The organism is Bacillus sp. sid0103, from assembly GCF_019219025.1.
On record NZ_JAHUWN010000017.1, the window covers coordinates 56,895 to 141,279 of the forward strand.

Here is an 84,385-nt window from a genome sequence, read left to right on the forward strand (position 1 = left end):
AGAGCAGACATCGATGTGTCTACCTGCGGGGAGATATCGCCGCTGAAGGCACTTCATTATTTGATTCGATCGTTTGAAACGGATGTAATGACCATTGATTACCGTGTACGTGGGTTTACGAGGGATAAAACGGGGCACAAACTCTTTATTGATCATGAAATCAATTCGATTCAGAATTATATCCCAGAGGATGTTGGTGAATTGTTCGATATGATTGATGTCAATGTTTATCAGGAACATATTTTTCACACGAAATGCAAGTTACGCGAATTCGATTTAAATAATTATTTATTTGGGTATACAAAAGATACTTTAACCCCTGAAGAACATATTGAGATTACGGAGCGGTTAAAGATAGAGATGGATGAAATCTTTTATGGGAAAAATATTGTCCAATAAAAAGAGCACGGGTCTCCGCGCTCTTTTTCCATCCGAAAAATTAAGTGTTTAACAAATGATGAAGCATCCTATTTTTGTCATCAAAAAATTGTTTCATTATCCGATAATGATTTGTGTCTTCAAGGGTGCACTCCGTGATACTTTCTTCTGTAAATTCAAGGATCTTTGCATCTGGATATGCCATGATGATGGGCGAATGGGTAGCGATAATAAATTGAGAATGTTCGTTCACCAAATCATGAATTCTTGTCAGCATCGACATCTGCCGCAGTGGGGAAAGGGCTGCTTCCGGTTCATCTAAAAGGTATATCCCATTTCCGCTAAAACGATGAAGAAATGTAGCAAAGAAGGCCTCACCATGTGACTGCTCATGGAGGGAAACTCCACCGAAGGATTCAATCACTTTACGGCCTCCGCCGCCTTTATCCAGCTCCTCAATATTGGATGCAACATTATAAAAACTTTCTGCCCGAAGGAAAAAGCCATCCTTAGGCTTTTCAATTCCTTTAATTACTTTAAGGTAGTCCGCAAGAGGAGAATGTGAATCGTAGGTTGAAAAATTGAAATTAAAGGAACCGCCCTCAGGATTAAAACCTAGCGCAACCGCAATCGCTTCAAGCAAAGTAGACTTACCCATGCCATTTTCACCAATGAGAAAGGTAACTTTTGGGTGGAAGGATAGTTCGTCCAATGTTTTTATACTGGGCAGATTAAAAGGATATTTATGAAAAGAGGGAATTTCCTCTCTCTTCAAATTAACTCTTCGTAAATATTGAGAATTTAACATAATCATGACCTCAGATTTATAAGAATTTGGTTTCCTGCTTAATTTATACAGTAGCATAAATTTCCTGCTAATCCCATTATCAAAAAATAAGAAATGATTGACATGAAACCAAAAGGTGTTATATAGTCTTTGTATGAAACCAAATGGTTTCGCAATTTAAGAAATAATCGCAGCACTATTAGAGGAGGCAATTCATATGGGTAACGAGTCACAAGCAACATTAGAGGATATTAAGTATACAGTCGTTTATAATGCTCCGATTGCAAAAGTATGGGATGCAGTAGCGACAGCAGAGGGCTTGGGTGCATGGTTCATGCCGAATGATCTTCAGCCTATTGAGGGTCATGAATTTCATTTAAATGCAGCGCAATTTGGGATGTCACCATGTAAGGTAACACATGTTGATCCGCCAAACCGTCTTTCTTTTAATTGGGGTAAAGATTGGACACTAACATTTGAACTAAAAGAACTGGATGATAAAACAGAATTAACTTTAATCCATGGCGGTTGGGACGCGAACAAAGTTACTGAATTTGGCGCGCCACATACTCCAATTCGTGAAAACATGAATCAGGGCTGGGCAGGTCTTGTCAAAAAATTACAAGCATATGTTGAGGCATAAATGGCAGCTTTATCGGCAAAGCATGATGTCTTTCAAGCCATCGCTGATCCAACAAGACGAAAGTTGTTAAAACTGCTAAGCAAGGAAGAAATGCCTGTCACTGCAATAAGTGAACACTTTCCGATAAGCCGGACCGCCGTATCAAAGCATCTACGTGTCTTACGAGAGGCGGGACTGGTAAAGGAACGGAAAGCTGGCAGGGAAACTAGGTACAAGCTTGAGCCAGAACCCTTATTTGAATTAAAAGATTGGCTTCAATATTTTGAGCTATTTTGGGAAAATAAATTGTCAGCACTTAGGCTTTTTGTTGAATCTGATAATCAAGAAGTTAAACAGCATCATTCTGAAATTGATAAGTCAGACAACAAAATAGAATGAAAAAAGTGATACCCATTTATTTATTGGGTATCACTTTTTTAGTTTTTATAAAGAAAGCTCCCCAGATTGTTTAGCATGTTGAAGATGACTTGTCACCCATCCAATAACACCAGCAATTACTAGGTAGATGAGTAAGATGAGTAATTGCTGTTGAAGTTGAGCCCAGTTTCCTAAAGATATAACATCTTGGAAACTTTGTAACGAATGGGACATTGGTAAAATGCTTCCGATTTTGCTAAGGACAGGATTACTCAATTCACCAGGGAAGGTTCCGCCACATGTTGCTAATTGTAAGACCAGTAAAGTGACTGCCATAAATTTACCTGCTACACCAAACAAGGTCACTAACATAAGGATAAACGTCATGAAGGTAAAGGAGACAATGACACTGGATAAAATAAACAATGGAACACTAGCTACATGGATTTTGAATCCGAAAAGGACTACCAAATCGACAATTAACACTTGGATTAACGCGATCGAGTACTTTAGTCCAAGTTTATTTATATAGTGTTGCGTTCCATTGACCAATAAGTCTTGTCTGCGTCCTAGTGGAAGAATGTTAGCCGCCATAATTCCTCCTACATAAAATGCCAAAGAAAGAAAATATGGGCTAATTCCGGTGCCGTAATTCGGAACCTCGGATAAATCTGATTCTATTAATTTGACGGGTTCAGAAAACATTGAAGTTAATTGATCATTATTATGAATACTTGATGTTTGTAGCGCCGCATCATTTAATTTAGAGGCTAACTTGTCTGAACCCACTGTCAATTGACTCAAACCATCTACTAATTGATTTGTACCATTATCTAATTTATTACCACCGTTTGCTAAATCGTTAATTCCAGTGTTTAAAGAGGAAAAACCATTTTTCCATTGAGAGAAACCATTGGAAAATTGAATTGTGCCCTCAGACAATTTTTTTGCCCCGTTGGCAGCTTCATCCATTTTATTTCCGAACCTATTCATCCCATCTTGAATTTTTTCTTGACTTTGAACTAATTGATTTGCCCCCTGTGCAAGTTGGGCTTGCCCGCTGCTCAATGAATCAGCTGCCTTGGAAAGGCCAGTTGACATGGCGGCAATTTGTTGGAAGGTCGGGTCATCTTGCATCTCAGGATGATGTTTAATAAATTGTTCTACAGCTTTTGTTAAATGATCGGTTTTGTCTTTCATTCCTTCTTGACCTTGGGATAACTTTTCACTACTCAAGACAAAAGATTGCATGCCTTTAGATAATTGTTCCATCCCGGATTTTAAAGTTGTGTGACCTTGTGAAAGCAGTTCGATGCCATTCGAAAGAGAGTGAGAGCCATCTTTTAAACCGTCAAGCCCTTTCTTTAATTTTTCTTGTCCGGTGGAAAGTTGCTGACTTCCATCCTCTAGCTTTTTTGCCCCATCATTTAAGCGGTGAACACCATCTGAAAGCAGAATCATTCCATTCTTGGCATCCATCGTTCCTTGATTAATTTTTGAGGCTCCATCGCCGGCTTCACGTAATCCGTCTGCTAACACAATAAACTTTGAAAATACTCCATCAGCATAGGATTTGGTAATGCTGGCCGCTATTTTTGTTTTCATTTTTTCCGTTGCGGTAGTACTTATTTGTGAAGCAACGAAGTTTTTTCCTGGGTTTATTTTATAATGCAGGTTTGCCTGCACTGGATGTTCATCCATTAGTGTACTGATTTTTTGTGAAAAATCCTTTGGAATTGTCAGCACCATATAATATGTCCCATCCTTTAAACCTTGGTTTGCGGCGTTTTCAGAGAGAAAGGAGAACTTCAGATCCTTGTTTTCTTTTAAGTTTTTGACAAATTCCTGACCTGCTTCAATCGACTTGTTATTCATCATCCCACCTTGATCTAGATTAACGACAGCGACTGGAAGTTGATCTAAACGCCCATAAGGATTCCAATAACCTGCGAGAAAGAAACCAGAATATATTAATGGAACAATTAATAGAAACACTAAAGCTATCCTTCCATGCTTATGATGCCACATCATCTTTAAATCTCTAAATACTAAGTGAATTCCTTTCATAAATTACCCCTTAACCTTTAGTTTTTTTACATAACCACTATGATAAATACTTTTTGCTATATTGTATAATATATAATTAGTTATCAATTAGTAGCTTTCAAGCTATTGAAAAAGGAGGGGAATAATGGAGTTTTTACAATTACAGTATTTTCAGACCGTAGCCAGACTGGAGCATATGACCAAAGCTGCTGAAGAACTTCAAATTGCTCAGCCTTCTTTAAGTAAAACGATAGCCCGATTAGAGGAAGACCTGGGTGTTCCATTATTTGATCGGAAAAATCGGCAGCTCAGGCTAAACGACTATGGAAAACTATTTTTAGAACGAGTAAATAGAATGTTTTTAGAATTAAATGAAGGGAAAAGAGAAATCGCGGAAAGAGCCCATCAGGGGCAAACACAAATTACCTTAGCTGTAAGCATTCCAAGAGTCCTTCCTGAGTTATTGAGTTCTTTTTTAAAGGAATTTCCCAATGTTACATTTCAACAAGTATTGGAGTCAACTTCCTCCATGAAAAGTCAGCTTGAAAAGGCTGAGATTGATTTTTGTATTTCATCTGTGCCGATTGAGGGGGAGGAAATTGTTTGGGAACCTCTAATGACAGAAGAGATATACTTAATTGTTCCCCCGGAACACCAGCTAGCAGGGAAAGAGAAAATATTTCTCCATGAAGTTAAGGATGAACCATTTATCAGTATGAATACTGGTTTCGGGTTTAGAAACGTAACAGATGAATTTTGTCGTGAGGCAGGATTTGTTCCAAACATTGCTTTTGAAGGGGATGAGCCTGGGGTGATTGGGGAATTGGTAAGACAAGGATTAGGTATTGCTTTCATTCCGGAAATTTCGTTACTCCATAAGACGAATCCCTTTCCAAACAAACTGAGTATTATTGAACCAAAATGCCAAAGGACCATCGGGCTGGGCTGGTCAAAGAGACGTTATTTATCTGAGGCAGGACAACAATTTCGTCAGTATGTGATTGAATATTTTTCTAGGCTTTCTCTTTGAAAAAGCAAAAAAGGCCATCGTGTAGTTGATGGCCTTTTTGTATTTGTCTCTGATAAAGCTCATTGTTGATTTTGGCACCCTGTTGATTGGAGCGGAAGGTGCGAAGACTCCTGCGGGAGGCTCCCCGGACCGCCCACGGAAAGCAAAGCTTCTTTCGCTCCAATCAACAGGCAAGTTCAACAAAGCCTTGTTTTTATTAAACAGTAATTTCTTTAAAATCATTTTTTCTTACAACAAATGAGAGGATGATTAGCATGCCAAACGTGGCCAAGCTGACTGATGTACCAATAAGATTATTTGGATTAAACACAAATCCAATAAAGATAACACTTATAGATACAATCGCGAAGATGGTTGTGAATGGATACCATTTCACTTGAAAAGCCGGTTGACTTTTGTAGAGCGGTCTTAGTTTTAATTGTGCAGCGCAGATACTGATCCAGATTAACATAACGGTAAATCCCGGAATCGTCATAAGATAACCGATTACCTGACTAGGTGTTAAATAAGCTAAATAAACACCTCCTAGTATACAAACACTTGTAAGTAGGATTCCTGTTAATGGAATTCCCTTTGTCGAGAGTTTTGCTAGAACCTTCGGAGCAACACCACTTTGTGCCATCGAAAAAAGCGTTCTCGATGTCGCATAGATTCCTGAATTTGCAGCCGAAAGGACGGCAGTCAATAGAACAAAGTTCATAATATGTGCTGCCCCCGGTAAGCCAGTTGCACTGAACACCTGAACGAAGGGACTGTCTGCACCCGTAACTTTGTCCCAAGGCATAAGTCCACAAATAATAAGAATAGGTAAAATATAAAAAATGATAACACGCCATATCGCACCTTTAATTATTTTTGGCAGCACTCGCTCGGCATCTTTTGTTTCAGTTATAGCTATCCCGATTAATTCCGAGCCGCCATAAGAAAACATCACCACTAAAAAGGCACTGAACGTTCCACCCAATCCATGCGGGAAAAACCCACCGTGTTCTGTATAGTTGGCGAGTGGATCCTGAATCGAGCTGGGAATAAGTCCAAATAGGAGTGAAAAACCTAAAATGATAAACGCGACAAGGGCGATAATTTTAACTCCTGCAAACCAAAATTCAAGTTCCCCATAATATTTCACTTGGGTTAAATTAATTCCTACAATGACAACGGCGCAAAGGAAACTTAGCAGCCATAATGGTATCGTTGGAAACCAAAATTGCAAAAAACTTCCAGCTGCCAATAATTCAACGACGGTTACAATAATCCAATTGATCCAGTAAAGCCATCCTACGATATAAGAAACTTGGAATCCAAATGCTTTGTATACTAAATGCTGTACATTTAAGTTTGGAAAGGCAAGCGCCATTTCTCCTAAGGCAGTCATAATGATAAAAAGTAATAGACCACCAATTAAATAGGCTACGACTACACTAGGTCCTGCAATCGATAATGTATCGGAACTGCCTTTAAAAATCCCTGTACCAATCATACCAGCTAAGGCTATAAACTGGACATGCCTTGGCAATAGCCCCTTTTGTAAATTCTGTTGATTATTTTTCATGTCTTCTACCCACTTCTCTTTTTTGCTTAGACGCTTTTAAGCGCTAAAGTGATTGTTATACTAATATACCATACTATCGAAATCTGTCAATCACGTTCTCGTGTATGGTTAATTTTGGTAAAGGTTAAAATATTAGCTGTAAGAATTTTTTTTGGTTGAAGGAAACTTTGTTTGAAGTGGCGAATATAATAAAAGAAAGTAGGAGGATGATGCATATGTTCATAACCCCTCGATTACAGCGGAGGATTTTCATGTATTCATATGTTTTTAGGAAACTCGGTATTTTAAGTGAACAAGAATATAAACAAATCACAAATCAAGTACATGATCAGCCTTGAAAGTTAGTCAAATAAAAAGCACGCGAGCGTGAACTCGTGTGCTTTTTTATTAAATCATATGTGATTACTTTTTTTGTTATGAAGTCATTTTTACTCTCTTTTGCGTAGTCGTCCATTTTCCGCGGCTTGGGCTTATTACCAAGTCATTGTAGGCTAAGACATTTAAATCTCGTTGTATGGTGCGAGGAGTGATACCAAATTCCTCTACAAGTTCCTGCGTTGTGACAGTTCCATTATTGCGAATAAACATGTAGATACATTTGATGCGGTTTAACATCCGGTTAGTCGAAGGTTTCAAAGAACCACTCCCTATCCTTTTTTCAAACCTATGGCGTAATCCCTCTACCGACAGCCTGTATGAAGATTCCTCTTCAAGAATATGTAGTTTTCTTTTCCGCGCAGACAACTCCTTTTTATGGATGTTTACTGTGGATACGTAGATGACTTCCATCTACCCTTATTGTAACCACAAATTTTGAAAATTTCCACCAATATACTTTATTTTACAAAATAATTATCAAAATTTTACACAAATTGTTCGGATATTCGCCCCCCCTTACAGTACTCTTACTATAGCTTATGGGCGTTAATGTATGGATTATGACGAATTATTTGAATTTTTAGTTAAATCAGTATGTATCATTTTTCATGATAAAAAAATTGAAGCAAAATTGATAACAGAATTGAAATAATGATATTGTTACTATAGAAGTGATTTCATCAACTATAGGGGGGGGATTACAGAATTGACAAAGATTGATTGGGTGAGTGAAGTTGAAAAAAGAAAAGAGTCTTTGATTAAGGACACACAAGATCTATTACATATAAGAAGTCTTTTAGATGAAGAGAATCCATCTGCTGATGCACCGCTTGGAAAAGGGGTGAAAGAGGCGCTTGATTTCATGCTAAACCTTGGGGAAAAGGATGGTTTTATCCCGAAAAATGTAGGGAACTTGGCAGGACATCTGGAATTTGGCGAGGGAAAAGAATTGCTTGGCATCCTTTGTCATGTGGATGTGGTTCCAGAAGGTGATGGGTGGTCCAGTGACCCTTTTAGTGCGGAAATTCGCGAAGGGAAGATTTTTGCCCGTGGTGCATTAGATGATAAGGGACCGACAATGGCCGCCTATTATGCAATGAAAATCGTTAAAGAACTTGGTTTGCCACTTAAAAAGCGTGTCCGAATGATTATCGGTACGGATGAAGAAAGTAATTGGCGCTGCGTAGAACATTATTTTAAACATGAAGAAATGCCATCTTTAGGATTTGCCCCTGATGCAGATTTCCCGATTATTAATGCAGAAAAAGGAATTGCTGATTTTGATATGGTTCAAAAAAAATTCCTTCATGAAGAAAACGAGGCAATTGCCAAAGTTCTACGTTTTAGCTCAGGCAAACGGTACAACATGGTACCTGATTTTGCAGCCGCTACCCTTCATATTAAGGAAAACCCGGAAGAAATGGTCCAGCAATTTTCGAATTTTATGAAGGAATATCAACTGGAACATGATCACAAAATCGAAAATGGAGAATTAATTTTAGAAGTAAAGGGTGTCTCGGCTCATGGGATGGAACCGAAAAACGGTATAAATGCAGGGGTGTTTTTAGCAGAGTTTCTTTCTAAACAGGACCTGGATGCCAATGCTGCCCACTATTTCCGTTTCGTATCCCGCTATTTCTTTAATGATTCAAGAGGGGTAAACCTAGGCGTCGCCTATTCAGATGATATTTCCGGCGACTTAACGATCAACCCTGGTAAACTTTCTTACTCCGATGAATCGGGTGGAAGTATTGGCATGACTTGCAGGTACCCAGTTACAAATAAAATGGAATCCACACAAAAAAAACTGGATGATCTTTTGCGTAATGAGGGATTTATGATAGAGAATTTTTCTGACTCAAAACCACATCATGTCGATGAAAAAGAGTTCCTAATTCAAACACTGAAAAAAGTTTATGAAGAACAAACAGGAGACAAAGCGGAGTTAATCGCGATTGGAGGAGGCACATACGCCCGTTCCCTAAAAGCTGGGGTCGCATTTGGACCATTATTTCCAGGCAGACCAGATATCGCCCACCAAAAGGATGAATATATGTATATTGAAGATTTACTTAAAGCAACCTCAATTTACGCTCAAGCAATTTATGAACTGGCAATGAATGAATAATATAGATATAAGGGGAGATGGAGAATGAAATATGCAATCTTGGATGGGAAAATGATTGAACGTTCAGAGGCAAAGGTTGATGTGGAAGACCGTGGCTATCAATTTGGGGACGGGGTATACGAGGTCATCCGTGTCTATAACGGAAAAATGTTCACAGTAACGGAACATCTCAATCGTTTTGTGAAAAGTTTAGAGAGTATTGGCATCACACTCACATATACGATGGATCAGTTTACGAAATTGCTTGAAGAGCTTGTTGCGAAAAATAATCTTAAGTTAGGGACGATTTATATGCAAATTACGAGAGGAGTCGCACCTCGTAATCATGCTTTTCCAACGGAAGATGTAAGGCCGAGTTTAGTAGCCTATACGAAAGAAGCAATTAGACCATTAGAGAGTCTAAAAACGGGTGTAACAACAATCGTTACAGAAGATATTCGCTGGCTGCGCTGTGATATAAAAAGTTTGAATTTGCTAGGAAATTTATTAGCAAAACAAAAAGCGGCCGAAGTTGGCTCCTATGAAGCCATTCAACATCGCAGCCTGGATGTGACGGAAGGAAGTTCATCGAATATCTTTATTGTTAAAAATGGTAAGGTTATTACACATCAATCGGACAACTTGATATTAAAGGGAATTACAAAAGATGTTATCCTGCAGATCTGTGCAAGGAATAACATTGTAGTTGAGGAACGTACATTCACCCTCAATGAACTTTTTGATGCAGATGAAGTGTTCCTATCAAGCACTACATCAGAAGTGATGCCAATTATTGAGGTGGATGGGAAGAGAGTGGGGGATGGTTTTCCTGGTCCTATTACAAAAAGTCTGCAGGAATTGTTTGAGAAAGAAATTGAAAAACAATGTGGAGCACTTAATGATAAAATCCTAAATTAGAAAAAAAGACGTGAACACAGAAAAGTGTCCACGTCTTTTTATGCTTAAAAAGAAATATAAAAATTTGAACTTAGATAACTGTCTAGCTCCAGTGCCTAGGGGCTCAGGGGTCATAAGCCAATCTGTCCTGAAGGTAAAAAAGCAACCTTCACGCAAGCTAGTCCTATGACTGACGCCCCTGAGCAAGTCGCTTCCGCTTTTCTGTTTCCCTTTATCTCACAGTTGGAGCGCTTCAGTAGATACGCCTCCGAAACGGGCTATTGATGACCGTGAAGCGGTAAAAAGAGCCCCTACGGTAACCAATGGACGTTATTGATGACCGTGAAGCGGTAAAAAGAGCCCCTAGGGTAACCAATGGACGTTATTGATGACCGTGAAGCGGTAAAAAGAGCCCCTAGGGTAACCAATGGACGTTATTGATGACCGTGAAGCGGTAAAAAGAGTCCCTAGGGTAACCAATGGACGTTATTGATGACCGTGAAGCGGTAAAAAGAGCCCCTAGGGTAACCAATGGACGTTATTGATGACCGTGAAGCGGTAAAAAGAGCCTCTAGGGTAACCAATGGACGTTATTGATGACCGTGAAGCGGTAAAAAGAGCCCCTAGGGTAACCAATGGACGTTATTGATGACCCAGAAGCAGTAAAAAGAGCCCCTAGGGTAACCAATGGACGCTATGCTTCCGCTTTTAAAACTGGAACAAATCACTCGATAAATACCGTTCCCCCGTATCGCAAGCAATACACACAACGACATCATTAGGAGTTAATCGTTTCGCTACTTCTAATGCAGCAAAGCAAGCCCCTCCCGAGGACGGTCCGACTAGAATTCCTTCTTCAGCTGCTAATCGACGCGCTATATCATAGGCATCTTCATCATTGATTTGATGGATTTCATCATAGATATTCTGGTTCAGAATAGCTGGAATAAATCCTGGGCTAGTCCCAACAAGTTTGTGCTTACCCGGTTTCCCGCCTGATAGAACAGGTGAGCCTTTTGGTTCAACAACGTGAACTGTTATATTTTCATAATGAGCTTTTAACGTTTCTCCTGTACCCGTAATGGTCCCACCTGTACCAGCGGTGGCAACAAATGCTGTGAGCGGTTTCCCAATTTCCTTCATCGCCTCGATGATTTCTACAGCGGTAGTCAATCGGTGGGCATCGGAGTTCGCATGATTTTCAAATTGCATCGGGACGAAACTATTTGGAATGCCATTTGCTAATTCAAGTGCTTTTTTTATGGCACCTGGCATTTTTTCATCCCCAGGTGTAAGGACAACTTCCGAACCATAAGCTCTTAAGATACTGATTCGTTCTTGTGTCATTGTATCTGGCATCACGATAATTGATTTATAGCCGCGTGCTGCGGCATTCATGGCCAGGCCAATTCCTGTATTTCCACTTGTCGGCTCAATTATTGTTGAACCAGGTACTAATTTTCCTGCCTTTTCTGCTTCAATGATCATATTAAAAGCAGCTCGGTCTTTCACGCTTTTGCTTGGATTAAAGTACTCAAGCTTTAAATAGACCGATGCCCCATTTTTAGGTGCTAAGCGATTTAATTTAACGAATGGTGTATCTCCGATTAATTCTGCAATATTGTTGACTACTTTCAAGGGGACCGTCCTTTCCATTTTTACTGATTAATTAGTTTCTTATTTAATATTAAATAAATTTTACCTCTTTGTAAAAAAATTGGCTAATTGTCTGTCTGCTACTAGATACAATTAGGACAAAATAGACTAGAATTATCTAGAGAAGGGAACATAACAATGGAACATCAATCTCATTTTTTCTTTGCGGTCAGAATGCCTGATGAAACAAAATTAGTCATGAAAGAGCATATGGGAAAAATAAAGGAAAGGACTCCTTTTAGCCGTTGGGTTCATTATCAGGATCTCCATATTACCTTAGCGTTTTTGGGCAGTTCCCCGCCCGACAAACTTGCAGAAGCCGATAAAAACGTCAAAACGGTTCTTAGCAATGAGACGGCATTAACACTGAAAATAAACAAACTTGGATTCTTCGGCAGTGTTACTTCTCCCCGTGTTTTTTGGGCGGATACTGAGGAAAGCAATCATTTATATACCATCAGAAAAAAGGTATTTTCAGCTTGCGAGAAGGCTGGGTTTCAACTGGAAACAAGACCATTTCGTCCCCATATCACACTTGCTAGAAAGTGGATAGGGGAACAACCTTTCCGAAACGAAATGCTAGCTCTTTGGGAAGAAATTCAGCCAGCTCCCCTTTCATTTACATCCGGTGATGTAGTGCTATACCAAACACACCTAAACAAAACACCAAAGTATGAAGCGATAAAAATATATCCTTTAACAAGTACCAAAACATAAAATGAAATAAAGGTAAGGTTGGTTTTATGAAACAAATTTACTTTATTATTAATCCTAAGGCAGGCAACGGTCATTGCTTTAAGATATGGAAGAGAGTGGAACATCAACTAAGAGGGAACAATGTTTCGTACCTAGCATTCTTTACCGAATACCCCGGCCATGCAAAGGACCTCGCAAGCCAAATTGCATTAAAGAATCTAGAGCAAAAGATTATTATTGCTGTTGGTGGAGATGGAACAATGCATGAGGTGATGAATGGAGTAGTAGATGATCATCATATTACACTTGGATTTATCCCTGGGGGGTCTGGAAATGATTTTTCAAGAGGTTTTCAAATTCCTGTCGATCCTCTCGAAGCAATAGCAGTCATTCTTCGACTGGGGAAACAAAAGGGTTTGCCCATCGATGTTGGGAAAATTACATTGGCTGATTCCAATGAGCACTATTTTATAAACAACATGGGTGCAGGGTTTGATGCGATAATTTCTTATGAAGTTAATCAATCGCGGATGAAGGCATTATTAAATAAACTCGGGATGGGCAGGATGGTTTATGTTTATTTTATGTTAAAAAAATTATTTACTTATAAAACCTCAACAATTGATTTATCAATTGACGGGAAAAAGCATATATTTGAACAAACATGGTTTGTAACGGTTTCCAATCAACCGTATTATGGCGGTGGTATGAAAATTGCCCCCCGGGCTGAGCCGGATGATGGTCTTTTTGATATAACGGTGGTCCATCAATTAACAAGATGGAAACTGCTGCTTGTTTTTATTAGTGTATTTTGGGGGAAGCATATCCATTTTAAAGAAGTGAAAACATATACGGGCAGGAATGTTTCCATCCATTCACCTACCAAACTTTTTGTTCATGCTGATGGAGAGCATATCGGATTTATACCATTAAAAATAGACCTTCAAGCAAGGGCTCTGGAGGTATTAACGAGAAGAAAACATACGGAAGAAGTGGAGATGAAAGAGAGGGATTCGAATGATTGCTACTGACCGAAATTTCTTTGCCTATCTAGATGAGATGAAGATCATTACGATTCTTCTTCCTCTTTCTTATCATCACGGATTATCATCCTCCTTTTCGATTACGAATGATTTTCAAGAACATCCTTTGAAAATCATTGAGAAGAGACAAATCGATAATAAAATGAAATATATTTGTGAATTATCAAAGGATTATTCTTTTGAAAAACAATATATGATTATTGATGAACATGGCGGGAAAACAGACCTCCAAATTGGTGCCGTGATTCGAACGGACGCCTTTGATGAGAAATTCTATTATGTCGGTAATGACCTTGGAGTTACTTTTCAAGCAGATTTGACCTGGTTTAAGCTTTGGGCACCCACGGCCACTCAAGTTAAATTGAAGTTACGTCCATCTAATAGCAGTTTTTCAGAAATTGTAAAAATGAAGCGAGAAGATTGCGGCGTATGGTCCGTTGCTTTAAATCGGGATTTGGAGCTCTATCATTATAGTTTTCTTATCCTAGTGAATCAAGAATGGCGTGAGGCAGTGGATCCGTATGCAAAAGCCGTGACCGTCAATGGTGAACTTGGAGTCATTGTGAGACTTGAAAAAACACAAAGGCCACGCCCCAACTTACCTGCTATTGAAAATGCAGTTGATGCAATCATATATGAAACACATATTAGGGATTTTACGATTCATCCAAACAGTGGTGTAATGAATAAGGGACTGTATCTGGGTGCAGGCGAGCATCATACAAAAGGGTTGGATGGAGAACCTACAGGATTAGCTTATATAAAAGACCTGGGTGTTACACATATCGAATTCTTACCCTTCCATGATTTTGCAGGTATAGATGAATTACAAAGGAATCATGAATATAATTGGGGATATAATCCTCTCCATTTTAATGCTCCTGAAGGCAGCTATTCAACGAATCCTGCAGATCCATATTCAAGAATCCAAGAGCTTAAGCAGCTAATTGATCAAGTTCATAGTCTTGGCCTCCGAGTAATTATGGACGTGGTATATAATCATGTCTATGTTCGTGAGACTTCGTCATTTGAGAAGGTGGTTCCGGGGTATTATTTTCGTCATAACGAGATTGGACTCCCTTCGAATGGGACTGGTGTAGGAAATGATATTGCCTCGGAACGCAAGATGGTCAGAAAATTTATCGTCGATTCGATTCAATATTGGCTGGAGGAATATCATATTGATGGATTTCGCTTTGATTTAATGGGAATCTTGGATGTAGAAACCATGGAAGAAGTAAGGAAAGTTTGTAACAGACAATCAAAGCAAACGATTATTATCGGTGAAGGCTGGAGTCTTAACACACCGCTCCCTGTAGAGCAGAAAGCAACAATCGCAAATCAGGCAAAAATGCCGCAAATAGCTCAATTCAATGATAAATTTCGCGATTCTATAAAAGGTAATACCTTTAACTTGTTTGATAAAGGTTTTGCCTTAGGAAATGAACATTACAAGGAGGCAGCAAATGAAGTTATAACGGGTAGTATCGGCTTTACGAAACAGGGGTCGGGTGCTTTTAATGAACCCTTTCAGTCGGTGAATTATGTAGAATGTCATGATAATCATACGATGTGGGATAAACTTCTGGCATGTCTCCCCGATAATGATGATTCTTTACGAATGAAATATCATCGTCTTGCCACAGGGATTGTTTTGCTTTCCCAAGGAATCCCCTTTCTTCACAGTGGGCAAGAGTTTTTTCGGACAAAAAAAGGTGATGGAAATAGTTACCGTTCTTCTGATAAAATAAATCAACTTGACTGGGAAAGAAAGATTATATATAAAGATGACGTGAAATATATTAAAGGACTAATACAAGTTCGTAAGGAATTTTCTTGTTTCCGAATGAGAACTTCTGCTGAGATATGTGCACATACACGCCAATTACCATTAGCGTCACCACTATTGGGGTATTGGTTTATAAGGGATGATAATGAAATAATTTTTCTCATCAATCCCACCTTAAAAAAGCAAGCGATAACGGTACCAGAAGGGGATTGGGCTGTCTTAGTAGATCATGATCATGCGGGAATAACAGGCAAGTGGGTCTTACAGGGGAATGAAATATGTATCCAACCTGTTTCCATTAATGTTTTGCTGAAAAAATAGTTTCTGCAGATGTACTTGACGAAAAAAGGTAATCCGAGATAGAATTTAATAAGATGGCTATTGTGTGCAATGGTTTCAATAGCTTTTTTTTTATTTCTAAAAAATAAAAGCTGTTTATGAAACTGTGGTAATATAAGACCTTCCGGCAGCGCAGGTTATACCTCTTATATAAGGGGAATAAGCCCATTAGAACGGCATAAATTGAAGGTGAGCAATTTTGGATCATATACTAGGACAAGAGTGGGAAATTACCCCTGCTGGAGGCAAAACAGGTGAAGCCTTTTATGCAAAATATAAAGACCAAAGGCTTTTTTTGAAGCGGAATTCGTCTCCGTTCCTTGCTGTCCTATCAGCAGAAGGCATTGTCCCAAAACTTGTTTGGACAAAAAGGTTGGAAAGTGGAGACGTGATCACTGCACAGCAGTGGCTTCCTGGTAGAGAACTAAAGCCGTCGGAAATGAATCAAGAACTCGTGGCAAGACTGTTAAAGAAGATTCATTGCTCAGAGCCTATGCTGGGTATGTTAAGCCGGATCGAAAACTCTCCATTACATCCTGAACCCATATTGGAATCGGTGGTAAACGAGTTAGATGAGCAGGTACTTTCATTGCCTGAAACGCAAAAAGCCTTGAGCTTTTTAAAAAAGGAAGCATTAAACGTCTATTGTGATGAAAAAGTCGTTTGTCATGGTGATGTAAACCATAACAACTGGCTGCTTGCAGAAGACAACCAGTTGTACTTGATTGACTGGGACGGAGCAATGATTGCGGACCCCGCTATAGACCTAGGATTGCTCCTTTATTGGTACATTCCAAAAGAGAATTGGCAGGATTGGTTAAGCATGTACGGCGAAGAGCTGACCGATGACCTAAAGTTGCGAATGAAATGGTATGTAACCATTCAGACGCTTTCTTCAATTCAATGGTATAAAAATAAAAATCGCTTGGAAGAAATGAACAAATGGATAAAATTTCTAGATGAAATTCTCTAAATCAGGAAAATTGATCAATATCACTTACCCAACTTGATAAGTTTGCTTGGTTAGATAAAATATGTTGATCTAAATCATCTGTACCAACTCCATGTTGGCTGTATTGATATACTTCCTGCAAGATATTTTTAACATTTTGATCAACCTGTGTATTTACCATCAGGGATTTCACTAAGCGCTCTAATTGTTCGCATTCGGCAACGGACCCGCAGCAATCTGTTTGATGATTGTTTAATATATCTTTTAATAAAGTAACTTGGTCATCATGACTTAATGGCATGAATGTACACCCTCTCAAGTGTTATTTAAAAACAAGAATTCACACTGTTAGGTTGTGAATTCTTTTTTTGTTTATGCATTATCTTATTTCCATAAAGTTAAACTTGTAAGGAAAAATGGTGCATGATATGTAATGAACAATATTATTATTAGGAGTGTCAAAAATGAGAGTTAGACATAAACCTTGGGCAAAGGAAAAAATAGAGCAACATCCGCAATATATCGTCCCTAATCCTGAACAATATAAAGGAAAATGGCATGAAGTATTTGAAAAGGATCAACCAATTCATATTGAGGTGGGCACAGGAAAAGGACAATTTATAACCGAAATGGCAAAAGCAAATCCAACGATAAATTATATTGGCATTGAACTATACGATAGTGTCATTATTACTGCTTTGGAACGGTTAATCGATGCAAATTTACCAAACCTCAAACTTCTTAATGTAAACGCAGTGGATTTACCTAAATACTTTGCCAAAAATGATGTCAATCAGGTCTATTTGAACTTTTCCGATCCATGGCCAAAATTTCGTCATAGAAAAAGAAGATTAACTTATAAGGATTTCTTAAAGACTTATGAGGATATTATGGTTGATGGTGGAGAAATCCATTTTAAAACGGACAATCAAGGCTTATTTGAACATTCTTTAATAAGCTTTTCGGAGTATGGATTATTATTAAAGTATATCAGTCTAGATCTCCATAAAAGTGATTATGAAGGTAACATCATGACGGAGTATGAAGAGAAATTTTCTGAAAAGGGAAGTCGCATTTATCGTTGTGAAGTAAAATATCAAAACTAACTTAGTGGACAGTTCATTTAATGAGCTGTTCTTTTTTATTTTTCCTCCTAATCAGACAATGTTAAAATATAGAAAACACACAAAGGGGGAAGAATCGTTGGAAACAGTTAAAATTGGCGATGTCAAACTGACGTGGTTATCTGGAGGAGTAACAAATTTAGATGGCGGTGCCATGTTTGGGGTTGTTCCGAAAGGATTATGGTCGAAAAAATACCCTCACAATGATAAAAATCAAATCGAACTACCAACAGATCCGATCTTAATTCAAATGGATGGGAAAAATTTCTTAGTAGAAACTGGTATTGGTAAAGGAAAATTATCAGAAAAGCAATTAAGAAATTATGGTGTAACAAGAGAATCAGAGTTGGATGAATCATTAAGGAAGCTTGGTTTAAAAGCAAAAGACATCGACTATATCTTGATGACTCATTTGCATTTTGACCATGCCGGCGGCCTGACAAACCTGGAGAACGGACAATACATTTCTGCCTTTCCTAATGCTCGAATTATTACTTCACAAGTCGAATGGGACGAAATGCGTAATCCGAATATTCGGTCGAAAAATACATATTGGAAAGAAAACTGGGAAGCGATTGAGACCCAGGTAGTGCCTTTTGAAGAAAAATGGAACTTTGGGGCGTTAACGATGATCCATACTGGAGGTCATAGTGACGGACATTCGATCTTGATTGTCGAGGACGCTGGCGAAATGTTAATTCATATGGCTGACCTGATGGCAACTCACGCACATCAACCCGTTTTGTGGGTGATGGCCTATGATGATTATCCAATGACCTCGATTACCGCTAAAGAAAAATGGCTGCCATATGGATTAAATAATAACGCGTGGTTCAGTTTTTATCATGATGCTTTTTACCGGGCAGTGAAATGGGATGCTGACGGAAAGCAAATAGTTGAAAGTATTAAAAGGGAAAAATAAGCTTTAAAATAGCCGTAACCTTTTAGGTTCGGCTATTTTCATTATGAAACAAGATCGCTGGACAATGTCCGCACGTCCAAAAGAGTGCCTGTATGGGCATCGGCGATGAATTCAAATTGCTCTGTTGTACCATTATTATTTTTAGAAATACCGCCTTTATAGACACTGTAATTAATTTGCTGCTTTTCATACGGTTCTGCTTCCATATGTATCCATGAACCGTTGATGGGTCCATTCTTAGTAAATTGTTTTTTTACCTGTTCTAATACCTTTTCAGGTGAAACATTGGTTTTACTATTAATAATTTCTTTTGCAGCATATCCTCCAATCAAACCGACCGCTGCACCGAGAAGAAACGATTTCCAATTCATAACAGGACCTCCAAAAGATAAATTTGGAAAAGATAGGATTCTCTTCTCAGTATATCGTATTTACCGATAGGAACATACTATTACAAATATTAAAATTCAATTGATGGAAAGAGAAACCAAAGTTCTGTAAAATTGAAATATGTACATAAACAAACAGAGAAACCTAAAGGAGCCTCAAAAATGAACGATCAAACCTTAAAGCTTTTTCAAACATTAACAGAACTTCCCGGTGCTTCTGGTAATGAACATTTGGTAAGAAAATTTATGCGGGAGCAATTATCTCAATACTCAGATGAAATTATTCAAGATAATCTGGGCAGCATTTTCGGGGTAAAAAGAGGAGCAGACAACGGGCCGACGGTCATGGTAGCAGGTCATATGGATGAAGTAGGCTTCATGGTGACTGCCATAACCGATAATGGGATGCTTCGTTTCCAGCCGCTTGGGGGATGGTGGAGTCAAGTTATTCTTGCCCAGCGTGTTCAAGTGATGACAAATAATGGTCCTGTTATTGGTGTCGTTGGGTCGATACCACCACATCTATTAGACGATGCAAAGCGTAATAAACCTATGGAAATTAAAAATATGCTGATTGATATCGGTGCAGATGACCGTGAGGATGCAAAACGCTTAGGGATAAAGCCAGGTCAGGCCATCCTGCCAATTTGTCCATTTACACCAATGGCCAACCCGAAAAAAATATTAGCAAAAGCATGGGATAACCGCTATGGTTGTGGTTTAGCTATTGAGTTACTTCAGGAATTAAAAGATGAAACATTGCCAAATACTTTGTACTCAGGGGCCACAGTTCAAGAAGAAGTGGGGTTACGTGGTGCACAAACTGCTGCTAATATGATTAACCCTGACATCTTTTTTGCTCTAGATGCAAGCCCAGCTAACGATATGTCGGGCGATAAAAATGAGTTTGGCCAATTAGGGAAAGGGGCATTACTCCGCATCCTAGACCGCACAATGGTTACTCATCGCGGAATGAGAGAGTTTGTACTGGATACGGCAGAAACACATAACATTCCATATCAATATTTTGTTTCACAGGGTGGAACGGATGCAGGTAGAATTCATCAATCTAATGAAGGCATTCCAAGTGCCGTTATCGGTATTTGTTCACGCTATATTCATACCCATGCCTCTATCGTTCACGTTGATGATTATGCTGCTGCTAAAGAACTAATTGTTAAACTAGTTAGGGCTTGTGACAAAACAACGGTAGATACGATTAAAGCTAACAGTTGATATTTTCAGGGGGCATTTTTATGCTCCCTTTACCATTTCAAAAGGAGTACATTGCATCATGAAAATTATCATTGGATCGAAAAACCCAGCTAAAATTTCTGCAGTGAAAAATTGCTTTTCTGATCAGCATGAGTTTGTCGACTTAGATATCCCATCTGGTGTTAATGAACAGCCGTTTTCAGATGATGAAACCATTAAAGGTGCAATTAATCGGGCAGTGGGTGCATTAAAACAGGAAAATGGCGATATTGGGATTGGTCTTGAGGGCGGTGTTCAGGAAACGAGCTTTGGATTGCTTATCTGTAACTGGGGAGCACTTGCAACAAACGAGAGAGAACCGTTTATTGCAGGAGGAGCTAGAATCCTTCTCCCTGAGGAGGTTGCAGCCAGACTGAGAGCTGGAGAAGAGTTGGGGCCAGTAATGGATGATTACGCCAAAATGAAGAATGTAAGCAAGCATGAAGGGGCCGTTGGGATTTTTACCAATGGGTCCATCAATCGGGTTGATATGTTTACCCATCTTATGAAGCTCTTAGTGGGGCAATATACCTATTATTCCAGCCGCTAAAAAAATAGTGTAAGGGTATCCTAACTAAAAACGTTTGTGCAAAAGATTGGACTGTACCTATGTGGGACTGTTATGATTTGAAAAGAAGTATTAAAAACGCAAAGATTCAAACGGAGGCGTTGAACTTGAAGAATTTAGAGTCAGTAGAACAATTTGAACAACTGCGCAATCATGGAAAAACCATCTTTATGTTTTCAGCAGGCTGGTGTCCAGATTGTCGCGTTATTGAGCCGGTTTTACCTGAAATCGAATCCAAATTTAATGAGTATACCTTTATTCATGTAGACCGAGATCAGTTTATTGAGATATGTCAGCAATTGGATGTTTTTGGAATCCCAAGCTTTGTTGCATTTGAAAATGGAAACGAATTAGGGCGATTCGTAAGTAAAGACCGAAAAACACAAGAAGAAATAGAAAATTTTATTTCAGGTTTAAAATAAAAGGAAGTAACTCTCCATCACTTTGAGATGGGGGGTTTTTCATGTAAAATAGACTGGGCAGCTCCTAAGATGGAGGGATTCAAAATGAATATGAATAGTAGAAAAATGAAAGCAGAATTAGAAAGACGATTGGCTGGTGAAGATCGGGTAATCTCATATGATCGCGAAAAAGATCAACTGCGATTTGAAAGCAAACTCTCAGGCAAGGGGATAACTGTTGCTCTACCAGGAATTATTGCCAAATGGCATGTCGAAAAAGAAAAAGCTATCGATGAAGTCGTTTATTATATCGAAGAGGGGCTGCGTGCGATGGAGGACGCAGTTCAGTTAACCGATCATGAGAAAAAAATCTTCCCCGTTATTCGCTCCTCTTCTTTCCCAACGGAAGCAGAAGAGAGCGTGCCATTTTTAATAGACGAGCACACTGCGGAAACAAAAATTTATTATGCGTATGATCAAGGGAATACCTATCGGTTAATCGACTCACGTATCATGGCAAAAGAAGGCTGGGAAGCATCGCGGATTAGAGAAATTGCTTTATTTAATGTAAGATCACTTTCCACCCCGCTAAAAGAGGATCAGGTCGCCGGCAATAGCTTTTACTTTCTGAACACCAATGATGGATACGATGCAAGCAGGATCTTAAACAAAGTTTTCTTAAATGAAGTTGAGAAGCAGATTACGGGAACGATGGTGCTTGCAGTTCCACATCAGGATGTGTTAATTATTGCTGATATTCGAAACGATCGAGGTTATGATGTGATAGCACAAATGGCTATGAGCTTTTTTGCAAACGGTCATGTCCCCATAACAGCTTTATCTTTTTTATATGAAAATGGTGAATTAGAGCCTATTTTTATTTTAGGAAAAAATAAATAATCAATATAGAAAAAGGATCACGATTGTACAGTGATCTTTTTTCATTAATCCCTTTTCTGATTGCATGTATTTTGACTCATTTAAAAGAATAGTGTCGAAAAAATATGAAAAACTGATAAAATAGAGTGATAGACGAAAGTAGTTAGTAGAAAGAGTGATAGTTTTGAGCTGGTTCCAACACCTTTTTCAAAAATTAAGAAAAGATGATGAAGAGGATGAATTTGAAGGGTACATTTTACATAAGCAACAAGAAGGAATGCCCTTTCTAAATAAATATGAAAGTCTAAAGGACTTAGAGACGAAGATTTCTTATCAATACCCAAAAGGCAGTAATCATCCTTTTCATCCACCAAAACCTAAAGAAACCCAAAATAAAAAAGAAGAAACATTGCGCCAAAAAAGAATAACAAGGCACCCCGAACCTGAAACAAGAAAAATGAGGCCAATACCGGAAGTCCAAACGGTAAAACAGGATGTGCCAAAAATTAATAAAGAACCATTAGTTAAGAAAAGCGGTCCTTTCCAACCGACGGAGATTCCTTCACCTGTTTTTGGGTTTAATCGCCCGAAGAAGAATACGAATAAAATCGTGGAGCATGAATTAAGTCATTTTATAGAAGATGATAGTGAAAATCTGATTGACAATCTGATTGCAGCAGAAAAGATGACGACTGAATTAAAGATTACAGGACGAACTGAGATGGACATCGAAGTTTACAAGACAGAATCAGCATTTGAAAAAAGTAATTCTGAAGAAGTTACGGATGTCCTCGAAGAAATAAACGCTTCTGAACAACATGACATCGAAGTTGCGATGGTAATGCCAGCGTCGACAGAAAAGCTGTTAGATTTGGTAGAAGTAGAAGACGTGCATGAAAATGAAGTTCAGGATGTAGATGCAATCGAAGTAAGAATGGCAGAAGATTCACTTGATGAGGTAAAGGAATTAATTGCAGTTGCAGATGATTTAATCTATACAGAAGAGGTCTTGCCAGAACCAGAGGCTTTACCAGAACCGCCTGTACCAAAGCGTTCCCACTTACCATTTAATGTGATGATGTTGAAACAAGATAAACAAAAATGGGAAGAGCGTAAGAGGAGAAGAGCATTGGAATCCCAGGTTATGCCGCCAACAGAAAATGTGCAGCCAGAAAAGGCAAACCATGTGCTCGACCTCTTTAAAGGAATGGAAGAGAACAGCCAAGATCATACAGATGATGGTCAGTATGTACTTCCAGGATCTAGTTTGCTTAGTCCTCCTGTTACAGTGGTGAATGATACTAAATGGCTATTAGAACAAGAGGAGATTTTAAACGAAACATTACAAAACTTTAATGTCGGTGCAAGTGTCGTCAATGTGACACAAGGTCCATCAGTTACCCGGTTTGAGGTTCAGCCAGAGCCCGGTGTTAAGGTCAACAAAATTACCAACTTAAGTGATGATATTAAGTTAAGTCTTGCAGCAAGAGACATTCGGATTGAAGCTCCTATCCCAGGTAAACATACGATTGGGATTGAAGTTCCGAACCAAACGTCCCGTCCAGTATTCATAAACGAAATAATTCAAAGCAGTACCTTCAAAGAATCGACCTCTCCATTAACAGCAGTGCTCGGTCTTGATATTGCTGGAAAACCGATTGTGACCGATTTGAAGAAAATGCCGCATGGTTTGATTGCTGGGGCGACAGGGTCAGGAAAAAGTGTTTGCATTAACACCATTCTAGTTAGCTTACTATTTAAAGCCAGCCCCGAAGATTTAAAGCTTTTATTGATAGATCCAAAAATGGTCGAACTCGCACCGTATAATCGGATTCCGCATCTAGTTAGTCCAGTCATTACGGATGTGAAGGCGGCAACTGCTGCCTTAAAATGGGCTGTTGATGAAATGGAAAGACGATACGAATTATTTGCCCATACGGGTGTTCGTGACATTAACCGTTTCAATGAACAGGCAATGAAACATAAGCAGTATGCCGATAAACTTCCTTTTATTGTGATTATTATTGATGAGTTAGCAGATTTAATGATGATGTCACCAGCGGATGTGGAAGAAGCCATTTGTAGAATTGCCCAAAAAGCAAGAGCGTGTGGAATCCATTTAATTGTTGCCACCCAAAGGCCATCGGTTGATGTAATAACCGGCTTAATAAAGGCAAATATTCCTACTAGAATTGCTTTCTCTGTTTCATCTCAGGTAGATTCGCGCACCATCATTGATATCAGCGGGGCAGAAAAGCTACTGGGACGCGGTGATATGTTATTCTTAGAAAATGGATCCTCTAAACCTGTCCGTTTACAAGGAACGTTTGTCTCGGATGAAGAGATTGATCTTGTTGTTGCTCATGTGAGAGAACAGCGTGAACCAGATTACTTGTTTGAGCAAGAAGAATTATTAAAAAAAGCACAAGTAACTGAAAATGAAGATGAACTTTTTTATGATGCTTGCGAATTTATTATTGAACAAGGTGGTGCGTCTACTTCCAGTCTTCAAAGGCGCTTTAAAATTGGCTATAATCGAGCTGCAAGATTGATGGATATGCTTGAGAACAATGGCTATATTACAAGTGCAAATGGAAGCAAAGCACGTGAAGTATTAATTACTGAAGCTGATTTAGAGTCTATTCAAGAGGCTAGTGCAAATAATTAATCTATAGTATTCTTTCATAACATGGACAAATAATATATAGTGTACTGATTAAGCAGAATTTAAAGAATTTGTTTACAAATAGTTTTTCAGGCTAATTAATGATATAATTATTAAATATGTTTTTTAGAGGTTATTGAATTTTAGTGTACAATAGCACTCTGTTTTTCTTGTTAGCAAATACAGACAGATGTCATATACTGTTTTACAGATAGACGTTGTTGGAGGTTCATCTATGACTATTTACCATTTTGTCGGTATAAAGGGGTCTGGAATGAGTGCACTCGCACAAGTTCTACATGATATGAAATTTCAGGTGCAGGGCTCCGATGTCGAAAAGCGCTTTTTTACACAACTGGCCCTTGAGCAATCAGGGATTACCATTCTTCCTTTCCAAAAGGAGAATATCAAGCCAGGGATGACGATCATAGCAGGGAATGCCTTTCCTGATACACATGAGGAAATTCAAGAGGCAATGAAACTTGGGCTCCCTATTGTGCGTTACCATCGTTTTTTAGGTGACTTTATGCAAAACTTTGCTAGTGTGGCAGTTACTGGTGCGCACGGGAAGACGTCAACAACAGGCTTACTTGCCCATGTGATCGAAGGGGCTAAGCCAACATCATTTTTAATTGGTGATGGGACAGGTAAGGGTAGAGAAGGCTCAGAATACTTTGTATTTGAAGCTTGTGAATACAGAAGGCATTTTTTATCTTACTTTCCTGACTATGCGATTATGACGAATATTGATTTTGATCATCCTGATTATTTTGCAAATATTGATGATGTCTTTTCAGCATTTCAAGAAATGGCTATACAAGTGAAAAAAGGAATTTTTGCATATGGCGATGATGAACAGTTACAAAAAATCCAAGCAAAAGTTCCTGTCTTGTTTTATGGTTTTGGCGATGAAAATGACTATCAAGCAAAAAATCTTGTGAAAACAACTAGTGGAACGACTTTTGATGTATTCATTCGGAATACATTTTATGACACATTCTCCATTCCAACTTTTGGCGATCACAGTGTATTAAACGCACTTGCCGTTATTGGATTATGTCATTATGAGGAAATTAACGTAGAGGTAGTCAAGAACCAATTAACTACCTTTCAAGGTGTGAAGAGAAGATTTTCGGAAAAAAGAATTGGGTCACAAATATTAATCGATGATTATGCCCATCATCCAACTGAAATAAAAGCAACGATTGATGCAGCTAAGCAAAAATATCCGGATCGTAAAATTGTGACCGTATTCCAACCACATACCTTTTCACGGACTCAAGCGTTCCTTGAAGACTTTGCTAAAAGTTTACGAGCAGCTGATAAAGCCTATTTATGTGAGATTTTTGGCTCTGCTCGTGAAAATCATGGAAAACTAACAATCAAAGACCTTCAGGGACGAATTGACGGGTCTGAAGTAATTACGGAAGACAAAACCTCCGTATTAAATGAATTTGAAAATAGCGTTATTATTTTTATGGGAGCCGGAGATATTCAAAAGTTCCAGGAATCCTATGAAAAACAATTAGCGAAATAAAAATGAAAGGATGCCATCAGATAGTTGGCATCCTTTCTTATTTTGGTAATAGATAGTGGTGATTTTTGCAAAAATCACTCGCTTTCTGCTGGCTCACGTTCCCGCAGGAGTGTCGCGATTTTTGCAAAAATCAATTCTTTATAACTCCACTTTCACCTTTAACAGAGCCTTTATTTTAGACTCTCTGGGTTTAATACTTCTAATTCAGGAAGGACAAACAGGCCGTCTTTGCGGATTAATATATCATCAAAATAGATTTCCCCGCCGCCGTACTCTGGCCGCTGGATATTCACCATATCCCAGTGGATGTTGGAATGGTTGCCATTAAAGGCATCATCATAACACTGGCCTGGTGTAAAGTGGAAGCTGCCAGCAATTTTTTCATCAAATAAGATGTCTTGCATTGGATAAAGGATAAATGGATTAACCCCTATTGCAAATTCGCCAATATAACGGGCACCTTCATCTGTATCAAAAATTTTATTGATCCGACTAGAATCATTAGACTCCGCTTCAACAATTTTCCCATCCCGGAAGGTCAGCTTCACATTTTCAAATGTAAATCCTTGATATGGTGAAGGAGTGTTATAGGTAACAACTCCATTGACTGAATCGCGAACAGGAGCCGTATAAACTTCTCCATCAGGAATATTTAATCGTCCAGCACACTTAATAGCAGGGATATCCTTAATTGAAAAGCTAAGGTCCGTTCCTGGACCTGTGATTCGGACTTTGTCTGTTCGGTCCATTAACGCTTTCAGGCTGTCCATGGCTTTATCCATTTTTCCGTAATCGAGATTACAAACATCAAAATAAAAGTTTTCAAAGGCTTCTGTACTCATTTTAGCTAATTGAGCCATTGAAGATGTTGGGTACCGAAGGACAACCCATTTGGTCTTTGGCACACGAATGTCACGATGCACTTTTTTTCCAATGGTATTACCATGGATTTTCATTTTATCATCCGGCACATCTGATTGTTCGCTAATGTTATCACCCGAACGTAGACCTATGTATGCGTCCATCTTAGCCATCACATTTGCTTCGAATTCTGCCATCATATTATATTGCTCTTCTTGTGCTCCTAATAAGAGCGAACGGTCCACTTGATGGTCCTTTAACAGCACAAAAGGGTATCCCCCAGCTATATAGGCTTCCTTCACAAGGGCAGTCACAAGTTCACGCTGAAGCCCGAAGTTTTCAATTAAAACCTTTTCACCCTTTTGAAGTTGGACCGAATAATTAATTAAGTTTTTTGCTAGTTTTTCAATACGAGGATCTTTCATTTTTTATGCCTCCAACAAAAATTATCTAGGTACATTCTTATTGTAACCGAATCAAGCCATAAAGTTGAAAAATTAATCTTTCGTCCTGTAATAGATTAATTTTTTTATTAGAGACAGCAGGAAAAGAGGACAAATATATGGAAGTAGTATAAGATAATATCGAGGTTTATATCTAAACTTGATGGGTAATACATATTGATAGGATTAAGGCGGAGGTGCACAATGCAAATAATTTTATACTTAAGCGTAGCCTTGATAGCAATCGCATTTTTTGTGCTTGTCATATTTTTATCGACAACACTCAAATCATTTCAAGTTACACTTACAAGCGTTTCGAAAACATTGGCTGGACTGGAAAAACAGTTGGATGGTGTTACAGCCGAAACCACCATACTTTTACAAAAAACAAACGCATTAGCAGATGATCTTAAACAGAAATCTGAAAGTTTAACTAGTGTTGTTGAAGCAGTAAAAGATGTGGGCACAACAGTTACTAAATTCAATGGAACCCTACAAAACATTACAAAATCAGTAGATAAACAAGTAGAAGAAAGCAAAGAAAAGATTTCGCAAATTGTTCAATGGAGTAATGTCATTTTAGAATTAAAGGATAAGTGGCAGGCGAGAAAGCAAGCAAAAAACGAGGTTAACTTAGAAGGCAAGAAGATTAGATCTCATTAGAAAAAATAGAGGAGGAAATGAAGATGTCAAATAGGGATTTTGATTCAAGAGATACGAATCAAACTAGAAATGAGAAGTCATCCAATAACTTTCTGCTTGGAGCTTTTATTGGAGGAGTAGTTGGTGCTGCTGCTGCACTCTTTTTAGCCCCAAAGTCGGGAAAAGATCTTCGCCATAAGGTTAGTAACCAAGCTGGTTCCATCATCGACAAGACCTCAACTATGAGAGAAAATGTTATGAGCAAAAGCAATGAATTAGTCTCTAAAGGTTCCTCCTTATCCCAAGGAATTGTCCTCCAATCTACAGGTCTATTGAATAAGGTTAAAGGAAAAATAACAAACGAGGGCGTTGTGGAGGACAAAGGAGAATCAACCTATATTCCCATTCAACTCCCGAAAGAAAAGAGTAAATCGAAGAATACCATCGAAATTGGAAACCGAGATAGCTCTGAAATAAGAAGAAAGCTTGAAGAAGCTAAAAGAGCGTTAGAAGAGGAAGAAAATAGGGTTAAACTTTAGGCTGTGTTAAAGATTATTGTTGATTATAGCAATGTTGATTGGAGCGCAAATCAACATACAAGTATAACAATGCCAAACATTAAAAAGTCGTCGAAGAATAAAACAGTTTATTTGTTATAGAAACGGTGGAGTGATAAAATTACTTCACCGTTTATTTCATTTTTGGAGGTATGTACACATGTTAGCGAAAATTGATTCCATTGAAGAATTCGATGAAGTATTAAAAAAGGAGAGTAAGTTTTTTCTTTTAAAGCATAGCCTAACCTGTCCGATTAGCCATGCTGCCTATACGGAATTTGAGAAGTTTGCAACTGAAAATCAGTCTGTTTCCACTTATTTCTTAGCCGTTCAGGATTCTCGTCCATTGTCTAATGAAGTCGCAGAGAAATTCCAAATAAAACATGAATCACCGCAAACCATCCTGTTTTCAAACGGAGAGGCCTTATGGAATGCCTCACACTGGAAAATAACAAACCGTTCTTTGCAGGGAGCATTGGGTGAAAATCAATAAATCAACCTCAACCTTTTAAGTTTTTGGACAAAGTGTTTTCGTTCTCATATTTAACCGAATGCTTTAGCGCTTAAAAGCGTTTAATCATTAAAGAAATAGTTAGTGACAATTAAATGCATTTCAGATATAATAAGTTCTAATTATAAAATGTTGAAATATTAAAAATCTTTGGACTGTACATTAAAAGATCTGTATTGCAAGAGAAAGGATGGGGACGAAGGATGAGCAAAAAAAATGAATTAGAGCAATTGAGGGCACGGGTAGATGAGCTCAACTTGGAATTGTTAAGGTTAATTAATGAAAGAGCGCAGCTCGTTCAAGATATTGGGCGCGTTAAAGAAAACCAAGGGGTGTACCGTTACGACCCAGTTCGGGAAAGAAAAATGCTTGATATTATAAAAGAGCATAATGATGGACCTTTTGAAAATGCAACGATTGACCATATTTTTAAAGAGATTTTTAAAGCGGGTCTTGATCTGCAGCAGGATGATCATAGTAAAGCATTACTTGTCTCTAGAAAAAAACAGCCTGAAGATACTATTGTCACATTAAAAGGTGAAAACATTGGTGATGGCAAACCACACTTCGTATTTGGTCCATGTGCAGTTGAATCATATGAACAAGTGGCAACTGTAGCGAAATCAATGCAAGAAAAAGGATTAAAACTTCTTCGTGGCGGTGCCTATAAACCAAGAACATCCCCTTACGATTTCCAAGGTTTGGGCGTTGAAGGTTTAAAAATCCTCAAACGTGTCGCTACGGAATTTGATATGGCTGTGATCAGTGAAATCGTTAATCCTGCAGATATTGAAATGGCGCTAGATTATATCGATGTCATTCAAATTGGAGCACGTAATATGCAGAACTTTGAACTATTAAAAGCAGCAGGTTCTGTTAATAAACCGGTGTTATTAAAAAGAGGGATTGCAGCAACAATTGAAGAATTTATCAATGCTGCCGAGTACATTATGTCCCAAGGAAATGGCCAAATCATCCTTTGTGAGCGCGGCATCAGAACGTATGAACGCGCAACAAGAAACACACTTGATATTTCAGCTGTTCCAATCCTAAAGCAAGAAACCCATTTACCTGTCTTTGTTGACGTAACGCATTCCACAGGTAGAAGAGACTTATTATTACCGTGTGCGAAAGCTGCCATTGCCATTGGTGCAGATGGTGTGATGGCAGAGGTTCACCCAGATCCAGCTGTGGCACTTTCTGATCAAAAGCAGCAAATGGATCTTAATCAGTTTGATAAATTCTATAACGAACTGCTTGCTTCCAACTACGTTCGACTATAATTACAAGTAAATGGATATAAAAAACCTTCTGCTATCTAGTGTAGAAGGTTTTTTTGATATTATTTAGTAATTTTACGAAAAATGTTGACAAATGCAATTGCGGCTTTCATCTTCTTATCGTATCATTAAATACATATTAAAGATTGTTTACGTTCTCACAAACAAAAACAAAAACTAATGATTAAGTTTATACAACATGTTGTAAAATAATGAAAACAACGTTCGTTTTAGGAGAGTGTGTTAATTGAATATTACAATTTATGATGTCGCAAGAGAAGCAAACGTTTCAATGGCTACTGTTTCCCGTGTGGTAAACGGAAATCCAAATGTTAAGCCAGTGACCAGAAAAAAAGTGTTAGAAGTTATTGAAAGACTAGGCTACCGTCCGAATGCTGTGGCTCGAGGATTGGCTAGTAAAAAAACAACAACAGTTGGAGTAATAATTCCTGATATCTCAAATATCTTTTTTGCCGAATTAGCTCGTGGAATTGAAGATATTGCAACGATGTATAAGTACAACATCATTTTAAGCAACTCCGATCAAAACAAGGACAAAGAATTACATTTGCTTAATACTATGCTTGGCAAACAAGTGGACGGCTTAGTATTCATGGGTGGCAATATTACAGAAGAGCATGTCGAGGAATTTGAAAAATCTCCTGTACCGATCGTGCTTGCGGGTTCAATTGAAGAATCTAACAAGATACCGTCTGTAAATATTGATTATGAAGAAGCAGTTTATGATTCCATTAAGGAATTTATTGAAAAAGGTCATAAGAATATTGCTTTTGTCGTGGGTCCACTCCATGAACCTAAAAATACACTCAAGAAACTGAGAGGATATCAGAGGGCATTACAAGAATCCGGAATTGCCTATAATGAGGAACTTGTGGTTGAAGGCGATTATACCTACGACTCTGGGATTGAAGCAATTGAAAGACTCCTGGAAGTCTCTGATAGACCTACAGCGATTTTAGTTGGATCTGATGAAATGGCTCTTGGTGTTGTACATGGAGCAGAGGACAAAGGCTATAAGATCCCTGAGGATTTTGAAGTAATCACATCAGATAATACGAGGCTGTCACTAATGGTGCGCCCGCAGTTAACTACGATTGTCCAGCCTTTATATGATATTGGTGCGGTTGCGATGAGACTCTTAACCAAATTAATGAACAAAGAAAAGGTGTCAGAACAAATTGTGGTTCTTCCACACCGAATTGAACACCGTAAATCTACAAAATAATTGGAAGAATGGGTTGGCCGGAATTGGTCAACCCATTTTTTTATTATGCTGTTTTCGCCTTAATTGTTGTTTTTTCGTAAAAAGTTTATTCACCCGTATTCCCAGATGTATCGTGGCATCTTTTCGTAAGAACTTTTGCAAGAATCGCTTAGGAATAATAGTAATAACAATTATTTTGATTCAATAGCAACAAAGTTTACTAAAAGAGCCTTTTATAATGATTCACTTTTTTGTTGACTTCGAATCGGGTAGAGAGCTGTTTCAAGGGTTAATAAATTCTTTTCGGTAATCTCTGCTTTTCTTGGGATGGGGGTATATAAGTTTTTAGGATCGTCCCATTCTTTCGGTAAAACAACGGAGGAATCCTTTTGCCAGGAATCTACCCATTGACTCGGTAAACTTCCATAACAATTTGAGTTTTCCGTCATTTCAAGCCAAATAAGGGCCCATGCTCTCGGGACTACCCGCCAAATATCATAACCGCCGCCGCCAACAGCAATCCATTTCCCGTTACAATATTTATGGGCAATTTCGTGGGCAAGTTTCGGTATTTCTCGATAGGTTTTCATGGTTGATGAAAGGTGCGTCAATGGGTCCAAATAATGGGAATCAGCACCGTTTTGAGTTAGAATCACATCGGGTTTAAAAAACTCAGCTACTTCTCTAAGCGCATGTGTGTAGGCGTAAAGCCACGATTCATCTTCGGTAAAGGCGTCTACGGGTATATTAAATGAATAACCATAGCCTAACCCTTGACCGCGCTCATTTACATTCCCGGTACCAGGAAATAAATATCTGCCAGTCTCATGAATCGACAGAGTACATACGTTTGGATCGTCGTAGAAGGACCATTGAACCCCGTCTCCATGATGGGCATCCGTATCCACGTATAAAACACGAGCATTATATTTTTCTTGTAGATATTTAATGGCGACCGAACTGTCATTATACACGCAAAAACCTGATGCTTTTCCCCTGAATCCGTGATGTAATCCTCCGCCTAGATGGAGAGCGTGAAGGGCCTTCCCCGTCATAACTTGATCGACAGCTGTTAATGTTCCACCAACAAGTAAGGCGCTCGCTTCATGCATGTTAGGGAATATAGGGGTATCTTCTGTCCCAAGACCATAGTTTTCTGCTATTTCTGGCGGCAATTGAGCATTCCCTGCTTTTTTTACTGCTTCTATGTAACTGCGATCGTGAATTAACGCTAACTCATCATCAGTAGCCATTCTTGGCGGAATGACATCTTCAGGGTTAAGTGCAGCCATCTTGTCTAATAAGTCCACTGTTAACTTGAGCCGGAATTGATCAAAAGGATGATGATTGCTGAATTTATACTTCAGCAGTTCATTTGAAAAAACAAAGGAACATTTATCACTCATATTGAAATCCCCGGAAGATTTGGCCACAGCACTTGAAAGCCAGCCTGTTTAAGGTCTTGTATCAAAACTGTAGGATTCATAGTCTGTAATCTGATTACAAGTATTTTATACTGATTATCCAATTGATCAGGATAGACGAGGACACTCAAAATATTTGCTTTCCGATTTTTAATCACAGTGGTTATTTCACTAAGTTTACCGGCAAGATTGGGGACCTTGATCTCAATTTGTGACCCTGGTTGATGAGCACCGGTTAATTCCACCAATGTTCGCAGTATATCTGTTTCAGTCACAATTCCAACTAATTTGCGGTTATTTATGATGGGAAGACAACTGATTTTATGCTCATAAAATAGACCGGCAACTTCTTCGACAAAATCGAGTGGATGCCCGGTTATAACGTTTCGTTCCATAATAGCGTCAAGCGGCTTTTTCATATCTTCCGGATGCTCATTCGCGTGGAAAATCGATGGAGTTGCCTCATGGATATTTGATACTGTGACAAGACCCACTAAATGTTTTTCTGCGTTGATAATTGGGATATGGCGAATTTTTCTTGACTCCATTAATTGAATCGCATCAGCAATGGTATCTGTTGGTAGAAGTGTTGCAACATCGGCTTTCATGATTTGTTCGATTATCATTGGAAAATCCTCCTTACCTACGCAAGTATCCTTAAACACTAATAAGTTAATACATAAACCGGTTCATAAATCGCAGCCGGTCAAATTTTTGGATGGTTTCCCTATCAATTCTTTTTCCCATCCTGGCCATGAGACAGTTGGCAGGGTGCGAGCAAATTTCAGGGTCATCGGTGGCATACCATTCAAGGCCGCCTGCATTCATCATCTTTTCCATAATTTTACGGTACTCCCACACATTCAATTTGGTTCCTTTTAAATCCCAATGCCAATAATACTCAGTTGTGATGATGAGGTAATCTTCCATCGCGTCATCCATCATAGCAACTATTAGAAGGTTTTTACCTACTGAACAGCCTCGATATTGTGCAATGACTTCGATGGCCCCTAATTCGATTAAATTTTCTATTTTGCCTTCTGACCATCGTTCAAGCGGATCAGGATAGAGAAAGGTTACATAACCAACAATGATATTTTGATGTCTGGCAATAATAATTCTGCCTTCCGGAAGTTTTGCAATTCCAACTAAAGCCTGATGCTGCTGTGCAGGAGGGCGGAATGCAACTAGGTCATCGTGGAAGTCATAACCAGCTAGTTTATCTGCGGTAATTGGCCCTTCAACTATTAGGGAACCATGAGGTGTTTTTAATTGTTTAGCATTGTATGTTTTTTTGTGTTCCATACGGTCACCTACCTTGGGAAAATCTTTCTTATTCTCCATTCTATTATACATAAAATCTAGCAAGGAAAAGTTACTTCACAAAATTTTCAGTTATATAGGGTCATTTTCAAGATGTTTAATATAAAAAAAAAAAAAGTGTATATAATTTACTTTTTAAAAAATTGTGAATAGTTTATATTTGTACTATAATATCTAAAATAAGGTCCAAAGGGGGAGATTGAATGAAAGTGGAAGCGTTGCCAGTTGTGCAAGGGGATCATAATCTAGTAAATTATCAAGAAAAGTACAAGAACTTTGACTGGAGGGAAACGGAAAAGGAATTTGCCTGGAGTGAAACAGGTCTTGTCAATATGGCTTATGAGGCCATTGACCGTCACGCAAAAACGTTCCGAAAAAACAAAGTAGCCTTATATTATCGCGATGGTTTCCGAAATGAGAAGTACACCTTTAAGGAAATGAAAGAGCTATCTAACAAAGCGGGCAATGTGTTAAAAACTTTCGGAGATGTCGATAAAGGCGACCGAGTCTTTATTTTTATGCCGCGTTCACCTGAACTTTACTTTACCGTACTAGGTGCTATTAAGCTTGGTGCAATTGTTGGTCCTTTATTTGAGGCCTTCATGGAAGGGGCTGTCAGGGATCGCTTGCAAGACAGTGAGGCGAAAGTTTTAGTTACCACTCCTGAACTGTTGGAGCGTGTTCCTGTTCAAGACCTGCCTTCACTAAAGCATATTTTCCTGATTGGAAAGAATGTAGATGAACAGGGACGATATATTGACTTTTTAAAAAGATTTGAAGCCGCTAGCAAGGACCTTCAAATTGAATGGGTTGACAGAACCGATGGTCTTATCCTGCATTATACATCCGGATCAACTGGGAAACCGAAGGGCGTGTTGCATGTACATAATGCCATGATTCAGCACTATCAAACTGCAAAGTGGGTACTCGATCTAAAAGAGGACGATGTATACTGGTGTACAGCAGACCCAGGCTGGGTGACCGGTACCTCTTACGGTATCTTTGGGCCATGGTTAACAGGATCATCGAATGTGATTGTAGGAGGGCGTTTTAGTCCTGAATCTTGGTATCAAATGATTGAAGACTTCGGGGTAACTGTCTGGTACAGTGCACCAACGGCGTTCAGGATGTTAATGGGTGCAGGCGATGAATTGGTTAAGAAATTCGACTTAAGCAGCCTCCGTCATGTCTTAAGTGTGGGCGAACCTTTAAATCCTGAGGTGGTTAAATGGGGGGCAAAGGTATTCAACAAGCGAATCCATGATAACTGGTGGATGACGGAAACTGGCGCTCAACTGATTAGTAATTATCCTTGTATGGAGATTAAGCCAGGTTCGATGGGGAAACCAATTCCAGGTGTTCAGGCAGCGATTGTGGATAATCAAGGGAATGAACTTCCGCCATATCGGATGGGGAACCTAGCGATTAAAAAAGGCTGGCCTTCCATGATGCATACGATTTGGAATAATCCTGAGAAGTATGAATCTTACTTTATGCCAGGTGACTGGTATGTATCTGGGGATTCAGCGTACATGGATGAAGATGGCTATTTCTGGTTCCAAGGACGTGTGGATGATGTGATTATGACGTCAGGGGAGCGCGTGGGACCGTTTGAAGTAGAAAGCAAGCTTGTCGAGCATCCTGCGGTTGCTGAAGCCGGTGTAATCGGGAAACCAGACCCAGTACGGGGGGAAATCATTAAAGCCTTCATTGCGCTTAGAGACGGCTACTCTGCAACAGATGAACTAAAAGAAGAAATCCGTCAATTTGTTAAAAAAGGATTGGCCGCCCATGCAGCTCCACGTGAAATCGATTTCCGTGATAAACTGCCGAAAACAAGAAGTGGTAAGATTATGAGACGCGTGTTGAAGGCATGGGAACTAAATCTGCCAACTGGTGACCTTTCAACGATGGAAGATTAATAGGATATTTTTTCCTAAGGAAAGACGATGACACGAGCCAGGCTATACGCCTGGCTTTTTTGCGTTTATTTAGTAGGTTTTTTGATGGGATGTTGGGTTAAAAAAGAAATAGTGGCCGATAAAATCGTCAAAGCGGCAGATAAGATTAGAAAGGGGCCGATAAAGTAGAGAAAGCGGCAGATAAAAATCAAAAGTGGCCGATAAAGTATTCAAAGTGGCAGATTAAAGGCTTTATGTACTGCATTTTTCAATATAAATGAATAATGTCATACAATTTTTTAAAAAAATAGGCTCTGTTAAACTTGTATGTTGATTTCCGCTACAGGCGCTGGCGGTCCTGGGAGCCTCCTCGTCGCTGCGCTCCTGGAACGTAGATCAGAAGGTGCCAAAATCAACAATAAGCTTTAACATAGCCTAAAAATAAAAAACAAAAAAACCCTCACCGAAACATTAGATTTCGATAAGGGTTTTTGGTTATGGGGTAGTTGTAGGATCGGTCGGTACAGTTGGTTGAGATGGAACATTTGGGTCATTTGGTACAACTGGTATAGTTGGAACTGTTGGTAAGATGACCCCAGCATCGACAAGATTCGATGGGGCTGACTCCTTGCCGGCAATATCAACTGCCGTTACATAATAGGAACCCGTACCGACTTTTAAGGATCGTTTAGAACCATTAACCACACTGCCTACTTTTTTAGCGCCTTGATAGATGCGGTAACCGACAACATCATTATCCGCTGATGCTGACCAGGTTAAGGTGTTTCCTTTTGCTTTTAAGCTAACACTATCAGGATTCTTTCCGTTATCAAACATTTTAGCGGTAGAAACTAGAACTTTCCCCCATCGATCCTTCTGAGGTATCAGTTGACTGTAATTATGGAAGTTACTTCCAACCATTCGTTTAATAAAATCTGGATTCAAGATAAGGCCAAATTGGGAAAACTCTTTTGGCGTGGAATCTAAGGCCAAATATTTTCTGGCGCCTATCTTCACAAAGCTACCTTCAATTAAGCTATCATCCACTTTAGTTGGTACATTATTGACATTAAAGTAATCACTTTCAATTAAACCAGCATTTGAACAAGCCGCTGATGGAAGCATTCCAGAAACAGCACAATAAGAGCGTTTCACGATTCCCTTTGGCATTTTAAATGATTTCTTTGGGGCAATTAGATCCGGTTTAATTTTATAGGCGGCGTTCATTAACTTTGCCCATAAGTTATTGGTGCGTGCACTATAGGACATTCCTGATGTCTGGAGCGATTTTGGTGTATCATACCCTCTCCAAAGACCAAAGGTGACATTAGGGTTTGAAGCTACGAACCAGGAGTCAATATATTGATTTCCTGTCCCTGTTTTTCCAGCCCAGTCTGCACTAAAGTTTAATTGGCTTCTAACTCCAGCAGCAGTCCCCATTTTAACAACGTCTCGCATCATATCAATGGTTAAATAGGCTGTTTGCGGTTTAAAGACATTAACAGGAGTAACTTTATGCTGATAGATTACCTTGCCGCTTTTATCAACAATTTTATCAATCATATAGGCATCAATGAATTTTCCATCGTTAGCAAAGGTACTGAATGCGTTTGTATTTTCTTCGATCGTTACCCCATTTGTCATTGAGCCAATGGAAGTAGCTAGATTTGTATAATCGTCTTTTCTTAATGAGGTAAATCCCATTTTTTCAAGATACTTGGCAGGCCTTTGATCAACGATACTCTTGTAAAGTTTAACGGCAGGTACGTTATAGGATTTCGCCATGGCATATCTTGCTGAAACTAGTCCACTGTAGCGATAGTCATAGTTTTGCGGCCAAGGTGCATTACTGCCGGGATTTAGGCTTAACGCTACGTTTGGCAGCGGTGTGCCTGGAGCTGCTTTTCCTAACTCAATCGCTGGAGCGTAGACAAGGAGTGGTTTCATGGTAGAACCGTTTTGTCTAATCGCACTGGTGGCATGATTGAGTTGTTGATCATCATAATTCCTTCCAGCCACAAAACTGATAATCTTTCCTGTTTTGTTTTCGATTAGTTCTGCTCCTACCTCAGCAGGTTCCATAACTGTTTTGATTTCGCCAGTTTCAGGATCCTTTTTTTCCTGAGGTTTATCAGGTCCGTAATATTGATAATTATCCTTTACCTTTTGCATGGCATCATAGATTTTTTTGTCAATCGTCGAATGAATCTGGTATCCATTTTGACGCAAAGCATTTCTAGCTAAAATTTGATATTTGTAGGCTAGATTATCATCGTTCTTTAACTCTTTTTCTGAAATCCCATCATCTTTTGCTAAAACAGTAGTTAAAACTTCAATGGAACGCTTTTCAATTTCAATCGTTAGCCACGGGTATTTTTCCAGTGGGTTTGGAACGGGTTTGATAAAATCTTTTTTAATATCGTAGGCAGAGGCCTCCGCATATTGCTTTTGGGTAATATAACCTCCGTCAAACATTCTCTTTAATACTGTTTTCATCCGTGTTAGACCCGGTTCAAGATATTTTGTTTCTTTTATGGTCCCTTCTCTTGTGAAAGGAGTATATCCGAATGGGCTTTGAGGTAAACCAGCAATGAAGGCAGCTTGTGGCAGTGTTAAATCACTTGCCTTTTTACCAAAGATTCCTTTTGCTGCTGCTTGGACACCGGCAATATTTCGTCCAGATGAATTTCTTCCTAACGTAGACACGTTCAGATATGCTTCCAAAATTTCTTTTTTATCAAAAAATTTCTCTAAACGAAGGGCTAGTAATATTTCACTCGCTTTTCTTTGAAATGAAACCTCATTGGTTAAGATTTGATTTTTTATTAATTGCTGTGTTAGTGTACTACCGCCGGATTGAACCGCAGAGTTTGTCACTTCTTGGAAGACAGCCCGAAATACGGCTTTTGGCACGACACCTTTATGCTTGTAGAAGTATTCGTCTTCGGTTGCAACAACTGCGTTCACCAAATAATCGGATACATCGTCTAGTTTTACTTCTTCACGTTCTAAATCTGTACGGAGTTTTCCAAGATATATATTATCAGCAAAATATAACTCAGATGTTTCCGTGTAGTTATAGATATCCTTTTTCATGTTGTCATAGGAACGGACAGGTTCATCTTTAACAAGTGAGGCAAAATAACCAGCACCGACTCCTGTAGCAAATGATCCACCTAGAATTACCACTGTTAATACAAGGAGAAACAGGTTCCAAACGACTTGATATGTGATTCGTGCACTTTTAACCGTTTTTTTATGGGTAAATATGTTCAGTCCGGATTTTGCTTTTTCGATCCATACTTGTAATTTTTCAACCATCTATAGTATCACCTCATCTAAAATCATGTACATTATAGCATATTGAAGGTATAAAAACTGACAAAGTTCTACATTTATCTGAAATTTCCAGTTATGTTTGACAAGGAACTATAATTATGGTAAAAAAAGCTATACATTAATTTAATAAATAGCTATGAAGGGAACCAACTGTAGTTCTTCTATCCCTGTTTGTAGAGAGTCAGCGGTGGTGCAAGCTGATACATATAGAAGAATGAATTACGTCCTTGAGCTTTCTCTGTGAAAAATTGATTGACAGTAGCGGAGAACGGTCTAAGCCGTTAATTTTTTGAGTTGGAGGAATGTTCCTCAAGCTGGGTGGTACCGCGTAATTTTACGTCCCTGCATTTATGCAGGGGCGTTTTTATTTTTTACAAAATTGGAGGGAATATTTATGGATTTGTTACAAGATTTGGCATGTAGAGGAATTATTTACCAGCAGACTGATGAAGAAGGTTTGAAGGATTCATTAAGTAAGGAACAAATTTCATTATATTGCGGTGTCGACCCAACTGCAGATAGTATGCATATCGGCCATTTACTGCCGTTTTTAACATTAAGGCGATTTCAACAGCACGGACACCGTCCGATTGTACTTGTCGGTGGAGCAACAGGCTTAATTGGCGATCCAAGTGGAAAAAGTGAAGAACGAAAGCTGTTAACACTTGAAACTGTTCAAGATAATGTAGCAGGTATCAAGAAGCAACTCGAATCTATTTTCGAATTTGAAGGCGAAAATGGGGCGATCATGGTTAATAACTATGATTGGGCAGGGTCAATGGATGTCGTTACCTTCTTGCGTGACATTGGAAAACATATCGGTGTCAACTATATGCTTGCAAAGGATACCATTGCATCAAGGCTTGAGACAGGTATTTCATTCACTGAATTCACCTACACCATTTTACAAGCGATGGATTTCCTGCATTTATATGAGCATCACAATTGTAAATTGCAAATTGGTGGAAGTGACCAGTGGGGGAACATAACCTCAGGGTTGGAATTAATCCGCAAAGTACAGCCAGAAGGTTCGAAGGCATATGGGTTAACCATTCCGCTTGTTACAAAAGCAGACGGTACAAAGTTCGGAAAAACAGAAAGTGGAGCGGTTTGGTTAGATCCTGAAAAAACAACACCTTACGAATTCTACCAATTCTGGATTAATACCGCTGATGCTGATGTCGTTAAATACTTGAAGATTTTCACTTTCTTAGCGCACGAGGAGATCGAACAATTAGAAAAAGCTGTTCAGGAAGAACCGCATCTTCGTAAGGCCCAAAAGGTATTAGCAGAAGAAATGACTCGTTTGATTCACGGGGATGATTCCTTACAACAGGCTATCAAAATTTCTCAGGCGCTATTTAGCGGAGATGTAAGAAACCTTTCAGCTGCTGAAATCGAGCAGGGCTTTAAAGATGTACCAGCGTATACTTCACAAAATGAGGAGAATTTGGTCGATCTTTTAGTTGCGGCGAAAATTTCTCCATCTAAGCGTCAAGCACGTGAAGATATTGCTAATGGAGCAGTCACTGTTAATGGCGAAAAAATCACAGATACCGCTTATGTACTAGCGGAAACAGATCGGATCGAAGGACAATTTACGATTATTAGAAGAGGTAAGAAGAAGTACACATTAATCAAATACTAATAGAAGAAGGGCTTTGGATTTCAAAGCCCCTTTTTTGGCTGCAACAGAATCCTTGTAACAACGTGTTAAATGTATTCGTCTAATATACAAAGGAAATTGTTAGCTGGGGGTGAATCAAGTGAAATTTTTACTACACTTCATATATATCATTCTCATCGCTTTAGTGACATTTTTCGGATTAGGTCCTGTCTTATTTGCAGACGGTGTTTTACAAGAAAGACTTTGGACTGCCGCTATTGTTATCGTTATCTATATCATACTAGCGTATTTATATCGGAAATCAATCCAATGGGTCAATCGACGATAGAAAAAGCCCCGGTACCAACGTGCAAAGATAACTTTATGGATACGCTTCTTTTGCCAAATGTGAACAGACCTGATAATACACGTTCTACTCTATCTCTAGAATATTATTTATAAAAACCAAAAAGGCACAACTAGCTATTATTCACTAGTTGTGCCTTTTCCAATATGACCGCTTATGCAGCTTGTTCTTCGAGGTGTTCTTTGACTTTATGACCTTCCCATTTTGTGATAACAATAGCTGCTAGTGAGTTACCAACAATGTTTACACATGTACGGGCCATGTCCAGCAGCCTGTCTACGCCTAAAATAAACGCTAAGCCCTCGACTGGAACACCGACACTTCCTAAGGTTGAAAGCAGGACGACAATTGAAACACCAGGGACACCTGCAATCCCTTTTGAGGTAACCATTAAAATAAGAACTAATGTAATCTGATGTCCAATGCTCATATGAATGCCATACATTTGTGCGATGAACAGTGCTGCAATCGCCTGATACAAGGTTGAACCATCGAGATTAAAGGAATAGCCAGTCGGAATCACGAATGAAGTAATCCCTTTCGGACAACCGATTCGCTCCATTTTTTCCATAATTTTTGGAAGGACGGTTTCCGAACTTGCTGTGGAATACCCTAAAATTAATTCGTCTTTCAGGTAAGCTAATAGCTTAAAAATATTATAGCCGGCTATTTTCGCAACAATGCCAAGGACCACAATAACAAAGAATATCATTGCGCCATAAACGGTAATAACCAATTTTCCGAGCGGTATTAATGATTCCAACCCAAATTTCGAAACCGTAACCCCAATTAAGGCAAACACCCCAAATGGAGCAATCTTCATAATCTGATTGGTTACATAGAACATCGCATCAGCAGTACCCCTAAAAAAGGCGATAATCGGCTTGCCTTTTTCACCGATTGCCGCAACGCCAAGTCCAAACATTACGGAGAAGAAAATAATTGCCAACATGTCCCCATTTGCGATCGCCTGCACCACATTAGTCGGTACGATATTCACAAGTGTATCAATTTTGGAGTGTGACTCCGTTGCTTTTTCAGTCGTTACATAGGAGCTGATGTCCGATTTAACGAGTTGTGAACGGTCCACGCCTGTCCCCGGATGGAAAACATTGGCGATTAACAAACCAACAACGATTGCGATCGTTGTAATAATTTCAAAATAAAGTAGCGTTTTTCCGCCGAGCTTCCCTAACGATTTCATATCGTCCGTCCCGGCCACACCGACAACAAGGCATGAAATAACAATCGGCACGACAATCATTTTAATTAATCGTAAAAAGATGTTTCCAATCGGCTGTAAAAATTGCTCAACATGCGGATTTCCGAAAAAAATTGCACCCACAATAATCCCAAGAATTAAACCAATAAAAATTTGCCATGCTAAACTAATTTTTTTCACTCGCTTCTCTCCCATCGATAAGTTTTTTGATAATATTAAAGTAGAATATAGCCTGTAAACGTTTTCAACATTTACATCATACCTGTAGTACTACGATAAACTACAAAAAACTACAAAATGGATTAAAAATATTTTTACAATTTATAATATTTTTTTTACGATAGAAAGGGAGTGTTTGTATTCGCGATAAATTATTAGCGTATTTATTTATGATTATTGCTGTGCCCATTACCGGCGAATTAAAGTTTTACCCCTTAAGTGGTGCTGATTTAAGATTCAGCATGAGTACAACTGTATTCTTTTTCATTTTGTTATGGTCACGAAAAATCCATCCCGTTTTAGCCGGTTTTTTAACGGGATGTGTGGTTGTTTGTTTTCGGATTATTCTGGACAAGGTGCAGGTTGGCTCATTCAATTTCCCTATCCATTTTCCCGTGTTTTTTTATTACATGGTCTTCGGCATGTTTTTCCATATTTTCAAGGTAAAGAAATTGTATCATCGGCCGCTTCTCATTGGTCTGCTTGGCATGGTGCTCGAAATCATGGGGAATGTTACCGAAATGACCATTCGCCATTTTACAACCGATATGAAAATGACAACCTCGAACTTCTTGATTATTATAGGGGTAGCGATCATCCGCAGCTTCTTTGTCCTCGGTTTTTTCAATACCATCTTAGTGCGGGAAACCAGGTTGGCTGAAGAGCAGCAAAAAAAGCGGACCGAAGAGGTTTTACTATTAGTTTCAAATTTGTATGTAGAAATGTTTCAATTGGAAAAATCAGCGAAAGATGCGGAGAAGTTAACCAGCGCCTGCTATGCAATTTATCGTGATTTAAAAGCTCTAAACAATCAGAATCAAGCGCAAGCGATGCTGAAAATCGCCGGGGAATTACACGAGATTAAAAAAGATAATCAACGTATATATGCCGGTTTGTCCAAATTAATGGCCAAAGAAAAATTAGATGATTTTATGAACATTCAGGAAATCATTTCTGTTGCAACCATCTCGAATAAAAATTATAGTGAGTTGCTCGGGAAAACGATTGATTTCCAGGTAAGAATTTCTGGTGAACATCCGGAGTACCGCACTTTTATCCTCCTGTCCCTAATCAATAATCTTGTCGCCAATGCTGTGGAAGCCATCTATCAGGAGGGGCAGATTGTAGTAACGGTTGAAAAGGTTCAAGACCTAGTCAAAATAACGATAAAGGATAATGGAAACGGGATTTCTAAAAAAAACAAAGTGTATATTTTTGAACCAGGCTTTACGACGAAATTTGACCAAGCCGGAATCGCTTCTAATGGAATTGGTCTATCCTACACAAAGAATGTCATTGAAAATCTTGATGGAAAAATTAACCTGATTGAGTCTTCAAAGGAAAAAGGAACAACCTTTGAAGTTCAGCTTCCGGTTGTAAATTTAATGAGAAAGGGGTGATTTACGGTGAAATTTTTTATTGTCGATGATACCCCCACTATCAGAGGGATGTTATCCAATATTATTGAAGAAGAGGGATTGGGTACGGTGGTGGGGGAGGCAGCCGACGGGGCTGAAGTAGATGCCCATACCCTGGATGTACAGGAAGTTGATATTCTGATGATTGACCTGCTCATGCCCATCAGGGACGGGATCGAGACAGTCAGAGAAATTGCTCCTTCCTTTCGGGGGAAAATCATCATGATCTCCCAAGTCGAAACGAAGGATATGATTAGCGAAGCGTATTCCCTAGGTGTCGAGCATTATATCACAAAGCCGATTAACCGGCTTGAGGTAGTAAGTGTCATTAAGAAAGTATGTGACTATTTGTTACTGGAAAACTCACTTCATAACATTCAAAAGTCATTAAACTTTTTAACTACGCACAATACAAAAAACCGGCTGTTTGAGAACACTCTCCCAAGTAAACAACCTTTGTTTCCGTCCTCTGCCAAAAGCATCTTGCTTGAACTTGGGATTATTGGCAAAAACGGAGAAAAGGATTTGTTGGATCTTCTAGAAATTTTACATCAATGGGACATGGAGGGAAATCGGGAGCTCCCGCCTTTGAAGGATCTGTATGAGCGGGCGGCCAAAAAGCGGCTTGGTTCGTCCGTCTCTCCGGAGGAAATAAGAAAAGAAGCCAAGGCTGTGGAACAACGGATCCGCCGCATCCTCCAACAGGTGCTCGAGCATCTTGCTTCACTGGGATTAACCGATTATGCCAACCCAACATTTGAATATTACTCATCCAAATTGTTCGACTACACCCAAGTAAGAATGAAAATGCTCGAACTGGAAGGAAAAAACCACACCGCAACAACCCGAATCGACATCAAAAAATTCCTCTATGCTTTACAAATGGAGACAAAAGGCAGACTATCACATATGTAGATTGCTCTCGTTCAAACAAGTATCCTCTTGGGAAAAACAAAAAAGGGCCAGGACGGCCCTTTTAAATGTTTGTAGTAATAGATTTTTAAAAGAATTTTTTCTTAACCATGAATGTCATGAAGAAAATAATCACAAGCAATCCTTTGACTTAAGGTCGTTTCCTCTAATTATTATCCTGGAAAAAATATTGACAAATTTACTTCTCATCAGTATAGTATTGGATATTATAAAAAATATTCAGATATAATTTTCAAAACGCAAAGATCAGGAGTAGTAAAAGCTCATTATTCGGTAAAGAGAGCTGCGGGTTGGTGCAACGCAGTCCAATGATACTTTGAACTTGCCTGGGAGTGGTAAAGCGAAAGATTAGAGTTAATCTATTCTCTGGTTTTAACGATTGACCTTCGTTACAAGGTTTTTAAAGCAGGGTTCGAAAAGAGCCAATAAGAGTGGTACCGCGGTAAGCTTAAGGCATATCGTCTCTTTCTTCATTTGATTATGAAGAAAGAGACGATATGCCTTTTATGATTTTTGGGAGGTTAGGATATGGAAACGGACAAACGGAATTTACAGAGGACAATGACTTCAAGGCATATTACGATGATGGCATTAGGCGGTGCCATTGGGGCAGGTTTATTTAAAGGAAGCAGTTCAGCAATTGATATGGCAGGCCCATCCGTAATAATTGCTTACTTGATAGGGGGCATCATCCTATTATTCATCATGCAAGGTTTAGCTGAAATGGCGGTCCGTAATAGCGGTGCAAGAACATTCAGGGATCTTGTCCAATCTATTTTAGGAAAGTATCCTGCCTATTTCCTTGATTGGATCTATTGGAAAATGTGGGTATTGAACATCACGGCCGAATCAGTCGTTGCGGCTATTTTCATTCAATATTGGCTGCCTGAATATCCAATCTGGATACTGGCATTAGCTGTTTCGGTGTTAGTTACAGCAATCAACTTGCTATCAGTAAAGGTTTTTGCTGAAACGGAGTACTGGCTTGCTTTAATTAAAATTACTGTCATCATTGTGTTCATCATGGCTGGATTATTGTTGCTGCTCGTGACTTTTGGTGATCATAAAGCAGTCGGTTTCTCTAACTTGACTGACCATGGCGGTTTCTTTCCGAATGGATCAACAGGTTTAATCACGGCGATGCTGGTGGTAATTTATTCATATGGCGGTACAGAAATTATCGGGGTCACATTGGCAGAAACGAAAAATCCCGAAAAAGTGGTTCCAAAAGCCGTTCGCAGTACATTGGTCAGGATCATTTCTTTCTATATCATTCCATTTTTCATCATCGTTAGTTTAATTCCTTGGAACGAAGTAAACGGGGTGCCGGAAAGTCCGTTTGTGATGGTCTTTCAAATGATAGGGATTCCAGGTGCTGACCATATTATGAACGCCGTTGTTCTAATAGCGATTATTTCATCGATGAACTCTGGATTATATGGTTCATCCCGCGTTCTGTATACACAAGCCGTGGACGGTCGCATTCCGAAAATCTTTTCAAGTTTATCCAAGAAGAAAGTTCCTGTTTACGCAATATTAATGTGTACTTCCACTTTATTTGGCGGTGTACTGATTTCCTTATTTGCTGGAAGCAAGACCTTCGATTTCCTGATGGGATCGCTGGGATATACCGTATTATTCATCTGGTTGATCATTGCCTTCGCCCATTTGAAATCACGTAAACAACAGCCCGGAAAAACAAGTGCTTATTCAGTTAAATGGTTCCCGTATACGACTTGGGCTGCGATCATCGCTTTAATTACGATCCTGATCGGAATCATTTTCACGACATCCATCATTGTAACGATCATTACACTTTGCATCTACATCTTTATTACCTTAACGTATGTATGGAAAAGACGCCTTAACAAAATCTAGCAGAAGTGATAATTAATAATAATCTAAACCTAGTATCCCTCTTTCAAAAAAATATTAATCGACTAACGGGTGCGTATGTTAAGGATGGGATTGCTGCGGCGACCCCATTTTCTTATTCGACTAACGAAGCATGTTAGTTGAATAAGGTTGTGAATAGGTAAGGTTATTTTCTGAAAATTGGATAGTAGCAAATTTAAAATATTGCTATAGATTTCATCAAATGGTACACTTATAATACGAACTATTTGAATTTTCTCATTTAAAAACATATCAGACATACAGATTCGAGTCTTTAGACAGTCGCTTAAAGAGCTATCTTTAAGCCGTTCTAAAGGCTTTTTTGTTGTTCCCGCAAGTTTGAACGCTAGTAAAAATCATTAAATTATTGGAGGTGATTGAATGAAACTTGCCTTGCAAAGGCTGCGAAGGAATGTGTTGCGGTGCCGTCCTAACTCAAATGAACGAAAGAATATTCTGTTTAAAAAGGAGACAGTAATACTATGATTATTGAAACAGATATATCTCTAGAAGGAAATTCAATTTCGCTTATTCCTCTCGAGGTGAAGCATAAGGAACAATTATTTGAAGCTTTAAAAAGCCCTGAAGTATGGAAATATTCCTGGCGAAAAGTTACCACAGTGGAGGATATAGAGCAAATATTAATGATAGCTGTTAATAATAAAAAAGACAGGAAACATATACCTTTTATTGTTAAGGATAAACTGAAAGGTCAAGTATTAGGGACAACTCAAATTTGTGGTATTGATAAAGTAAATCGTAATGTGGAAATAGGTTGGACTTGGCTTTCACCAAAAGTTTGGAGAACAAAAGTAAACACAGAATGTAAATTCTTATTACTTAAGTATTGTTTTGAAGAATTAAAAGTAAATCGTGTCCAATTTTCAGTTAGTGGAGAAAACTTACGTTCTCAAAAAGCTGTTGAACGAATAGGAGCAACAAAAGAGGGAACTTTTCGTAAACATAGAGTAAAGGCAGACGGAACCATTCAAGACAATATATTTTACAGTATTATTGATGATGAATGGGAGTCAGTAAAAGAAAGATTGATTTATTTAGTAGAGAAAGCATACTGTTAGTCTCACCTCTTCTTTTTTTATCATTATTCTATTGAGAAGAGGCTTTATTATGTTTAACTATCAACTTGATTCAATATTGGTCCAATTAGGCCCGGACCTTTTTCATCACTTGATTCTGAATAATATTTCACTTATTTCTCAAAACAAAAACAATAAATAATTAAGTAGTCGTTGTTCCAGATTTTTATATTACACCTGATGGAACAAATTCTTTTGGAAGACCCTATCCTTTTATGATTTATCGAAATATGGAAGCATTCCGTAAAATTCCTACGACGACATCTCTATGAAAACTGGGATTCCCTTCGGGAAGCTTTGAGAACAGGTAACTATCAACCTTTCCCTGTTCGCCGTGTCGAAATTCCGAAACCAAGTGGAGGGATAAGGCTTTTAGGCATACCAACTGTGACAGACCGTTTCATCCAACAGGCAATTGCCCAAGTATTAACCCCAATCTTTGACCCAACCTTTTCTGAAAACGAATGGATAAGAAGAAGGCTCAGAATGTGCGAATGGAAGCAGTGGAAGAAACCTAAAACCAGAGTTAGAAAACTAATTGGTTTAGGTGTACCTGATTACAAAGCACATGAGTGGGGCCATTCCAGAAAGAAATACTGGAGAATCGCATGTAGTCCAATATTACACAAAACCCTCGATAACTCTTACTGGAGTCAACGAGGGTTGAGAAGTCTATATAATCGTTATGAAATTCTGCGTCAATCTTAATAGAACCGCCGTATACCGAACGGTACGTACGGTGGTGTGAGAGGTCGGGGGTTAGTCACCCCCTCCTACTCGATTGGTATTATTCTATCCAATATCCATTTCATTTTCTCTTCTTAAGATTCTTATCTCAATTCATCCCAATATAAAAAGACATACTCTGGTTCATGCTCTTTTTTCAACTCATCAATACTTGCTATTATATCTAAAGTTTTCTGTTTATTCGTTTGTAAAGTATTACTAGCGTTCTGTTTTAAGCTCTTTTCATCCATGATATACACTCTCCTTTTTAGCATAGTTTGTGCCCTGCCCCTCTTCTTATTCTTGTTTTGCAAGGAATGTAATCAGGTGAAATATCCAAAATAAAAGAAGAAAAATGGAATGTATTATGAAAATCAGCTTACCTAGTTCACTTTAATATGTATGTCTTATGGTGCTTTGTTCATTTCACACGTGCAAATAGAGGCGAAAGCTATATCAGCTATGCCGATTATGCAATCGCTGTTTTAGATGAAGTTGAAAATCCACAGCATAAAAACGAACGTTTTTCTGTCGTTGGCGAAGCAGAATGATTTTAAAGGATCAGAAAAGTAAAAACTATCTTAAAGTATTCGAATAGCTTTGTCTTACACTATTAATTGATTGAAGTATATAAATTATTCGGAGGTTGTCTAAAGATGAAACATTTAATTGTTTACGCACATTCAAACCCTCAAAGTTTGAACCATTCCATATTAGAAACGACAGTTAGTACATTAGAGAAAAACGGTCATGAGGTTGTTGTCCGTGATTTGTATGCACTCGATTTTCAACCTGTTCTGAAACCAGCAGATACGAATGCTATGAAAGCTGGGGAAACTCCTAAAGATATTAAAACAGAACAGGAATTTATCACTCAGGCAGATGTTATCACATTTATTTATCCTATTTGGTGGACAGGACTTCCTGCTATCCTTAAAGGATATGTTGACCGTGTATTCTCCTATGGCTTTGCTTATGCTTATGGTGAAGAAGGTATCGTTAAGATGCTAGCAGGCAAGAAAGGTTTCATCATCAATACACATGGGACTCCAAAGGAGTATTATGATGAGATTGGTATGACTGAAGGATTGAAAATTACGTCTGATGTTGGTATCTTTGGGTTTGTTGGCATTGAACCTGTAGGACATTTACTTTTTGGAAGTGTTGGTTCTCTCGATGAAGTAGCGTATAAAGGGATGTTAAAGGAAGTGGAAGAAAAGATTCATTCCTTATTCTCACAGCACGAGTTGACTAAATAAATCTTTAGGCTGCCTAATAGGCGGCCTGTTTTATTAACATTAATTTTAAAAGACTTTATTGAAAGATCCTAGTTATTGGTCCGATATAAATAAAATTACGATAAGGAACAGCATTAGAGAGAAGCAGTTGATATAGAAAAAATCTATACCATCTGCTTTTTTGTTTATAAAAATACCATTCAGGACCGATTTTCGTTAAAATAAACATTGCCGATGTTCACAATAGTTTTTCACAAATCATAAATGTACAAATGTACTTTTGTTTGATAATAAGTTATTAAGCATGATATAAGTGTATAAGAAATGGAACATTTGGCTTTATATTTTTTGACCTAGAGTTTGAAGTTGTATCCATAGTGAGAGGATTTGAGTTTGAAATGATAGATAATTTTTGGCGTGATTTACCACGACCATTTTTTGTACTTGCACCAATGGAAGATGTGACAGATGTTGTTTTTCGTCACGTAGTAAGTGAAGCCGGTCGACCGGATGTATTTTTCACAGAGTTTACAAACTCGGATAGCTATTGTCATCCGGAGGGCATGAAAAGTGTGCGTGGCCGTTTGACTTTTACAGAAGATGAACAGCCAATGGTGGCTCATATTTGGGGGGATAATCCCGAATATTTCCGACAAATGAGTATTGGTATGGCAGAGCTAGGATTTAAAGGTATCGATATTAATATGGGCTGCCCTGTACCGAATGTGGCATCGAGAGGGAAAGGTAGTGGCCTTATTCTGCGTCCAGAAGTTGCGGCAGACCTTATTCAAGCAGCAAAAGCGGGCGGACTGCCTGTCAGCGTGAAAACACGACTTGGCGATAAGGATGTAAATGAGTGGGAGGAGTGGCTTACGCATATTTTAAAACAGGATATTGCGAACCTTTCTATTCATTTACGGACAAGAAAGGAAATGAGCCAAGTAGATGCGCATTGGGAGCTCATTCCGGAAATCAAAAAATTACGTGACCGTATCGCACCAAATACGCTACTAACCATCAATGGAGACATTCCTGACCGTCAAACTGGGCTGCAGCTTGCTGAACAATATGGTATTGATGGCGTTATGATCGGACGAGGTATTTTTAAAAATCCTTTTGCCTTTGAAAAAGAGCCAAAAGAACATAGCAGTAAAGAATACCTTGATCTTTTAAGACTGCAGCTTGATCTTCAAGATCAATATGCGGAAGTACTGCCACGTTCCATCACAGGGCTTCATCGCTTTTTCAAAATTTATGTCAAAGGATTCCCTGGAGCTGCTGAATTAAGAAATCAATTGATGAACACGAAATCAACAGATGAAGTGCGTGCATTGCTTGATAACTTCGGAAAAGAATGTTGATGGGACGGGGACAGTGAAATGATGTAACTCTCAAAAAGTTAGAGAAAAAATGAATCACATCAACTCATATGTACTTATTTTATTCAGTTTCAAGTTCCTTCGCAGCCGGCAACTTTTGTTTTGTTAAAGTCTGTTTTCTGAAAGAAAAAGGTCTCAAGAATGTAATAAACCCACCAGCACCCTTATGTTGCCACATACACTCTACACATTGTTAGGCTGTGGCGAAAATTGAATTGGTATGAAAGTAACAGCCTTGTCCATTAGCGATAAGGCTGTTTTTCCGTAATTTGAGTGGTATCAGTAAATGTCTTTCTTTGCGTCTTTACTAATAATATTACGGAGTTATTCCCAAATATATAGATTATCCTCCTGGATGGTATCCAATAGGGTATGGACTTGATGGTTGCAGTCTAGTTATTAAACCAGATACTGAGAATAAAGGTTCAATTTATTGGTTAGATAATGGTGGTACATTAGATGATTCAAACGGCTATTTAAACTTTAATTTGATAAATGATTTGATTAATCACTTAGCTAAACTATGGATACTTGAGTTCAAGAAAGTTAAGCTGGCGGCACCCCCTTTTTCTTATTCGACTAACTGGCAGATTTGTTTAAGAAGACCTTATGGAAAATATTTACAATATCGGTGATATTTGTTACAATTGTGTAAAATTACACTAAAGGTGATGTGCTATGAAAAAAATAATTCCGCCAATATTATCCTATATAATTGTTTGTATAATTGCAGTCTTCTTTCCTGCATCAGAAGGCTATAATAATGTGGGGTGGAAATTGTTTGTTGGACAAATTTATGCAATTCCAGTTTTAATAGTAGTTGCTTTGGTCACGTTTTATCTAAACAAAAAACTTTCACATTATTAAAATTAAAAAGAGTTATCTAAATAGAAGTAACGAGTGCGTTTCTACAATAAGTGGAGACGCTTTTTCTTATTCAAGTAACGGGGCAATTTAGTTTAAGAAGGATTTCGATTGATTTGTATAGAATTTAAATTGAAAATACTTGAAATTTTTAGGAGATCAAATGAAAAAAGAGGTGTTGATATTTGAAAATAGGAAATGAATTAATCACTTGGAGTAATTTTCATTGGGTTGGGTTGTTAATTTGGATATTTGTATTTATTTCACTTCTATGTTTATGGCTTGGAATTAATAAGAGATCTGGATGGTTATTGTTATTAAGTGCTTTAACGGTTTTTCCGATGGCATTTTATTTGTTTGGAGCCGAAAACTGGATAAAATTTGTGATATTAGTTCCAATCGTTGAAGTCATTTTAGCTATTGTGTTTTGGGTCCGCCCAAACAAAAATAAAGGAATTGAATCGTAAACATAACTTTATATAATGGTAACGAGTGCCAGTGTTTATTGGTTTGGTTGCATCGGCAACTCTTTTTTTATTGAATTAACTGAGCAGTTTAGCATTCCTGTAGATCGTTAAATATCAGGTTTGAAAAAAATAGAGCCCCTCAGTAAGATACGAGTATAGAGTCCAATCTAAAATCATCAGAATCATTTGAGAAGCTTAGAGTGTTAATGTCTAATCGTGATGTGATTGTAAAACGTCTCGTAATGTCTATTAATCAAATAAATCGATGGGTAGATGTTGTCTTTCCAGAGCTGAGACAAGTGTTTAAAAATGTTTCGTGCAAAGGAGCCATCGCAACCCTTCGTTTATTTCCAACTCCAGATGAAATATCTTCAATGGAGTCACTAGATGTCCAGAGGGGATGGAAGTCATTAATGAAAAGACAACCAGGACCTAAAAAAGCTCAATTACTGATCAATCTAGCAAAATCTTCTATTGGAACTGGGCAGGTACTTGATGCTTATAAATTCCATCTAGAACAATTATTAGAAGAATATGACCTCGCTGTAATACAACTCGAAAGAGTTGAACAACAAGTTAAAGAAGTTCTCAACAAAATACCATTTGCAAAAAAACTACTTATGATTAAAGGAATAAGTGAAATTTCATTAGCTGGGATATTAGGCGAGTCAGGAGGTCTAAGTGGATTCTCCCACGGAAACTCTCTATTACGTCATGGGGGATTACATCTAACAGAGGCAAGTTCAGGCAAATGGAAAGGTCAGATTGTCATTTCAAAGCGTGGAAGGTCAAGACTACGACGCTTCCTCTACTTAGCAACTATGAGCCTTGTGATGAATAACCCTGAGTTTAAAGCAGTCCATTCCCATAATGTGAAGGTAAAGAAGATAAAGAAACTGAAGTCAATCATGAAACTGATAGGTAAACTAGCAAGGATTTTTATAGGAATAGCACGACGAAACGAGTCTTACTGTCCAAATAAAGTCCAAGTATTAATCCCTTTAGCAGCATAGAAATAAAACTTTAGTTTTATAAAATATATCATATAAAATAGTTAACTTTAATTTTGAATGTTGTCTTATTCGTAGGATTTCAAATATGTAAGAGTACCAGGTTTATTCAACAAAAGGGCACTGTGACCCATCAGTTTAGCATAACTGGCCTCCACCCCTTGGAAAGGCATGACGAAGGAATGAGAGGGCAATTGACCCGTTGAGACATGGGAGGGAAAGTCTCCAAGGGCAGAGTGGAGATGTGCATAATATGGTAAAATATGGAGTATTAGCCGACTCCTTTATTTAACTATGCCTGGAAGGCATTAACTATCCCTCGAAAAAAATAAATAATTCTTCAACTACCTGGGTGCGATAGCTAAACAAGAGCAATCGCTTTTTCACTAACGAAGCAGTTTAGTGGAAGAAGCATTAAGATATTTTTGTTATAATATGGATAAAAGTTGGTAGTGCAGGCTACTGGTTAATTTTAAAAGACTTTATTAAAGGAGGTCCACAATGGAGGTAATTTTAGCAAGTGTGTTTTCAGCTATCATATTATTTATTACTGTCTTTTTTATGATGAAGGTATTCAATATCGCCTTTAAGAGGAATGAAATATCACTTCGGAAATGCATTATTTTTTCTACTTCTTCAATTGTAATTGGTTTATTAGTGGCAAGCGTTTTACCCTTTGGTTATCAAAAAATAATTGATTACGTTAACTAACTTCTTCTTTAAGAAAGTCGTTCCTAATCGAGGTATTTCATAGATTATAAATCAACAATAAAAATTAACACTTAAGCTAACGGGCGCGGTTCTTCAATAGCGAGGGATCGCTTTTTCCTTCTTCAAGTAACGGGGCAGATTACTTGAAGAAGGAATTTTAAATAAGTGTTATAATTTGGTTATGAAATTATATATTTTTTAAAGATTTAGTTGAGGAATGAACATTGATAAATATTGGGGACATTATTTTTCAGTTATTTACATTACTTGTACCCGTGGCTTTTATTGTTTTTATAGTTCTATTTGTACGGTCTACAAAGAATCGAAATGAACGTCTAAAAAGGATTGAAGAAAAAGTAGATAACTTAAAAAATAATAATTAATTCTTTTATTTATCCAAAGGTGGTTTCTTTCAAGATGGGAATGCACCTCTTAAAGTAACGGGTGCAAGACTTGAAGAACCGAGCTGTCATTTTTGGCAGCTTTTCTTGTTCCACTCCCTCAGTTTAATACGATTTTCTCACGAATACTCGCTTATTCGTAGGATTTCATATCCCTTGATATGGAGTTAACGATTAAATGAAATGATTTCAGCTCATTTTGGCTAACGGTCAGGTTAGTTGAATTTGGAGGGGGGTTGCGGCGGGTTAAACTTCGGTACCATGTCATGGGTAATACATATAATAACTACAGTTAATTTAATAAATTTATATGAGGAGAAAATTTTATGCTTACCGAAGCCGATGCATTTAGATATGGCGGTTTTATAACTGTAAGACTCATTGGTCAATTGCCCACACCATGCGATGAAGTAGAAGAACTCGTACATTACCCGGCAAACGGAATTGGTTCTGCTCGAATTTTTCTTAGAGAGGGCAGAAAACCCGGACTGGAAAATATGTACTGCACACAGGGATTGGGGAGAATATGGAGTATGAATTCAGAGATTCGTGACAAATATTCTAAGACTGTAGAGATTTTTATAAATGACCATTTTGTGAGGAAAATTCGAGTCATAGAAATCACATATGAAGGATGGCATAACATACATTGATTAATAGCTTTACCCCTTTTTCATATATAGTTAACACATCTTATCTACCCGTATGGGTAGTCTTTCTTTGGATTAACTATGGCTATCTTTCTGAAATTTGATTTGATTGTAAAGAGATGTACTTAAGCTAACGGGGACATTAGTTGAAGAAGAGCAGTTCTTGACGCCTAACCAGGCGTTTTTATTTTTGTGTGATACAGAACGTTTGTTCGTTAATTATAAGGATGATAAAACCAGGGAGGTGACTGAAATGGCAATACGAGACCGAGGTAAATTAAAATGGCAGCCGGCCTCATTCATGCCGTTAGCATTCGAAATGCAGTGTGAGTAGTTAAACAATTATTTCACCTACTGCTTTAATTCCTATTGAAATAGAATGATATAATCGTTATATAATAAAAAATAAATAAGTTATCATGACTAGAATGGAGAATGAAGGTAGATGTTTAAAAAGGGATTTGCAATCTTTGTTGCAATGTTTGTTTTATTTACAGGATTTCATGTGGTTAAACCGGTTCATGCTGCGACAAGCGTAACAAAATATGTCACAGCGACTGCATTGAATGTCAGAACTGGTCCGGGAACGACCTACAAAGTGGTAACAACTGTTAAGAAAAACCAAGCTGTAACAGTTTCACAAACTAAAGGGTCTTGGGATAGAGTAACTGTTGGTGGTAAAACAGGTTGGGCATCCAATCAATACCTAACGACTAAAAAACCCGCAGCCCCTAAGAATTTGGCGGAAGGTTTAAAGACAGTAGGAAGCAACAAACAGTTAATTCTTGTCACTTCTAATGGCTACAATACCTCTAATGCTAAAATTCGTACATTTGAAAGAAATTCCCAAGGAAAATGGGTTCCTGTTTTAACCACAACAGGCCATATTGGTAAATATGGATTTGCCTCTTCAGCAAATATGCATGAAGGCGGTAAAAAGTCTCCAATTGGGAAGTATTCAATTGGAACCGCATTTGGACGTTATGGAAATCCGGGTACCAAAATGCCTTACCGAAAAATTACAATCGATGATGTTTGGGTAGATGATCCAACTTCAAAACTTTACAACACTTGGCAATCAAGAAGTAAAACACGAGGTCAATGGAAGAGTGCTGAAAACATGAATATCTCAGCTTATACCTACGGTTTCGTTATCAACTACAACACACAACGAACTCCGTATAAAGGTAGTGCTATCTTCTTCCACATTGGAAGTGGCTACACGCTCGGATGTACCTCAACTTCTCAAAAGAATGTTGTAAACATCTTGAAATGGTTGAATCCTAAAAAGAATCCAGTCATCATTCAAACTCCGATTCAGGAGCTAAACAAATACTAATTCTCCACGGAGAAAAAACAACAGAGTATTTATCTGTTGTTTTTTTGTCTAAACCATTGTTGAGAGAATAGGTTTTCCTAGTGGTTTAATAAACCATTTACCCCAGCAGCACTGATAGAATAGTGTTAAGAAACTCAGAATATGGTACATTCTCTTTATAGGCATCTTCTAATAGACCTTCAATTTGGTCAGAAGTATGGTGCCATCCAACTTTTTTTAGTCAATTGGTTAGATGTTGAGTGATCAACTAATGTCGCCCCCTTCTAATTGTTTATAGACGAGTAGGGAACGTTGTTCCACTTCAAGCTCAGGGGATTTATTGGGACGAGTCGCCAAACCTTTAGTAGTCTCATTCAATCCTTTTTTATAAGTTCTAACTTCATATGTGAATTTTGCTTTTCCTGTTAAAAGAGGATGCTTTGCTATACATTCAAGTTCATCAAATATCTCTAAATGATGATCTAGGGTTTCCTTAATCTTCACTTTTTGACCTGCAAATCGGACTGGTTGGCATGAGAACATAGGTTATATAACTGTTTCTTTGTCAGTGGAATAAAAACATTTGGAAGCACCCAATGTGGTGCTTTTTCTTTTGCTCCAAATCAAACGAACTAAAGAAGATGTTGATTCATGAAAGATTTATGGTCTTTTTTTATGTACCTTATAATATTTAGAACATAGATATTAAGGTCATGATATTACCAAAGCCATTTTCTTTATTTCATTTGGATGCTTAAAAACTCCTGCGATGACTATTGTTAGTAGGATTTTTATAAATCACGTCTGACCACTTGAATGATTTTGTTAAAACTTCCCCCAAAAAGCCCTTTTTTCTTTGGGGGAGAATACAATACTCTACTAAGCAGAGTAAAAATAAAAAACCCTAGAAACGTTGATATAACGCAGTTTCTAGGGCTTTTGTGATTGCTATTTAATAAGCAAATCAATTAACGTGAGTAGAACTCGACGATAAGTGTTTCGTTAATTTCAGCAGGTAATTCAGAACGCTCTGGTAAACGAGTGAAAGTACCTTCTAATTTGTCAGCATCAAAAGTTAAATAATCAGGAACGAAGTTATTTACTTCGATTGATTCTTTGATAACATCAAGGTTACGTGATTTTTCACGAACGCTGATTGTTTGACCAGCAGTTACGCGGAATGATGGGATATCAACGCGTGAACCGTTAACTAAGATGTGGCCATGGTTAACTAATTGACGTGCTGCACGACGAGTGCGAGCAAGACCTAAACGGTAAACAACATTATCAAGACGTGATTCAAGAAGAACCATGAAATTTTCACCGTGTACGCCGCTTAATTTGCCAGCTTTATCAAAAAGATTACGGAATTGACGCTCAGTTACACCATACATGTGACGAAGCTTTTGCTTCTCTTGTAATTGTAATCCGTATTCAGAAAGCTTTTTGCGTTGGTTTGGACCGTGTTGTCCAGGAGCGTAAGGACGCTTTTCTAATTCTTTACCTGTGCCGCTTAGAGAGATTCCAAGACGACGGGAAATTTTCCAGCTAGAGCCAGTATAACGAGCCATGAATGACTCCTCCTTAGTGTTTTTATTTTGGTAAAATAAAAACCGTTATGAGACTCTTTGACAGCCATTTTATTTTCATGTACCTTCGCCCTAGCAGCTAAGGGTTACAAGATACACCATCATTTAAAGGCTATCTACCTTTATGAGGAATAAAATGAGACTATTCAAAGTGAACACAATAGGCTGCAATATTTTACACAAAGAGTATTATATAATTTTTATTCTAAGAAAGTCAAGAATAATTTCTAGAAGTAGTGACTCGTGAATTTTTTGTCGGAAAGAATATTTCATAATGTTAATAAATTATTCAAATAAATATCGCCAAAGTGTCTGAAAATTAACTATAATTAGGGTACTATGTATATATATGGAATTAGATCGGGTGAAACCTTAATGGATATTCTCGAAATTGATTTAGATTGGCAAATAAACAGATTTAAACAGTTAATACAGATTACAGAATCACTTCATTCATTTCTAGATGTAGAGACCCTGTTGGGAGAATTATGTGTAAAACTAAAGGAGTTTTATCCTGACTTCTCGTTTTCCTTATTGCTTTCACAGGATACATATAGCCACAATGATCTTCCGATTATTGCCCTTGAATATGATAGTGAAAATATTGCAGCCATTAAAGCCTATGTATCAGGGGAGCTTCAATTTGAATACATTACTTCTGCTATTAACCATACCATTATATATGCACCCCTAAAAGGGAAACAAGTAACTTGTGGCGTCTTGCAAATAATCACTGCTCCAGCTACTGAATTCCCTGAATATGAGCTGGAATTTCTTCAATTACTGGCAAGTGCTGCAGGGAGTTCATTGGAAAATGCCCATCTCTATCAACAATCAAAGCAAGAAATCTCCAATTTACAATTAATCAACGAAACTTCTCATTGCTTAAATTCAAATCTGCGTTTAGCTGATACGATGACATATATGTCCGAACAAATTATTTCTTCCATCCATGCACAATAAGTTGGGTTTTTCTTATTCACAAACGAACATGCTGAGGTAAAAATACTCCCAGGCTCAACACCCTACTTTTATACACAACAAGCCCAAATTTATATTGATTATTTAAGAGGAAAAATTGAATTAGAGAAAAATCCTTTGTTTATTGGAGATTGCAACCTCAACAATATAAAAAATCCTAGATTCCATTCGATTCTGGCGATTCCAATGATTCATAGCGAAAAATTAAAAGGCTTTTCCATTGTGATGCATCAAAAGCCATATTTCTTTTCTTTTGATACATTTAAACTCCTTCAGTCTCTTATCCATCATTCATCACTTGCACTAACAAATTCCATGCTCAGAGAAGAGTTAGAGCATATGATTATTACCGATCATCTTACTAAACTCCATTCACGCAAATTTTTGGATGAAAAGATTCAGCGGTCTATGAAAGAGTCAGAAGAAGGTACCTTTATCCTCCTGGATATTGATAATTTTAAAGAATTAAATGATACATACGGTCACCAGGTGGGAGATAAAGTTCTTGTTCAGGTAGCAAACCTTATCAAAAGAAATATCCGAGGAGAAGATATCGGAGCCCGCTGGGGTGGAGAAGAGTTAGCACTTTATCTTCCTGGTGTCCCCTTAGACAAAGGTGCAGCTGTTGCTGAAAGAATAGTGAAAAAAATATCAGAATCTTCGGATCCACATGTTACAGTATCATGTGGGGTTTCTTATTGGAACAAGCAACGGCTTGATGCATACAACTTCTTATTTAAACGAGCAGATGAAGCGCTGTATATTGCAAAAGAGACTGGGAAAAACAAAGTCGTCATTCAAGAGCAAAAAATGAGGGTTGGTTAAGAGGAGGGCACTCATTTATGAGTGCCCTAACGATATTTACCTAACCAACATAATATATATGAATAAATGAAAACGTTTTCAAACAGGGAGGAGTTCAAAATGAGGAAAAAGAAATCACGGTTTGAAACGGAAGTTATTCATTCATGCTACCGGACAGATGAACATCATGATAGTTTAGTTCCTCCGTTATATCAAACATCCACGTTTACTTTTTCAAGTGCGGAACAAGGAGAAAGAAGGTTTGCAAGTCAGGAAGAGGGATTTATTTATTCACGCTTAGGAAATCCAACGGTGAAAATATTGGAAGAACGGATGGCAGTCCTTGAACAAGGTGAAGCAGGCTTAGCGTTTTCGTCAGGAATGGCTGCCGTCAGTGCAGTGTTGGTGGCCTTAACAAAAACAGGGGACCATATCCTTTGCTCGCAAGGAGTATATGGTTGCACATTTGGGTTGTTAGAGTTATTAAAAGAGAAATATGGAATTGATCACGACTTTTCTTTAATGAATTCAAAGGAAGCATTAGATCAAGAAATCCGACCAAACACCGCATGTATCTATATTGAAACGCCAATAAACCCTACAATGAAGCTGGTAGATTTGGAAATGGTGGCAACGATAGCGAATAAAAAGGGGATTCCCGTTGTTGTTGATAACACATTTTGTTCCCCATATTTACAAACCCCTCTTACGCTCGGTTGTGATGTTGTCATTCATAGTGCAACAAAATATATCTGCGGACATGGGGATGTTATTGCCGGGCTTGTCATTGGAAAGAAGGAGTTTATTAGACAAGTATCAAGGACCACCCAAAAAGACATCGGTGGGGTGATCTCTCCTTTTGATGCATGGCTTCTATTAAGAGGGTTGAAAACACTGCCAGTACGCATGGACCGCCACTGTGAAAACACCATTAAACTATTTGAATTTTTGAAAAGCCATCCGAAAATCGAATCGATTTATTTTCCCGGCGATCGGGAACATCAAGATTATTCAATCGCAAAAAAACAAATGAAACAACCTGGCGGACTTATTTCGTTCACTATAAAAGGTACAAAAGAAACGGCACAACAGTTAATAAATCAATTACAATTAATTAAAATCGCAGTTAGTCTCGGTGACGCCGAGACGTTAATACAACATCCTGCAACGATGACCCATGCTGTGATACCCGTGGAGGAGAGAAGAAAAATGGGGATTACTAATACGTTGCTGCGGCTATCTGTTGGATTAGAAGCATGGGAGGATATCCAAGAAGACCTCGAACAGGCACTGGAAAGGATTTAAGATAAGGTTATGACAAAGGACATTGTTGATTTATCTACTTTGTTGATTGGAACGAATACAGCGAGACACCTGCGGGAAAAGCTTGTCTTTTGAGACCACGCAGACGATAAGCGCCGATGAGGCTCCCGGACTGCCCACGGAAAGCGAAGCTTCTTTTGCTCCAATCAACAGGCAAGATTAACAGAGCCAAAATAAAAAGAGCACAGGGGAAATTTCCTCTGTGCTCTTTTCTATACATGTTGAACTAAAACAGCTACAAATTCTTCAAGTTTTTGTTGATCTAACGCATCAAAGCGGTTCTTTTCAGGTGAATCAATATCAAGAACTCCAATAAGCTGTCCATCTCTGACCATCGGAACAACAATCTCTGATTGGGAAGCAGCATCGCATGCAATATGACCTGGAAACTGATGAACATCAGGAACAAGAACTGTTTCTTTTTTTAAGGCAGATGTTCCGCACACACCTCTACCAACTGGGATTCGGACACATGCAGGAAGACCTTGGAATGGGCCCAATACTAGTTGTTGATTTGGATCCATTAAATAAAATCCAACCCAGTTTATGCGGTCAAGGAATTGGTTAAGCAGGGCAGTGGCATTACTGAGATTGGCAATTTGATTGTCCTCATCATGAATTAGAGCATGCAGTTGCTTTATGACAAGATTATAATTTTCTTCGCGGCTCCCGGTGTACATTTCGACGTTAAACATGAAATTTCCCCTTTAATTTAACAATTTTATATATGTATTTTATCAAATTTACAAGAATATAAGCAGACTTTGTCGACATTTTTATAAAGGAATCTGTCGTGAAACAAAGAATCCTTATGTAAGGGGATTATTGGTTATTCCAGAAAGGGGATAATAGATGAAGAAAAATGCTAAAGAAGCAATTGTTAAGGCTGCTATCACATTGTTTAAGTCCAATGGATACACGGGAACTTCGATAAGGGATATCGCCCGACTGGCAAACGTAAACACAGCAACAATTGCCTACCATTTCGAAAACAAACCAGGTCTATTAGAATATTGCTTTACGCATTTTTTTGAACAGTATATTAGTAAAATGGAAGAAGCCTATGTATCCATTGAAAAGGGAGCAAAGGAATGTTTAAAACGAATCGTCGCGGATTTACTACACTACCAATGTGAAAATAGTAAATTGGCCAGTCTTGTCTACCGGGAGATGTCGATGGACTCGCAAATAGTAAGGGAGATTATGTCAACCTACTTACTCAAAGAAAAATACTATTTCCAATTAATCTTTGAAAGAGGTTTTGAATGGAATGAATTTCGTCCCCATTCAATTCCCTATTTAATCATTCAGTTAAAAGGATTATTAATGATGCCATTTATGAATACTCATTATATGAGGGAAGTTTTGTACGTCTTTCCAAATGAACCATTTTTTGAGCAGAAATATTTAAAAGATATAAATTTGTGGATTGATAAAACTTTATGTTCAGATGTGCCAATGAAAATAGGTGCAGTTGTCAAATAGCGGCAAACGCTATTTTTTTTTGTTTATGGCTCTTTTAAACTTGCCTGTCGATTTCCGCTTCAGAGGGATCCCCCCCTGACCGGTCCTCCCTCAGGAGCCTCCTCGCCTGTAACGTAGATCAACCGGGTGCCAAAATCAACAATAGGTTTTTACATAGCCTTGTTTAGAGGATGGTGGAAATTTGTACCGATTGTTTGTTTTCCTTTTTTACATATCTAACAGCTTCACTGTTTCCGACCGATTGCTCCATTTGGCGGGTTTTCATTTAATTTACAAAAAAAATGAAAATAATAGTCAAAAAATGTCGTTTACATGGTATCATAATAGCATTGAACAGAACATTAAGAGATTTATTTAAAATAGATGTATGATAACTGCATTTTGATAGAATGTTTTTGGAAATAGGGGGCTTACTTGTGGAATATTTCATTGGATTTTTTATCCTAATACTAGCCTTATTTGTAGTGGGGTATTTAATAAAGAAAAAGTACTTTAAGGAAATGGATCGATTGGAAGCCTGGAAAATCGATTTAATGAATCGTCCAGTACTGGATGAAATGTCAAAGGTTAAGCTGCTTAATATGACAGGACAAACTGAAGAGCTTTTTGAACGTTGGAGAAATCAGTGGGACGAAGTAGTTACTGTGCAACTTCCCGATTTAGAGGAAATGCTTTTTGATGCAGAAGAGTACATAGATCGGTACCGCTTTAATAAAGCCAAAGGTGTCCAGTTGGGGATTTCTGGGAAGTTACAAGATACAGAAGATCAAATAAAAAGTATTTTAGAAGAATTACATGAATTGGTTGGCAGCGAGGAAAAGAACCGAGTCGAAATTGAAGAATTAAAAGAGCAGTATCGAGAATCAAAAAAAATGTTACTTGCCCATCGGCACAGTTTTGGAAGTTCAGAAAAGTCGTTAGAGGAACAACTTAATGCTGTATCACAAAAATTTCAGGAGTTTGATGAAAAAACTGAACAAGGTAATTATCTTGAAGCACGTGAAGTAGTGTTGATGATTCACAGTCAGCTTGGAACCATTAAGAAAGATATGGACTTAATCCCACAGCTATTAATTGAATGTCAATCGCTTCTTCCAAATCAGCTTTCCGATATCCTTGATGGGTATCGTGAAATGTCTGGTCAAGAATATTATTTAGAACATATTAATGTGGAACAAGAACTAAAACGATTAGAAGAAAAGCTGTCTGAGAATTTAGTACTGATTGAATCAGCAAAGATTGACGAAGCAGTGGAAGGAATAAGGGAAGTAAAGGATAGAATTGATATCCTCTTCGATTTATTGGAAAAAGAAGTTCATGCCAAGCATTTTGTTTTGAAAAACGAAACAATTACTACTGAACTGCTCGCTTCAGCTTATGAGGAAAATAGTCACCTCTCAAGTGAAGTGCTTCATGTTCAAGAAAGCTACCAATTATCTGAAGGTGACTTTGAAACACAGCGACAATTGGAAAAGGAACTTTCCACTGTATATAAACATTATGAAATTCTAATGGAAAAAATAAAACTGAACGAAACGGCACAATCCGCCATTGGTGAAGAGTTGGCACAAATTAAAGAACAAATCGATATTATCCGTGAGGGTCAGCAAGATTTTGCTTTAAAACTTCAAGCCCTTCGTAAAGATGAACTTGAAGCAAGAGAAAAGGTTAAAGAACTTACCAAAAAGGTCGGAGAGACAGTTCGGCTTGTAACCAAAAACAACGTCCCTGGTTTACCCGAAGATTATAAGTACTTGTTTGAGGATACCAATGAGAGTATTCAAAATGTGAGATACCAACTTGAAGAAAAGCCACTTAACATTTCTGCCCTAAATCAGTATTTAGAAATTGCTGTGTTAACAGTGGAAAAACTTACTAATTCAACAGTAGAGTTATTAGAAAATGTTATGCTTGCGGAAAAGGCCATTCAATATGGGAATCGTTACAAAACTCAATACCCGTCAGTGGCTAAAGGTTTAAGGGATGCAGAAGATGCATTTAGACACTATGATTATCAAGAGGCTCTAGAACAAGCGGCTGCAACACTAGACGTGATTGATCCTGATGCTTTGAAAAAAATAAAATCTTCATTTGCAGCAGAATAAATAACAAGGGCTCTTTTCGTAAACTTTGTTGCTTTTGGAGCTTTATAAGGGTCATTAACTAAGTTTCTAGGCAATTTTCGCAAATGTTCTTACCAAATGATGCTACGAAGCATCTAGTTATACGGGTTGAAGTACTTATACGAAAAACAATAATCTATGCAAAAATAGCCATAACAAAAAACCGATCAGTGCATTTGTAAACTGAATCGGTTTTTTGTTTTTCCTTTTATTTTATCTTTATGATAAGATTTATTTTTGTAAGTGGAATGGGTCGGAAGTTCGGAGGAGAAAAAAATGATTTATTTTGATAATAGTGCAACGACAAAACCGTTTAAAGAAGTGTTGGATTCTTTCGTAACGGTGTCTAGTGAATATTATGGAAACCCGTCCTCTCTGCATAGTATGGGGGCGCAAGCAGAAAAGCTGTTATCACAGGCTCGGGAACAAGTGAGCAAGTTCCTAAAAGTGAAGCCTTCCGAGATTTATTTTACCTCAGGGGGTACAGAAGGAAATAATTTAGCGATAAAAGGTTCTGCTTTATTGCATAAAAATAGAGGCCGTCACTTGATTACATCGAGTGTTGAGCATCCATCAGTAAGATCGGCAATGGAACAACTTGAACAAGAGGGCTTTGAGGTAACATACCTGCCTGTTGACGAATATGGTAGAATTCGTGTAGCTGATCTGGAAAAAGCGATTAAAAAAGAGACCATTTTAGTTTCGATCATGCATGTGAATAATGAAGTGGGGACAGTTCAGCCTATAAATGAAATTGGTGACCTATTAAAAAGATATCCTACAATTTTATTCCATGTCGATGCAGTCCAGAGTATTGGTAAAATCCCCGTATCTTTGTATGATAATAGAGTAGATTTTTGCTCATTTTCTGCCCATAAATTTCATGGCTTAAAAGGTACAGGGGCTCTCTTTATCCGTGAAGGGGCGAGACTTGCACCCTTATTTTCAGGTGGGAATCAGGAACGGAAACTAAGAAGCGGTACTGAAAATGTGGCTGGTGTTGTTGCGATGGCAAAAGCATGGAGGATGACCTTAACAAAAGCTGATGAAGGGTTAGACAGAATGAGAGAAATCCAGAGCGTGCTCAGGAAAGGATTAACAGAAATTGAAGGTGTTCAAATTCATACTCCCCATAAAAATGCGGCACCGCATATTTTAAATTTTTCATTAACTGGGATTAAATCCGAAGTGTTCATTCATTCGCTTGAGCAGAAAGGTATCTTTGTTTCGACTACAAGTGCTTGTTCCTCAAAAAAGAAATCACCGAGTAAGACGCTACTTGAAATGGGAGTTCCAGAATCACTAGCTGAAAGTGCCATCAGGATCAGCCTTTCATTTCAGAATCGGATGGAAGAGGCAATTACGGCGTTAGATTCTTTTAAAGACTCTGCAAACCAACTAAGGAAGGTAATGAAATAAATGAACTATGAACGAATCCTAATACGCTACGGTGAAATCTCAACCAAAGGCAGAAATCGTAATAAATTTGTCGAGAAATTAAGGAAAAGTGTAAGTATTGCGCTTGCTTCTTTTCCTAACGTTAAAGTGGAGTCAAGCCGTGACCGAATGTATGTGTTATTAAACGGTGAAGTCGCTACAGAAGTTATGGATAAGTTAAAGAATATTTTTGGAATACAGTCGTTTAGTCCTGCAATAAAGGTGGTAAGAAGTATAGAGGTACTAAAACAGACCTCGCTTGAATTAGTCCGCTCCCTTTATAAGGAAGGGCAGACATTCAAAGTTACCCCTAAAAGATCGGATAAAACGTTTGAACTGGATACCGATGGAATCAATCATACGATTGGCGGCTATTTACTGCAGAATATCCCAGGAATTAAAGTGGATGTGAGAAATCCAGATATTAATTTAAGGATTGAAGTAAGAAAGGAAGCCATTTATCTTTCATGTGAAACCATTCAAGGGGTTGGCGGACTTCCGGTTGGATCAAGCGGCAAAGCCATGCTCATGCTTTCAGGAGGGATTGACAGTCCTGTTGCAGGCTATATGGCAATGAAACGGGGAGTAGAAGTCGAAGCTGTCCATTTCTTCAGTCCGCCATTTACAAGTGAAAGATCGAAAGAAAAGGTTATTGATTTGACAAAAAAACTGGCGGAAATATATGGTTCAATGACCTTGCACATTGTCCCATTTACAGATATACAGCAAACGATTCGCGAACAAGTTCCTGAAAATTACTCAATGACCTCCACACGGAGATTGATGCTGCGGATCACGGATGAAATCCGCGAAAAACATGAAGGTCTTGCGATTATTACGGGTGAAAGCCTCGGTCAGGTTGCGAGTCAAACACTCGAAAGTATGTTTGCAATCAATGATGTAACCAATACCCCTATTTTGCGGCCATTGATTACAATGGACAAAACAGATATTATAAAAATTGCGCAGGAAATTGATACACTTGAAATTTCAAACAGGCCGTTTGAGGATTGCTGTACCATCTTTGTTCCTGCTTCTCCAAAAACAAAACCTAAAAGGGAAAAGGTTCAGCATTATGAAAGTTTCTTCGACTTTGAACCTCTGATCCATGAAGCAGTGCTGGAGACAGAAACAATTGTGATCAAAGCGGATAACAAACAGCGCTCAGAATTTAGTGAATTATTTTAAGAAGGAAAAATTCGAACATTTTGTGAACAATTACCAATTGTAATATAGAATGAAGATTTTAAGTTCTACACATTCTATACTCACAAGGAGGTGATATCACATGGCAAATAACAACTCTAATCAATTAGTAGTTCCTGGTGTACAACAAGCTCTTGACCAAATGAAATATGAAATTGCTACTGAATTTGGTGTAAGTCTTGGAGCTGACACTACTTCACGCGCTAACGGTTCTGTTGGTGGTGAAATCACAAAACGTTTAGTAGCAATGGCTGAGCAACAATTAGGCGGCGGATTCTCTCGTTAATAAAAAGTAAATACGATGGCTACAGAGAGCGTGGGGTTTTCCCCGCTCTCTTTTTTATGCTCAAGATAGTGAAAAATATTTTTAGTTGAATAATAATTTTAAATCTTTTCATTATTTTGTATAATTATTTTGTGAGATGTTTATGAAAAGTATTAAGGGGGAGAAGGCATGAAGCGGGAAGATTTAATTGCACCAGAAAAGTATAATCTTGTTTCTGAAGTAGAACAGTTTGCAAAAGAACCAACCAGGATAGCATTGAAGTGGGAGAATGAAGCTGGGGAGACCAAGAAAGTTACATACGAGCAATTAATGAAAAAAGTAAATCAAGCCGCAAATGTATTCGTTACCAATGGGTTAAATAAGGGCGATGTTGTGCTTGTCATCGTGCCGCGTCTCATTGAAGCATATATCGTTTATTTAGCTGCATTAAAAGCGGGCTTGGTTGTCATTCCAAGTTCGGAAATGTTAAAGGAAAAAGACTTGCAATACCGAATCACACACGGTGATGTAAAAGGTGTCATTAGTTATTATCCATATGTGGATCAATTTGAGAATATCAGTCAATCCCAGCCGTTTGTAAAATTTTCGATTGGGGGATCTGAAGAAGGCTGGATTCAATTGGATACTGAGATGGCTGCTGCCTCAGAAGTATTCGAACGAGCAGATACGCTTAGAGAAGATATGGCCTTTTTGTCCTATACGTCTGGAACAACAGGGAATCCAAAAGGGGTGGTCCATACACATGGCTGGGCTTTTGCACATTTAAAAACGGCTGCACCTAAATGGCTTTGTATTGAGGATGGTGACACGGTTTGGGCAACTGCCGGTCCAGGCTGGCAAAAATGGATATGGAGTCCCTTCCTATCAGTTCTTGGCTCTGGTGGAACTGGACTAGTTTACAACGGAAAATTTGATCCGAAAAAATATTTAAGTCTCCTCCAAAAATATGATGTTAATGTCCTTTGCTGTACACCGACAGAATATCGATTAATGGCGAAGGTAGATAATTTAGAAGAGTATCAGGTACCTAATCTTCATAGTGCTGTCTCCGCAGGCGAACCTTTAAATCGTGAAGTTATTGATACGTTTAGAAAATATTTTAATATCGATGTCCGTGACGGGTATGGACAAACTGAAAATACCTTGCTAGTTGGTGTTACTAAAGGAATGGAATTAAAATCCGGCTCGATGGGCAAGCCGACGCCAGGGAACAGGGTGGAAATCATAAACGAAGAAGGCCAGGTTTGTGCAGTCGGTGAAGTCGGTGATATCGCTGTTCATGTAGAAACTCCAGCTTTATTTAAGAACTATTATAAAGACCCTGAAAGAACAGCGATGCAATTCCGAGGTAATTATTATATTACGGGTGATAAGGCAAAAATGGACGAAGAAGGTTACTACTGGTTTGAAGGCCGCGGCGATGATATTATTATTAGTTCTGGCTACACGATCGGACCATTTGAAGTGGAGGATGCACTTGTTAAACATCCATTTGTTAAGGAATGTGCTGTTGTAGCAAGTCCCGATGAGATTCGCGGTTTTATAGTCAAAGCATTTGTTGTCTTGAAAGACGAAATTGATTCCACAGACCCTGAATTAACAAAAAAATTGCAGGAGCATGTAAAAACACTTACAGCACCATATAAGTATCCAAGGAAAATAGAGTATATTTCTGAACTTCCTAAGACGACCTCAGGGAAAATCCGCAGAATCGAACTTCGGAAAAAGGAACTCGAGGAAGCGAAACAAGTATAAAGTCATTTGGAGAGTAAGCAGGCGACAAATCGCCTGCTTATTTTTGATTTGTGCCAATTCTCAAAGGTTTTGTGCCATTTTTGAACCACTTTGTGCGAGTTTAGAATACTTTTGTGTCAGTTTTAGTGTGTTCTGTACAAAACTAAAGTAGTTTTGTGCAATTAGACAATTTATGGGGAAATCCACCTTATCCATTTATGTAAATACTCGTTTTTCAATTGGAAGCATAAATTTCCCCCATTTACGAAGTTTCGCGTTATAATAGTAATTATTTCGAAACTTGAAAGAATAGGGGCTCAAAATATATGAAAAAGACAGAAACACAAAAAGGAGTCATTCATGCCGGCTTTTCATATTTCTTGTGGGGATTATTGCCGATCTACTGGAAGTTTTTAGATCATGTTAATGCAAAAGAAATTTTGGCAAGTCGTGTTTTATGGTCGTTTGTTTTTATGGTCATCATTCTTCTCTTAACAAATAAGTGGGGACTTTTTCTCCAAACCATTAAAGGGTTTGCTAAAAATAAAAAACAAATGTACGCACTGACAATTGCCTCACTTCTAATAAGCATAAATTGGTTCATATATATTTGGGCGGTTAATAGTGGTCATATGATTGAAGCAAGCCTAGGTTATTATATCAATCCCTTAATTAGTATCTTATTAGGTATGATAGTCTTAAAGGAAAAATTAACTGTTTATCAATACGTCTCATTCATCTTAGCCGCGATTGGAGTGTTGATTATTTCCATATCCCATGGGCGGTTTCCGTGGATCGCCTTAACATTGGCCCTATCCTTTGGACTATATGGTTTAGCTAAAAAGCTGATAAATGTAGATTCTGCTGTGGGATTAACATTAGAAACACTTGTAGTTGCACCGGTTGCGGCCATCTATATCGGCTACTTATTTATTAATGGTTCCAATTCTTTTTTAACAGCCGGTGTACCTACAGATTTTCTGCTAATCGGTGCAGGGGCAGCAACGGCAGTCCCGCTCCTTTATTTTGCAAAAGGAGCACAAAAAATTCCTTTATCTTTATTAGGGTTCCTGCAATATATTGCACCTACATTAACCTTACTATTAGGGGTATTTGTCTATCATGAACATTTTTCAAAAATACAACTTCTATCATTTATGTTCATTTGGTTAGCGTTAACAATTTATTCCTTGTCAAAAACAAAGCTATTATCCGGACAATGGTTTAATATGCGGGGGGAAAAAAGCACGAACATATAAGAAAAAAACCTTATCCCATGGCATAGGATAAGGTTTTTTTTAGTTTTATAGGAAAGTCCTTTTCACTTTTTCCCAAAATGAGTTGTCTTTTAGTTTAAGTGTTTTTAACTTTTTATTACTAATTTTTATCGTGATTTTCTCTACGTGACGGATGCTTAAGGCTTCATTATCCATACCCATCGTCGGATGGTCATTGCCTTCAGATATAACCTTAAGGGTTAGTGTCCGTTCACAACCAACAATAAAGGAAGAACCTAGTGTACGGTAATTCTTTGTATTTACTGAAGCTACTTCACTCACCTGCATGCAAGGCAGAAGTGGGTCAACAACCGAACCACCCACCGATTTATTATAAGCTGTACTTCCTGTTGGGGTCGCCACTATTAGTCCATCACCACGGAAGGTCTCTAGGTGGAGTTGGTCAATAAAGACATCTACTACTAATGTCTTAATGATTCCAGATCGAATACTGAATTCATTGATACAAGGAAATGTACCTTGGCCATCGACTTCTACTTCAATTAACGGATAACGGCGGACTTTTAAATTTTCATTCGTAACAATTGCATCAATCATTTTTGAAATATCATTAATTCGAAAATCACAATACATACTCAAGCTATCCTTCGTTGAAATTCCCATGTAAAGGCAGTCATCCCGGAAGCCTGTTTTCCGAACTGCTTGGAGAAACGTTCCGTCATCGCCAACACTTGCAATGATATTCGCATTTCGGTAATCAGTGACAATCGTAAATCCATATCGTTCTGCTACGTCAACAAGTGGAGCTACTTTTAATAGCATTTCTGAATCTCGTTTGTGATAAAAGTAGATATTGCGCCTATTCCCCATTTTATGTCCCCCCCTGTAAAATAATGAAATAATTGTAAAATTATCCCTCAATTCGCAAATATTCTTTGGTGTTAGTCTGAAATTAGTTTAGCATTTTATTGAAACAATATGAAAGCAGGGAATAAAGTTTTGACAAAAACAAAAGGGGGAATATCGACCATATGAATGGAAAACGGTGGGCCGCGCTCGGGATTGCAGCAGCGTTATTTTTTTTCTCTGTGATCATTAATTTTTTATCTTCGTTTGCATTTAAAGGCTTGGAAACAAATTTTACCGATTTCATGGCTTCAGCTGAGCAGCCTTTTTCAGAAGAAGTTGTCAATGAAGGAAACGATTTAAAGAAAATAGTCATTCTTGATGTAAATGGGGTTATTCAGGATACGGGGGAAACAGGCTCAATCCTGCAAAGCGCTGGCTACAATCATCAGGACTTTATGAAAAAGTTATCCCATATAAAAGAGGATGATTCGGTTAAAGGGATTATTATTAAAGTCAACTCCCCTGGCGGCGGGGTGGTTGAAAGTGCGGAAATTCATGATAAGCTAACAGAAATTCAAAAAGATAGTAAAAAGCCTGTCTATATCTCCATGGGTTCCATGGCCGCGTCGGGAGGATATTATATATCCACTGCAGCTAAAAAGATTTATGCAAGTCCCGAGACAATGACCGGCAGTCTAGGTGTGATTATGGAAGGGATTAACTATGAAGGGCTTGCTAATAAATATGGTGTTGATTTTGTTACGATTAAAAGTGGAAAGCATAAAGACATTATGAGCCCAACCAGAAAAATGACCAAAGAGGAACGACAAATCTTGCAGTCGATGATTAATAATTCGTATGAAGGATTTGTCAAAGTTATTTCAGAGGGGCGTAACCTTCCAATCGCACAAGTGAAAAAAATAGCAGACGGCCGAGTTTATGATGGCCGCCAAGCCAAGAATCTGCAGCTAATCGATGGTTTTGGCTACTTAGACGATGTGGTGAAACAAATGAAAAACCAAGAGAAACTGAAAGGGGCTCAGGTTGTACGTTATACAGATTCTCTTGGGTTAGGATCCTTATTTACAATGCAGGCAAAGAAATTAATGGGTCAGGATACTGAAATGGCTGGTTTATTGAAGGTCCTTTCAAAACCAAATTCTCCGCGGCTCATGTACTTGTATGCAGAATAGGGGGAGTACTAATGGAAACGAATGAGTATCAAGAAAATTCAAACGACAAAACAGAGAATCACTTCGTACGATATGCAGGGTTCTGGATGCGTTTTTGGGCTTATCTTCTTGATTTAGTGGTGGTGGGAAGCATTGTCAGGCTTTTGTTAAAACCGGTCTTTCGAATCATAGATATTCCTTTATCAGGATCATCCATGTTTGCACCGCTCTCAATCGCATCGGCGGTTATCTTTTATTTGTATTTCGTGCTTATGACAAAATATTTTAATCAAACGCTGGGGAAAATGGTGTTTGGATTGAAAGTAATCGATTTAAAAAGGGATCAACTTAGCTGGGGCTCGATTCTTTTTCGAGAATGGATCGGCCGGTATATATCTGCAACAATATTAGTTGGATATATCATTGTGGCATTCCTTCCAAAAAAGCAAGGTCTTCATGATCTCTTCACAGATACCACCGTCATACATATAGAACGGTGAAATTAAACCTATCAACATTGTTGGTAGGTTTAATTTTTTTTGGAAAAGCAAATACTACCCGCTGAGGGGTTGTGATTGAATTGTTTTGGGTACTCTTGGTTTTGTCTATTCTATTGCTCTTATTTATTCTCATTCTATTTACGAAATTAACCATTCTTATTAATTACTATCATCACAATGACAATGATGACTTAAAGATTGTATTCAAGATTTGGTTCGGATTGATCAGGTACAAAATTAATGTCCCACTAATAAAAGTAGATGAAAATTCGCCCAGTGTAGTTATTAAAAGTAATAAACAAATGGGTGAATCTACAGAGAAGTCTTCAACTGAAGATGTCAATCAAATCGCCACAGAGGATGTAGAGAATAATTTTTCAAATGCAAAAAAATTACTGAATCATGTTATTGGCTTACATCGGATAGTAAGGAAATTTCTTCGAAAAGTCTCAATTAAAAGTCTTGAATGGGACACGCTAATTGGTGTAGGAGATGCTGCACACACTGGTATGATTACGGGGGCAATCTGGGCTTTAAAAGGGAGCTTAATTGGGCTTGTCAGCCATTATTTAAAGCTTTTAGTAATGCCGAAAATCACGGTTACTCCACACTTTCAAGCAGCAGTTATGCAAACAAGACTAACATGTATTATTCAGTTTCGTATCGGGCATGCTATTCTAGCAGGATTAAAACTGTTTAAATTCTGGAAGGGCGGACTTCCGCACTTTAAAAAGAAAACAAATTTTGCAAATGATAAAACAAAATCCGTTTGAAAAAGGAGGAAACAGCCGTGTCTGACCACCCAATTCAAGGTTTGATGACAACTGCAATGGAAAGCCTTAAAGAAATGATTGATGTAAATACGATTATTGGTGACCCTGTTGAAACCCCTGATGGCAGTGTTATTTTGACTGTCTCGAAGGTAGGTTTTGGATTTGCCGCGGGCGGTAGTGAATTTAAGATTGAGGGGTCTCAAAATCAAGGCCAAGGACAGGGCCAGAGCCAGAGCCAGAGCCAAGGCCAGAGTAAGGGTTCATCCCACCCATTTGGCGGCGGGAGCGGTGGCGGTGTTTCTATTACCCCAATTGCCTTTTTAATTGTTAACTCACATGGAGTTAAAATGCTGCATTTAGATGAAAGTACTCATTTGTATGAAAAAATATTAGAATTAGCTCCACAGGCAATTGATAAAATTCAGCAAATTTTCTCTAAGAAAGATCAAGGTAAACAGCAAAATAGTTCGCAAGGATCTAAAAACGAGCATAAACCAAAAGAAGAACTTGAATTATAGCAGGAAAGGTTAATCTTCCAAAATATTAGGAAGGTTAACTTTTTTCATGAAACGGGTTCCTTCCACTTTTGGCTGAAATCTAAATAATTGCAAAATTGATGGTGAAAAGATATATTTACACTGTACATATTTGAAGTCAAGCTGTTCTGAAGTTAGCCGCTTGGACTTGGATACAACAAAGGAGGATGTAAAATGGCAAATGTAACATTTAAAGGGAATCCAATTACGCTTTTAGGCAGTGAAGTAAAGGTAGGGGACAAAGCGCCAAACTTTACTGTGCTGGCAAATGATTTGTCAGAAGTTACATTAGAAAGTACCAAAGGTCAAGTACGTTTAATTACTTCTGTACCTTCTTTGGATACTGGTGTTTGTGATGCAGAAACACGACGTTTTAATGAAGAAGCAAACAGCTTAGGTAATGTGAAAATTTTAACAGTGAGTGTGGACTTACCATTTGCACAAAAACGCTGGTGTGCTGCTAGTGGAATTGAAAACGTGCAAACATTATCAGATCATCGTGACCTTTCTTTCGGTGAAGCATATGGGGTTGCCATCCAGGAATTAAGATTGTTGGCTCGTGCCGTATTTGTTGTTGATTCCAACGACACTGTAACATATGTTGAATATGTGAGCGAAGCAACAACCCACCCTAACTACGAAGCAGCACTTGAAGCAGCAAGAGCGGCAAAATAATAGATTGATTAAATGGAGCCCTGCAAAAGCAGGGCTTTTCTTCTTATGTAAAGGAAAATATAAAATAATTAATTGTGGATATATTGAATTATTTATCTGAATCCAGCTCCAGCGCCTAGGGGCTCGGGGGCATAAGCCAATCCGTCCTCAAGGTAAAAAAGCAACCTTCATGCCGGCTCGACTTATGCCTGTCGCCCCTTAACAAGGTGCTTCCGCCTTTTTGTTCTTGCTTAATACTTGTATAAAATGTCGCTACTCGATTAAAATGGATAAGGAAATTAACGAGGGAGGGGATAAGATGAAAGTTTCTCAAGTAGAACAACTTTTTACGTTATTTAATGAAACAGCAATTCTTTTACAGGAAGAACTAAACTGTACATATTTAGAGGCACTCGCTGAAACGGGAGAGAATTTATTTCATGGCTCTATCCTTCAAGATGAGGTCAGCGAACTAACAGAAAAAAGATTGAAGAAACAATATGGACAGATTGATTTAGAGAAGTTTTCAAATGAAGAAATTCGAAAAGCCTATCAATTGGCCATCTTAAAAGGGATGAATGATAGTGTTCAGCCAAACCATCAAATGACACCTGATTCTGTCGGGATGCTAGTAGGCTATTTAGTAGAAAGATTTATGAAACAGTCAACATTCCGTTTGCTTGACCCTGCAGTAGGGACTGGGAACTTGTTAACAACTGTCTTAAATCACCTCCAAAGAAAAGTTGATTCGATCGGCGTGGAGATTGATGACCTTCTCATTAAGCTGGCTTATATTAATGCCAATTTACAAGCTCACCCTATTCAACTCTTCAATCAAGACAGCCTTGAGCCAATGTTTATTGATCCTGTAGATGCGGTTATCTCAGATTTGCCTGTTGGTTTTTATCCAAATGATGAAAGAGCTGCAGATTATCAAGTAAGGGCAAGTGAAAGGCATACTTATTCCCATCATTTATTCATAGAACAAAGCGTTCGCCACACAGTGCCTGGAGGGTATTTATTCTTCTTGATTCCGAATGGACTATTTGAGAGTGAACAGGCATCACTTTTACATGAATTTTTTAAAGAACAAGTGATTGTACAAGGATTGTTGCAATTACCAATTAGTATGTTTAAAAATAAACAGTCCGCGAAAAGTATCCTCATCCTGCAAAAAAAGGGAGAAGGAGTAGAGCCGCCAAAGCAGGCATTGCTTGTAGAACTGCCTAATCTTTCAAGCGCTGTGGAGATGGATAGAATTCTCTCAAAGATGGATAAATGGTTTCAAGAAAACAAAGGATAAACCGAGATTAACCTCTTGGTTTATTTTTTTGTAAAATTTTAAAAGGCTCTGTAAAAGTTTGAATAATTTATATAGTTGATTGGAGCGGAAGGCTCGAGACTCCTGCGGGAGTACGGACAAGGGGAGACCCCGCATGCACTTGAACGCTGAGGAGGCTCGCCCTGGACCGCCCGCGCCTGAAGTGGAAATCACCAGGCAACTTTACCAGAGCCTAAAAAAAGAAATATCAGAATAGATTTATATTTGTAATGTAAACGTTGCCATCGGAAATTTGCCTTGAAATATAATATACACAATGATTCAATTAAGGATGGAAATAATCAAGAGTGGTTTGAGCAAAATAATGTTGTACTAAACAAAATAATGCCAAACCAGTGTTGTTATATAAAAGGAGCGGTAACCATATGTCAAAAATTATTGCCATTAATGCGGGGAGTTCTTCCTTAAAGTTTCAATTGTTTGAAATGCCAAGTGAAGAAGTAATCACAAAAGGATTAATAGAAAGAATTGGTTTAAAGGATTCAATTTTTAATATTACGGTTAACGGTGAAAAAGTTCAAGAAATTATCGATATTCCTGACCATGAAGTCGCCGTTAAAATGCTTTTAGATAAATTAACAACGTTAGGTATTATCAAATCTTTAAATGAGATTGTCGGCATGGGGCACCGCGTGGTACATGGTGGAGAAATGTTTACTGACTCTGTGCTTATTACAGATGATGTGATTAAAAAAATTGATGAGCTATCTGAACTGGCACCATTGCATAACCCAGCCAATTTAACTGGAATCAAAGCTTTCATGAGCGTTCTTCCTAATGTTCCGGCAGTTGCAGTCTTTGATACTGCTTTCCACCAAACAATGCCAGAAAGCTCTTACCTATACAGCTTACCAATGGAGTATTACGAAAAATATGGTATTCGTAAATATGGCTTCCATGGAACCTCTCATAAATATGTTTCACAGCGTGCAGCTGAGCTTTTAGGTCGACCTGTTGAACAATTACGTCTCATTTCTTGTCATTTAGGAAATGGTGCGAGTATTGCGGCAATTGAAGGCGGTATGTCTATTGATACGTCCATGGGCTTTACACCACTTGCTGGGGTAACAATGGGTACTCGTTCAGGTAATATTGACCCGGCACTGATTCCATATATCATGGAAAAAACCAATAAAACAGCAGATGAAGTACTAGATGTACTAAATAAAAAGAGCGGTATGCTGGCTATGTCTGGTTTCTCAAGTGATTTACGTGATATTGAAATTGAAGCAAAAAAGGGCAATGAGCGTGCGAAGCTTGCCTTAGATGTATTTGCCAACCGTATTCATAAATACATCGGTTCTTATGCTTCACGAATGAATGGTGTTGATGCGATTATTTTCACAGCTGGGATTGGTGAAAATAGTGATACCATTAGGGAAAATGTATTAAGAGGTCTTGAATTTATGGGTGTTTATTGGGACCCAGCTTTAAACAAGGTTAGAGGCGAAGAAGCCTTTATTAGCTACCCACACTCACCAGTTAAAGTATTAATCATCCCAACAAATGAAGAAGTAATGATTGCCCGCGATGTTGTACGTCTTGCTCACAGTCAATCATAAATATCACAAAAGGCAAAAGCTATTGTATAGCTTTTGCCTTTTGCCTTTTTATCCAAGTATTTCTTTGTGATATACTGGAAATAGAAAGCCTTGCTGTGAGGGGGAAGTAAACATGCCATTAACAGACCGCGAAGAAATGGTCTTGAATGAAATACGGAATTGGGAAAGCAGTTTGCGTGAATGGGAGCCGAATGATTTCCAGATTACCTATGAAAAAATTTTGCAACAATCATTCTCATTATTGCCTGAAAAGGTTCAACGACAATTCTTTTCGGTTATCGACAGCTGGCTGTTTTATTTACATAGTATGATTCAAGGCTCTCAGCTACAAATGGATGCTAAGGAGAGAATTCTTTCTTCGGGGCGAATTTTTCAAAAGGACTTAGCAAACATTGAAGACTTAAAAAAATTAAGCATTGAGCAATTACAATATATTGCAGAACAACAAATCGCGCGACATCGTCTTTATTCCTTTGCGCAAGGCGGATTAGCAGGGACTGGCGGTCCTCTGCTGCTTAGCACAGATATACCAGCAATAGCAGTCATTAATTTAAGGGTCGTGCAACTGATCGCGATGACCTACGGGGTTGAAGTGAACACACCATTTGAAATGATGACCTCCCTAAAGGTCTTTCATACGGCAACATTACCGCCAAGGCTGCAAAGCGGAGGCTGGTTCGTTCTGATGGAAGAATTAGAAAGTCACGAAGACTATTATTTTTATGAAGGAAATGAAGAAATTACAGATATAACATGGCTTGAACAACCGGTTCAACAACTTATGAAAGCGCTGATCATAACGTTATTCAGACATAAAAGGATTCAAGGTATCCCGCTGGTCAGTATGGCCATTGGCGCAGGGGCCAATTATCAGTTAACAAGAAAAGTAACCGATTTAGCGCATAAATATTATCAGCTGCGTTACCTACGAGAAAAAGAGGAGTTTATCGGATGAGTAGTCAAGAACATAAAAAAGCTGCACCGAAGACCGTTAATTGTAAAATAATAACTGTTAGTGATACAAGAAATAAGGAAACAGACAAAAGCGGAAAACTGATGATCGACTTGCTCGAACAAGCAGGTCACAAGATTGTCGATTACGTCATTGTAAAAGACGAAGCCGTGCCGATTGAACAAGAAATTGTTAAAGGATGTGCAAGCAATGAAATTGATGTCATTTTAACAAACGGCGGAACGGGGATTGCCAAGCGGGATGTAACAATTGAAACGATACAAAATCTACTTGAAAAAGAGATTGTCGGTTTTGGAGAGTTATTCCGGATGTTGAGTTACCAAGAAGATATTGGTTCCGCTGCAATTCTCTCAAGGGCTATTGCGGGTGTTGTTAAAAATAAAGCCATATTCTCCACCCCGGGTTCAACTGGTGCTGTCAAACTTGCAATGAATAAATTAATTTTGCCTGAGATCGGGCATGTGGTGAAAGAGATTCAAAAAGACCTATCATAATGAGGAAAACTCCCTTTTTCAATGAAAAGGGAGTATTTTATTGATGAGCTTTTGTTGAAAGAACTTCATTTGCTCGGTACCATAGCCATAAATCATTAATAATCGATGCAAGTTCAGCAATTTCGGAGTTCAGTTGACAAGAGCGAGGGAAATTACTTTCATTTGAGAGAAGTGCTTGTTTCTGATTAATTTCGGTTTCAAGATCGCTAATCCGGTCAGGGATCGAGCCGCGAACTTGTTCCCAGTAAAAGAGAATCTCCTGCTGTATTTCTTTGTTGTATTGGTCCCATTCCACCATTAATTCGGGCAGTGGAATACCAAGACGATGATCAAAAGAAAAATATTCTTTCATTTTGATTGCCTCCAATCCGTTTGACTACTATTTATTCTACTATACATCTATCTCCCATTCACTAAAAACCTATGTGAAAAAAGCACGAAGCAATGCTGCGTGCTTTTTCCCTCTGTATTATGCTATATCTTTTTCAGTGCGAACAATAAGAACGTCACAATGTGCGTAACGAGTGATATGTTCAGAAACACTTCCAATAAAAAACCTTTCCACAACATTTAATCCAGTTGCACCGCAGATAATCAAATCTATCATGTGTTTTTTTGCTAAATCTCTAGGAATTCGTATTTTGGGAGATCCATAACCAATTTCATAATGCACGTTTGTTAAACCTGCATCCTCCGCTTGTTTTTGGTAGTGTTTTAGCATATCTTTTGCCAGCTTTTCTGCTCGATCTCCAATAACCGTGTCATAAGCTTCAATTAATGCAAATGTTCTAGTGTCGATAACATGGACTAATAAAAGGTCAGCATCATTTCTCTTGGCAATTTCAATCCCTTTTTTAAAAGCCCAATCGGCTTCTTTTGAACCATCAATAGCGACTAAAATATTTCTATATTTAAGTCCCATGATTAATCATCTCCTTACTTAAATTATACATTATTTTACAAGGGATAACTGTTGCAACTTTTCGAACAATAAAGAGGTAACCTAGAAAGGAAAGGAGATTAAATGATGGTAAAACGTGACCAGAATAAACAGTTTTTATTTGAGTTTGATGAGCAAGGTACTAGTGAAGTAAGCCAGCAAATTATGAATTCATATAATAGTGGATTTATTGGCGAAGGTACAGCTATTGCAGATAGTGAAGATTTTGCTGGTACTGAGAGTTAAATGTAGTGATACTGTTGGACTGTCCTAATAATAGGACAGTTTTTTTTGTACAAATGTCTTGGTATTTTTGAAATAAAGGGCAAATACCCAAGAGTTTGCTTTTACAAGTGCATATTCTTTAGTGTGTCATTAATTAAAATGAGGAGGAGAAACATGACTACAGAAATGTATGGAATGCCTAGTAACATTGATTATACTATGGTGGATCCTGCAGATGAAAGGATTCGTCCAGGGTTCGGACATTTTGGTGGTTTCGGAGGTTTTGGCCGTCCAGGCTTTGGATTTGGTGGTTTTGGCCGCCCAGGCTTTGGATTTGGCGGTTTTGGCCGCCCAGGCTTTGGATTTGGCGGTTTTGGCCGCCCAGGCTTTGGATTTGGTGGATTTGGCAGACCATTTGGCTTTGGATTTGGTAGACCATTTGGATTTGGATTTGGCAGACCATTTGGCTTTGGATTTGGATTCCCATTCTTAACTGGGTTAGCTGCAGGTGCCTTATTAGCTCCAGGATATGGATATGGCTACGGATATCCTTACTATCCACCTTACCCATACCCATACCCTTACCCATATTATCCTTGGTATTAATGAAAATTAAAACAAAAGCTTTGCCATACTCGGCAAAGCTTTTACTTTATGACTTTGTCGAAATCTTATGTTTATCAGTTAATGATTACAAGGTTACATCTTACTTTGAAAAAAGGTTATAATAAAATTGTCTTGGATAATTTTACTAGAGATAAATTTATTGGAGGTAAGCACATGCGGATCGGGGTACCTAAAGAAATCAAAAATAATGAAAACCGCGTAGCCATGACACCAGCTGGAGTGGTCAACTTAGTGAAATTTGGTCATGAGGTGTTTATTGAAAAGGGAGCAGGTCTTGGCTCAGGTTTTTTAAATGAGGATTATGAATCAGCGGGTGCGAAACTGGTAGATACAGCTGAAGAAGCATGGTCAATGGAAATGGTCATGAAGGTTAAAGAGCCGCTTCCTAGCGAATATCAATACTTCCGCGAAGGCTTAATATTATTTACATACTTACACCTGGCACCAGAACCGGAATTAACGAAAGCATTAATTGACAAGAAGGTAATTGGTATTGCCTATGAAACCGTTCAGTTACCGAATCGAAGCTTACCATTGTTAACGCCGATGAGTGAGGTGGCTGGAAGAATGGCACCTCAAATTGGTGCCCAATTCCTTGAGAAGGTCCATGGAGGAATGGGAATTCTACTTTCTGGTGTCCCAGGAGTCCAACGTGGAAAAGTTTCCATAATCGGCGGCGGTGTAGCTGGAACGAATGCGGCTAAAATGGCGATTGGTTTAGGAGCAAAAGTGACGATTATTGATTTAAATCCGGATCGTCTTCGTCAATTAGATGATATATTTGGAGCAGATGTGACGACGCTTATGTCTAATCCGTATAATATTGCGGAAGCTGTGAAAGATTCAGATTTGGTGATAGGCGCTGTTCTAATTCCAGGGGCAAAAGCACCAAAGCTTGTAACCGAAGCAATGATTCAATCGATGAAACCAGGTAGTGTCGTTGTAGATATTGCCATCGATCAGGGGGGGATTTTTGAAACCACTGACCGGATTACCACGCACGACAATCCGACCTATGTGAAGCATGATGTTGTCCACTATGCTGTTGCCAACATGCCAGGTGCTGTACCGAGAACTTCCACGATTGCCTTAACAAATGTAACGGTCCCTTATGCAGTGGAAATTGCCAATAAAGGCTATAAACAAGCTTGTCTTGGCAATGAAGCATTGTTAAAAGGAATCAACACGCTTGGCGGTTTCGTGACTTATCAAGCGGTCGCAGAAGCACATGGGCTTGAATTTTTAGATACCAGAACATTGTTGGAAAAATAATAATTGTTGAGTAACGATTGTCCTTCATCGGAGTTATGAAGGACAATATATTCGGTTTTTTTACGAGTATTGTCCTTCATCGGAGTTATGAAGGACAATTTATTCGGCTTTTTTACGAGTATTGTCCTTCATCGGAGTTATGAAGGACAATTTATTCGGTTTTTTTACGAGTATTGTCCTTCATCGGAGTTATGAAGGACAATTTATTCGGCTTTTTTACGAGTATTGTCCTTCATCGGGGTTATGAAGGACAATTTACCCGGTTTTTTACAAGTATTGTCCTTCATCGGAGTTATGAAGGACAATTTATTCGGTTTTTTTACGAGTATTGTCCTTCATCGGAGTTATGAAGGACAATATATTCGGTTTTTTTACGAGTATTGTCCTTCATCGGAGTTATGAAGGACAATTTATTCGGCTTTTTTACGAGTATTGTCCTTCATCGGAGTTATGAAGGACAATTTATTCGGTTTTTTTACGAGTATTGTCCTTCATCGGAGTTATGAAGGACAATTTATTCGGCTTTTTTACGAGTATTGTCCTTCATCGGGGTTATGAAGGACAATTTACCCGGTTTTTTACAAGTATTGTCCTTCATCGGAGTTATGAAGGACAATTTATTCGGTTTTTTTACGAGTATTGTCCTTCATCGGAGTTATGAAGGACAATTTATTCGGTTTTTTTACGAGTATTGTCCTTCATCGGGGTTATGAAGGGATTGAGTCCATATAATTGTGTAAAAAGAAAATGAGTCAAATTAATTCCTCATGGTTACAATGTTAACGGCGAAGAAAACAATGTGGAGGAATTAATTATGACTCAAATACAGTTTAACCTAAATAT

The 84,385-nt window shown here is 38.3% G+C and carries 79 protein-coding genes, 3 pseudogenes and 2 other annotated features (1 of these 84 running past the window's edge); of the genes and pseudogenes, 62 read left to right on the top strand and 20 right to left on the bottom strand.

From position 1 onward, the window contains the following. Positions 1-399: the 3' portion of an adenosylmethionine decarboxylase gene (gene speD, locus KW850_RS18925; RefSeq protein WP_218349329.1), read on the top strand. It extends 411 nt beyond the left edge of the window; the window shows 399 of its 810 coding nt (coding positions 412-810); its start codon lies beyond the left edge, outside the window; it ends in the stop codon at positions 397-399. 40 nt (positions 400-439) lie between these two features. On the opposite strand, the gene KW850_RS18930 is transcribed toward speD, so the two are convergent. After that, a complete protein-coding gene (locus KW850_RS18930; protein WP_374226366.1) occupies positions 440-1,192 on the bottom strand; it encodes an AAA family ATPase in 753 nt (250 codons plus the stop codon). A 190-nt stretch (positions 1,193-1,382) separates the two neighbouring features. Here KW850_RS18930 and KW850_RS18935 point away from each other — a divergent pair, with 190 nt between their 5' ends. Beyond that, positions 1,383-1,808 (top strand): SRPBCC family protein, encoded by a 426-nt coding sequence (locus tag KW850_RS18935; protein ID WP_218349331.1) that lies wholly within the window; start codon positions 1,383-1,385, stop codon positions 1,806-1,808. Beyond that, the gene (locus tag KW850_RS18940; protein WP_218349332.1) at positions 1,809-2,186 is read left to right on the top strand and encodes an ArsR/SmtB family transcription factor; all 378 of its coding nucleotides are present in this window, start codon (positions 1,809-1,811) and stop codon (positions 2,184-2,186) included. A 45-nt stretch (positions 2,187-2,231) separates the two neighbouring features. Here KW850_RS18940 and KW850_RS18945 read toward each other — a convergent pair whose 3' ends face one another. Beyond that, positions 2,232-4,232: a YhgE/Pip family protein gene (locus KW850_RS18945; protein WP_218349333.1), complete on the bottom strand. Its 2,001-nt coding sequence runs from the start codon at positions 4,230-4,232 to the stop codon at positions 2,232-2,234. Positions 4,233-4,356: 124 nt separating this feature from the next. Between KW850_RS18945 and KW850_RS18950 the strand changes: the two genes are divergently transcribed. After that, positions 4,357-5,241 (top strand): LysR family transcriptional regulator, encoded by an 885-nt coding sequence (locus KW850_RS18950; RefSeq protein ID WP_218349334.1) that lies wholly within the window; start codon positions 4,357-4,359, stop codon positions 5,239-5,241. A 196-nt stretch (positions 5,242-5,437) separates the two neighbouring features. Here the strand turns inward: KW850_RS18950 and KW850_RS18955 are convergent, their stop codons facing one another. Together KW850_RS18955 and KW850_RS18960 are read right to left on the bottom strand one after the other, a co-directional pair. Further along, entirely contained in the window at positions 5,438-6,793 is a 1,356-nt protein-coding gene (locus KW850_RS18955; RefSeq protein ID WP_218349335.1) for an amino acid permease, read from the bottom strand. A gap of 414 nt (positions 6,794-7,207) precedes the next feature. Continuing rightward, entirely contained in the window at positions 7,208-7,429 is a 222-nt protein-coding gene (locus KW850_RS18960; protein WP_218349336.1) for a DeoR family transcriptional regulator, read from the bottom strand. A gap of 448 nt (positions 7,430-7,877) precedes the next feature. On the opposite strand from KW850_RS18960, the gene pepV reads away from it, so the two are divergent. Together pepV and dat are read left to right on the top strand one after the other, a co-directional pair. Beyond that, positions 7,878-9,299, top strand: coding sequence for a dipeptidase PepV (gene pepV / locus KW850_RS18965; protein ID WP_218349337.1), 1,422 nt, complete (start codon positions 7,878-7,880; stop codon positions 9,297-9,299). 24 nt (positions 9,300-9,323) lie between these two features. Then, positions 9,324-10,196: a D-amino-acid transaminase gene (gene dat, locus KW850_RS18970; protein ID WP_218349338.1), complete on the top strand. Its 873-nt coding sequence runs from the start codon at positions 9,324-9,326 to the stop codon at positions 10,194-10,196. Between the two features lie 687 nt (positions 10,197-10,883). Here the strand turns inward: dat and cysK are convergent. Continuing rightward, complete coding sequence (gene cysK, locus KW850_RS18975) at positions 10,884-11,831, bottom strand: cysteine synthase A (protein ID WP_218349339.1); 948 nt, start codon at positions 11,829-11,831, stop codon at positions 10,884-10,886. Positions 11,832-11,969: 138 nt separating this feature from the next. Here cysK and thpR point away from each other — a divergent pair, with 138 nt between their 5' ends. The 4 genes from thpR (at position 11,970) to KW850_RS18995 (ending at position 16,671) form a co-directional block, all read left to right on the top strand. Further along, on the top strand, positions 11,970-12,548 hold the full coding sequence (gene thpR, locus KW850_RS18980) for an RNA 2',3'-cyclic phosphodiesterase (protein ID WP_218349340.1): 579 nt from the start codon (positions 11,970-11,972) through the stop codon (positions 12,546-12,548). A 26-nt stretch (positions 12,549-12,574) separates the two neighbouring features. Next, the gene (locus KW850_RS18985; RefSeq protein WP_218349341.1) at positions 12,575-13,558 is read left to right on the top strand and encodes a diacylglycerol/lipid kinase family protein; all 984 of its coding nucleotides are present in this window, start codon (positions 12,575-12,577) and stop codon (positions 13,556-13,558) included. Beyond that, positions 13,545-15,680, top strand: a complete 2,136-nt coding sequence (pulA, locus tag KW850_RS18990) for a type I pullulanase (protein WP_218349342.1) — start codon at positions 13,545-13,547, stop codon at positions 15,678-15,680. Before KW850_RS18985 ends, pulA begins: the two co-directional genes overlap by 14 nt. 217 nt (positions 15,681-15,897) lie before the next feature. Next, entirely contained in the window at positions 15,898-16,671 is a 774-nt protein-coding gene (locus tag KW850_RS18995) for a phosphotransferase family protein (protein ID WP_218349343.1), read from the top strand. A 1-nt stretch (position 16,672) separates the two neighbouring features. Here the strand turns inward: KW850_RS18995 and KW850_RS19000 are convergent, their stop codons facing one another. Then, on the bottom strand, positions 16,673-16,951 hold the full coding sequence (locus tag KW850_RS19000) for a YtzH-like family protein (protein WP_218349344.1): 279 nt from the start codon (positions 16,949-16,951) through the stop codon (positions 16,673-16,675). 163 nt (positions 16,952-17,114) lie between these two features. On the opposite strand from KW850_RS19000, the gene trmB reads away from it, so the two are divergent. Next, positions 17,115-17,756, top strand: coding sequence for a tRNA (guanosine(46)-N7)-methyltransferase TrmB (gene trmB / locus KW850_RS19005; protein WP_218349345.1), 642 nt, complete (start codon positions 17,115-17,117; stop codon positions 17,754-17,756). A gap of 97 nt (positions 17,757-17,853) precedes the next feature. Further along, positions 17,854-18,696 carry a YtnP family quorum-quenching lactonase gene (locus tag KW850_RS19010; protein WP_218349346.1) on the top strand — a complete coding sequence of 281 codons (843 nt, stop codon included), beginning with the start codon at positions 17,854-17,856 and terminating at the stop codon, positions 18,694-18,696. Between the two features lie 41 nt (positions 18,697-18,737). Here the strand turns inward: KW850_RS19010 and KW850_RS19015 are convergent, their stop codons facing one another. Further along, positions 18,738-19,067 carry a PepSY domain-containing protein gene (locus KW850_RS19015; protein ID WP_218349347.1) on the bottom strand — a complete coding sequence of 110 codons (330 nt, stop codon included), beginning with the start codon at positions 19,065-19,067 and terminating at the stop codon, positions 18,738-18,740. 180 nt (positions 19,068-19,247) lie between these two features. Here KW850_RS19015 and KW850_RS19020 point away from each other — a divergent pair, with 180 nt between their 5' ends. The 6 genes from KW850_RS19020 (at position 19,248) to murC (ending at position 26,389) form a co-directional block, all read left to right on the top strand. Then, entirely contained in the window at positions 19,248-20,321 is a 1,074-nt protein-coding gene (locus tag KW850_RS19020; RefSeq protein ID WP_218349348.1) for a M42 family metallopeptidase, read from the top strand. 58 nt (positions 20,322-20,379) lie between these two features. Next, positions 20,380-20,889 carry a DUF84 family protein gene (locus KW850_RS19025; protein ID WP_218349349.1) on the top strand — a complete coding sequence of 170 codons (510 nt, stop codon included), beginning with the start codon at positions 20,380-20,382 and terminating at the stop codon, positions 20,887-20,889. Between the two features lie 125 nt (positions 20,890-21,014). After that, on the top strand, positions 21,015-21,329 hold the full coding sequence (locus KW850_RS19030) for a thioredoxin family protein (RefSeq protein WP_218349350.1): 315 nt from the start codon (positions 21,015-21,017) through the stop codon (positions 21,327-21,329). 84 nt (positions 21,330-21,413) lie between these two features. Further along, complete coding sequence (locus tag KW850_RS19035; RefSeq protein ID WP_256358329.1) at positions 21,414-22,208, top strand: DUF1444 domain-containing protein; 795 nt, start codon at positions 21,414-21,416, stop codon at positions 22,206-22,208. A 163-nt stretch (positions 22,209-22,371) separates the two neighbouring features. Then, a complete protein-coding gene (locus tag KW850_RS19040; protein ID WP_218349351.1) occupies positions 22,372-24,855 on the top strand; it encodes a DNA translocase FtsK in 2,484 nt (827 codons plus the stop codon). A 232-nt stretch (positions 24,856-25,087) separates the two neighbouring features. After that, positions 25,088-26,389 carry a UDP-N-acetylmuramate--L-alanine ligase gene (gene murC / locus KW850_RS19045; RefSeq protein ID WP_218349352.1) on the top strand — a complete coding sequence of 434 codons (1,302 nt, stop codon included), beginning with the start codon at positions 25,088-25,090 and terminating at the stop codon, positions 26,387-26,389. A 170-nt stretch (positions 26,390-26,559) separates the two neighbouring features. Here murC and KW850_RS19050 read toward each other — a convergent pair whose 3' ends face one another. Next, on the bottom strand, positions 26,560-27,675 hold the full coding sequence (locus KW850_RS19050; RefSeq protein WP_218349353.1) for an aminopeptidase: 1,116 nt from the start codon (positions 27,673-27,675) through the stop codon (positions 26,560-26,562). 222 nt (positions 27,676-27,897) lie between these two features. Here KW850_RS19050 and KW850_RS19055 point away from each other — a divergent pair, with 222 nt between their 5' ends. From KW850_RS19055 to ccpA, 5 genes are all read left to right on the top strand, one after another. Continuing rightward, complete coding sequence (locus KW850_RS19055) at positions 27,898-28,356, top strand: DUF948 domain-containing protein (RefSeq protein WP_218349354.1); 459 nt, start codon at positions 27,898-27,900, stop codon at positions 28,354-28,356. 23 nt (positions 28,357-28,379) lie between these two features. After that, a complete protein-coding gene (locus tag KW850_RS19060; RefSeq protein ID WP_218349355.1) occupies positions 28,380-28,874 on the top strand; it encodes a YtxH domain-containing protein in 495 nt (164 codons plus the stop codon). A gap of 178 nt (positions 28,875-29,052) precedes the next feature. Then, on the top strand, positions 29,053-29,385 hold the full coding sequence (ytxJ, locus tag KW850_RS19065; protein WP_218349356.1) for a bacillithiol system redox-active protein YtxJ: 333 nt from the start codon (positions 29,053-29,055) through the stop codon (positions 29,383-29,385). A 221-nt stretch (positions 29,386-29,606) separates the two neighbouring features. Continuing rightward, positions 29,607-30,686 carry a bifunctional 3-deoxy-7-phosphoheptulonate synthase/chorismate mutase gene (locus tag KW850_RS19070; protein ID WP_218349357.1) on the top strand — a complete coding sequence of 360 codons (1,080 nt, stop codon included), beginning with the start codon at positions 29,607-29,609 and terminating at the stop codon, positions 30,684-30,686. A 244-nt stretch (positions 30,687-30,930) separates the two neighbouring features. Further along, complete coding sequence (gene ccpA / locus KW850_RS19075; RefSeq protein ID WP_218349358.1) at positions 30,931-31,929, top strand: catabolite control protein A; 999 nt, start codon at positions 30,931-30,933, stop codon at positions 31,927-31,929. A 212-nt stretch (positions 31,930-32,141) separates the two neighbouring features. Here the strand turns inward: ccpA and KW850_RS19080 are convergent, their stop codons facing one another. From KW850_RS19080 to KW850_RS19090, 3 genes are read right to left on the bottom strand one after another with little or no spacing between them, the layout of a single operon-like run. Continuing rightward, positions 32,142-33,314 carry an acetoin utilization protein AcuC gene (locus KW850_RS19080; RefSeq protein ID WP_218349359.1) on the bottom strand — a complete coding sequence of 391 codons (1,173 nt, stop codon included), beginning with the start codon at positions 33,312-33,314 and terminating at the stop codon, positions 32,142-32,144. Beyond that, positions 33,311-33,958, bottom strand: a complete 648-nt coding sequence (locus KW850_RS19085) for an acetoin utilization AcuB family protein (RefSeq protein WP_218349360.1) — start codon at positions 33,956-33,958, stop codon at positions 33,311-33,313. Before KW850_RS19085 ends, KW850_RS19080 begins: the two co-directional genes overlap by 4 nt. Positions 33,959-34,004: 46 nt before the next feature. Then, complete coding sequence (locus KW850_RS19090; protein WP_218349361.1) at positions 34,005-34,637, bottom strand: N-acetyltransferase; 633 nt, start codon at positions 34,635-34,637, stop codon at positions 34,005-34,007. A 221-nt stretch (positions 34,638-34,858) separates the two neighbouring features. Between KW850_RS19090 and acsA the strand changes: the two genes are divergently transcribed. After that, positions 34,859-36,577, top strand: coding sequence for an acetate--CoA ligase (acsA, locus tag KW850_RS19095; RefSeq protein WP_218349362.1), 1,719 nt, complete (start codon positions 34,859-34,861; stop codon positions 36,575-36,577). Between the two features lie 474 nt (positions 36,578-37,051). On the opposite strand, the gene KW850_RS19100 is transcribed toward acsA, so the two are convergent. Continuing rightward, complete coding sequence (locus KW850_RS19100) at positions 37,052-39,877, bottom strand: transglycosylase domain-containing protein (RefSeq protein ID WP_218349363.1); 2,826 nt, start codon at positions 39,875-39,877, stop codon at positions 37,052-37,054. Between the two features lie 145 nt (positions 39,878-40,022). Beyond that, positions 40,023-40,242, top strand: a binding site (T-box leader). A gap of 47 nt (positions 40,243-40,289) precedes the next feature. Between KW850_RS19100 and tyrS the strand changes: the two genes are divergently transcribed. Then, positions 40,290-41,543: a tyrosine--tRNA ligase gene (gene tyrS, locus KW850_RS19105; protein WP_218349364.1), complete on the top strand. Its 1,254-nt coding sequence runs from the start codon at positions 40,290-40,292 to the stop codon at positions 41,541-41,543. 118 nt (positions 41,544-41,661) lie between these two features. Further along, complete coding sequence (locus KW850_RS19110) at positions 41,662-41,850, top strand: DUF6954 family protein (protein WP_218349365.1); 189 nt, start codon at positions 41,662-41,664, stop codon at positions 41,848-41,850. Between the two features lie 172 nt (positions 41,851-42,022). Here the strand turns inward: KW850_RS19110 and KW850_RS19115 are convergent, their stop codons facing one another. Next, the gene (locus KW850_RS19115; RefSeq protein WP_218349366.1) at positions 42,023-43,270 is read right to left on the bottom strand and encodes a cation:dicarboxylate symporter family transporter; all 1,248 of its coding nucleotides are present in this window, start codon (positions 43,268-43,270) and stop codon (positions 42,023-42,025) included. A gap of 209 nt (positions 43,271-43,479) precedes the next feature. Here KW850_RS19115 and KW850_RS19120 point away from each other — a divergent pair, with 209 nt between their 5' ends. The 5 genes and pseudogenes from KW850_RS19120 to KW850_RS19140 form a co-directional block, all read left to right on the top strand. Further along, a complete protein-coding gene (locus KW850_RS19120) occupies positions 43,480-44,709 on the top strand; it encodes a sensor histidine kinase (RefSeq protein ID WP_256358331.1) in 1,230 nt (409 codons plus the stop codon). Between the two features lie 6 nt (positions 44,710-44,715). Then, positions 44,716-45,642 carry a response regulator gene (locus KW850_RS19125; RefSeq protein WP_218349367.1) on the top strand — a complete coding sequence of 309 codons (927 nt, stop codon included), beginning with the start codon at positions 44,716-44,718 and terminating at the stop codon, positions 45,640-45,642. A 251-nt stretch (positions 45,643-45,893) separates the two neighbouring features. Beyond that, positions 45,894-46,129 (top strand) — a binding site (T-box leader). Positions 46,130-46,188: 59 nt separating this feature from the next. Continuing rightward, positions 46,189-47,538: an amino acid permease gene (locus tag KW850_RS19130; RefSeq protein WP_218349368.1), complete on the top strand. Its 1,350-nt coding sequence runs from the start codon at positions 46,189-46,191 to the stop codon at positions 47,536-47,538. Between the two features lie 500 nt (positions 47,539-48,038). Then, positions 48,039-48,635 (top strand): GNAT family N-acetyltransferase, encoded by a 597-nt coding sequence (locus KW850_RS19135; protein WP_218349369.1) that lies wholly within the window; start codon positions 48,039-48,041, stop codon positions 48,633-48,635. 258 nt (positions 48,636-48,893) lie between these two features. After that, positions 48,894-49,361 (top strand): annotated as a pseudogene (locus tag KW850_RS19140) (hypothetical protein); the annotation flags it as partial. A 122-nt stretch (positions 49,362-49,483) separates the two neighbouring features. Here the strand turns inward: KW850_RS19140 and KW850_RS19145 are convergent. Then, the gene (locus KW850_RS19145; protein ID WP_218349370.1) at positions 49,484-49,630 is read right to left on the bottom strand and encodes a hypothetical protein; all 147 of its coding nucleotides are present in this window, start codon (positions 49,628-49,630) and stop codon (positions 49,484-49,486) included. Positions 49,631-49,819: 189 nt separating this feature from the next. On the opposite strand from KW850_RS19145, the pseudogene KW850_RS19150 reads away from it, so the two are divergent. The 9 genes and pseudogenes from KW850_RS19150 to KW850_RS19190 all read left to right on the top strand — a co-directional run. Then, positions 49,820-49,930: pseudogene (locus KW850_RS19150) on the top strand (NAD(P)-dependent oxidoreductase); the annotation flags it as partial. 105 nt (positions 49,931-50,035) lie between these two features. Then, positions 50,036-50,638, top strand: a complete 603-nt coding sequence (locus KW850_RS19155; protein WP_218349371.1) for an NAD(P)H-dependent oxidoreductase — start codon at positions 50,036-50,038, stop codon at positions 50,636-50,638. Between the two features lie 377 nt (positions 50,639-51,015). Beyond that, positions 51,016-51,978, top strand: a complete 963-nt coding sequence (locus KW850_RS19160; protein ID WP_218349372.1) for a tRNA dihydrouridine synthase — start codon at positions 51,016-51,018, stop codon at positions 51,976-51,978. A 696-nt stretch (positions 51,979-52,674) separates the two neighbouring features. After that, positions 52,675-52,863 carry a DUF4017 family protein gene (locus KW850_RS19165; protein WP_218349373.1) on the top strand — a complete coding sequence of 63 codons (189 nt, stop codon included), beginning with the start codon at positions 52,675-52,677 and terminating at the stop codon, positions 52,861-52,863. Positions 52,864-53,045: 182 nt separating this feature from the next. Then, positions 53,046-53,327: a hypothetical protein gene (locus KW850_RS19170; RefSeq protein WP_218349374.1), complete on the top strand. Its 282-nt coding sequence runs from the start codon at positions 53,046-53,048 to the stop codon at positions 53,325-53,327. 173 nt (positions 53,328-53,500) lie between these two features. Continuing rightward, positions 53,501-54,340: pseudogene (locus KW850_RS19175) on the top strand (transposase); the annotation flags it as partial. A gap of 498 nt (positions 54,341-54,838) precedes the next feature. Continuing rightward, entirely contained in the window at positions 54,839-55,048 is a 210-nt protein-coding gene (locus tag KW850_RS19180) for a hypothetical protein (RefSeq protein ID WP_218349375.1), read from the top strand. A gap of 727 nt (positions 55,049-55,775) precedes the next feature. After that, positions 55,776-56,102 carry a hypothetical protein gene (locus KW850_RS19185; protein ID WP_218349376.1) on the top strand — a complete coding sequence of 109 codons (327 nt, stop codon included), beginning with the start codon at positions 55,776-55,778 and terminating at the stop codon, positions 56,100-56,102. Positions 56,103-56,544: 442 nt separating this feature from the next. Continuing rightward, positions 56,545-57,438: an SH3 domain-containing protein gene (locus KW850_RS19190; RefSeq protein WP_218349377.1), complete on the top strand. Its 894-nt coding sequence runs from the start codon at positions 56,545-56,547 to the stop codon at positions 57,436-57,438. A 243-nt stretch (positions 57,439-57,681) separates the two neighbouring features. Here KW850_RS19190 and KW850_RS19195 read toward each other — a convergent pair whose 3' ends face one another. Together KW850_RS19195 and rpsD are read right to left on the bottom strand one after the other, a co-directional pair. Beyond that, positions 57,682-57,921 (bottom strand): hypothetical protein, encoded by a 240-nt coding sequence (locus tag KW850_RS19195; RefSeq protein WP_218349378.1) that lies wholly within the window; start codon positions 57,919-57,921, stop codon positions 57,682-57,684. Between the two features lie 464 nt (positions 57,922-58,385). Next, a complete protein-coding gene (gene rpsD, locus KW850_RS19200) occupies positions 58,386-58,988 on the bottom strand; it encodes a 30S ribosomal protein S4 (RefSeq protein ID WP_218349379.1) in 603 nt (200 codons plus the stop codon). 393 nt (positions 58,989-59,381) lie between these two features. Here rpsD and KW850_RS33430 point away from each other — a divergent pair, with 393 nt between their 5' ends. The 3 genes from KW850_RS33430 to megL all read left to right on the top strand — a co-directional run bounded on the left by KW850_RS33430 (position 59,382) and on the right by megL (position 62,096). Further along, positions 59,382-59,969, top strand: a complete 588-nt coding sequence (locus tag KW850_RS33430; protein WP_256358332.1) for a GAF domain-containing protein — start codon at positions 59,382-59,384, stop codon at positions 59,967-59,969. Between the two features lie 204 nt (positions 59,970-60,173). Further along, entirely contained in the window at positions 60,174-60,812 is a 639-nt protein-coding gene (locus KW850_RS33435) for a GGDEF domain-containing protein (protein WP_256358333.1), read from the top strand. A gap of 99 nt (positions 60,813-60,911) precedes the next feature. After that, a complete protein-coding gene (gene megL / locus KW850_RS19210) occupies positions 60,912-62,096 on the top strand; it encodes a methionine gamma-lyase (RefSeq protein ID WP_218349380.1) in 1,185 nt (394 codons plus the stop codon). Positions 62,097-62,326: 230 nt separating this feature from the next. Here megL and KW850_RS19215 read toward each other — a convergent pair whose 3' ends face one another. Next, entirely contained in the window at positions 62,327-62,809 is a 483-nt protein-coding gene (locus tag KW850_RS19215) for a GAF domain-containing protein (protein WP_218349381.1), read from the bottom strand. A 157-nt stretch (positions 62,810-62,966) separates the two neighbouring features. Between KW850_RS19215 and refZ the strand changes: the two genes are divergently transcribed. The 7 genes from refZ (at position 62,967) to rarD (ending at position 71,644) form a co-directional block, all read left to right on the top strand. Next, positions 62,967-63,599 (top strand): forespore capture DNA-binding protein RefZ, encoded by a 633-nt coding sequence (gene refZ / locus KW850_RS19220; RefSeq protein ID WP_218349382.1) that lies wholly within the window; start codon positions 62,967-62,969, stop codon positions 63,597-63,599. A gap of 416 nt (positions 63,600-64,015) precedes the next feature. Beyond that, the gene (ezrA, locus tag KW850_RS19225) at positions 64,016-65,704 is read left to right on the top strand and encodes a septation ring formation regulator EzrA (protein ID WP_218349383.1); all 1,689 of its coding nucleotides are present in this window, start codon (positions 64,016-64,018) and stop codon (positions 65,702-65,704) included. Positions 65,705-65,998: 294 nt separating this feature from the next. After that, on the top strand, positions 65,999-67,141 hold the full coding sequence (locus tag KW850_RS19230) for a cysteine desulfurase family protein (RefSeq protein ID WP_218349384.1): 1,143 nt from the start codon (positions 65,999-66,001) through the stop codon (positions 67,139-67,141). Then, positions 67,142-68,347, top strand: coding sequence for a tRNA uracil 4-sulfurtransferase ThiI (gene thiI / locus KW850_RS19235; protein ID WP_218349385.1), 1,206 nt, complete (start codon positions 67,142-67,144; stop codon positions 68,345-68,347). 100 nt (positions 68,348-68,447) lie between these two features. Next, positions 68,448-68,651: an alpha/beta-type small acid-soluble spore protein gene (locus KW850_RS19240; protein ID WP_218349386.1), complete on the top strand. Its 204-nt coding sequence runs from the start codon at positions 68,448-68,450 to the stop codon at positions 68,649-68,651. A gap of 168 nt (positions 68,652-68,819) precedes the next feature. Beyond that, the gene (gene mbcS, locus KW850_RS19245) at positions 68,820-70,406 is read left to right on the top strand and encodes an acyl-CoA synthetase MbcS (RefSeq protein WP_218349387.1); all 1,587 of its coding nucleotides are present in this window, start codon (positions 68,820-68,822) and stop codon (positions 70,404-70,406) included. Positions 70,407-70,711: 305 nt separating this feature from the next. Next, positions 70,712-71,644 carry an EamA family transporter RarD gene (gene rarD / locus KW850_RS19250; protein ID WP_218349388.1) on the top strand — a complete coding sequence of 311 codons (933 nt, stop codon included), beginning with the start codon at positions 70,712-70,714 and terminating at the stop codon, positions 71,642-71,644. Between the two features lie 45 nt (positions 71,645-71,689). On the opposite strand, the gene KW850_RS19255 is transcribed toward rarD, so the two are convergent. Continuing rightward, entirely contained in the window at positions 71,690-72,493 is an 804-nt protein-coding gene (locus tag KW850_RS19255; protein ID WP_218349389.1) for an NAD kinase, read from the bottom strand. Positions 72,494-72,654: 161 nt separating this feature from the next. Here KW850_RS19255 and sppA point away from each other — a divergent pair, with 161 nt between their 5' ends. The 9 genes from sppA to KW850_RS19300 all read left to right on the top strand — a co-directional run bounded on the left by sppA (position 72,655) and on the right by KW850_RS19300 (position 80,478). After that, positions 72,655-73,665, top strand: coding sequence for a signal peptide peptidase SppA (gene sppA / locus KW850_RS19260; RefSeq protein WP_218349390.1), 1,011 nt, complete (start codon positions 72,655-72,657; stop codon positions 73,663-73,665). An 11-nt stretch (positions 73,666-73,676) separates the two neighbouring features. Further along, positions 73,677-74,144: an RDD family protein gene (locus KW850_RS19265; protein WP_218349391.1), complete on the top strand. Its 468-nt coding sequence runs from the start codon at positions 73,677-73,679 to the stop codon at positions 74,142-74,144. Positions 74,145-74,215: 71 nt separating this feature from the next. Beyond that, positions 74,216-74,917, top strand: a complete 702-nt coding sequence (locus KW850_RS19270) for a DUF2953 domain-containing protein (protein ID WP_308128826.1) — start codon at positions 74,216-74,218, stop codon at positions 74,915-74,917. Between the two features lie 17 nt (positions 74,918-74,934). Beyond that, positions 74,935-75,435 (top strand): GerW family sporulation protein, encoded by a 501-nt coding sequence (gene ytfJ / locus KW850_RS19275; protein WP_218349392.1) that lies wholly within the window; start codon positions 74,935-74,937, stop codon positions 75,433-75,435. 192 nt (positions 75,436-75,627) lie between these two features. Next, a complete protein-coding gene (gene tpx, locus KW850_RS19280) occupies positions 75,628-76,128 on the top strand; it encodes a thiol peroxidase (RefSeq protein WP_218349393.1) in 501 nt (166 codons plus the stop codon). Between the two features lie 298 nt (positions 76,129-76,426). Then, entirely contained in the window at positions 76,427-77,410 is a 984-nt protein-coding gene (locus KW850_RS19285; protein WP_218349394.1) for a class I SAM-dependent methyltransferase, read from the top strand. A 404-nt stretch (positions 77,411-77,814) separates the two neighbouring features. Continuing rightward, positions 77,815-79,011 (top strand): acetate kinase, encoded by a 1,197-nt coding sequence (locus KW850_RS19290; protein WP_218349395.1) that lies wholly within the window; start codon positions 77,815-77,817, stop codon positions 79,009-79,011. Positions 79,012-79,123: 112 nt separating this feature from the next. Beyond that, positions 79,124-79,966, top strand: a complete 843-nt coding sequence (locus KW850_RS19295; RefSeq protein ID WP_218349396.1) for an EcsC family protein — start codon at positions 79,124-79,126, stop codon at positions 79,964-79,966. Next, entirely contained in the window at positions 79,963-80,478 is a 516-nt protein-coding gene (locus tag KW850_RS19300) for a MogA/MoaB family molybdenum cofactor biosynthesis protein (protein ID WP_218349397.1), read from the top strand. Before KW850_RS19295 ends, KW850_RS19300 begins: the two co-directional genes overlap by 4 nt. Positions 80,479-80,515: 37 nt before the next feature. On the opposite strand, the gene KW850_RS19305 is transcribed toward KW850_RS19300, so the two are convergent. Continuing rightward, entirely contained in the window at positions 80,516-80,830 is a 315-nt protein-coding gene (locus KW850_RS19305; protein ID WP_218349398.1) for a hypothetical protein, read from the bottom strand. Positions 80,831-80,947: 117 nt separating this feature from the next. Continuing rightward, positions 80,948-81,400, bottom strand: coding sequence for a universal stress protein (locus tag KW850_RS19310; RefSeq protein ID WP_218349399.1), 453 nt, complete (start codon positions 81,398-81,400; stop codon positions 80,948-80,950). A 105-nt stretch (positions 81,401-81,505) separates the two neighbouring features. On the opposite strand from KW850_RS19310, the gene KW850_RS19315 reads away from it, so the two are divergent. From KW850_RS19315 to ald, 3 genes are all read left to right on the top strand, one after another. Then, complete coding sequence (locus tag KW850_RS19315) at positions 81,506-81,664, top strand: hypothetical protein (RefSeq protein WP_218349400.1); 159 nt, start codon at positions 81,506-81,508, stop codon at positions 81,662-81,664. A gap of 153 nt (positions 81,665-81,817) precedes the next feature. After that, the gene (locus KW850_RS19320) at positions 81,818-82,249 is read left to right on the top strand and encodes a hypothetical protein (RefSeq protein WP_218349401.1); all 432 of its coding nucleotides are present in this window, start codon (positions 81,818-81,820) and stop codon (positions 82,247-82,249) included. 174 nt (positions 82,250-82,423) lie between these two features. Beyond that, complete coding sequence (ald, locus tag KW850_RS19325; RefSeq protein WP_218349402.1) at positions 82,424-83,542, top strand: alanine dehydrogenase; 1,119 nt, start codon at positions 82,424-82,426, stop codon at positions 83,540-83,542. The last annotated feature ends 843 nt before the right edge of the window (positions 83,543-84,385 follow it).

Bases quoted from the DNA above. Each gene is read 5' to 3' on its own strand.
- KW850_RS19085 (WP_218349360.1), bottom strand. From the start codon at position 33,958: ATGATAATCGAACAAATCATGAAAGCCGATGTTGCAACACTTCTACCA.
- KW850_RS19185 (WP_218349376.1), top strand. From the start codon at position 55,776: ATGCTTACCGAAGCCGATGCATTTAGATATGGCGGTTTTATAACTGTA.
- KW850_RS33435 (WP_256358333.1), top strand. From the start codon at position 60,174: ATGATTCATAGCGAAAAATTAAAAGGCTTTTCCATTGTGATGCATCAA.
- KW850_RS19035 (WP_256358329.1), top strand. From the start codon at position 21,414: ATGAATATGAATAGTAGAAAAATGAAAGCAGAATTAGAAAGACGATTG.
- KW850_RS19215 (WP_218349381.1), bottom strand. From the start codon at position 62,809: ATGTTTAACGTCGAAATGTACACCGGGAGCCGCGAAGAAAATTATAAT.
- KW850_RS19300 (WP_218349397.1), top strand. From the start codon at position 79,963: ATGAGTAGTCAAGAACATAAAAAAGCTGCACCGAAGACCGTTAATTGT.
- KW850_RS19025 (WP_218349349.1), top strand. From the start codon at position 20,380: ATGAAAATTATCATTGGATCGAAAAACCCAGCTAAAATTTCTGCAGTG.
- KW850_RS18945 (WP_218349333.1), bottom strand. From the start codon at position 4,232: ATGAAAGGAATTCACTTAGTATTTAGAGATTTAAAGATGATGTGGCAT.
- KW850_RS18955 (WP_218349335.1), bottom strand. From the start codon at position 6,793: ATGAAAAATAATCAACAGAATTTACAAAAGGGGCTATTGCCAAGGCAT.
- KW850_RS19230 (WP_218349384.1), top strand. From the start codon at position 65,999: ATGATTTATTTTGATAATAGTGCAACGACAAAACCGTTTAAAGAAGTG.
- KW850_RS19000 (WP_218349344.1), bottom strand. From the start codon at position 16,951: ATGCCATTAAGTCATGATGACCAAGTTACTTTATTAAAAGATATATTA.
- KW850_RS19190 (WP_218349377.1), top strand. From the start codon at position 56,545: ATGTTTAAAAAGGGATTTGCAATCTTTGTTGCAATGTTTGTTTTATTT.
- KW850_RS18940 (WP_218349332.1), top strand. From the start codon at position 1,809: ATGGCAGCTTTATCGGCAAAGCATGATGTCTTTCAAGCCATCGCTGAT.
- KW850_RS19315 (WP_218349400.1), top strand. From the start codon at position 81,506: ATGGTAAAACGTGACCAGAATAAACAGTTTTTATTTGAGTTTGATGAG.
- KW850_RS33430 (WP_256358332.1), top strand. From the start codon at position 59,382: ATGGATATTCTCGAAATTGATTTAGATTGGCAAATAAACAGATTTAAA.
- KW850_RS19145 (WP_218349370.1), bottom strand. From the start codon at position 49,630: ATGGATGAAAAGAGCTTAAAACAGAACGCTAGTAATACTTTACAAACG.
- pulA (WP_218349342.1), top strand. From the start codon at position 13,545: ATGATTGCTACTGACCGAAATTTCTTTGCCTATCTAGATGAGATGAAG.
- ald (WP_218349402.1), top strand. From the start codon at position 82,424: ATGCGGATCGGGGTACCTAAAGAAATCAAAAATAATGAAAACCGCGTA.
- KW850_RS19265 (WP_218349391.1), top strand. From the start codon at position 73,677: ATGGAAACGAATGAGTATCAAGAAAATTCAAACGACAAAACAGAGAAT.
- KW850_RS19055 (WP_218349354.1), top strand. From the start codon at position 27,898: ATGCAAATAATTTTATACTTAAGCGTAGCCTTGATAGCAATCGCATTT.
- KW850_RS19135 (WP_218349369.1), top strand. From the start codon at position 48,039: ATGATTATTGAAACAGATATATCTCTAGAAGGAAATTCAATTTCGCTT.
- KW850_RS19295 (WP_218349396.1), top strand. From the start codon at position 79,124: ATGCCATTAACAGACCGCGAAGAAATGGTCTTGAATGAAATACGGAAT.
- dat (WP_218349338.1), top strand. From the start codon at position 9,324: ATGAAATATGCAATCTTGGATGGGAAAATGATTGAACGTTCAGAGGCA.
- KW850_RS19130 (WP_218349368.1), top strand. From the start codon at position 46,189: ATGGAAACGGACAAACGGAATTTACAGAGGACAATGACTTCAAGGCAT.
- KW850_RS19020 (WP_218349348.1), top strand. From the start codon at position 19,248: ATGAACGATCAAACCTTAAAGCTTTTTCAAACATTAACAGAACTTCCC.
- KW850_RS19285 (WP_218349394.1), top strand. From the start codon at position 76,427: ATGAAAGTTTCTCAAGTAGAACAACTTTTTACGTTATTTAATGAAACA.
- KW850_RS19255 (WP_218349389.1), bottom strand. From the start codon at position 72,493: ATGGGGAATAGGCGCAATATCTACTTTTATCACAAACGAGATTCAGAA.
- tyrS (WP_218349364.1), top strand. From the start codon at position 40,290: ATGGATTTGTTACAAGATTTGGCATGTAGAGGAATTATTTACCAGCAG.
- thiI (WP_218349385.1), top strand. From the start codon at position 67,142: ATGAACTATGAACGAATCCTAATACGCTACGGTGAAATCTCAACCAAA.
- KW850_RS18985 (WP_218349341.1), top strand. From the start codon at position 12,575: ATGAAACAAATTTACTTTATTATTAATCCTAAGGCAGGCAACGGTCAT.
- KW850_RS19120 (WP_256358331.1), top strand. From the start codon at position 43,480: ATGATTATTGCTGTGCCCATTACCGGCGAATTAAAGTTTTACCCCTTA.
- cysK (WP_218349339.1), bottom strand. From the start codon at position 11,831: ATGGAAAGGACGGTCCCCTTGAAAGTAGTCAACAATATTGCAGAATTA.
- KW850_RS19080 (WP_218349359.1), bottom strand. From the start codon at position 33,314: ATGAGTGATAAATGTTCCTTTGTTTTTTCAAATGAACTGCTGAAGTAT.
- KW850_RS19070 (WP_218349357.1), top strand. From the start codon at position 29,607: ATGAGCAAAAAAAATGAATTAGAGCAATTGAGGGCACGGGTAGATGAG.
- KW850_RS19305 (WP_218349398.1), bottom strand. From the start codon at position 80,830: ATGAAAGAATATTTTTCTTTTGATCATCGTCTTGGTATTCCACTGCCC.
- rpsD (WP_218349379.1), bottom strand. From the start codon at position 58,988: ATGGCTCGTTATACTGGCTCTAGCTGGAAAATTTCCCGTCGTCTTGGA.
- acsA (WP_218349362.1), top strand. From the start codon at position 34,859: ATGAAAGTGGAAGCGTTGCCAGTTGTGCAAGGGGATCATAATCTAGTA.
- KW850_RS19240 (WP_218349386.1), top strand. From the start codon at position 68,448: ATGGCAAATAACAACTCTAATCAATTAGTAGTTCCTGGTGTACAACAA.
- KW850_RS18950 (WP_218349334.1), top strand. From the start codon at position 4,357: ATGGAGTTTTTACAATTACAGTATTTTCAGACCGTAGCCAGACTGGAG.
- tpx (WP_218349393.1), top strand. From the start codon at position 75,628: ATGGCAAATGTAACATTTAAAGGGAATCCAATTACGCTTTTAGGCAGT.
- KW850_RS19060 (WP_218349355.1), top strand. From the start codon at position 28,380: ATGTCAAATAGGGATTTTGATTCAAGAGATACGAATCAAACTAGAAAT.
- sppA (WP_218349390.1), top strand. From the start codon at position 72,655: ATGAATGGAAAACGGTGGGCCGCGCTCGGGATTGCAGCAGCGTTATTT.
- KW850_RS19320 (WP_218349401.1), top strand. From the start codon at position 81,818: ATGACTACAGAAATGTATGGAATGCCTAGTAACATTGATTATACTATG.
- trmB (WP_218349345.1), top strand. From the start codon at position 17,115: ATGAGAGTTAGACATAAACCTTGGGCAAAGGAAAAAATAGAGCAACAT.
- KW850_RS18930 (WP_374226366.1), bottom strand. From the start codon at position 1,192: ATGATTATGTTAAATTCTCAATATTTACGAAGAGTTAATTTGAAGAGA.
- KW850_RS19165 (WP_218349373.1), top strand. From the start codon at position 52,675: ATGAAAAAAATAATTCCGCCAATATTATCCTATATAATTGTTTGTATA.
- KW850_RS19100 (WP_218349363.1), bottom strand. From the start codon at position 39,877: ATGGTTGAAAAATTACAAGTATGGATCGAAAAAGCAAAATCCGGACTG.
- KW850_RS19160 (WP_218349372.1), top strand. From the start codon at position 51,016: ATGATAGATAATTTTTGGCGTGATTTACCACGACCATTTTTTGTACTT.
- thpR (WP_218349340.1), top strand. From the start codon at position 11,970: ATGGAACATCAATCTCATTTTTTCTTTGCGGTCAGAATGCCTGATGAA.
- KW850_RS19015 (WP_218349347.1), bottom strand. From the start codon at position 19,067: ATGAATTGGAAATCGTTTCTTCTCGGTGCAGCGGTCGGTTTGATTGGA.
- mbcS (WP_218349387.1), top strand. From the start codon at position 68,820: ATGAAGCGGGAAGATTTAATTGCACCAGAAAAGTATAATCTTGTTTCT.
- KW850_RS18935 (WP_218349331.1), top strand. From the start codon at position 1,383: ATGGGTAACGAGTCACAAGCAACATTAGAGGATATTAAGTATACAGTC.
- refZ (WP_218349382.1), top strand. From the start codon at position 62,967: ATGAAGAAAAATGCTAAAGAAGCAATTGTTAAGGCTGCTATCACATTG.
- KW850_RS19290 (WP_218349395.1), top strand. From the start codon at position 77,815: ATGTCAAAAATTATTGCCATTAATGCGGGGAGTTCTTCCTTAAAGTTT.
- KW850_RS19090 (WP_218349361.1), bottom strand. From the start codon at position 34,637: ATGGAACACAAAAAAACATACAATGCTAAACAATTAAAAACACCTCAT.
- rarD (WP_218349388.1), top strand. From the start codon at position 70,712: ATGAAAAAGACAGAAACACAAAAAGGAGTCATTCATGCCGGCTTTTCA.
- megL (WP_218349380.1), top strand. From the start codon at position 60,912: ATGAGGAAAAAGAAATCACGGTTTGAAACGGAAGTTATTCATTCATGC.
- ytxJ (WP_218349356.1), top strand. From the start codon at position 29,053: ATGTTAGCGAAAATTGATTCCATTGAAGAATTCGATGAAGTATTAAAA.
- KW850_RS19180 (WP_218349375.1), top strand. From the start codon at position 54,839: ATGGAGGTAATTTTAGCAAGTGTGTTTTCAGCTATCATATTATTTATT.
- KW850_RS19155 (WP_218349371.1), top strand. From the start codon at position 50,036: ATGAAACATTTAATTGTTTACGCACATTCAAACCCTCAAAGTTTGAAC.
- KW850_RS19310 (WP_218349399.1), bottom strand. From the start codon at position 81,400: ATGGGACTTAAATATAGAAATATTTTAGTCGCTATTGATGGTTCAAAA.
- murC (WP_218349352.1), top strand. From the start codon at position 25,088: ATGACTATTTACCATTTTGTCGGTATAAAGGGGTCTGGAATGAGTGCA.
- KW850_RS19050 (WP_218349353.1), bottom strand. From the start codon at position 27,675: ATGAAAGATCCTCGTATTGAAAAACTAGCAAAAAACTTAATTAATTAT.